Source organism: Priestia sp. YIM B13552 (genome assembly GCF_042787775.1).
Classification (GTDB): Bacteria; Bacillota; Bacilli; order Bacillales; family Bacillaceae_H; genus Priestia; species Priestia megaterium_E.
Genome location: NZ_JBHZOU010000002.1, coordinates 453112 through 568454, shown reverse-complemented (window position 1 = coordinate 568454; position 115343 = coordinate 453112). Strand labels below are relative to the sequence as shown.

113 protein-coding genes and 1 other annotated feature (2 of these 114 only partly in view) are annotated in these 115343 nt (G+C 40.0%); of the genes, 111 read left to right on the top strand and 2 right to left on the bottom strand.

Annotated features, from left to right (window positions below):
- The 19 genes from ACFX40_RS08940 to pyrE form a co-directional block, all read left to right on the top strand.
- Positions 1-486: the 3' portion of a YggS family pyridoxal phosphate-dependent enzyme gene (locus ACFX40_RS08940; RefSeq protein ID WP_377254797.1), read on the top strand. The gene continues 198 nt to the left of window position 1, outside the view; the window shows 486 of its 684 coding nt (coding positions 199-684); the start codon falls outside the window, past its left edge; it ends in the stop codon at positions 484-486.
- Between the two features lie 16 nt (positions 487-502).
- A complete protein-coding gene (locus ACFX40_RS08935; RefSeq protein WP_028410770.1) occupies positions 503-970 on the top strand; it encodes a cell division protein SepF in 468 nt (155 codons plus the stop codon).
- Positions 971-973: 3 nt separating this feature from the next.
- The gene (locus ACFX40_RS08930; protein ID WP_013058947.1) at positions 974-1243 is read left to right on the top strand and encodes a YggT family protein; all 270 of its coding nucleotides are present in this window, start codon (positions 974-976) and stop codon (positions 1241-1243) included.
- Positions 1244-1294: 51 nt separating this feature from the next.
- Positions 1295-2068 carry a YlmH family RNA-binding protein gene (locus ACFX40_RS08925; RefSeq protein WP_098249240.1) on the top strand — a complete coding sequence of 258 codons (774 nt, stop codon included), beginning with the start codon at positions 1295-1297 and terminating at the stop codon, positions 2066-2068.
- An 84-nt stretch (positions 2069-2152) separates the two neighbouring features.
- A complete protein-coding gene (locus ACFX40_RS08920) occupies positions 2153-2647 on the top strand; it encodes a DivIVA domain-containing protein (protein ID WP_013058945.1) in 495 nt (164 codons plus the stop codon).
- Positions 2648-2716: 69 nt separating this feature from the next.
- Positions 2717-2937, top strand: a binding site (T-box leader).
- Positions 2938-3008: 71 nt separating this feature from the next.
- Positions 3009-5774 carry an isoleucine--tRNA ligase gene (gene ileS / locus ACFX40_RS08915; RefSeq protein ID WP_377254794.1) on the top strand — a complete coding sequence of 922 codons (2766 nt, stop codon included), beginning with the start codon at positions 3009-3011 and terminating at the stop codon, positions 5772-5774.
- Between the two features lie 170 nt (positions 5775-5944).
- Positions 5945-6232, top strand: coding sequence for a conjugal transfer protein TraR (locus ACFX40_RS08910; protein ID WP_013084845.1), 288 nt, complete (start codon positions 5945-5947; stop codon positions 6230-6232).
- Between the two features lie 80 nt (positions 6233-6312).
- Entirely contained in the window at positions 6313-6780 is a 468-nt protein-coding gene (lspA, locus tag ACFX40_RS08905) for a signal peptidase II (RefSeq protein WP_013084844.1), read from the top strand.
- Complete coding sequence (locus ACFX40_RS08900) at positions 6777-7691, top strand: RluA family pseudouridine synthase (protein ID WP_377254791.1); 915 nt, start codon at positions 6777-6779, stop codon at positions 7689-7691. The genes lspA and ACFX40_RS08900 overlap by 4 nt, the downstream gene beginning before the upstream one ends.
- Before the next feature lie 191 nt (positions 7692-7882).
- The gene (gene pyrR / locus ACFX40_RS08895; RefSeq protein ID WP_013058940.1) at positions 7883-8425 is read left to right on the top strand and encodes a bifunctional pyr operon transcriptional regulator/uracil phosphoribosyltransferase PyrR; all 543 of its coding nucleotides are present in this window, start codon (positions 7883-7885) and stop codon (positions 8423-8425) included.
- 156 nt (positions 8426-8581) lie between these two features.
- Positions 8582-9889, top strand: coding sequence for a uracil-xanthine permease family protein (locus tag ACFX40_RS08890; RefSeq protein WP_025750364.1), 1308 nt, complete (start codon positions 8582-8584; stop codon positions 9887-9889).
- Between the two features lie 148 nt (positions 9890-10037).
- Positions 10038-10976, top strand: coding sequence for an aspartate carbamoyltransferase catalytic subunit (locus ACFX40_RS08885; RefSeq protein ID WP_013058938.1), 939 nt, complete (start codon positions 10038-10040; stop codon positions 10974-10976).
- Positions 10939-12228, top strand: coding sequence for a dihydroorotase (locus tag ACFX40_RS08880; protein ID WP_028410774.1), 1290 nt, complete (start codon positions 10939-10941; stop codon positions 12226-12228). Before ACFX40_RS08885 ends, ACFX40_RS08880 begins: the two co-directional genes overlap by 38 nt.
- The gene (locus ACFX40_RS08875; RefSeq protein ID WP_028410775.1) at positions 12213-13298 is read left to right on the top strand and encodes a carbamoyl phosphate synthase small subunit; all 1086 of its coding nucleotides are present in this window, start codon (positions 12213-12215) and stop codon (positions 13296-13298) included. The genes ACFX40_RS08880 and ACFX40_RS08875 overlap by 16 nt, the downstream gene beginning before the upstream one ends.
- Positions 13298-16510 (top strand): carbamoyl-phosphate synthase large subunit, encoded by a 3213-nt coding sequence (gene carB, locus ACFX40_RS08870; RefSeq protein WP_028410776.1) that lies wholly within the window; start codon positions 13298-13300, stop codon positions 16508-16510. Before ACFX40_RS08875 ends, carB begins: the two co-directional genes overlap by 1 nt.
- Positions 16507-17280, top strand: a complete 774-nt coding sequence (locus ACFX40_RS08865; protein ID WP_098249237.1) for a dihydroorotate dehydrogenase electron transfer subunit — start codon at positions 16507-16509, stop codon at positions 17278-17280. Before carB ends, ACFX40_RS08865 begins: the two co-directional genes overlap by 4 nt.
- Positions 17277-18218 carry a dihydroorotate dehydrogenase gene (locus ACFX40_RS08860; RefSeq protein ID WP_016765435.1) on the top strand — a complete coding sequence of 314 codons (942 nt, stop codon included), beginning with the start codon at positions 17277-17279 and terminating at the stop codon, positions 18216-18218. The genes ACFX40_RS08865 and ACFX40_RS08860 overlap by 4 nt, the downstream gene beginning before the upstream one ends.
- Positions 18190-18912, top strand: a complete 723-nt coding sequence (gene pyrF, locus ACFX40_RS08855; RefSeq protein ID WP_028410778.1) for an orotidine-5'-phosphate decarboxylase — start codon at positions 18190-18192, stop codon at positions 18910-18912. The genes ACFX40_RS08860 and pyrF overlap by 29 nt, the downstream gene beginning before the upstream one ends.
- Positions 18909-19547 (top strand): orotate phosphoribosyltransferase, encoded by a 639-nt coding sequence (gene pyrE / locus ACFX40_RS08850; RefSeq protein ID WP_028410779.1) that lies wholly within the window; start codon positions 18909-18911, stop codon positions 19545-19547. Before pyrF ends, pyrE begins: the two co-directional genes overlap by 4 nt.
- A 43-nt stretch (positions 19548-19590) precedes the next feature.
- On the opposite strand, the gene ACFX40_RS08845 is transcribed toward pyrE, so the two are convergent.
- On the bottom strand, positions 19591-21303 hold the full coding sequence (locus ACFX40_RS08845) for an Rqc2 family fibronectin-binding protein (RefSeq protein WP_377237893.1): 1713 nt from the start codon (positions 21301-21303) through the stop codon (positions 19591-19593).
- A gap of 141 nt (positions 21304-21444) precedes the next feature.
- Here ACFX40_RS08845 and ACFX40_RS08840 point away from each other — a divergent pair, with 141 nt between their 5' ends.
- The 17 genes from ACFX40_RS08840 to spoVM all read left to right on the top strand — a co-directional run bounded on the left by ACFX40_RS08840 (position 21445) and on the right by spoVM (position 39317).
- Complete coding sequence (locus ACFX40_RS08840; RefSeq protein ID WP_028410781.1) at positions 21445-24123, top strand: calcium-translocating P-type ATPase, SERCA-type; 2679 nt, start codon at positions 21445-21447, stop codon at positions 24121-24123.
- A gap of 153 nt (positions 24124-24276) precedes the next feature.
- Complete coding sequence (locus ACFX40_RS08835) at positions 24277-25152, top strand: YicC/YloC family endoribonuclease (RefSeq protein ID WP_028410782.1); 876 nt, start codon at positions 24277-24279, stop codon at positions 25150-25152.
- A gap of 46 nt (positions 25153-25198) precedes the next feature.
- The gene (locus ACFX40_RS08830) at positions 25199-25459 is read left to right on the top strand and encodes a DUF370 domain-containing protein (RefSeq protein ID WP_013084831.1); all 261 of its coding nucleotides are present in this window, start codon (positions 25199-25201) and stop codon (positions 25457-25459) included.
- Positions 25460-25472: 13 nt separating this feature from the next.
- Positions 25473-26087: a guanylate kinase gene (gmk, locus tag ACFX40_RS08825; protein ID WP_013058927.1), complete on the top strand. Its 615-nt coding sequence runs from the start codon at positions 25473-25475 to the stop codon at positions 26085-26087.
- A gap of 2 nt (positions 26088-26089) precedes the next feature.
- On the top strand, positions 26090-26311 hold the full coding sequence (gene rpoZ, locus ACFX40_RS08820) for a DNA-directed RNA polymerase subunit omega (protein WP_013058926.1): 222 nt from the start codon (positions 26090-26092) through the stop codon (positions 26309-26311).
- A 180-nt stretch (positions 26312-26491) separates the two neighbouring features.
- The gene (gene coaBC / locus ACFX40_RS08815) at positions 26492-27709 is read left to right on the top strand and encodes a bifunctional phosphopantothenoylcysteine decarboxylase/phosphopantothenate--cysteine ligase CoaBC (protein WP_028410783.1); all 1218 of its coding nucleotides are present in this window, start codon (positions 26492-26494) and stop codon (positions 27707-27709) included.
- Entirely contained in the window at positions 27706-30120 is a 2415-nt protein-coding gene (gene priA / locus ACFX40_RS08810; RefSeq protein WP_377254788.1) for a primosomal protein N', read from the top strand. Before coaBC ends, priA begins: the two co-directional genes overlap by 4 nt.
- A gap of 70 nt (positions 30121-30190) precedes the next feature.
- Positions 30191-30664 carry a peptide deformylase gene (gene def, locus ACFX40_RS08805; protein ID WP_013084828.1) on the top strand — a complete coding sequence of 158 codons (474 nt, stop codon included), beginning with the start codon at positions 30191-30193 and terminating at the stop codon, positions 30662-30664.
- 10 nt (positions 30665-30674) lie between these two features.
- Positions 30675-31613: a methionyl-tRNA formyltransferase gene (gene fmt, locus ACFX40_RS08800; protein WP_050689665.1), complete on the top strand. Its 939-nt coding sequence runs from the start codon at positions 30675-30677 to the stop codon at positions 31611-31613.
- Complete coding sequence (rsmB, locus tag ACFX40_RS08795) at positions 31606-32946, top strand: 16S rRNA (cytosine(967)-C(5))-methyltransferase RsmB (protein WP_028410786.1); 1341 nt, start codon at positions 31606-31608, stop codon at positions 32944-32946. The genes fmt and rsmB overlap by 8 nt, the downstream gene beginning before the upstream one ends.
- A 2-nt stretch (positions 32947-32948) precedes the next feature.
- The gene (gene rlmN, locus ACFX40_RS08790) at positions 32949-34040 is read left to right on the top strand and encodes a dual-specificity RNA methyltransferase RlmN (RefSeq protein WP_028410787.1); all 1092 of its coding nucleotides are present in this window, start codon (positions 32949-32951) and stop codon (positions 34038-34040) included.
- A gap of 4 nt (positions 34041-34044) precedes the next feature.
- Positions 34045-34788, top strand: coding sequence for a Stp1/IreP family PP2C-type Ser/Thr phosphatase (locus tag ACFX40_RS08785; protein WP_028410788.1), 744 nt, complete (start codon positions 34045-34047; stop codon positions 34786-34788).
- A 5-nt stretch (positions 34789-34793) separates the two neighbouring features.
- Positions 34794-36839, top strand: coding sequence for a Stk1 family PASTA domain-containing Ser/Thr kinase (gene pknB, locus ACFX40_RS08780; RefSeq protein WP_028410789.1), 2046 nt, complete (start codon positions 34794-34796; stop codon positions 36837-36839).
- A gap of 13 nt (positions 36840-36852) precedes the next feature.
- Positions 36853-37734, top strand: coding sequence for a ribosome small subunit-dependent GTPase A (rsgA, locus tag ACFX40_RS08775; protein ID WP_028410790.1), 882 nt, complete (start codon positions 36853-36855; stop codon positions 37732-37734).
- A gap of 2 nt (positions 37735-37736) precedes the next feature.
- Positions 37737-38393 carry a ribulose-phosphate 3-epimerase gene (gene rpe, locus ACFX40_RS08770; protein WP_013084822.1) on the top strand — a complete coding sequence of 219 codons (657 nt, stop codon included), beginning with the start codon at positions 37737-37739 and terminating at the stop codon, positions 38391-38393.
- 116 nt (positions 38394-38509) lie between these two features.
- Positions 38510-39157, top strand: coding sequence for a thiamine diphosphokinase (locus ACFX40_RS08765; RefSeq protein WP_028410791.1), 648 nt, complete (start codon positions 38510-38512; stop codon positions 39155-39157).
- 79 nt (positions 39158-39236) lie between these two features.
- Positions 39237-39317, top strand: a complete 81-nt coding sequence (gene spoVM, locus ACFX40_RS08760) for a stage V sporulation protein SpoVM (protein ID WP_016765421.1) — start codon at positions 39237-39239, stop codon at positions 39315-39317.
- 57 nt (positions 39318-39374) lie between these two features.
- Here spoVM and rpmB read toward each other — a convergent pair whose 3' ends face one another.
- A complete protein-coding gene (gene rpmB, locus ACFX40_RS08755) occupies positions 39375-39563 on the bottom strand; it encodes a 50S ribosomal protein L28 (protein WP_013058914.1) in 189 nt (62 codons plus the stop codon).
- A gap of 314 nt (positions 39564-39877) precedes the next feature.
- On the opposite strand from rpmB, the gene ACFX40_RS08750 reads away from it, so the two are divergent.
- From ACFX40_RS08750 to ACFX40_RS08380, 75 genes are all read left to right on the top strand, one after another.
- Positions 39878-40240, top strand: coding sequence for an Asp23/Gls24 family envelope stress response protein (locus ACFX40_RS08750; RefSeq protein WP_013058913.1), 363 nt, complete (start codon positions 39878-39880; stop codon positions 40238-40240).
- Between the two features lie 16 nt (positions 40241-40256).
- Entirely contained in the window at positions 40257-41924 is a 1668-nt protein-coding gene (locus tag ACFX40_RS08745; RefSeq protein WP_060745964.1) for a DAK2 domain-containing protein, read from the top strand.
- A gap of 196 nt (positions 41925-42120) precedes the next feature.
- The gene (locus ACFX40_RS08740; protein WP_028410793.1) at positions 42121-43149 is read left to right on the top strand and encodes a PTS sugar transporter subunit IIC; all 1029 of its coding nucleotides are present in this window, start codon (positions 42121-42123) and stop codon (positions 43147-43149) included.
- Positions 43150-43361: 212 nt separating this feature from the next.
- A complete protein-coding gene (gene sdaAB / locus ACFX40_RS08735; protein WP_013058911.1) occupies positions 43362-44024 on the top strand; it encodes an L-serine ammonia-lyase, iron-sulfur-dependent subunit beta in 663 nt (220 codons plus the stop codon).
- A 98-nt stretch (positions 44025-44122) separates the two neighbouring features.
- The gene (gene sdaAA / locus ACFX40_RS08730) at positions 44123-45010 is read left to right on the top strand and encodes an L-serine ammonia-lyase, iron-sulfur-dependent, subunit alpha (protein ID WP_013084817.1); all 888 of its coding nucleotides are present in this window, start codon (positions 44123-44125) and stop codon (positions 45008-45010) included.
- Complete coding sequence (recG, locus tag ACFX40_RS08725) at positions 45003-47051, top strand: ATP-dependent DNA helicase RecG (RefSeq protein ID WP_060745965.1); 2049 nt, start codon at positions 45003-45005, stop codon at positions 47049-47051. Before sdaAA ends, recG begins: the two co-directional genes overlap by 8 nt.
- A gap of 424 nt (positions 47052-47475) precedes the next feature.
- The gene (fapR, locus tag ACFX40_RS08720) at positions 47476-48039 is read left to right on the top strand and encodes a transcription factor FapR (RefSeq protein ID WP_013058909.1); all 564 of its coding nucleotides are present in this window, start codon (positions 47476-47478) and stop codon (positions 48037-48039) included.
- Positions 48040-48059: 20 nt separating this feature from the next.
- Complete coding sequence (gene plsX, locus ACFX40_RS08715; protein ID WP_028410795.1) at positions 48060-49064, top strand: phosphate acyltransferase PlsX; 1005 nt, start codon at positions 48060-48062, stop codon at positions 49062-49064.
- Between the two features lie 3 nt (positions 49065-49067).
- Entirely contained in the window at positions 49068-50012 is a 945-nt protein-coding gene (gene fabD, locus ACFX40_RS08710) for an ACP S-malonyltransferase (protein WP_263033772.1), read from the top strand.
- Position 50013: 1 nt separating this feature from the next.
- Complete coding sequence (gene fabG, locus ACFX40_RS08705; protein ID WP_013058906.1) at positions 50014-50754, top strand: 3-oxoacyl-[acyl-carrier-protein] reductase; 741 nt, start codon at positions 50014-50016, stop codon at positions 50752-50754.
- A gap of 138 nt (positions 50755-50892) precedes the next feature.
- A complete protein-coding gene (gene acpP, locus ACFX40_RS08700) occupies positions 50893-51126 on the top strand; it encodes an acyl carrier protein (RefSeq protein ID WP_013058905.1) in 234 nt (77 codons plus the stop codon).
- Between the two features lie 181 nt (positions 51127-51307).
- A complete protein-coding gene (rnc, locus tag ACFX40_RS08695; RefSeq protein WP_028410797.1) occupies positions 51308-52054 on the top strand; it encodes a ribonuclease III in 747 nt (248 codons plus the stop codon).
- A 77-nt stretch (positions 52055-52131) separates the two neighbouring features.
- Positions 52132-55692, top strand: coding sequence for a chromosome segregation protein SMC (smc, locus tag ACFX40_RS08690; protein ID WP_263033773.1), 3561 nt, complete (start codon positions 52132-52134; stop codon positions 55690-55692).
- A 25-nt stretch (positions 55693-55717) separates the two neighbouring features.
- The gene (gene ftsY, locus ACFX40_RS08685; protein ID WP_013058902.1) at positions 55718-56716 is read left to right on the top strand and encodes a signal recognition particle-docking protein FtsY; all 999 of its coding nucleotides are present in this window, start codon (positions 55718-55720) and stop codon (positions 56714-56716) included.
- Between the two features lie 272 nt (positions 56717-56988).
- Positions 56989-57321, top strand: coding sequence for a putative DNA-binding protein (locus ACFX40_RS08680; RefSeq protein ID WP_025750337.1), 333 nt, complete (start codon positions 56989-56991; stop codon positions 57319-57321).
- Positions 57322-57333: 12 nt separating this feature from the next.
- Positions 57334-58677 carry a signal recognition particle protein gene (gene ffh / locus ACFX40_RS08675; RefSeq protein ID WP_013058900.1) on the top strand — a complete coding sequence of 448 codons (1344 nt, stop codon included), beginning with the start codon at positions 57334-57336 and terminating at the stop codon, positions 58675-58677.
- 136 nt (positions 58678-58813) lie between these two features.
- On the top strand, positions 58814-59086 hold the full coding sequence (rpsP, locus tag ACFX40_RS08670) for a 30S ribosomal protein S16 (RefSeq protein WP_013058899.1): 273 nt from the start codon (positions 58814-58816) through the stop codon (positions 59084-59086).
- 11 nt (positions 59087-59097) lie between these two features.
- A complete protein-coding gene (locus ACFX40_RS08665; RefSeq protein WP_013058898.1) occupies positions 59098-59328 on the top strand; it encodes a KH domain-containing protein in 231 nt (76 codons plus the stop codon).
- Positions 59329-59479: 151 nt separating this feature from the next.
- Positions 59480-59863, top strand: a complete 384-nt coding sequence (locus ACFX40_RS08660; RefSeq protein WP_013058897.1) for a YlqD family protein — start codon at positions 59480-59482, stop codon at positions 59861-59863.
- Between the two features lie 12 nt (positions 59864-59875).
- The gene (gene rimM, locus ACFX40_RS08655; protein WP_253351836.1) at positions 59876-60388 is read left to right on the top strand and encodes a ribosome maturation factor RimM; all 513 of its coding nucleotides are present in this window, start codon (positions 59876-59878) and stop codon (positions 60386-60388) included.
- Positions 60388-61128, top strand: a complete 741-nt coding sequence (gene trmD / locus ACFX40_RS08650; protein WP_028410800.1) for a tRNA (guanosine(37)-N1)-methyltransferase TrmD — start codon at positions 60388-60390, stop codon at positions 61126-61128. Before rimM ends, trmD begins: the two co-directional genes overlap by 1 nt.
- A 161-nt stretch (positions 61129-61289) precedes the next feature.
- On the top strand, positions 61290-61634 hold the full coding sequence (gene rplS / locus ACFX40_RS08645; protein ID WP_013084808.1) for a 50S ribosomal protein L19: 345 nt from the start codon (positions 61290-61292) through the stop codon (positions 61632-61634).
- 180 nt (positions 61635-61814) lie between these two features.
- Positions 61815-62366 carry a signal peptidase I gene (gene lepB, locus ACFX40_RS08640; protein WP_013058893.1) on the top strand — a complete coding sequence of 184 codons (552 nt, stop codon included), beginning with the start codon at positions 61815-61817 and terminating at the stop codon, positions 62364-62366.
- A gap of 21 nt (positions 62367-62387) precedes the next feature.
- Entirely contained in the window at positions 62388-63254 is an 867-nt protein-coding gene (ylqF, locus tag ACFX40_RS08635; RefSeq protein WP_028410801.1) for a ribosome biogenesis GTPase YlqF, read from the top strand.
- Positions 63255-63361: 107 nt separating this feature from the next.
- Positions 63362-64129, top strand: a complete 768-nt coding sequence (locus ACFX40_RS08630; RefSeq protein ID WP_098249227.1) for a ribonuclease HII — start codon at positions 63362-63364, stop codon at positions 64127-64129.
- 369 nt (positions 64130-64498) lie between these two features.
- Positions 64499-65659, top strand: coding sequence for an ADP-forming succinate--CoA ligase subunit beta (gene sucC / locus ACFX40_RS08625; protein WP_013058890.1), 1161 nt, complete (start codon positions 64499-64501; stop codon positions 65657-65659).
- An 18-nt stretch (positions 65660-65677) separates the two neighbouring features.
- Positions 65678-66580, top strand: a complete 903-nt coding sequence (sucD, locus tag ACFX40_RS08620; protein WP_013058889.1) for a succinate--CoA ligase subunit alpha — start codon at positions 65678-65680, stop codon at positions 66578-66580.
- Positions 66581-66643: 63 nt separating this feature from the next.
- Complete coding sequence (gene dprA, locus ACFX40_RS08615; RefSeq protein ID WP_043976470.1) at positions 66644-67525, top strand: DNA-processing protein DprA; 882 nt, start codon at positions 66644-66646, stop codon at positions 67523-67525.
- 154 nt (positions 67526-67679) lie between these two features.
- Positions 67680-69755 carry a type I DNA topoisomerase gene (topA, locus tag ACFX40_RS08610; protein ID WP_028410804.1) on the top strand — a complete coding sequence of 692 codons (2076 nt, stop codon included), beginning with the start codon at positions 67680-67682 and terminating at the stop codon, positions 69753-69755.
- Positions 69756-69961: 206 nt separating this feature from the next.
- Positions 69962-71266: an FADH(2)-oxidizing methylenetetrahydrofolate--tRNA-(uracil(54)-C(5))-methyltransferase TrmFO gene (gene trmFO, locus ACFX40_RS08605; protein WP_028410805.1), complete on the top strand. Its 1305-nt coding sequence runs from the start codon at positions 69962-69964 to the stop codon at positions 71264-71266.
- A gap of 65 nt (positions 71267-71331) precedes the next feature.
- On the top strand, positions 71332-72234 hold the full coding sequence (xerC, locus tag ACFX40_RS08600) for a tyrosine recombinase XerC (protein ID WP_028410806.1): 903 nt from the start codon (positions 71332-71334) through the stop codon (positions 72232-72234).
- A gap of 14 nt (positions 72235-72248) precedes the next feature.
- Positions 72249-72791 (top strand): ATP-dependent protease subunit HslV, encoded by a 543-nt coding sequence (hslV, locus tag ACFX40_RS08595; RefSeq protein WP_013058884.1) that lies wholly within the window; start codon positions 72249-72251, stop codon positions 72789-72791.
- Positions 72792-72807: 16 nt separating this feature from the next.
- The gene (gene hslU / locus ACFX40_RS08590; protein ID WP_013084801.1) at positions 72808-74208 is read left to right on the top strand and encodes an ATP-dependent protease ATPase subunit HslU; all 1401 of its coding nucleotides are present in this window, start codon (positions 72808-72810) and stop codon (positions 74206-74208) included.
- Positions 74209-74236: 28 nt separating this feature from the next.
- The gene (codY, locus tag ACFX40_RS08585) at positions 74237-75016 is read left to right on the top strand and encodes a GTP-sensing pleiotropic transcriptional regulator CodY (protein ID WP_013058882.1); all 780 of its coding nucleotides are present in this window, start codon (positions 74237-74239) and stop codon (positions 75014-75016) included.
- A gap of 443 nt (positions 75017-75459) precedes the next feature.
- The gene (gene flgB, locus ACFX40_RS08580; RefSeq protein WP_028410807.1) at positions 75460-75849 is read left to right on the top strand and encodes a flagellar basal body rod protein FlgB; all 390 of its coding nucleotides are present in this window, start codon (positions 75460-75462) and stop codon (positions 75847-75849) included.
- A gap of 2 nt (positions 75850-75851) precedes the next feature.
- A complete protein-coding gene (flgC, locus tag ACFX40_RS08575) occupies positions 75852-76301 on the top strand; it encodes a flagellar basal body rod protein FlgC (protein ID WP_028410808.1) in 450 nt (149 codons plus the stop codon).
- 12 nt (positions 76302-76313) lie between these two features.
- Positions 76314-76604, top strand: coding sequence for a flagellar hook-basal body complex protein FliE (gene fliE, locus ACFX40_RS08570; protein WP_050689647.1), 291 nt, complete (start codon positions 76314-76316; stop codon positions 76602-76604).
- A 49-nt stretch (positions 76605-76653) separates the two neighbouring features.
- Complete coding sequence (fliF, locus tag ACFX40_RS08565; RefSeq protein ID WP_028410810.1) at positions 76654-78246, top strand: flagellar basal-body MS-ring/collar protein FliF; 1593 nt, start codon at positions 76654-76656, stop codon at positions 78244-78246.
- Positions 78247-78257: 11 nt separating this feature from the next.
- On the top strand, positions 78258-79277 hold the full coding sequence (fliG, locus tag ACFX40_RS08560) for a flagellar motor switch protein FliG (protein WP_028410811.1): 1020 nt from the start codon (positions 78258-78260) through the stop codon (positions 79275-79277).
- Entirely contained in the window at positions 79270-80058 is a 789-nt protein-coding gene (gene fliH / locus ACFX40_RS08555; protein WP_098331904.1) for a flagellar assembly protein FliH, read from the top strand. Before fliG ends, fliH begins: the two co-directional genes overlap by 8 nt.
- Positions 80033-81346, top strand: coding sequence for a flagellar protein export ATPase FliI (gene fliI, locus ACFX40_RS08550; RefSeq protein ID WP_028410813.1), 1314 nt, complete (start codon positions 80033-80035; stop codon positions 81344-81346). The genes fliH and fliI overlap by 26 nt, the downstream gene beginning before the upstream one ends.
- A gap of 2 nt (positions 81347-81348) precedes the next feature.
- Positions 81349-81792, top strand: coding sequence for a flagellar export protein FliJ (fliJ, locus tag ACFX40_RS08545; protein WP_013058874.1), 444 nt, complete (start codon positions 81349-81351; stop codon positions 81790-81792).
- A gap of 9 nt (positions 81793-81801) precedes the next feature.
- Positions 81802-82419, top strand: a complete 618-nt coding sequence (locus ACFX40_RS08540) for a MotE family protein (RefSeq protein ID WP_028410814.1) — start codon at positions 81802-81804, stop codon at positions 82417-82419.
- Between the two features lie 17 nt (positions 82420-82436).
- The gene (locus ACFX40_RS08535) at positions 82437-85076 is read left to right on the top strand and encodes a flagellar hook-length control protein FliK (RefSeq protein ID WP_377254782.1); all 2640 of its coding nucleotides are present in this window, start codon (positions 82437-82439) and stop codon (positions 85074-85076) included.
- A 9-nt stretch (positions 85077-85085) separates the two neighbouring features.
- Positions 85086-85514: a flagellar hook assembly protein FlgD gene (gene flgD, locus ACFX40_RS08530; RefSeq protein WP_098333992.1), complete on the top strand. Its 429-nt coding sequence runs from the start codon at positions 85086-85088 to the stop codon at positions 85512-85514.
- A 25-nt stretch (positions 85515-85539) separates the two neighbouring features.
- Positions 85540-86343: a flagellar basal body rod protein FlgG gene (gene flgG / locus ACFX40_RS08525; protein ID WP_028410817.1), complete on the top strand. Its 804-nt coding sequence runs from the start codon at positions 85540-85542 to the stop codon at positions 86341-86343.
- A 35-nt stretch (positions 86344-86378) separates the two neighbouring features.
- Entirely contained in the window at positions 86379-86588 is a 210-nt protein-coding gene (locus ACFX40_RS08520; protein ID WP_025750317.1) for a flagellar FlbD family protein, read from the top strand.
- 3 nt (positions 86589-86591) lie between these two features.
- Positions 86592-87023, top strand: coding sequence for a flagellar basal body-associated protein FliL (gene fliL / locus ACFX40_RS08515; RefSeq protein WP_028410818.1), 432 nt, complete (start codon positions 86592-86594; stop codon positions 87021-87023).
- A 20-nt stretch (positions 87024-87043) separates the two neighbouring features.
- Complete coding sequence (gene fliM / locus ACFX40_RS08510) at positions 87044-88045, top strand: flagellar motor switch protein FliM (protein ID WP_028410819.1); 1002 nt, start codon at positions 87044-87046, stop codon at positions 88043-88045.
- A complete protein-coding gene (gene fliY, locus ACFX40_RS08505) occupies positions 88035-89165 on the top strand; it encodes a flagellar motor switch phosphatase FliY (protein WP_377237882.1) in 1131 nt (376 codons plus the stop codon). The genes fliM and fliY overlap by 11 nt, the downstream gene beginning before the upstream one ends.
- A gap of 21 nt (positions 89166-89186) precedes the next feature.
- Complete coding sequence (locus ACFX40_RS08500) at positions 89187-89549, top strand: response regulator (RefSeq protein ID WP_028410821.1); 363 nt, start codon at positions 89187-89189, stop codon at positions 89547-89549.
- Positions 89550-89612: 63 nt separating this feature from the next.
- On the top strand, positions 89613-90254 hold the full coding sequence (locus tag ACFX40_RS08495; protein ID WP_060745980.1) for a flagellar biosynthetic protein FliO: 642 nt from the start codon (positions 89613-89615) through the stop codon (positions 90252-90254).
- On the top strand, positions 90247-90915 hold the full coding sequence (gene fliP / locus ACFX40_RS08490) for a flagellar type III secretion system pore protein FliP (RefSeq protein ID WP_098333994.1): 669 nt from the start codon (positions 90247-90249) through the stop codon (positions 90913-90915). The genes ACFX40_RS08495 and fliP overlap by 8 nt, the downstream gene beginning before the upstream one ends.
- Positions 90916-90925: 10 nt before the next feature.
- Complete coding sequence (gene fliQ / locus ACFX40_RS08485) at positions 90926-91195, top strand: flagellar biosynthesis protein FliQ (protein WP_016765390.1); 270 nt, start codon at positions 90926-90928, stop codon at positions 91193-91195.
- A 2-nt stretch (positions 91196-91197) separates the two neighbouring features.
- A complete protein-coding gene (gene fliR / locus ACFX40_RS08480) occupies positions 91198-91974 on the top strand; it encodes a flagellar biosynthetic protein FliR (protein WP_263033777.1) in 777 nt (258 codons plus the stop codon).
- Positions 91975-91976: 2 nt separating this feature from the next.
- A complete protein-coding gene (flhB, locus tag ACFX40_RS08475) occupies positions 91977-93059 on the top strand; it encodes a flagellar biosynthesis protein FlhB (protein WP_050689634.1) in 1083 nt (360 codons plus the stop codon).
- A gap of 30 nt (positions 93060-93089) precedes the next feature.
- Positions 93090-95126: a flagellar biosynthesis protein FlhA gene (gene flhA, locus ACFX40_RS08470; protein WP_060745982.1), complete on the top strand. Its 2037-nt coding sequence runs from the start codon at positions 93090-93092 to the stop codon at positions 95124-95126.
- Positions 95126-96223: a flagellar biosynthesis GTPase FlhF gene (gene flhF, locus ACFX40_RS08465; protein ID WP_377237881.1), complete on the top strand. Its 1098-nt coding sequence runs from the start codon at positions 95126-95128 to the stop codon at positions 96221-96223. Before flhA ends, flhF begins: the two co-directional genes overlap by 1 nt.
- Positions 96216-97085 carry a MinD/ParA family protein gene (locus tag ACFX40_RS08460; protein WP_060745984.1) on the top strand — a complete coding sequence of 290 codons (870 nt, stop codon included), beginning with the start codon at positions 96216-96218 and terminating at the stop codon, positions 97083-97085. Before flhF ends, ACFX40_RS08460 begins: the two co-directional genes overlap by 8 nt.
- 9 nt (positions 97086-97094) lie before the next feature.
- Positions 97095-98138, top strand: coding sequence for a protein-glutamate methylesterase/protein-glutamine glutaminase (locus tag ACFX40_RS08455; protein WP_098526084.1), 1044 nt, complete (start codon positions 97095-97097; stop codon positions 98136-98138).
- A gap of 14 nt (positions 98139-98152) precedes the next feature.
- Positions 98153-100132, top strand: coding sequence for a chemotaxis protein CheA (locus ACFX40_RS08450; protein ID WP_028410829.1), 1980 nt, complete (start codon positions 98153-98155; stop codon positions 100130-100132).
- Positions 100133-100162: 30 nt separating this feature from the next.
- Entirely contained in the window at positions 100163-100591 is a 429-nt protein-coding gene (locus ACFX40_RS08445; RefSeq protein WP_014458457.1) for a chemotaxis protein CheW, read from the top strand.
- Positions 100592-100641: 50 nt separating this feature from the next.
- The gene (locus ACFX40_RS08440; protein WP_028410831.1) at positions 100642-101136 is read left to right on the top strand and encodes a chemotaxis protein CheD; all 495 of its coding nucleotides are present in this window, start codon (positions 100642-100644) and stop codon (positions 101134-101136) included.
- A gap of 49 nt (positions 101137-101185) precedes the next feature.
- Positions 101186-101947: a FliA/WhiG family RNA polymerase sigma factor gene (locus ACFX40_RS08435; protein ID WP_025750299.1), complete on the top strand. Its 762-nt coding sequence runs from the start codon at positions 101186-101188 to the stop codon at positions 101945-101947.
- Between the two features lie 15 nt (positions 101948-101962).
- On the top strand, positions 101963-102490 hold the full coding sequence (locus ACFX40_RS08430; RefSeq protein ID WP_028410832.1) for a hypothetical protein: 528 nt from the start codon (positions 101963-101965) through the stop codon (positions 102488-102490).
- Between the two features lie 158 nt (positions 102491-102648).
- Positions 102649-103368 carry a 30S ribosomal protein S2 gene (rpsB, locus tag ACFX40_RS08425; RefSeq protein ID WP_013058850.1) on the top strand — a complete coding sequence of 240 codons (720 nt, stop codon included), beginning with the start codon at positions 102649-102651 and terminating at the stop codon, positions 103366-103368.
- A 107-nt stretch (positions 103369-103475) separates the two neighbouring features.
- The gene (gene tsf / locus ACFX40_RS08420; protein ID WP_013058849.1) at positions 103476-104357 is read left to right on the top strand and encodes a translation elongation factor Ts; all 882 of its coding nucleotides are present in this window, start codon (positions 103476-103478) and stop codon (positions 104355-104357) included.
- Positions 104358-104433: 76 nt separating this feature from the next.
- A complete protein-coding gene (gene pyrH / locus ACFX40_RS08415; protein WP_013058848.1) occupies positions 104434-105156 on the top strand; it encodes a UMP kinase in 723 nt (240 codons plus the stop codon).
- 2 nt (positions 105157-105158) lie between these two features.
- A complete protein-coding gene (gene frr / locus ACFX40_RS08410; RefSeq protein ID WP_013058847.1) occupies positions 105159-105716 on the top strand; it encodes a ribosome recycling factor in 558 nt (185 codons plus the stop codon).
- A 134-nt stretch (positions 105717-105850) separates the two neighbouring features.
- Positions 105851-106633: an undecaprenyl pyrophosphate synthase gene (locus ACFX40_RS08405; protein WP_028410833.1), complete on the top strand. Its 783-nt coding sequence runs from the start codon at positions 105851-105853 to the stop codon at positions 106631-106633.
- 18 nt (positions 106634-106651) lie between these two features.
- Positions 106652-107443 (top strand): phosphatidate cytidylyltransferase, encoded by a 792-nt coding sequence (locus ACFX40_RS08400; protein WP_263033781.1) that lies wholly within the window; start codon positions 106652-106654, stop codon positions 107441-107443.
- Positions 107444-107478: 35 nt separating this feature from the next.
- The gene (gene dxr / locus ACFX40_RS08395) at positions 107479-108627 is read left to right on the top strand and encodes a 1-deoxy-D-xylulose-5-phosphate reductoisomerase (RefSeq protein WP_028410835.1); all 1149 of its coding nucleotides are present in this window, start codon (positions 107479-107481) and stop codon (positions 108625-108627) included.
- A gap of 78 nt (positions 108628-108705) precedes the next feature.
- A complete protein-coding gene (gene rseP / locus ACFX40_RS08390; protein ID WP_028410836.1) occupies positions 108706-109965 on the top strand; it encodes an RIP metalloprotease RseP in 1260 nt (419 codons plus the stop codon).
- A gap of 104 nt (positions 109966-110069) precedes the next feature.
- Positions 110070-111767, top strand: a complete 1698-nt coding sequence (locus ACFX40_RS08385) for a proline--tRNA ligase (protein ID WP_025750291.1) — start codon at positions 110070-110072, stop codon at positions 111765-111767.
- 118 nt (positions 111768-111885) lie between these two features.
- Positions 111886-115343: the 5' portion of a PolC-type DNA polymerase III gene (locus ACFX40_RS08380; RefSeq protein ID WP_028410838.1), read on the top strand. The gene runs 853 nt beyond the window's last position; 3458 of the gene's 4311 nt are visible here — the first part of the coding sequence; it begins with the start codon at positions 111886-111888; the stop codon falls past the right edge of the window.

Sequence of the window (115343 nt, the reverse complement as noted above, 5' to 3'; positions counted from 1 at the left end):
TATGAATCAATCGGTAAGAAAGCGACCTGGCATTTTATCGGAAGCTTACAAACAAGAAAAGTAAAAAATGTGATTGATAAAGTTGACTATATTCATTCACTAGACCGATTATCTTTAGCAAAAGAAATTGATAAACGCGCAGGACATCGTATAAAATGTTTTGTACAAGTTAATATTGCCGAAGAACAATCCAAGCATGGCCTTGCTGTAGAAGACGTAATTCCATTTATTCAATCTCTTGAAGAATTTGCAAATATCCAAGTGGTCGGATTGATGACAATGGCTCCTCACACAGATGACGAGTCTACGCTTCGCAGCTGTTTTCAAGGTCTAAAAAAATTGCAGAGTCGTATACAAGAACTAAACTTGCCATATGCACCGTGTACAGAGCTATCAATGGGAATGTCAAACGATTATGCAATTGCAATTGAAGAAGGAGCAACATTCATTCGACTAGGAACCACGTTAGTTGGGAATGAACGTTAAGGAGGTGTAATTCAAGATGAGTATGAAAAATCGCTTTAGAAGTTTTTTTGCTCTTGATGACGATACTGAATATGTAGAAGAACATTACGAACAAGAAGAGTCGGTAGAAGAGCCTGTACAGCAGTCGAGACCAGCAGCGAAAGCTAGTCAGCAGCCGAATCAGCAGCAAAACGTGATTAGCTTGCAAAGCGTTCAAAAATCATCAAAAATGATGCTTTGCGAACCGCGCGTCTATGCCGAAGCGCAAGAAATTACGGACCATTTAAAAAATCGTAAAGTCGTAGTTGTTAATTTACAGCGCATTCAACGAGATCAAGCAGTGAGAATTGTCGACTTTTTAAGTGGTACAGTTTATGCTTTAGGCGGGGACATTCAAAAAATTGGAACCGACATCTTTTTATGTACACCTGATAATGTAGACGTAAGCGGAAGCATTTCAGATATGATGGGAGAACATGATACAACAAACGTAAAGAGGTGGTAGTTTTTGGACATCGTTTTTGGGATTCTTGGAAAATTAATTGGGCTTTACTCATGGGCACTGATTATTTACATTTTGATGTCTTGGGTACCCGATGTAAGGGCGTCTAAGTTTGGTCAGCTGCTGGGCAGTATTTGTGAGCCTTACTTAGAGCCTTTTCGTAAAATCATTCCGCCTATTGGCATGATTGATATTTCACCTCTTGTCGCAATCTTTTTATTGCGATTTGCGGAAAGAGGCGTGTATTCACTTAATAATGTGGTGGGATTTATTTAAAAAAGGAATCGCTGGATTCCTTTTTTACATACCAATAGTAGGAGTAATAATATGTCTATTTATGAACATTTTAGGCAAGAAGAACATGGATTTATTGACCAGGTTCTTCAGTGGAAAGAAGATGTCCTACATCAATACAGCCCAAAATTAACGGACTTTTTAGATCCAAGAGAGCAGCAGATTGTGACGGCTATTGTCGGGACTGAAGGAGAGGTTCAAGTTTCATTTGATGGTGGACAACCGTTTGCTGAACGCAAGCGTGCGCTGCTATATCCGGATTACTATATACCTCAAAGCGAAGATTTTCAGTTGCGTATGTACGAGCTCAATTATCCTAAAAAGTTTGTGACAATTGAACATCCTCAAGTTCTTGGTTCGGCGATGTCCTTAGGACTGCGCCGTTCAAAATTTGGAGATATTTTGGTCGCGGGAGACGATATTCAGCTTGTAGCTGCAGAAGAAATTTCTTCTTATATTGAGATGAATTTAACATCAATTGGAAAAGCCAAAGTTTCACTTTCTTCTATTCAAAGAGAGCAGCTGCATGTGGTAAAAGAAGAGCTGATTGAACACGTTTATACAGTTTCTTCAATGAGGCTTGATGTTTTGCTGTCGACCATTCACAATTTATCAAGACAAAAAGTCCAGCCGTTTATTGCAAATGGAGCGGTAAAAGTAAATTTTAAAGTCATTGAACAGCCTTCTTTTGAATGTCATGAAGGTGATATTTTGTCACTTCGTGGTCACGGCAGAAGTCGTATCGTTTCACTTGAAGGCAAAACCAAAAAAGAAAAATGGCGAATTGTTGTAGGAAAGCAGAAATAAAGAAATCTACTAGCAGGAAATTTTAAAAATATGTCGAATAAACCATTACTAATGACGTAATGAGACAACACGGAGGTGGCCTAGATGCCTTTAACCCCTTTGGATATTCATAACAAAGAGTTTAATCGCGGATTTCGCGGATATGATGAAGATGAAGTAAATGAGTTTCTTGACCAAGTAATTAAAGACTATGAGCTGGTAATGCGTGATAAAAAGGAGTTAGAAGGAAGAGTATCTGAATTAACAGATCGTCTTGGACATTTTACTAACATCGAAGAAACGTTAAATAAATCAATTTTAATTGCTCAAGAAGCAGCGGAAGATGTGAAGCGAAACGCTGAAAAAGAAGCGAAGCTCATTATAAAAGAAGCAGAAAAAAATGCGGACCGTATTATTAATGAAGCACTGTCTAAGTCTCGTAAAATTGCGATGGACATTGAGGAAACGAAAAAGCAGTCTAAAGTATTTAGAACTCGTTTCAAAATGTTAATCGAAGCACAGCTTGAAATGTTAAACAGCGACGACTGGGATCAGTTGATGGATTATGAGATGCCAGCGCTAGAAGAAAAAATTGACTAGTCAAGACATCATCTTGACTTCTCATGTTTTGTTGTCATATAATTTGGTAACAGATGAAATTTCATATCAAACAGTACGGAGACAGGGACAGTAGCTTTTTTAGTTTGTCAAAGCGAATCGAGGATGGTGCGAGCTCGATAACAAACAAAAAAGTGAAAATCACCCTAGAGTACCATTGCTGAACTGATGATAGTAAGCAGTGGCGGTTTATTCACGTTACGAATGCAAAGAGGATTTGCGCACAGCAAATCTACTAGGGTGGTACCGCGGGAGACCTTCTCGTCCCTTTTTGGGATGAGAAGGTCTTTTTGTTATGGTACAAAAAGATATGAAATTTACGTTTTTTTTTGGAGGGTAAAACATGGAATATAAAGATACATTATTGATGCCAAAAACTGAATTTCCAATGCGTGGAAATTTACCGAACCGCGAGCCTAAAATGCAAGAACAGTGGGCTGAAATGAATATTTATGAAAAAGTACAAAAACGTACCGAAGGCCGTCCGCTATTTGTCCTGCATGATGGACCTCCATATGCGAATGGCGATATTCACATGGGACATGCGTTAAATAAAATTTTAAAAGATTTTATCGTTCGCTATAAGTCGATGTCAGGCTTCTGCGCACCTTATGTACCAGGCTGGGATACACACGGTTTGCCAATTGAAACAGCTTTAACAAAAAATAAAAAAGTAAACCGCAAAGAAATGACGGTAGCTGAGTTCCGTAAGCTTTGTGAACAGTATGCTTGGGAACAAGTAAACGGCCAGCGTGAGCAGTTCAAGCGTTTAGGCGTACGCGGAGATTGGGATAATCCATATGTAACGCTTCAGCCGCAGTACGAAGCGCAGCAAATCAAAGTGTTTGGTGACATGGCGAAAAAAGGCTATATCTACAAAGGGTTAAAACCTGTGTACTGGTCCCCTTCAAGTGAGTCTGCTTTAGCAGAAGCGGAAATTGAATACTATGACAAACGTTCAGCTTCTATTTACGTAGCGTTTAACGTAAAAGATGGTAAAGGTGTGCTTGAACAAGATGAAAAATTCATCATTTGGACGACAACACCATGGACAATGCCAGCTAACCAAGGGATTGCTGTCAATCCTGAGCTTCAGTACAGCGTAGTTGAAGCAGATGGAGCAAAATATGTAGTGGCAACTGAACTGATTGAAACAGTTGCTAAAGAAATTGAATGGGCTGGCTATAAGACGCTTCGTACGGTAAAAGGTTCAGAACTTGAGCGTGTAGTAGCTGAGCATCCAATCTACAAGCGTGATTCATTAGTTGTTCTTGGCGATCACGTAACAACGGATGCTGGTACCGGATGTGTTCATACAGCACCGGGACACGGGGAAGACGACTTTATCGTTGGTCAAAAATACGGGTTGGAAGTTCTTTGTCCAGTCGACAGTAAGGGTCATATGACGAATGAAGCACCAGAATTTGAAGGGTTATTCTATGATAAAGCGAATAAGCCAATTACAGACAAACTAGAAGAAGAAGGCGCGCTGTTAAAATTAAGTTTCATTACCCACTCATACCCACATGACTGGCGTACAAAGAAACCAACAATTTTCCGTGCGACGGCACAGTGGTTTGCGTCTATTAAAGATTTCCGTGAAGATTTATTAAAAGCAGTAGAAAAAACAAAATGGGTGCCTACTTGGGGTGAAACGCGACTTTATAACATGGTGCGTGACCGCGGAGACTGGTGTATTTCTCGTCAACGTGCATGGGGCGTTCCGATTCCGGTATTTTATGCTGAAAATGATGAGCCAATCATTACGGATGAAACAATTGAACACGTATCAAATCTATTTAGAGAACATGGATCAAACGTATGGTTTGAGCGTGAAGCAAAAGATTTACTTCCCGAAGGCTTTACTCATGAAGGAAGCCCAAATGGCCGCTTCACAAAAGAAACAGACATCATGGACGTATGGTTTGACTCTGGTTCTTCACATCAAGCTGTTCTTGAAGAGCGTGAAGACTTACAGCGTCCGGCTGATTTGTATTTAGAAGGTTCTGACCAATACCGCGGCTGGTTTAATTCAAGTCTTTCTACAAGTGTAGCTGTAACGGGTGAAGCACCTTATAAAGGGGTACTTAGCCACGGATTTGCTTTAGACGGTGAAGGTCGCAAAATGAGTAAGTCATTAGGAAACGTTGTAATTCCAGAAAAAGTAATGAAACAACTAGGTGCAGATATTTTACGTTTATGGGTAGCTTCTGTAGATTACCAAGCTGATGTTCGTGTATCTGATAACATTTTAAAACAAGTAGCAGAAGTATATCGTAAAATCCGCAACACGTTCCGTTTCTTACTAGGAAACTTGGCGGACTTTAATCCAACAACTGATGCTGTAGCCGTTGAAGACCTTCGTGAAGTAGACCGCTACATGCTTGTGAAGCTGAACAAATTAATTGATAAAGTGAAAAAATCTTATGATTCATACGAATTCTCAAGCATTTATCACGCGGTGCATAATTTCTGTACAATTGATATGAGTTCATTCTACTTAGACTTTGCAAAAGATGTATTGTACATTGAAGCAGAAAATAATGTAGAGCGTCGCAGCATTCAAACGGTCCTTTATGAAACGTTATTATCGTTAACGAAATTAGTGTCGCCAATTCTTTCTCATACAGCAGACGAAGTATGGGTTCACATTCCAAATGTAACGGAAGAAAGCGTGCAGCTAGTTGATATGCCAGAGGTTCAAGAAATCGAGGGAGCAGATCAATTAGTAGAGAAATGGGATGCATTTATGGAGCTTCGTGATGAAGTATTAAAAGCGCTAGAACAGGCTCGTAATGAAAAAGTAATCGGTAAGTCTTTAGAAGCAAAATTAACGCTGTATCCAACAGCAGATACGAAAGAACTGTTAGCATCTATTTCTGAAAATGTAGGTCAACTCTTCATCGTTTCAGATCTTGAGGTAGCAGAAGGTGAAGCACCTGCTGAAGCACAAAAATTCAGCTATGCATCAATTGTTGTAAGTAAAGCAGAAGGTGAGAAGTGTGAGCGCTGCTGGGTTGTATCACCAACAGTTGGCGAAGATCAAGATCACCCGACTTTATGTACACGCTGTGCGGATGTTGTAAAAAATCACTACGTTCAGCAGTAATTAACAAAAACACGTCCTTTTTGGGCGTGTTTTTTGCTGTACGAAATTCCCAAATACAATGGTATAAAGCATTTAAAGCCTTAGGAAAAACTTGTGTTGTAGATTCGATGGAAAACTCGGTAAACCTAACATCATTAATACTTCATCTTATCAGCACAGGAGGCGTTTGCATGTATGAAAATTATCTTTCCATTGGACAGGAATTAGCTCTTATTAAAGAAGAATTACAAGATCGCCTATTGAGATATGCTACAGAACAATCTGGTTATATAGATGAAAAGGAACGTTACGTAATAGAAATGATTAAAGCCGATTTAAAAGATGTAGAACACGCGTTAGCAAAGCTTGACGTTGGTGCGTTTGGAATTGATGAACTAACTGGCGAAGTGATGTCTATTCATAAATTAAAAGTAATGCCGACGGCCCGCACAAATGAAGATTTATTTGTTTTATGGTGAGAAGCGAGAAAAAAAATGAATTATGTGCTAAAATGCTTTAGTATGGATTCGTTTGATTTTATTGCGGGAGGAAAACGTTTGTGTTTTATTATCTTATCGCTTTAGCTGTTATACTTATTGATCAGGTAACAAAATGGATGATTGTAAAAGAAATGTATTATGGACAAAGCATCACCGTAATTGAAAACTTTCTTTACATTACCTCTCATCGTAACAGAGGAGCCGCGTGGGGGATTTTACAAGGACAGATGTGGTTCTTTTATCTCATTACGGTGGTTGTGGTAGTCGGTTTAATAATTTATATTCAAAAGCTCAAAAAACAAGATAAATGGTTCGGTATTGCGCTAGCATTAATGTTAGGCGGCGCCATTGGAAACTTTATTGATCGAGTGGTCCGTAAAGAAGTAGTTGATTTCGTAAATACATACATCTTTACGTATGATTTTCCGATTTTTAACGTAGCTGATTCGGCACTTGTCGTCGGAGTAATCATCATGTTTATTATGACGCTGTTTGAAGGGAAAATGAAGAAGGAGCACAAAGAATGAATGTAATTGAAACAGTTATAAATGAAGAACAAGCGGGAGAACGTATTGATAAAGTACTTTCGACTGTAAATGCAGAATGGTCACGTTCACAAGTGCAGCAATGGATTAAAGAAGGTCACGCAAAAGTGAACGATAAAACCGTTAAAGGAAACTATAAATGTAAAACAGGAGACGCTATTATTATCGAAGTGCCGGAACTAGAAGAGCTTGATGTGGTAGCGGAAGAAATGAATTTAGATATTTATTATGAAGATCAAGATGTGCTTGTTGTAAATAAACCTCGCGGTATGGTTGTACATCCAGCTCCTGGTCATCATAGCGGTACGCTTGTAAATGGCCTAATGGCTCACTGTAAAGATTTATCCGGTATTAACGGCGTTATGCGCCCTGGTATCGTTCATCGAATTGATAAAGATACATCTGGTTTACTTATGATCGCAAAAAATGATTTAGCTCATGAATCACTAGTTAGTCAGCTTGTAGCTAAAACAGTGACGCGTCGTTATAAAGCTATCGTTCACGGAGTAATTGCGCACGATCACGGTACAATTGATGCGCCAATCGGCCGAGATAAGCAAGATCGTCAAAGCATGACGGTGACTGATGAAAACAGTCGTGATGCAGTGACGCACTTTACTGTATTGCAGCGTTTTAAAGATTTTTCACTAGTCGAATGTAAGCTAGAAACAGGGCGAACACACCAAATTCGCGTTCATATGAAGTATATTGGCTTTCCGCTTGCTGGGGATCCGAAGTACGGACCGAAAAAAACGCTTCCGATTGACGGACAAGCGCTTCATGCAGGTGTATTAGGCTTTATTCACCCTCGTACAAATGAATTTATGGAATTTGAAGCACCGGCTCCAAAAGAGTTTAATGAGATGCTAGAGCTTATTGAAAAAAGAAGTTGACAACTGCCATAAGTGATGGCATACTTGTATTAACTTAATAAGAACCTTTAAGAACAGTCCAGAGAGGCTGAGAAGGAAACGGTGCAGAAAAGGCATACTTATAGCCTTTTTGAAGAAATATGTCTAAAACCAAATCCTCTTGCCTCAAGGCAAGAGGATTTTTTTATGTCAACAACTTGAGGTGAAAAACAGTGAACGTAAAAGCTACCGTACTTGACGAACAGGCTATTCGCCGCGCTTTAACTCGAATTGCACATGAGATTATTGAAAAGAATAAAGGAATCGAAAATTGTGTGCTAGTGGGGATTAAAACGCGAGGTATTTATATCGCAAAACGTTTAGCAGAACGAATTGCACAAATTGAAGGAAATACATTGCCAGTCGGAGAACTAGACATCACGCTTTACCGAGATGATTTATCGAAAGTAACAAGCAATGATGAGCCTCTCGTAAAAGGATCAGATATTCCGACAGATATTGCAAATAAGAACGTCATCTTAGTAGACGATGTGTTATATACGGGCCGTACGGTTCGAGCAGCACTTGATGCACTGATTGATATCGGTCGACCTGAGCTCATTCAGCTGGCTGTTTTAGTGGATAGAGGGCACCGCGAGCTGCCGATTCGAGCAGACTATGTTGGCAAAAATGTACCGACAGCTAAAAGTGAAAAAATTGCGGTGCATTTAATGGAAGTAGACGAAAAAGACCACGTGTCTATTTACGAAAAATAAATTATATACCCTTTTAAATGGTAGTCCCGTGAGGCTGCAAAAGGGGGGTCACTATACAAGGAAAACTATACTGGGGTATAGCGTCTTCCTTGTATGCTGAAAACCTCTTTGCCTCTGCGTAAAGAGGTTTTTTAATAGTGATAGGAGGAAAAACATATGAGTCAACAACGAGATTTTGTACTTGATATACATGATAAACCAAAAGCAGTAAATTGGTTAACATTGAGTCTACAGCATTTGTTTGCAATGTTTGGGTCGACGGTGTTAGTGCCGTTCCTAGTCGGGTTCAGCCCGGCAATTGCTTTGATTTCAAGCGGGGTAGGAACGCTTGCTTTCCTGCTCATTACAAGAGGTCAAATTCCTTCTTATCTTGGTTCATCGTTCGCGTTCATCACGCCAATCATTTTCGCAAAAGCTTCGTTTGGACCTGAAGAAACGATGGTTGGCTGTTTCTTAGCTGGACTTGTTTATGGAATCGTTGCTTTGATTATAAAAGGAACAGGAATCAATTGGATTATGAAGCTGCTTCCTCCGGTTGTAGTAGGGCCAGTTATTATGGTTATAGGCTTAGGACTAGCTAATACAGCAGTAGGTATGGCTATGAACGATGCAAAAGGAAATTACAGCTTAACTTACCTGATGGTTGCGCTTGTGACACTAGCGATAACAGTTGCTTGCTCAATCTTCTTTAAAAACATTATCAGCCTGATTCCGGTACTGATGGGAATTATCGGCGGATACATCTTTGCTTATACACAAGGATTGGTAGACTTTTCAAAGGTAGTGAAAGCAGAGTGGATTGAAGTACCTCACTTCTACGTGCCGTTCGTCACATACACGCCGTCCATTTCACTGGGGATTGTGCTTATCATGGTACCTGTAGCAGTCGTAACACTTTCAGAACATATCGGACACATTCTCGTCTTAAATAAGATTGTGGATCGAAACTATATTGAAAAGCCAGGGCTGCACAGATCGATTTTAGGAGACGGAGTAGCAACTATGCTTGCTGCACTGATCGGCGGACCGCCAAATACAACATACGGTGAGAACATCGGAGTGTTAGCCATCACAAAGGTGCTTAGCGTATTTGTGATAGCAGGAGCAGCAGTCTTCGCGATTTTGTTCGGGTTTGTCGGAAAAATCAACGCTCTTATTTCAAGTATACCAACCCCGGTCATGGGCGGGATTTCAATTCTCTTATTCGGAATCATTGCTTCATCAGGCTTGCGCATGATGGTGGATGCAAAGGTAGACCTTGGATCAAAACGAAACTTAATGATTGCTTCGATTATCTTAGTGTTAGGAATCGGAGGAGCACACTTAGATATCTCAGAACATGTAAAGATTGATAGCATGGCACTGTCTGCCATCATGGGAGTTCTGCTGAATCTAGTTCTGCCGAAAGAGAAGATAAAAGAAGCAGAAAATGTTCAACAAACGTCAGCACGAAAAATTTCATAGAACGCCTTTTAATTGAAATCCAGAGAGGTTTCTAAGGGTGTGTGAAAAGCGCGTTATAGACGAAGCTTGTTTTCTTACACCCTTTCTAAGTTAGAAAGGGTGTTTTTTATAAAGAAATGCGAGGAAAGCAAAAATGGAGGGAATCGATATGAAACATTTAGTGACAGTCTCAACACTAGAAACAAATGAAATTCTAGAGATTTTAGACAGCGCTGAAAACTATCGAACGAATAAACAAGGATGGAAACCGGAAGAGAAAATGTTTGTTGCCAACTTATTTTTCGAAGCGAGCACGCGTACTCGATGCAGCTTTGAAATGGCAGAACAGCAGCTAGGATTAACAACAATTCCGTTTGAAGTAACAACTTCAAGCGTCCAAAAAGGAGAAACGCTTTATGACACGATTGAAACATTAGCTTCAATCGGCGTTCAGTCAGTTGTTATTCGCCACCCGCAAGATCGTTATTATGAAGCACTGCAGGAAAAAGTATCGATTCCCATCATTAATGCAGGAGACGGATGCGGTCAGCATCCAACTCAGTGTCTGCTTGATCTACTGACGATTCGCCAAGAGTTCGGCTCGTTTAAAGGATTAAAAGTCGCAATAGTCGGAGATTTGCGACATAGCCGCGTAGCGAGATCGAATGCTGAAATGCTGACAAAACTAGGGGCGACCGTATATTTTGCGGGACCTGAAGAATGGAAAGATGAAGAGAACAGACACGGTACATATCTTGATATCGATGAAGCAATCGAAACGGTCGATGTTGTGATGCTGCTGCGTATTCAATTTGAAAGGCATGAAGAGAACACTTCAGAGCTTGCACAGAACTACCACAGCCGCTTCGGATTAACCGTTGAACGAGAGCGGAAAATGAAATCACATAGCATTATCCTTCATCCAGCTCCTGTAAACAGAGGAGTCGAAATTGCAGATGAGCTCGTTGAATGTGAACGCTCAAGAATTTTTAAACAAATGCAAAATGGCGTGTACATTCGCATGGCAGTATTAGCAAGAGCGCTACAACCAATTGAAAGGGGACTTAATAATGACAACAATTATCAAAAATGCTACATGGTTAAATAAAGGGAAAATTGAAAAAGTCGAACTGAAAATTGAAAATGGTGTAATTGCTGAAATAGCTTCACACATCGACGTACAGAATGAAGAAGTCATTGATGCAGGCGGGAACTTCTTATCACCGGGTTTAATCGATGTCCACGTTCACTTGCGCGAGCCAGGGGGAGAAAAGAAAGAAACGATTGAAACGGGTACTTTAGCAGCGGCAAAGGGCGGTTTTACAGCAATTGCTGCAATGCCAAACACGCGTCCAGTTCCGGATACGGTTGAACAAATGGAGTGGGTAAACAAGCGTATTGAAGAAACAGCACATGTTCGCGTATTGCCATACGCATCGATTACCACTCGCCAATTAGGAAAAGAACTAACGGACTTTGAAGGCTTAAAAGAAGCAGGCGCATTTGCTTTTACAGATGATGGAGTAGGCGTTCAGTCAACAGGAATGATGCTGGAAGCGATGAAGAAAGCCGCTTCATTAAATAAAGCAATCGTTGCACACTGTGAAGATAATGATTTAATCAACAAAGGCTGCGTCCACGACGGAAAATTTGCAAAAGAACATGGATTAAACGGTATTCCTTCTATCTGCGAAGCCGTTCAAATTGCACGAGATGTCCTGCTTGCTGAAGCAGCAAACTGTCACTACCATGTGTGTCACGTAAGTACAAAAGAATCCATTCGCGCCATTCGGGATGCGAAAAAAGCAGGCATTCGCGTAACCGCAGAAGTAACGCCTCATCATTTACTGCTAAATGAGGAAGACATCCCTGGGCTTGATTCAAACTTTAAAATGAATCCGCCGCTTCGAGGAAAAGATGATCAACAGGCATTAATTGAAGCTTTATTAGACGGAACGCTTGATTTTATCGCCACTGATCATGCACCGCATACAGCGGACGAAAAAGCAGAAGGCATGGAGCTTGCGCCGTTTGGAATTGTAGGACTTGAAACAGCTTTCCCGCTTCTTTATACAAACTTGGTATTAAAAGAAGTAATAACGCTAGAGCAGCTAGTATCATATTTAACAAACAAGCCTGCTGACACGTTCAACCTTCCTTATGGCACCATCGAAGTAGGGAAACCAGCAGATTTAACTATCATTGATCTTGAAACAGAAAAAACAATTAATCCAGAAGAATTTGTATCAAAAGGTAAAAATACGCCGTTTGCTAACTGGGTATGCAAAGGTTGGCCGGTAATGACATTAGTAGAAGGTAAACGAGTATGGGAGGATGTTAAAGCATGCAACGTCAACTAATTTTAGAAGATGGAACAGTATTTATCGGAAAAGGATTCGGCAGCGACAGAGAAATGACAGGAGAAGTTGTTTTCAACACGGGAATGACAGGATATCAAGAAATTCTATCTGATCCATCATACTGTGCACAAATTGTGACATTAACATATCCTTTAATCGGAAACTACGGTATTAACCGCGATGACTTTGAGTCGATTGAACCAGCTGTACACGGTTTGATTGTAAAAGAAGTTTGTGATGCTCCTTCAAACTTCAGAAGCGAACTATCAGTAGATGAATTTTTAAAACAAAAAGATATTCCAGGATTAGCTGGAATCGACACGAGAAAATTAACGCGAAAAATTCGTCAGCACGGTGCGCTTCGCGGACGCGTGTGCAACATGGAAGTCAATGTAGAAGAAGTGGTAGCACAGCTTCAAAATCATGAACTTCCGACTGATTCAGTTAAAAAAGTATCAACAGTGAAGCCTTACCCAAGCCCAGGCAGAGGTAAAAAAGTGGTACTCGTTGACTTTGGAATGAAACACGGAATTTTACGCGAATTAACAGCTCGTCAATGCGACGTGATTGTGGTTCCTTATAACGTAACTGCGCAAGAAATTCTTCAATTAAATCCAGATGGTATCATGTTGAGCAACGGACCTGGAGACCCAAAAGACGTACCTGAAGCAATCGAGATGATTCAAGGGGTTTTAGGAAAGGTTCCTCTTTTCGGAATTTGTTTAGGACATCAGCTGTTTGCGCTAGCATGCGGAGCAGATACAGAAAAAATGAAATTTGGTCATCGTGGATCCAACCATCCTGTAAAGGATCTAAAAACCAATAAAGTAGCTCTTACATCTCAAAACCACGGCTATACAGTATGTGAGCCATCTCTTGTCAACACGCCATTAGAAGTGACGCACGTTGCGCTTAACGATGGAACAGTTGAAGGAGTAAAGCATAAAGAATATCCGGCATTTACGGTTCAATATCACCCTGAAGCATCACCGGGACCTGAAGATGCAAACGGATTGTTCAACGAATTTATGGATCTTATGAAAAACAATCAGAAAGTAGGTAATTGCTAATGCCAAAACGTCAAGATATTAACACAATTCTCGTAATCGGATCAGGACCAATCGTCATCGGACAGGCGGCAGAGTTTGACTATGCAGGAGCGCAAGCGTGTATTGCGCTAAAAGAAGAAGGATACAAAGTTATTCTTGTGAACTCCAATCCTGCAACAATCATGACAGACTCAGAAATGGCAGATAAAGTATATATTGAACCTCTAACGGTTGAATTTGTAAGCTCAATTATTCGTAAAGAACGCCCGGATGCACTGCTTCCAACGCTTGGCGGTCAAACGGGACTGAACTTAGCGGTAGAATTACACGAAACGGGTATTTTAGAAGAATTGAATGTAGAAATTCTCGGGACAAAATTATCGGCGATTGAACAAGCTGAAGACCGTGAGCAGTTCCGTTCACTAATGAATGAACTAAATCAGCCTGTCCCAGCAAGTGAAATCATTCATTCGCTAGACGAAGCGTATGCGTTTGTTGAACAAGTAAACTATCCCGTAATCGTGCGTCCTGCTTATACGCTTGGCGGTACGGGAGGCGGAATTTGTAACAACGAGCAAGAGTTGATTGAAATTGTAACAAGTGGATTAAAACACAGTCCTGTAACACAGTGCTTACTTGAGAAAAGCATTGCAGGCTTTAAAGAAATTGAATATGAAGTAATGCGCGATGCAAACGATAATGCGATTGTAGTATGTAATATGGAAAACTTTGATCCGGTCGGTATTCATACGGGAGATTCAATTGTTGTAGCACCAAGCCAAACGCTAAGCGACCGTGAGTATCAGCTGCTTAGAAATGCGTCACTAACAATTATCCGAGCGCTTAAAATCGAAGGCGGATGTAACGTTCAGCTAGCACTAGATCCAGAAAGCTTCCAGTATTACGTAATTGAAGTAAACCCTCGCGTAAGCCGCTCATCGGCTTTAGCATCAAAAGCAACAGGGTATCCAATTGCAAAATTAGCAGCAAAAATTGCGGTAGGCTTAACATTAGATGAAATGATGAACCCGGTAACTGGGAAGACATACGCATGTTTCGAACCGGCACTAGATTACATCGTATCTAAAATTCCACGCTGGCCGTTTGATAAATTTGAATCAGCTAATCGTAAACTAGGTACACAGATGAAAGCAACAGGTGAAGTAATGGCAATTGGCCGCACGTTCGAAGAGTCAATTTTAAAAGCCGTACGCTCACTTGAGTCAAACGTTCATCACTTAGAACTGAAAGATGCGCATGAATTTGATGATGCCATTATTGAAAAACGTATTCGCAAAGCTGGTGATGAGCGATTATTCTACATTGCAGAAGCCATTCGCCGCGGCGTAACAATTCAACAAATTCATGACTGGAGCAAAATCGATCTCTTCTTCTTAGTAAAACTTGAAAAAGTGATTGCTTTTGAAAATGTGTTAAAAGAAGAGATTCATAACGTAGAAGTTTTACAGGAAGCAAAAGAAATGGGATTTGCAGACTGCACGATTGCTAAGCTATGGAATCAAACAGAGCGTGAAGTATATGACTTCCGCAAACAAAATGGCGTGATGCCAGTGTACAAAACAGTAGATACATGTGCAGCAGAATTTGAATCTACAACACCATATTTTTACGGTACGTTTGAAGATGAAAACGAATCGATTGTTACAGATCGTAAAAGCGTTGTGGTGTTAGGGTCAGGACCAATCCGCATCGGGCAAGGAATTGAGTTTGACTATGCAACAGTTCACTCCGTGTGGGCGATTAAAGAAGCTGGATACGAGGCGATTATTGTCAATAACAATCCAGAAACAGTATCAACTGACTTCAGTATTTCAGATAAATTATACTTCGAGCCGCTGACGATTGAAGATGTGATGCATATCATCGATTTAGAAAAACCAGAAGGTGTGGTTGTACAGTTCGGTGGTCAAACAGCAATCAACTTAGCAGACGAGCTAGAAGCAAGAGGGGTCAAGATTTTAGGAACGTCGCTTGAAAGCTTAGATGCAGCGGAAGACCGTAAAAAATTCGAAGCGACGCTAGCGCGTTTAGAAGTACCTCAGCCGCTTGGAAAGACGGTTACATCCGTAGAAGAAGCAGTGGTTGTGGCAAAAGAAATTGGTTATCCGGTGCTTGTACGACCTTCATATGTACTAGGCGGACGCGCAATGGAAATTGTGTATAAAGAAGAAGAACTGCTTCACTATATGAAACACGCGGTAAAAGTACACGCAGATCACCCTGTGTTAATCGACCGCTACTTAACTGGAAAAGAAATTGAAGTCGATGCCATTTCAGACGGTGAAACAGTGGTTATTCCAGGGATTATGGAACATGTAGAGCGCGCCGGTGTACACTCAGGTGACTCCATTGCTGTATATCCACCGCAAACTCTGTCACAGGATGTAAAAGATACAATCATTGATTACACAACACGTATTGCAAAAGGCTTAAACATTATTGGACTGCTCAACATTCAGTTCGTCTTATCAAAAGGAGAAGTGTTTGTTCTTGAAGTAAATCCTCGTTCAAGCCGTACGGTGCCGTTCTTAAGTAAAATTACGCGTATTCCGATGGCGAATGTCGCAACAAAAGTTATTTTAGGAACAAGTTTGCAAGAGCTTGGCTATGAATCAGGCATGCACCCTGAAGAAGAAGGCGTCTACGTAAAAGTGCCGGTCTTCTCATTTGCAAAGCTGCGTCGCGTAGATATTACGCTTGGACCTGAAATGAAATCTACTGGAGAAGTAATGGGGCAAGATTCAACGTACGAAAAAGCATTATATAAAGGACTAATTGCGTCAGGTATGTCCATTAAGCCGTACGGTTCAGTACTTATGACAGTAGCGGATAAAGACAAAGAAGAGGCAACAGCGCTGGCGAAGCGTTTTGCTAACATCGGCTACCAGGTGATTGCAACGGAAGGAACAGCTTCAACGTTTACAAAAGAAGACATTCGCGTAAAAGTAGTAAATAAAATTCATCATGAAGATCACAATCTTTTAGATGTGATACGAAAAGGTGAAGCGCAGCTTGTCATCAACACGCTAACAAAAGGAAAACAGCCTGCGCGTGACGGATTTAAAATTCGCCGTGAAGCAGTTGAAAATGGTGTACCTTGCTTAACATCACTTGATACAGCAGAAGCGATTTTACGAGTGCTTGAAACGATCAGCTTCCATACAACACCAATGAAAAAAGTTCGTCCAACTAAAGAGGTGACAACCGTATGATCAAACATGAAATGATGCAAGTCGTCAGTCAGCGACCGTTAACACACAATGTATATGAATTAACCCTTCAAGGCGAGCTTGTTCGTTTCATGAATGAGCCGGGGCAGTTTGTGCATATCCGCGTTAACAACGACTATTTGCCGCTGCTTCGCAGACCAATCAGTATTGCAGAAATTGACCAAACGCACGAACAGTTTACGATGATTTACCGTGCAGAAGGGGCGGGAACATCGCTGCTTGCCGAAAAACAAGCCGGACAGTCGATTGACGTGTTAGGTCCGCTTGGCCACGGTTTTCCATTGGAAGCGATAGAGTCAGGTCAAACGGCTTTATTAGTAGGGGGAGGCATTGGAGTGCCTCCGCTCTATGAGCTTTCAAAAAGACTTCGTGAAAAAGGCGTGCAGGTTATTCACGTCTTAGGCTTTCAATCAAAGGCAGACGTATTTTACGAGCGAGAGTTTTTAGCTTTAGGAGAAACATATATTGCAACGGTAGACGGCTCTTACGGAACAAAAGGTTTTGTCACAACGGTGATTGACGAGCAGGAGTTTTCATATGACGTTATGTTTTCATGCGGTCCAACTCCTATGTTAAAAGCACTAGAAAATAATTATACAAACAAGCCGCTTTACATTTCTTTAGAAGAAAGAATGGGCTGTGGAATCGGTGCTTGTTTTGCATGTGTATGCAGAGAAAGTGAAGATTCTACGGCGTATAAAAAAATCTGCAGCGACGGTCCCGTCTTTCAAGCAGGGGAGGTGCTTCTATGAGTATGCTAAAAACGACATTGCCAGGATTAGATTTGAAAAATCCAATTATGCCCGCATCCGGCTGTTTTGGATTTGGGCGTGAGTATGCTCAATTTTATTCACTTGATGCACTTGGAGCCATTATGATTAAAGCGACTACTGCGGACACTCGTTTTGGCAATCCAACTCCTCGCGTAGCGGAAACATCTGCAGGAATGTTAAATGCGATTGGATTACAAAATCCTGGGTTAGAAAAAGTAATGAACGAAGAGCTCGTTTGGCTTCAGCAATATGACGTGCCGATTATCGCGAACGTAGCCGGTGCTTCAATTGAAGAATATGTGCACGTGGCAAAAGAAATTTCAACCGTATCAAATGTAAAAGCACTTGAATTGAATATTTCATGTCCTAACGTAAAAGAAGGCGGAATTGCGTTTGGCGTAGATCCTGTCATTGCTGCTCGTTTAACGAAAGCAGTAAAAGATGTTTCAAATGTTCCAGTTTATGTTAAACTATCACCAAACGTATCCAATATTGTAGACATGGCGATGGCTGTTGAAGAAGCCGGCGCGGATGGCTTAACGATGATCAATACGCTTCTCGGGATGCGTCTGGATTTGAAAACAGCTCAGCCGGTTTTAGCGAACGGCACAGGCGGACTGTCAGGCCCATCCATTAAACCTGTAGCGATTCGAATGGTATATGAAGTGAGTCAAAAAGTGAACATTCCAATTATCGGTATGGGCGGAGTGACAACTGCTGAAGATGCACTCGAGTTCCTATATGCAGGTGCAAGTGCAGTGGCGGTTGGTACAGCAAACTTTGTTGACCCGTATGTATGTCCAACCATCATTGACGAACTGCCAAGGCTATTAACATCATTAGGATACGAGCATGTTTCAGAATGTATCGGAAGGAGCTGGAAAAAGCGTGAAGCAACCGTTAATCATTGCTCTTGATTTTTCATCAATTAACGATGTACAGCAGTTTTTAATGCCTTTTCAACAAGAGTCATTGTTTGTGAAAGTAGGCATGGAACTGTTTTATAAAGAAGGGTTATCCATTATTTCTGCATTAAAAGAGCAAAACCACCAAATCTTTTTAGACTTAAAGCTTCATGATATTCCCAATACGGTAAAGCAAGGGATGAAGTCTTTAGCTTCTCTTGAAGTGGATTTGGTTAACGTTCACGCAGCGGGCGGAATGAACATGATGCAAGCAGCCGTTGAAGGACTTGACTTAGGAACCGCTGCGGGCAAAAAGCGCCCGGATTGTATTGCGGTTACTCAGCTAACGAGTACATCTGATGAAATGCTAAAAGAGCAGCAGCTCATTACACATTCGATGCAAGAAGTGGTTACGCATTATGCAGCGCTTGCTAAAAAAAGTGGACTTGACGGCGTTGTATGTTCTACTCATGAGGTGCCTTCGATTCGAAACGCAGCAGGAGAGGACTTTTTGACCGTAACGCCCGGTATTCGTATGGGCACAGATTCAGTAGATGACCAAGTCCGTGTGGCAACACCTCAGCTAGCGAGAGAATATGGCTCAAGTGCCATTGTCGTTGGACGTTCTATTACTAAAGCAAAAGACCCGCTTAAAGCATATTATGAGATGTTACAGCAGTGGAAAGGGGAGCGTATTACGCGATGACAAAACTACGAAAAGAAATTGCAAAACAATTAATTGATATTGAGGCAGTAAGCCTTCAACCAAACGCGCCGTTTACATGGGCCTCTGGAATTAAGTCACCTATTTATTGTGACAACCGTCTAACGCTTAGCTACCCGAAAGTGCGAAAAGAAATTGCAAAAGGTCTGCAGCATTTAATTAAAACGTATTTTTCCAATGCAGAAGTGATTGCTGGTACCGCTACAGCTGGTATCCCTCATGCAGCGTGGGTAAGTGAAGCGCTAGAGCTTCCAATGTGCTATGTGCGAAGCAAAGCAAAAGAACATGGCCAAGGAAATCAAATCGAAGGAAAAGTAACAAAAGGTCAAAAAGTAGTTGTGATTGAAGATTTGATTTCAACTGGCGGAAGTGTGTTTACAGCAGTGGATGCATTAAAAGCGCAGGGATGTGAAGTGCTGGGAGTTGTGTCTATCTTTACATATGAGCTGGAAAAAGCGCGTCAGCTGTTTAAAGAAAAAGAACTTCAAGTTTATTCGCTAACAGACTACTCTACGCTAGTAGAAGCGGCAAACGAAGCGGGATACATTGAAGAAGAAGCGATGGACAAGCTATTTAAATGGCGTGAAAACCCTTCAGACCCTTCATGGATGAACTAAACTCAATAAAAACCCCCTTTTCTATATAGAAAGGGGGTTTTTATTATGACTGACGCAGCTTCAGTACAAGTTCTTCGCTAGGCGTTACGTACACCGTTTGCTGGTTATCGTACGTCACAAAACCAGGCTTGGCACCGCTTGGTTTTTTTACGTGGCGAATTTTTGTATAGTCCACGGGTACCGAACTTGAATTTTTAGCTTTACTAAAGTAAGCAGCAAGGTGAGCCGCTTCTAAAATGGTTTCTTCTGAAGGCTCTTGGCTGCGGATAACAACGTGAGAACCCGGTATATCTTTTGTATGAAACCAAATGTCATCACGAGCAGCAAGGCGATTTGTTAAATACTCATTTTGCTTATTGTTTTTGCCAACTAAAATCGTCGTGCCGTCGCTTGAAACGTATTGTTCAAGTGTAGGCGTGGTGTTTTTTTGTTTTTTTGCTTGTTTTTGCTGACGGTTGCGCAAATATCCTTCTTCCACAAGCTCTTCACGAATCTCAGCAATGTCTTTGTGAGTAGCAGTATCCATTTGCTGAATAAGTGATTCAAAATACTGTACTTCTTCGTTTGCTTTTTCAATTTGTTCGATTACAATCGAAACGGAATTTTTCGCTTTTTGATACTTTGTGAAATAGCTTTGAGCATTTTGAGACGGTGATTTTTGCGGGTCTAATGAAATCGTAAGTGTACCGCTATTTTCATCATAATAATTAATAACGTCCACTTTCGCATCTCCTTTTTTGACAAGGTGTAAATTTGCGATAAGGAGTTCACCGGCTAGCTGGTAATCAGATGCTTTTTCTGCATTTTGCAGCGTTTGCTCAAGCTTTTTTATTTTTTTCTCATTTTTCTTTTTCTCGGTAGAGATAAACTGTACTAAATCATGCGCTTGCTGCTTTACACGATCTCGCTCTGCTTTCCCGTAGTAATAGCGGTCAAGAAGCTCACTGATGGTTGCATACGTTTTTTTCGTACCCTCTAAATGCGTTAATTCCAGTAAATAAAAGTAGTCTTTTTGATTAACGGTTGTCAGAGTCGGTGTAAACTGACCTTCTTTTATCAGCGTCATCGTTTCGACGAATGATTTTGGAAGGGTAGAACGATTCGCTAAGCCAGAGCGAAACACCACTTCATTTGCAATTAAAGGAGAAAGCCCCGAGAAGGTTTGCACTAGCTGGGTGGCTAACTTTCCGCTATTAAAATCAATTTTTTTAACCACGGTTTCCTCATCCGCTTCAAATGGGTGAAGCTTATCTTGGCTAGGAGGCAGTACGTAAGGTGCTCCGGGCAGAAGCGTACGGTGCCTGTTCAAGGCCATTGGAACGTGTTTAATGCTGTCGATAATCGTTTGTTTTTCTTTATCTACAAGCACAACATTACTATGTCTTCCCATGATTTCAATAATAAGCTGCTTGTACGTCACGTCGCCAATTTCATTTCGTCCTTTTGTTTCAATGACTAAAATGCGGTCTAATCCAAGCTGATACACTTGTTCAATAATGCTTCCTTCTAAATGTTTGCGAAGAAGCATACAAAACATAGGAGGCTCAGATGGATTTTCATAGGGCTCATTTGTAAAATGAACGCGTGAATAGTTAGGGTGAGCTGAGATTAAAAGTTTGCGGTTTTCACCTTTAGCGCGTACTTGTAAAATCAACTCGTTTGGAAACGGCTGATATATTTTTGAAATTCGTCCTGAAACCAAGGTCTCAGATAATTCTTGTAAAATGCCATATGTAAAAATACCATCAAATGACATAGTGCTCACATCCTTAAGTAATTGAAAATTGTCCTATAGAAAAGTATAGCATTTTTTAGGACGAGTCTGAATAAGCATACGATATAAGATTGTAACAATCTAATAGGTGCATTTACAAATAAAAGGGTGTGAAAAGATGCAATGAGATGGTATGAATTAGGTGAAAAAGCAATAGTAGAAGTAACAAAAACAGACAGACAGCATGGTCTTACACACAAAGAAGTAAAAGCACGTCAGCAGCAGCAAGGATTTAATGAATTGACTGAAGGAGAGAAAAAACCGGCCATTCTTGTGTTTCTAGAGCAGTTTAAAGATTTTATGGTGCTGGTTTTACTAGCTGCTACGCTTATTTCAGGTCTTTTAGGCGAATACATCGATGCGATTGCTATTATTGCCATTGTAGTAATTAATGGATTTCTAGGTTTTTTTCAAGAAAGAAAAGCAGAGAAATCTCTTCATGCATTAAAAGAGCTTTCTGCTCCTCAAGTAGCAGCTATGCGTGAAGGGAAATGGGTTAAGTTGCCATCTAAAGAGCTGGTAGTAGGAGACATTGTAAAGTTTTCGAGCGGAGACCGCATCGGGGCTGACCTTCGGATTATGGAAGCCAAAAGTCTAGAAATTGAAGAATCAGCGCTTACGGGAGAGTCTTTGCCAGTTGCCAAGCAAATAAAAGCTTTGCCCGGAGATGAAGTGCCGCTTGGAGATCAGGACAATATGGCGTTTATGGGTACGCTTGTGACGCGAGGAAGCGGAACAGGTATCGTTGTAGGGATTGGAATGAAAACAGCGATGGGACAAATTGCTGATTTGCTTCAAAATGCTGAAGCCATGATTACTCCTCTTCAACGGAAGTTAGAGCAATTAGGTAAAATTTTAATCGTTGTAGCCCTTGCACTTACTGTATTAGTTGTCGGGATTGGCGTGCTGCAAGGCCATGATTTATACAGTATGTTCTTAGCGGGAGTTTCGTTAGCTGTTGCTGCCATACCCGAAGGTCTTCCTGCCATCGTAACCGTGGCGCTATCTCTTGGTGTACAGCGCATGATTAAGCAAAGATCCATTGTTCGCAAACTTCCTGCTGTTGAGACACTAGGATGCGCATCAGTCATTTGCTCAGACAAAACGGGCACATTAACGCAAAATAAAATGACGGTTACTCACCTCTGGTCAGGAGGAATGACGTGGAGGGTATCAGGGACAGGGTATGAACCTACGGGTGTATTTTCGCGAGAGGAAAGAGAAGTTGATACACGGAATGAAAAACCGCTTCAGCAGCTTTTAGTGTTTGGTCTGCTTTGCAATCAAACGTCCATTTCGAGAAAAGATAAAGAATATGTCATCGACGGAGATCCTACTGAAGCGGCTTTGCTTGTTGCCGCAATGAAAGCGGGGCTGACAAAAGAAAACATTCAAAAGCAGTTTACGATTATTGAAGAGTTTCCATTTGATTCAACGCGTAAAATGATGAGTGTAGTCATTGAAGACGCATCTAATAAGCGCTATGTTATAACAAAAGGTGCTCCGGATGTGCTGCTTGTAAACAGCAAAAATATTTTGTGGGAAAGCAGACAACAAACGCTGTCGGTAACAGTTCATAATGAAGTAAAAGGAGCGATTGATCAGTTAGCTAGCCAAGCGCTTCGAACAATTGCGATTGCTTATCGGCCGTTAGAAGACCATGAGAGCGTCCATACAGAGAACGAAGCGGAAAAAGACCTGACTTTCCTCGGGCTTCAAGGAATGATTGATCCGCCAAGACCAGAAGTCAAGCAAGCGGTCAAAGAATGCCGAGACGCAGGGATCAAAACCGTTATGATTACAGGTGATCACGTCATTACAGCACAGGCGATTGCAAAACAGCTAGGCATTCTACCGAAAAACGGTCAAGTCTTGGAAGGAACGGATTTATCCAAAATGACGCAGGAAGAGCTAGAAGAAGTAGTGGATGATGTTTACGTATATGCCAGGGTATCACCTGAGCATAAGCTTAAAATTGTTAAGGCTCTTCAAGCAAAAGATCACATTGTAGCCATGACGGGCGACGGCGTAAATGATGCACCGGCTATTAAAGCAGCAGACATAGGCATCGCAATGGGCATCACCGGGACAGACGTAGCAAAAGAAGCGTCTTCACTCGTTTTGCTTGATGATAATTTTGCTACTATTAAATCAGCGATCAAAGAAGGACGAAACATCTATGAAAATATTCGAAAGTTTATCCGTTACTTGCTTGCATCAAATGTAGGAGAAATCTTAGTTATGCTCTTTGCGATGATTTTAGCACTTCCGCTTCCGCTAGTGCCCATTCAAATACTATGGGTAAACTTAGTAACAGACGGTTTGCCTGCGATGGCTCTTGGCTTAGACCAGCCAGAGGACAACGTGATGAAGCGCCATCCAAGGCATCCGCGTGAAGGTATCTTTGCAAGAGGATTAGGGTGGAAAGTAGTCAGCCGCGGATTTTTAATTGGAGCTGCTACACTTGCTGCATTCATGATTGTTTACGACAATGACCCAGATCGGCTGCAGTATGCACAGACGATTGCATTTGCCACACTTGTCATGGCACAGCTTATTCACGTATTTGACTGCCGGAGCGAAAAATCAATTTTTGATCGCAATCCATTTCAGAACTTATATCTTGTAGGAGCCGTTATTTCATCTATTATCCTTATGCTGGTGGCCATTTACTATCCGCCCCTGCAGCCTATTTTCCATACAATGGCTATTGCACCGCGGGAATGGCTCGTTATTCTAGGACTTGCAAGCCTTCCAACTTTTTTACTTGCCGGTTCACTTTTAACAAGAAAAGCTTCATAAATTGTGCTATACTTTAATACAGGCTGTCCTAAATGAGAAAACTCATGAAGGCAGCCTTTACAGGTTGAATAAAGAAGAGAGATTTCTTTTTTTTGCTAACACTTTCTTTTATGATACTTTTTATGTAAGATGTACATAGTGGATGTGATGATAATGATAAAAAGTATGACTGGTTTTGGCCGCGGAAAAGCGGAAGTGGAAAATCGATCAGTAACAGTGGAAATGAAGTCTGTTAATCATCGTTTTTGTGAAATTGTTATTCGTATGCCAAGACAATTAATTGAAATTGAAGATAAAATAAAAAAAATCGTTCAAACATACATAAAACGTGGTAGAGTAGAAGTATTTGTTACTATTTCAGGTGAAGAAATGGCAAAAAAGAAACTGCAGACGGATTGGCAGCTGCTTGAGGAATACATGAATGCGTTGCAGCAAGTACAAGAAAAGCATGGGCTGTCACAATCTGTTCAAATTCAAGACATTTTACACATGCCTGAAGTAATGACAACTTATGAAGAAGAAGCTGATCAGACGAGTATTCATGGTGCAATCTTTGAAGCCGTTGACGCTGCTGTGCATCAGTTAGTGGATATGCGGAAACGAGAGGGATCAGAGCTGTATCACGATTTGATGGGGTACTTACAGGATATTCAAGACATTCGCGAAAAAATTACACAGCTTGCTCCTGAAGTTGCTGAACAATATCGCGAGCGTATTAAAAGAAAGCTGAGCGATTATTTAGAAGGTGCTTTCGATGAGCAGCGAGTGCTGACTGAAGTAGCTATTTTTGCTGAAAAAGCAGATATTAGCGAAGAACTTACGCGAATTCAAAGTCATGTTTCACAATTTATTCAAGCATTAAATACACCTGATTCAGTAGGACGCAAGCTGGATTTTCTTGTTCAAGAGCTGAATCGTGAAATGAATACAATCGGTGCGAAGGCAAATAATGGTACTATTGCTCAGTATGTTATTAGTATGAAAGCACAATTAGAACGCATAAAAGAGCAGGTTCAAAATATTGAATAGCCTTCGTGTAAGATAAAGATTATATTGGTATAGCGGGAGGCTTCTTATGAGCGGTAAATTAGTGAACGTTGGATTTGGAAATTTTATTTCTTCTAATCGTATAATCTCTGTCGTTCATCCTGAATCAGCTCCAATCAAACGCATTATTCAAGATGCAAAAGATCGAGGCTCTTTAATAGATGCAACGCAAGGACGTAAAACACGATCTGTTATTGTTATGGATAGCGATCATGTTATTTTAGCTCCTGTACAGCCAGAAACTGTGTCACAGCGACTTATAAACAAAGAAGAATTATTAGAAGGGTAGGTCACTTGAACCGATGATTGAAAGAGGTTTATTAATTGTTCTTTCCGGACCATCAGGTGTTGGAAAAGGAACGGTACGAAAAGCATTGTTTGAGCAAGAAGACATTAAATTGCAGTATTCTATCTCTGCAACAACAAGAAAGCCCCGCGAAGGTGAAGTAGACGGTGTTGACTATTTCTTCAAACCACGCGAAGAGTTTGAGCGCATGATTGAAAATAAGAAATTATTAGAGTGGGCTGAATACGTAGGTAACTACTACGGTACCCCGGTTGATTATGTAGAACAAACGTTATCTGAAGGCAAAGACGTATTTCTAGAAATTGAAGTGCAAGGTGCTCTTCAAGTGAAAGAAGCGTTTCCAGAAGGTTTGTTCATCTTCTTGGCACCGCCGAGTTTGTCAGAGCTTAAAAGTCGTATCGTAAACCGCGGTACTGAAACAGAAGATTTAATCAATAACCGTATGCGCGTGGCAAAAGAAGAAATTGAACTTATGGACGCCTACGATTATGTTGTAGAAAATGACAAAGTAGAAAATGCTTGTGCTCGCATCCGTGCTATCGTAACGGCTGAACACTGCCGTCGTGATCGTATTTCTGCGCGCTATAAAAGAATGCTGGAGGTAGAATAAACATGCTTTATCCATCAATTGATTCCCTAATGGAAAAATTAGATTCTAAGTACACGCTTGTGACAGTAGCTGCAAAACGTGCACGTCAATTACAGCTTCACAATGATACGCCGATTGAAAAGCCGGTTTCTTATAAATTTGTAGGCTGTGCTTTAGAAGAAATTAATGCTGAACAATTAAGCTATAAGCAAGGTGTAGCAGAAGAAGATTCTAAACATCAGTAAGTGAAAAAATAACAACCTACTTTATAGGTTGTTATTTTTTTGATGCTTTTGTTTGTATTCAAGCAGGATAGTGAATGTCTCATTACAAAAATGGTATAATAATTAAATTGAAAAGCTTTAGATAGTTACCCGAGTAAACAAGCGGATGCTGGTTGAGCGGGATAAATAGATGGGGGCATAATGATGAAGGGAAAACGAATTTTATTATGTGTTAGCGGCGGGATCGCCGTATATAAAGCCGCAGCTTTAACAAGTAAATTAGTACAAGCGGGAGCGGAAGTTAAAGTAATGATGACTGCTTCGGCATGCGAGTTCGTAACGCCGCTTACGTTTCAAGCTCTGTCTCGAAACCCAGTTTATACAGATACGTTTGATGAAAAAGATCCATCTGTGATTGCACATATTGATTTAGCAGATTGGCCTGATTTAATTTTAGTAGCTCCTGCTACGGCAAATATGATAGGGAAAATAGCAAATGGTCTTGCAGATGATATGATTTCCACAACGCTGCTCGCTGCTACTGCACCTGTGTGGATTGCACCTGCAATGAATGTTCATATGTACGATCATCCAGCTGTTAAAAAAAATATGAGCACTCTTTCATCATTTGGTTACTCTTTTGTAGAGCCTGGAGAAGGGTATTTGGCATGCGGTTATGTAGGAAAAGGCCGTCTTGAAGAGCCGGAAACAATTGTTTCACTAATCGGATCTTATTTCTCACAAGCATCAGATACACAAAAGATCCTTGAAGGTGTGAATGTATTGGTTACAGCAGGACCTACGGTAGAACGCATTGATCCCGTCCGATTTTTCACCAATCGTTCTACCGGGAAAATGGGCTATGCTCTTGCAGAACAAGCTGCTAAGTTAGGTGCATCGGTAACACTTGTAACGGGACCGACGAATTTAGAGTATCCAAAAGGAGTGCAGGTTGTTCAAATTGAAAGTGCGCAGCAGATGCTTGAAGCTGTTATGCAGCGCTATCATGAAGCAGATGTTGTTATCAAATCAGCCGCAGTGGCAGATTACCGACCAAAGCATGTGTTTGATCAAAAGATGAAAAAGCAGCCTGGTGCAGCAGTATTAGAGCTAGAGAGAACAACAGATATTTTACGCACGCTTGGAGAGCAAAAAGAACACCAGCTTTTAGTCGGCTTTGCAGCAGAAACAGAACAAGTGGATGAATATGCACAAAAGAAACTTTTATCTAAAAACTTGGATATGATTGTAGCCAATAACGTAACGACAGAGGGAGCAGGTTTTGGGACGGACACAAATATTGTAACGCTCTATAAGCGAAGCGGAGAGTCTAGGAAACTTCCCATTCTTTCAAAACACGATGTAGCTACCGAGGTGTTAAAAGAAGTGAAGGAAATGTTAGAAGGGCTGAAAAAATGAGTGTAGCTAGTGTAATTGTGGACGTGGCTGCTAAGCAAACAGATCGAGCTTTTGACTACGCTGTTCCTGACAAATGGAAAGGAATTATTGTTCCGGGTATGCGAGTTGTCGTTCCGTTTGGTCCTAGAAAAGTTCAAGGGTTTGTGGTGGCTCTTAAAGAAGAGGCCGAAGTTAAGCGTGTTAAACCAATTGCTGACCTGCTTGATTTAACGCCGGTTCTGACTCCCGAACTGTTAGAGATTGGGCACTGGCTAACCGAAAAAACGCTTTGTTTTATGATATCGGCTTTTCAAGTCATGCTGCCTGCGGCGATGAAAGCAAAATATGATAAAGAACTGTCACTCCTTTCAAAAGAGGCATACGAACAGCTTCATGAGCAAGTAAAGTCGTTTTTTCAGTCAAGATCCTCACTGAAGTGGAGTGAAGTAGAAAAGACAGCCGCTGCTCCTGCTTTTCACCGTGATATTCAAAAAGGTCTAATCGAAGTTGTCTACGTTGTGAAAAACAAAGGAAACAAAAAAACGGCAAAAGGCGTAAAACTGAATCAAAGTCTTGAAGAAATTCAGCAGTTTATGAGCGAGTTAAATAAGCAGGCAGAAAAGCAAAAACAAGTGCTGTCTTTTATGCTCGAGCGAAATGAAGAAGTAGTCATAAAAGAAATAGCGGAAGATTTGCAGATTACCTCCGCTCCTATAAAAGCGCTGATTAACAAAGGACTCTTAGCGGAAACGGAAATTGAAATATACCGTGATCCTTATCAAGATCGATATTTTACACCATCAAAGCCATTTCAATTGACGGATGAACAAGCTGAGGCAATTGCACCGATTCTGCGGGACATCGAAGAAAATCTTCACGATGTGTTTTTAATGTACGGAGTAACCGGAAGCGGAAAAACAGAAGTGTATCTCCAATCAATTGATCAAGTGCTGAAAAAAGGAAAAGAAGCGATTATGCTTGTTCCGGAGATTTCACTTACCCCTCAGATGGTCAAGCGGTTTAAAGAGCGGTTCGGCTCAAAAGTTGCTGTGCTTCATAGCGGCTTGTCTACTGGTGAGAAATACGATGAATGGCGAAAAATTCAGCGAAAAGAAGTATCCGTTGTAGTAGGGGCCCGCTCTGCTGTATTTGCTCCATTTGAAAATTTGGGCCTTCTTATTATCGATGAAGAACATGAGACGAGTTATAAACAAGAAGAAAACCCCCGTTATCATGCCAGAGATGTAGCTATTTACCGAGGGCAGCATCATCAGTGTCCTGTCATTTTAGGAAGTGCAACACCAACGCTTGAGTCCTTTGCAAGAGCGCAAAAAGGTGTGTATAAGCTGCTGACGTTAAAGCAAAGAATGAATAAGTCATCAATGCCGTCGGTGGATATCGTTGATATGAGAGAAGAGCTTCGCAGCGGCAATCGCTCTATGTTTTCAACTCTGCTGTTTGAAAAGATGAAAGACCGTTTGGAAAAAGGGGAGCAAATCGTTTTATTTTTAAATAAAAGAGGTCATTCTTCTTTTGTCATGTGCAGGGACTGCGGTTACGTTCCGACATGTGAGCACTGTGAAATTTCACTAACGTATCACCGCTATCAAAATAAATTAAAATGCCATTACTGCGGACACGAAGAACATGTGCACACTGAGTGCCCAGAATGCCACAGCGAACATATCCGCTTTTTCGGATCTGGTACACAAAAAGTGGAAGAAGAATTAACAAAAGTGCTGCCTGAGGCTAGAGTCGTTCGAATGGATGTTGATACGACAAGCAGAAAAGGCGCGCATGAAAAGCTCCTGAACAAGTTTGCAAGTGGAGAAGCGCAAATTTTACTAGGGACGCAGATGATTGCGAAAGGGCTGGACTTTCCAAACGTCACGCTTGTAGGCGTTTTAACAGCAGATACGATGCTGAATTTACCTGACTTTCGTGCATCTGAAAAAACGTTTCAGCTTTTAACGCAAGTAAGCGGAAGAGCAGGACGCCACAAACTTCCAGGAGAAGTAGTGATTCAGACGTACACGCCTGAACACTACAGTATTCAACTTGCGAGTCAGCATGATTACGATGCGTTTTATAAGCAGGAGATGGAAATTCGTAAAATGCATAAATATCCGCCTTTCTTTTACTTGGCGCTTGTAACGGTATCTCATGAAAATATTGCAAAAGTGGTGTCTGTTACGGACAAAATTTCGCAGTATCTGCGTCAGAAACTTTCGCCGCAAACAACGATCTTGGGGCCAGTCGCATCTCCGATTGCTAAGATAAAAGATAGATATCGCTATCAATGCATGTTAAAATACAAGCTGGAACCAAGCCTGATTCCGCTGTTGAAATATATATTAGAACGTTATCAAGCGGAAATGCAGAAGGAGAATTTAACGATCACTATTGATTTGAATCCATACTCGATGATGTAACCAGTCGTCTTGATGGCGTTAAATAAGAAGGTTTTTGGATATAAATAGAAAGAATAAAGGAGGTGCCTATTTGGCTAAGCTTAAGCTTGTTTACCATCCTAATGAAGTACTTGAACAAGAGTGTGAAGTCGTTAAAAACTTTGATAATAAATTAGCGAAATTACTAAACGGCATGTATGATTTAATGCTTGAAGCAGACGGTGTGGGTTTAGCTGCTCCTCAAGTAGGAGTTCTGCAGCAAGTGGCAGTGGTAGACGTGGATGACCGACACGGTAAAATTGAGTTAATTAATCCGGTAATTATTGAGCAACGAGGCGAACAAATCGGTCCAGAAGGCTGCCTAAGTTTTCCGGGCCTTTTTGGTGACGTGGCTCGAGCTGATTATGTGAAAGTACGTGCGCAAAATCGTAAAGGAAAACCTTATTTTATAGAAGCAAAAGGTTTTTTAGCACGAGCAATTCAACATGAAATTGATCATTTACACGGTGTATTGTTCACGGAAAAAGTAACAAAGTATTACGAAGAGGATGAACTAGAAGGGTAGGTTTTACACGATGAAAGTCGTATTTATGGGAACGCCGGATTTTTCAGTGCCGGTTTTACAAACATTACTTAAAGATGGATATGAAGTGGTCGCAGTGGTTACACAGCCAGACCGACCAAAAGGGCGCAAGCGCGTATTAACACCTCCTCCAGTAAAAGTTGAGGCGTTAAAGCATGAAATACCTGTACTGCAGCCAGAAAAGATTCGTTTAGAAGAAGAATATCAGAAAGTATTAGCGTATGAGCCTGACCTAATTGTAACAGCGGCTTTTGGTCAAATTTTACCAACCCCTATTTTAGAAGCGCCTAAATACGGCTGTATTAACGTGCATGCTTCTCTGTTACCTGAACTGCGCGGAGGCGCGCCGATTCATTATTCAATTCTACAAGGTAAGCCGAAAACTGGTGTTACAATTATGTATATGGTAGAAAAATTAGATGCAGGTGATATCTTAACACAGGTAGAAGTTCCGATTGAAGAACGTGATCACGTTGGCACGCTTCATGATAAACTCAGCGCTGCTGGTGCAAAACTGCTTTCAGAAACCATTCCTTCTCTTGTAAAAGGTGAAATTACGCCGGTTAAACAAAACGATGACGAAGCGACATTTGCTTCTAACATTAAGCGGGAACAAGAGAAAATTGATTGGGCCCGTACAGGAGAAGAAATTTATAACCATATCCGCGGACTTCACCCTTGGCCCGTTGCTTATACAACAGCAGACGGTCAGGTCATGAAAATTTGGTGGGGAGAGAAAGTATCTGCATCAGGAAAACCGGGTACCGTTTTATCACTTGAAGAGGATGGATTTATAGTAGCAACTGGAAATGAAACAGCTATTAAAGTGACGGAACTTCAGCCGGCTGGAAAAAAACGTATGGATGCAGCGCAGTATTTACGAGGTACATCCGTTGAAGTCGGAACAGTATTAGGGGATGTCAATGAGTAAGTACAACGTTCGAGACATAGCTTTAGATATTTTACTAGCTATTGAAAAAAATCAGGCATTCAGCAATCTATTGTTAAATAACAGTATACAAAAACGCGGTATTCAAGGAAAAGATGCAGGGTTGTTAACGGAAATTGTGTATGGAACGATTCAAAGACGTGATACGTTAGATTACGGGTTAGCGCCTTTCTTGAAAAATCCAAAAAAACTGCAGCCTTGGGTGCGAGTTCTGCTTCGTTTGTCTCTTTACCAAATGGTATATTTAGACCGAGTGCCGGACCGGGCAATCCTTCATGAAGCAGTAGAAATTGCCAAAAAACGCGGCCACAAAGGAATTGCCTCAATGGTAAACGGCGTTTTACGAAATATTCAGCGCAGCGGCACGCCTTCTTTAGAAGAAATACAAAATCCTGTGGAGCGGTTGGCAATTGAAACGAGTCATCCATTGTGGCTTGTAAAACGCTGGGTGGAACAATATGGATTGGACAAAACACGCGGAATCTGTTTAGCTAATTTAATGGCCCCTAAACAAACAATCCGAGTAAACAGTGCACGCTTTACGCAAAATGAAGTAAAAGAAGCGCTTGAAAAAGAAGGTATTGTTGTAGAACCAGGCCATTTTGTAGAAGAAGCGCTAGAAGTTCAAAAAGGAAATGCAGCTCATACACAAGCATTTCGTGAAGGAATGTTTACCGTTCAAGATGAAAGCTCTATGTTAGTGGCTCATGCGCTCGGTGCGGAGGCAGAAGAGCTAATTTTAGATAGCTGTGCTGCACCGGGAGGAAAATCAACTCATATTGCAGAGCAGCTTAAAAATAGTGGTAAAGTTATTTCCTTGGACATTCATGACCATAAAGTAAAGCTGATTGCCCAGCAGGCAGAGCGTCTGCATCTTACCAATATTGAGCCGACGGTTCAAGACAGCCGCAAAGCGGGCGAACAGTTTGATAAAGAAATGTTTGACCGTATCTTAATAGATGCTCCGTGCTCAGGTTTTGGTGTAATGAGACGTAAACCTGATTTGAAATATACAAAAACTGAGCAAGATGTAAAGCAGCTGGCGCGTATTCAACAAGATATTTTAAATGCGGTTGCGCCTTTATTAAAAAAAGGTGGGACCCTTGTATATAGTACATGTACAATTGACCGGGATGAAAATGGGGATGTTGTAGCAGCATTTTTAGCAGATCATGCTGATTTTCAAAAAGATGAAACACTCGCTGCACGCATGCCGCAAAAGCTTAAACAAAACGTAAAACATGGTGAAATTCAATTGCTGCCAGATGCACAAAGCGATGGGTTTTATATTGCATGTTTACAGAAGAAGGTGTAAAAATGGAAGAAGTAGCTAAAAGAAAAGCAAAAGCAGAAGAAAAAGCGCAAAAACCATCTATTTATTCATTAGAAATGCACGACCTAGAAAATTGGTTAGTGGAACACGGAGATAAGAAGTTCCGTGCTAAACAAATTTTTGACTGGTTATATATTAAACGCGTAACGGACTTTGACGATATGTCAAACTTATCTAAAGGATTACGTGAACAATTAAAAGACAAATTTGCATTAACGACATTAAAAACAGTTGTTCAGCAAACGTCTGGGGACGGCACGATGAAGTTTTTATTCGAACTCCATGACGGTTATACGATTGAAACGGTGCTTATGCGTCATGAATACGGAAATTCTGTCTGTGTAACAACTCAAGTTGGCTGTCGCATCGGCTGTACATTCTGTGCGTCTACTCTTGGAGGTTTAAAGCGTAACTTAGAAGCTGGAGAAATCGTAGCGCAAGTAGTAAAAGTACAAAAAGCGCTAGATGAACAAGGAGAACGCGTGAGCTCTGTCGTAATTATGGGTATTGGGGAGCCATTTGATAACTACGATGAAATGATGCGCTTCTTAAAAACAATTAACAGTGATGATGGATTAAATATTGGTGCACGTCATATCACAGTATCGACAAGTGGAATCATTCCGAAAATCTATAAGTTTGCTGATGAAAAAATGCAAATCAATTTTGCGATTTCACTTCACGCTCCAAACAATGACATCCGCTCACGCTTAATGCCGATTAACCGTGCGTACAAACTTCCTGATTTGATGGAAGCCATTAAATATTATACGGATAAAACGGGAAGACGTATTAGCTTTGAGTATGGTCTATTCGGAGGAGTAAACGATCAAGTAGAGCATGCCGAGGAATTAGCGGATTTGATTAAAGACGTTAAATGTCACGTGAACTTGATTCCCGTAAACTATGTGCCTGAGCGTGATTATGTTCGTACACCGCGTGAACAGATTTTTGCATTTGAACGTACGCTTAAAAAGCGTGGCGTTAACGTGACTATTCGACGTGAGCAAGGTCATGACATCGATGCAGCTTGTGGCCAATTACGTGCGAAGGAGCGTAAAGAAGAGACGAGGTGATTGTATGGCAACTGTCTTCATGACAGACCGAGGGAGAGTTAGACAACACAATGAAGATAACGGAGGGGTATTTTTGAACCAATACAATCAGCTGCTTGCAATTGTGGCTGATGGTATGGGAGGTCATCGAGCTGGCGACGTCGCCAGTGAGATGGCGGTTCAAAAATTGCAAATAGCGTGGGAAGAAGCGGACAAAGTAACGTCTCCTGATGAGGCGACGCAGTGGATTCGTACGCATGTTTCGCAAATTAATCAAGATATTTATCAGTATGCTCAGGAGCATGAAGAGTGTAAAGGGATGGGTACAACAGTTGTACTTGCTTTATGCGCCGATACGTTTTGTGCGATTGGTAATATAGGAGACAGCAGATGCTATATTTCAAATGAATATGGATTTCAACAAGTAACAGAAGATCATTCTCTTGTGAATGAACTCGTAAAAAATGGTCAAATCACCAAAGAAGATGCCGAGCATCATCCACGAAAAAATATCTTATTGCGAGCACTAGGTACCGAAGAAAATGTTAGTTTAGATGTAAAAACAATTGAAGTGGAAAAAGAAGATCGATTATTATTATGTTCAGATGGACTGACAAATAAGGTAACGGAACAAAAGCTGAACGAAACGTTATCAACAAGTTCATCACTTCACGAAAAGGGTACGAGCCTGATTCAATTAGCAAATGAGCTTGGTGGAGAAGACAATATTACACTTGCAATTGTGGACTTTACATCTGAAAGTGGGTGAGAGTGTTGCTAATAGGTAGACGGCTAAACGACCGTTATAAGGTATTGCAAGTAATTGGTGGAGGCGGAATGGCAAACGTCTATTTAGGTCGCGACATGATTTTGGATCGTGATGTGGCAATTAAAGTGCTTCGTTTAGACTTTGCAAGTGACGATGCGTTTATAAAGCGTTTCCATCGAGAAGCACAATCTGCTACGAGTATTGCTCATCCTAATATTGTCAGCATTTATGATGTTGGAGAAGAAGAAGATATTTACTATATCATCATGGAATATGTACCGGGTATGACATTAAAGCAATACATTCTGCAAGAATCACCACTATCTCTTGATAAAGCCATACATATTATGACGCAGATTACATCAGCTATTGCCCATGCTCATCAGTACGGAATTATTCACCGGGATATTAAGCCTCAAAATATTTTAATTGATCATGATGATACCATTAAAGTTACTGACTTCGGCATTGCCGTAGCACTAAGTTCTACAACCATTACGCATACTAATTCTGTTTTGGGCTCTGTTCATTATTTATCTCCTGAACAGGCAAGGGGAGGGCTTGCGAATAAGCGTTCTGATATTTATTCGCTTGGCATCGTCCTATTTGAATTGCTAACGGGTCGAGTCCCTTTTTCTGGGGAATCGGCTGTGTCAATTGCATTAAAACATTTACAGACAGAAACACCTTCTCCTAAAAGATGGAATCCATCTATCCCTCAAAGCGTGGAGAATGTTGTATTAAAAGCAACAACTAAAGATCCATTTTACCGATACAGTTCCGTCGAAGAACTCGAAGCGGATTTACAGTCTGCTGTTCATCCAAATCGTTATAATGAACAAAGGTTTACGGTGCCTGATGATGAAGAAGTGACAAAAGCCATTCCAGTTATTAAGGAGGATTTTGTTGAATCCGAAGAAACGCACGTACCTGTGAGAAAACCGCCTCACTTAGAGCGCGAAGAACAAGAGGAAGAAGAGTTAAAGCCGAAGAAAAAAAAGAAGAAAAAGAAAAAAGGCAAAAGCAAGCTGATTGTAACGCTTGTTTTAATTTTTTTGCTGCTGGCAGCTGCTAGCGTAGCCGCCGTTACATTTATTCCGGCTTTATTACTGCCAAAAGACGTAAAGGTTCCTGATTTACATAATCAAGATTATGAATCAGCAGTAACCGATTTAGTTTCTTTAGGCTTTAAAGTGAAGAATCCTAAAGATATATCTGATAATGAGGTGGAAGAAGGCGACGTGGTTAAAACGATGCCAGAAGCGGGAGACGTTATCAAAGAAGGATCTAATGTCATTATTTATCGAAGTACAGGAAAGAAAAAAGAAGCATTTAACCGGTACATTGGAAGAAGCTTTACGGAAGTAAAAAGTCTGTTAGAAAAGCAGAATTATAAAGATATCCAATCCATCGAAGTTGAAAGCACAGAACCAAAAGGCAATATTACAGATCAGACGCCTAAAGAAACCGAACAAGTGGTGCCGGAAGATACAACGGTTACGCTATGGGTAAGTAAGGGTCCGCCGAAGATTACATTAAAGGATTTCTCGGGCTGGACGGAAAAAAGCGTAAAAGATTATGCGTCAGATGAAGATATTGAAGTGGACGTAAAAACAGCGTATTCCGACACTGTTGAAAAAGGTCTTGTGATGTCTCAAAAGCCTGCAGCGGAGCAGAGTATCGAGCAAGGTGATAAGCTCACCATTACGGTCTCAATGGGCAAGGAGCCAAAAGCTCCTCAAACGGTGTCAGTGGATGTGACTATCCCGTATAAAGAAGAGACTGATACCGAAGCAAGCACGGAACAAGGCGACGCAACGGAAACAGGCGATGCCACCGGAACAGAAGAGGAAAAGCCAAAGCCGCAAAAAGTACAAATTTATATCGAAGATGCAGATAACGATATGTCCGTTCCTGCTAAAGAACTAACGATTACTGAAACAACAAAAGAATCGTTCGATGTTTTAGTTGATGAAAATGAAAAAGCGTCTTATAAAATTGTCCGAGACGGGGAAGTTATTGAAGAAAAAGACGTTGAATATCCAGAGTGATAGGAGTGAGGTTATGCCAGAAGGAAGAATTATTAAATCCCTTAGCGGATTTTATTATGTTCTTCATGACGGACAAGTAACGCAATGTCGAGGACGAGGTGTTTTTCGTAAAAAGAAGGTAACACCTTTAGTCGGTGACAATGTAGTATTTCAGGCGGAAAATAAGCTTGAAGGATATATACTTGAAATTAAAGAACGTAAAAATGAATTAGTTCGTCCCCCTATTTCAAATGTTGATCAGGCGCTGCTTGTTTTTTCAGCGATTGAACCTGATTTTAGCACAATGCTTCTTGACCGATTTTTAGTGTTAGTGGAGTCTAATCATATTGAACCTATTATTTGTATTTCAAAAGTAGATCTTTTATCACAGCAGCAAAAGCAAGAAATCGAGCAATATGCCGAAGAATATCGTAAAATAGGATATGAGGTCATTTTAACGTCGACAGTCACAGAAAAAGGCATGGAACAAATTCAGCCGTTATTTGAAGATCGCGTAACGGTTATTGCCGGACAGTCAGGTGTAGGTAAATCTTCACTGTTAAATACACTTAAACCAGAGCTTGAGTTAAAGACAAATGATATTTCAATGTCTCTTGGAAGAGGAAAGCATACAACACGTCATGTAGAACTGATTTCGTTTGGTGAAGGTTTAGTAGCCGATACGCCAGGTTTTAGCTCACTGGAATTTTTAACGTTAGAAGTAGAAGAGTTAGCCGATTGTTTTCCTGAAATGTCGCGTTTGAGTGAACAGTGTAAATTTCGAGGTTGTTTGCATGTGAAAGAACCAAAATGTGCGGTGAAAGAAGCATACGAACAAAAAGAAATTCCGAGTTATCGCTACGAACATTACTTGCAATTTATTGAGGAAATTAAGCAAAGAAAGCCGAGGTATTAAAAATGACAAAAATCGCACCTTCCATTTTATCTGCCAATTTTTCAAAGCTTGCTGAAGAAATTCGTGAAGTTGAAGCAGGTGGAGCAGACTACATCCATATAGACGTTATGGATGGCCATTTTGTTCCTAATATTACAATTGGGCCGCTTATCGTTGAGGCTGTACGTCCTGTCACAACACTGCCATTAGATGTGCATTTAATGATTGAAAACCCAGATCAATACGTTCCAATGTTTGCAAAGGCAGGTGCTGATATTTTAACGGTGCATGCTGAAGCGTGTACTCATTTGCACCGCACCATTCAATTAATTAAAGAGCACGGCATGAAAGCAGGCGTTGCTTTAAATCCTGCAACGCCAATTGACGTGGTGAAGCATATCTTAGAAGATATCGATCTTATTTTATTAATGACGGTGAACCCAGGCTTTGGAGGGCAAAACTTCATTCCAAATGTACTGCCGAAAATTGAGCAAATCTCTCAGCTTATTGAAATTCGTCACCTTTCTATTGAAGTAGAGGTTGATGGAGGAATTAATGAAGAAACAGCAAGAAAATGTGTGGAAGCAGGAGCAAATGTCTTAGTGGCTGGCTCAGCTATTTATAATCAAGAAGACCGAGCTGGTGCAATTAGTCAAATTCGCACAACTGTTCAAGCGTAAGTAATAAAAGCTGCTGTGTACAACGAGTAGAACTTGTACACAGCAGCTTTTTCTTTTAGGATAAAGAAAACATAGTTATTTCGTTCATTTTTTAATAGAAAAGGAGCATATACATAATGAAAATTCATATTCTAGCAGGGGGACCGGATGAACATATGCCGCCCCTGCACCAATCAAATGATGTAAAGTGGGTAGGAGTAGACCGCGGCGTATTCCTTCTTCTTCAGCAAGACATTTTGCCCGTAAAAGCATTCGGAGATTTTGATTCCATTACAAATGCGCAGCTTAAGCTAGTGAGAGAAGCATTACAAGATGTTGAACTGTATCCTGCGGAAAAAGATGCAACGGATTTGGAGCTTGCTTTTGAGTGGGCAATAGAGCAAAAACCGGACAGTATTTGTATCTTTGGAGCAACAGGTGGAAGGCTTGACCACATGTTTGGAAGCATTCAGCTCCTGTACAAAGGGTTAAAAAAGAAAGCGAATGTACAAATGATTGACAATCAAAATATCATTCAATTGTTTGAACCAGGCACTTATCATGTAGATCGGTTAAAGGAGTTTCACTATATTTCATTCGTTCCATTTTCAGGCAGTGTAAAAGAACTTACGCTAGAAGGTTTCAAATATCCGCTCAATAAGCATGAAGTAGAACTCGGCTCAACTTTATGTATTAGCAATGAACTTATTCAACAAAGAGGTACTTTTTCATTTACAAAAGGCATATTAATGATGGTAAGAAGCAATGATAAACGTTGCTTGTGATGAAGTATGGAAAATGAGAGCAGGACATAGGGCTTTCTTTAAAAGGAGATAAAGTGTGGAGACGGTTAGGAGGGACAGTATGAAATTCTATACAATCAAACTTCCAAAGTTTTTAGGTGGGATCGTAAAGGTCATGCTTAATTCGTTCAAAAAAGATTAACAACGCCGGAATAATAAAAGAAGCACCATAAAATATGGTGCTTTTTCATTATAAAGATTAAACGCGTTGAACTTTACCAGACTTAAGGGCTCTAGCTGAAACGTACACACGTTTTGGTTTACCGTTCACTAAGATACGTACTTTTTGAACGTTAGCACCCCATTTACGCTTAGTAGCGTTCATTGCGTGAGAACGTGCGTTACCTGAACGAGCTTTTCTACCAGTTACTACACATTTGCGTGCCATGATTTTCCCTCCTAACACCAAAAAAACTACTCAATTCTGTTTTGAGAAATACTATATTAATTTATCACAGCCTTACAGAGAATGCAATAGTTCTGGAGAAAAGCTTTCAAGAAATTTTCCTTGACATATAAAATGAATCTATGTTCAATAATATAGAGAGTAGAAATAGGTATAACTTGGGCTATTACTTATTTTAAGACAAGTTGATACCTAATACTGTCATCTTTAAAAGGGACAAGCTGGACGCCTCTTTTAAAACGAGATTGATTATAGTAGAATATTTATAACCTATGAAAGTAGAAAGGGGAACGAGTATGTCCATCGAAATGAAAACGAAGTATGGTCAAATTGATATCTCTACAGATGTAATTGCAACAATTGCTGGAGGAGCAGCTGTTGATTGTTACGGGATTGTCGGAATGGCTTCAAAAAATCAGCTTAAAGATGGTCTTACAGAAATTCTTCGCAAAGAAAACTTTACACGAGGTATTGTGGTAAGACAAGAAGAGGATGACGTACATATCGATATGTACATTATCGTAAGCTATGGAACAAAAATTTCTGAAATTGCTCATAATGTGCAAACAAAAGTAAAATACACACTGGAACAAACGGTTGGTTTAACGGTTGATTCAGTAAATATTTATGTGCAGGGTGTTCGTGTAACGAACGTTTAATTAAGGAGGAAGATTCGTGTCAATGACAACGTTGGACGGAAAGCGGTTTAGAGAAATGGTGCTTCAAGGAGCCCAGCATCTATCTAACAATGCAGATTATGTAGATGCGCTGAACGTTTTTCCCGTACCAGATGGCGATACTGGAACAAATATGAACTTATCGATTACGTCTGGTGCTAAAGAAGTAAAAAATAAACTATCTGATCACATCGGCCAAGTGAGTCAAGCTTTGTCTAAAGGCTTATTGATGGGCGCGCGCGGTAATTCAGGAGTTATTTTATCTCAATTATTCCGCGGTTTTGCGAAATCGGTTGAGCAAAAGTCAGCGATTACAACAGTAGAGTTTGCTGAAGCTCTTGAACTTGGTGTAGAAACTGCTTATAAAGCTGTTATGAAACCAATCGAAGGAACCATTTTAACAGTAGCTAAGGATACTGCTAAAAAAGCAGCGGCTGTTGCTAAAAAGCAATCTGATATGATTCTGTTCATGGAAGAAGTACTTAAGGAAGCTAATGCTTCATTAAATCGCACGCCAGATCTTTTACCCGTGTTAAAAGAAGTAGGCGTAGTGGATAGCGGAGGTCAAGGGCTTGTTTTAATTTATGAAGGCTTTTTAGCTGAATTAAAAGGTGAAAAACTTCCCGGTGTACCCATGTCAGCTCCTTCAATGAATGAACTCGTAAATGCTGAGCATCATAAGCATGCGCAAAGCCATATGAATACAGAAGATATTGAATTTGGCTATTGTACAGAATTTATGGTAAGGCTGGAAGAGGATAAGCCTGCAGCTAAAACATTTTCTGAAGAAACGTTTCGTCAAGACTTAAGTAAATGGGGCGACTCATTGCTTGTAGTATCCGATGATGAAATCGTGAAAGTTCATATTCACGCCGAGCATCCTGGAGAAGTGTTAAACTACGGGCAGCAGTACGGAAGTTTAATTAAAATGAAGATTGAAAACATGAGAGAACAGCATAGCAGCATTGTTTCAGGTGAAGAAAAGCCTGCAGTAAAAAATGCTGAAAAACAGCCCTTTGGCATTGTTACTGTGTCAATGGGAAAAGGAATTGCTGAATTGTTCAAGAGCCTTGGGGCAACGGTTGTCATTGAAGGCGGACAAACAATGAATCCAAGTACGGAGGATATTGTCAAAGCGATTGAAGAAACAAATGCTGAACAGGTACTGATTTTACCTAATAACGGAAATATTGTGATGGCTGCTAACCAAGCGGCTGCTGTTGCCGGCAGTCACGTTTCGGTTGTCCCGTCCAAAACGGTTCCTCAAGGAATGACAGCGCTACTATCATTTAATCCTCAGCAAAGCTTAAAAGAAAACGAGGAAGTAATGACAGAAGCTCTGCAGCACGTGAAAACAGGACAAGTAACGTATGCAGTTCGCGATACAAATATTGATGGTCTTGAATTAGCTAAAGGCGATTTTATGGGTATTGCCGAAAAGAAAATCGTTGTAAAAGATTCAGAGAAATTAGAAGCAGCGAAAAAGCTGTTGACTTATATGATTGATGACGAAGCGGAAATCCTTACGATTCTTCAAGGACAGGATGTCTCAGACGATGAAGCTGAAGCGCTAACATCGTTTGTAGAAGAAACGTTTGAAGAAGTTGAGGTAGAGCTTCATAAAGGAGATCAACCTTTATATTCTTACATTTTTGCAATTGAATAACCAAAAAAGAAGCATCCCTCCCGAGGGGCGCTTCTTTTTTTGTGTTTTTTAAGTTAAATACGAACTATTTTATTTTTAATTGTTGTAATTGTTCGGTATATTAGGTATATTAGTTGAAAAGAACACGTTTATATGGTAGTTTTGAAAACTGATTAAGTCAAATGTGAAAGAAAACAGCATGAGAGGAGAGACAACAGTGGATATTTTAAAAGGAACAGGTTTATTATTATTAGTTTTATTTTTATTTTGGTTGTTTAGCAACAAGGCACCTTATGGCATGAAAGCAATGGGGGCTCTCGCAAGCGGAGCGGTAGCTGCGTTTCTCGTAGAGGCCTTTCAGTCATATGTAGGAGGAGATTTACTAGGTATTTCATTCCTGGGTGAAGTTGGAAAGGCTGCAGGAGGAATGGGAGGAGTTGCGGCGGCAGCACTAGTTGCTTTGGCGTTAGGAGTATCTCCTGTATATGCTCTTATGATGGGAGTGGTGTGTTCAGGGCTAGGCTTGCTCCCTGGATTTTTTGCGGGATACCTCATGGCATTTGTAGTGAAATTTATTGAGAAAAAGGCACCTGCTGGTCTAGACTTATTAGGCAACATCTTAATTGCGGCACCTTTAACAAGATTAATTGGTAATGCATTCTCACCTATTGTAGATGCGACTCTTTTAAATATTGGAGGAATTATCAAAGATACAACAAGTGCTAGCCCTATTTTGATGGGAATTATTTTAGGGGGAGTTATTACAGTAGTAGCAACGGCTCCGCTTAGCTCAATGGCTTTAACGGCTATGCTAGGGTTAACGGGATTGCCTATGGCGATTGGAGCTCTTGCTGTGTTTGGTTCTTCTTTTATGAACTATGTGCTGTTTGATCGATTAAAAATTGGGGATCGTCGTACAACCATTTCAGTTGCAGTTGAACCTTTAACGCAAGCGAATATTATTTCAGCAAATCCAATTCCTATTTACATTACAAACTTTGTTGGAGGTGCAATGGCCGGTGTGGTTGTGGCTCTGTTCGGATTGGTAAATGATGCTGCAGGCACGGCAACGCCAATCGCAGGACTTGCAGTGATGTTTGGGTTTAATGACCCTATGAAGGTCACAATTTGTGCAGTGCTTTGCGCACTAGCGGGAGCATTAGCTGGATTTATAGGTTCGGTTGTTTTTAAAAACTTTAAAATTAAAACAGTAGACGATGTAGCTTCCGAGCAAGAAGCAGCTTAAGTAATTCATCTTTTCCTGCATAATATAGTAAAAAAAGCGGTGTGCTTATCTTATTTTCATAGATAAATACACTGCTTTTTTTGTGCGTGAACCCCTAATAAAAATGAGAATTTTTAAATTTTTTAAGAGCGTGAAACAAAGCTTCCAAAAAGTCAAAAGCTCAAGTAACATATAAGTAATAACAATGTCTAAATAGCAGGGGGAAAATCCTTATGAAATATAAATCTGTCTTTGATATTATTGGTCCGGTAATGATTGGACCATCTAGCTCACATACAGCTGGTGCAGCGCGTATTGGACGCGTTGCCCGAACGCTTTTTGGCAAGCAGCCCACAAAAGTTGTGGTTTCACTGTACGGTTCTTTTGCTCAAACGTATAAAGGGCACGGAACAGACGTAGCGCTGATTGGCGGTATTTTAGATTTTGATACGTTCGACCAGCGTATTCCGCAATCTTTGGACTTAGCTAAAAAGGAGGGGATGGACGTCACGTTTGTTGAGGAAGCAGCAATCACAGATCATCCGAATACTGCTCGCATTAAAATGAGCGACGGATTAAAGGAAATTGAAGTTGTTGGAATTTCAATTGGCGGAGGGAAAATTCAAATTACGGAGCTGAACGGATTTGAATTAAATTTATCAGGTATGAATCCAGCTATTCTCGTTGTGCATAATGACCGATTTGGTGCCATTGCGACCGTTACGAATATTTTGATGAAACACTCAATTAATATCGGACATATGGAAGTATCTCGCAAAGAGCGCGGAGAAGTAGCGCTCATGGCAATTGAAATGGATACGAATATTGAAGATGATGTAATTGAAGAGTTAAAAACATTGCCTCACATTATTCAAGTAACAAGAATGGTGGAGTAGGATAGAGCCAATAGGAACGGTTTGAGAGAATAACTGGAGCCGAGTGGTTATAGATGATTCTGAAGTGAAAATAAGACAGAATAATAGCGGAGGTTACTATGTTTCGAAACGTAGCAGAACTAGTAGAATTAGCAGAAAGTCAAAATGTAAAAATTGCAGAGATTATGATTCAACAGGAAATAGATATCACGGGAGTTACTCGTGAAGAAATCATGGAAAAAATGGACCGGAACTTAACGGTTATGGAAGAAGCGGTTGAACGCGGTTTAAAAGGGGTACAGTCTGTTACAGGTTTAACAGGCGGAGATGCAGTGCTGCTTCAAAACTATATTCAAAGTGGAAAATCTTTATCTGGAAATTTAATTTTAGATGCAGTCAGCAAAGCTGTAGCGACAAACGAAGTAAATGCGGCAATGGGGACAATCTGTGCAACCCCTACTGCTGGATCTGCGGGGGTAGTGCCAGGAACGCTGTTTGCAGTGCAACATAAGCTAAACCCAACTCGTAAAGAAATGATTGAATTTTTATTTACATCAGGTGCTTTTGGGTTTGTTGTAGCCAATAATGCGTCTATTTCAGGAGCAGCAGGCGGATGTCAAGCAGAAGTTGGTTCAGCTTCAGGTATGGCAGCTGCAGCGATTGTTGAAATGGCAGGAGGTACACCTAGTCAGGCAGCTGAAGCAATGGCAATTACTCTCAAAAATATGCTAGGATTAGTATGTGACCCAGTAGCGGGGCTAGTAGAAGTTCCATGTGTGAAACGAAACGCAATGGGAGCGGCGAATGCAATGATTGCAGCAGATATGGCCTTAGCAGGCATTACAAGTCGTATTCCATGTGATGAAGTCATTGATGCTATGTATAAAATTGGTCAAACAATGCCGGTTGCATTACGAGAAACTGCACAAGGAGGCTTAGCGGCAACACCAACAGGTCGCGAGCTTGAAGCGAAGATCTTTGGTATTGCATTAAATAAAAGTGAATGAACTAACAACTATTTCAATTAAAACCATTAAAGGTATTGGAGAGGAAACAGCACAAGCATTAGAGGATATGCATATTCACAGTGTGCATGACTTGTTAGAACATTTCCCATACCGCTATGAAGATTATGAGTTAAAAGATTTGGCTGAAGCAAAGCACGACGAAAAGGTCACCGTAGAAGGAAAGGTTCACAGCGTCCCCTCGCTTACGTATTACGGAAAAAAACGTTCGCGCCTGACGTTTCGGCTGCTAGTAAACCGCTATTTGATTACGGTTACTTGTTTTAATCGCCCTTACTATAAATCAAAGTTAGAAATCGATCAAACTGTTACGGTTACGGGGAAATGGGATCAGCATCGGCAAACGATTAACTTGCAGGAGCTTCAATTTTCTCCGTTTGTTAAAAATCAAACGATTGAGCCTGTTTACTCGGTTAAAGGCAGCTTAACGGTCAAAGGAATGCGGAAATTCGTCTCTCTTGCGTTGAAGAATTATGGCAGCAGCATTCAGGATATGCTCCCGGCTTCTATTCGTTCTAGATACAAACTAGTAACGCGTGAAGAAGCGGTTAGAAGTATTCACTTACCTCGTGATCATGAAGATTTAAAACAAGCAAGACGTCGATTTGTCTATGAAGAATTTCTACTTTTTCAATTAAAAATGCAGGCGCTTAGAAAGCGCGAAAGAGAAGAAACGCCTGGAATGAAGCAAGCGTTTGATTCAACTGAGCTGGTAAACTTCACGAACTTGCTGCCGTTTCCGTTAACAAACGCTCAAAAACGTGTAGTAAACGAAATTACGCACGATATGAAATCGCCTTATCGCATGAATCGCTTGCTGCAAGGTGATGTAGGGTCAGGTAAAACAGTCGTAGCAGCGGTTGCTTTATACGCCACTGTTTTAGCAGGGCATCAAGGTGCTTTAATGGTACCGACTGAAATTTTAGCTGAACAGCATGCTGAGTCATTGACTACGATGCTTGAAAAGGTAGGAATCAGCGTAGGCTTGCTAACAGGGTCTGTTAAAGGAAAAGCAAGAAGAGAGCTGCTTCAGCGAGTGAAAGACGGAGATGTTCATGTATTAGTAGGTACACATGCCTTAATTCAAGACGAAGTTATATATAATAGCTTAGGGCTCGTCATTACGGATGAACAGCACCGCTTTGGAGTTGGGCAGCGCCGGGTTTTACGTGAAAAAGGAGAGAGTCCGGATGTACTGTTTATGACGGCGACTCCTATTCCAAGAACTCTTGCTATTACGGTGTTTGGAGAAATGGATGTGTCCATTATTGATGAAATGCCAGCAGGACGTAAGGCAATTGAAACATACTGGGTAAAACATGATATGCTTGAACGTATTTTACATTTCGTTGAAAAAGAAATACATGACGGCAGACAAGCTTACGTTATTTGTCCGTTGATTGAAGAATCGGACAAGCTGGATGTTCAAAATGCAATTGATGTACATGCAACACTCACTCACTATTTTAATGGAAAAGCAAGCGTTGGTCTCATGCACGGAAGATTGTCACCTGATGAAAAAGAAGAAGTGATGAAACAGTTTAGCGTAAATGACGTGCAGATTTTAGTATCAACAACGGTTGTAGAAGTAGGAGTGAACGTTCCGAATGCAACCGTGATGGTCATTTATGATGCAGAGCGCTTTGGGTTATCTCAGCTTCATCAGCTAAGAGGACGCGTAGGACGAGGAGATGCACAGTCGTATTGCATTCTGCTCGCGGATCCGAAATCAGAAGTTGGAAAAGAACGAATGACCATTATGACGGAAACAAACGATGGATTTGTATTATCAGAAAGAGACTTAGAGCTTCGTGGACCTGGTGATTTCTTTGGCAGAAAACAAAGCGGGATGCCTGAGTTTAAAGTAGCCGATATGGTGCACGATTACCGTGCGCTTGAAGTAGCTCGAGAAGATGCTGCTAAGCTTGTAAATTCCGACAGCTTTTGGACAGAAGATCAGTTTGCACTGCTGAGAATACAACTAGAAGCAACGGGCGTATTGACTGGAGAAAAATTTGATTAGTAAAAGAGACTGAAACAAAGTAGTTTAGTTGAAGGAAAATCCGAACGATCAATCGTTCGGATTTTTTTCATTGTGGTGATGAACGTAGATTTCATGTATGTGATGGGTATGTAGGTGCTTCTAACTGTTAAGTAAAGGGCATGGCGCTCCTGCGGGGAAAGCGAAGTCTTGCACGGAAATCAGCAGCGGTGTAACAAGCAATCTATACGAGCTCCTTTATCCCATTTGTTCATCTTTAGATTGAAGTGACAATCTCTTTTCGTCTATAAAGATAAAAAGCGGCTTAGAGTGAAAGAGTTAGCGGCTGGTGGCCATTACTACGACGTCAATGCACAGAATACAGCATGTGAAAAATGTTGCAATTAGAAGGCAATGATTATATACTGCTATTAGTACCTAGTATTAAAAGTTCGGATGGTGGACAATGAAGCGCAGTAAAAAAGAAAGACAGCAGCTATTAAAAACGACAATTGAAGAAAACCCATTTATTACGGATGAAGAACTAGCAGACCGTTTTTCAGTGAGCGTTCAAACAATTCGATTAGACCGCCTAGAGTTGTCGATTCCTGAACTGCGAGAACGTATTAAGCATGTAGCTTCAAAACAACTAGACGAGGAAGTGCGTTCGCTTCCGATTGAAGAAGTAATTGGAGAAGTTATCGACATTGAACTAGATCAATCAGCGATATCTATTTTTGATGTGAAAACAGAGCATGTGTTTCAGCGTAATCAAATTGCTCGTGGTCACCACCTTTTTGCGCAAGCTAATTCGTTAGCTGTCGCTGTTATTAACAATGAACTAGCGCTCACAGCAGATGCGTCGATCCGTTATCATCGCCCTGTTAAGCTTCATGAACGAGTGATAGCAAAAGCGAAAGTTCTGTCAACTAGTGAAGTGCGAACCACCGTTGAGGTAAACAGCTATGTAGGGCAAGAGCAAGTATTCTCTGGCACTTTTAAAATGTATCGTTCTACAAAGGATAAATAATAAAAAGGATGAGACGCAACATGAAACTAGCTATTGATGCAATGGGCGGAGATCATGCACCGAAAGCCATTATTGAAGGTGTAGAAAAAGCTACTGCTCAATTTAAAGAATTACATATTACGTTAATTGGAAACGAATCAGAAATAAAAAAGTATTTAACAAATTCAGATCGTATTTCAATTATTCATACAGAAGAAACCATTGATGCAACTGATGAGCCAGTGCGAGCTGTGCGCCGTAAAAAACAAGCATCTATGGTATTAATGGCAAATGAAGTGGCCGAAGGTCGTGCGGATGCCTGTATTTCAGCAGGAAACACAGGTGCGCTAATGACAGCGGGACTTTTTATTGTAGGTCGTATCAAAGGCATTGAACGTCCAGCACTTGCTCCGACGCTTCCGACACTAGATGGAAAAGGCTTTTTAATGCTAGACGTTGGTGCAAACGTTGATGCCAAGCCTGAACATTTGCTCCAGTACGCTGTGATGGGGTCTGTGTATGCCGAAAAAGTACGCGGCATTCAAGCTCCTAGAGTGGGGCTGCTGAACATTGGAACTGAGGATAAAAAAGGAAATGATTTAACAAAGCAAGCCTTTCAGCTGCTAAAAAATGCTGATCTCAATTTTGTAGGCAACGTGGAATCCCGTGATTTGCTAAACGGCGTAGCGGATGTGGTTGTAACAGATGGTTTTACAGGGAATATGACTCTTAAGAGCATTGAAGGAACGGCGCTTTCCTTGTTTTCTATGATTAAACAAGAATTAATGAGCACGTTAAAAAGCAAGTTAGCCGCAGCGGTGCTAAAGCCTCAGCTGCAGGGGTTAAAAGCGAAAATGGATTACAGTGAATATGGAGGCGCAGGGCTGTTTGGATTGCATGCGCCTGTTATCAAAGCGCACGGTTCGTCGGATGCGAATGCAGTATTTAGCGCGATTAAGCAAGCTGTGAATATGGTGGAAAACAATGTGTCTTCCACTATTCAAAAAGCAATCGAACAAACTGCTAATGAAGAAAAGGAGAGATAAGAAATGGGGAAAATTGCTTTTATCTTTCCAGGCCAAGGGTCACAAACTGTTGGTATGGGAAAAGATTTATATGATGGAACCGAGGAAGCGAAAAAGCTGATTCATACAGCTGACGAAGCTTTAGGGTTCAGTCTTTCAAACATTATTTTTGAAGGGCCTCAAGAAGAATTGACGTTAACTTATCACGCTCAACCTGCTCTTTTAACAACGAGTACAATGCTGCTTGAAGCATTTAAAACGAGCGGAATTACACCCGATTTTGTTGCGGGTCACAGTCTAGGAGAATACAGTGCGCTTGTGGCTGCTGAGGTTTTATCGTTTGAAGATGCCGTTGGTGCTGTTCACAAAAGAGGTCGCTATATGGACGAAGCTGTACCAGCAGGTCAAGGTACAATGGCAGCAGTGCTTGGCATGTCAGCAGAAGATCTAGAAGCTGTTACCGCTCAAATTACAAGCGAAGGCGACGCTGTTCAGCTTGCAAATATTAACTGTCCGGGTCAAATTGTTATTTCAGGTACGGTAAATGGCGTAGAAAAAGCTGGAGCTCTTGCCAAAGAAAAAGGCGCAAAACGCGTGATTCCTCTAGTGGTAAGCGGTCCGTTCCACTCTAGTTTAATGAAGCCAGCTGCTGAAAAACTACGTGATACGCTAGAAACAGTGGGCTTTAGCGATGCGAAAGTTCCAGTCGTAGCAAACGTAACAGCAAAGCCGGTTACTGACAGTCAAGATATTCAAAACAAGCTAGTGGAACAGCTGTATTCTCCGGTGAGATGGGAAGAAACAGTTGAGACACTTCTTGCAGAAGGTGTAGATACATTTGTTGAAATTGGACCAGGAAAAGTATTATCAGGTCTTGTGAAAAAAGTAAATCGCCGTGCGGCTGTTTATGCTGTTAATGATCTTACATCATTAAAATCAACGATTGAAGCACTAAAAGGGGGAGAATAACATGTTACAAGGGAAAGTTGCGGTTGTAACAGGCGCTTCTCGCGGAATTGGTCGTGCCGTTGCAATTGAGCTCGGAAAGCTTGGTGCTAAAGTAGTTGTAAACTATTCTGGCAGTGAAGCGAAAGCTCTTGAAGTAGTGGATGAAATTAAAGGATTAGGAACGGATGCAATTGCTGTACAAGCGAATGTGGCGGAAAGTGATTCTGTACAAGCAATGATAAAAGAAGCGATTTCTACATTTGGTTCAGTAGATATTTTAGTGAACAACGCGGGCATCACACGTGATAATCTTCTTATGCGTATGAAAGAAGACGAATGGGATGATGTTATTAATACAAACTTAAAAGGCGTATTTTTGTGTACAAAAGCGGTTACTCGTCAAATGATGAAGCAACGCGCAGGACGCATCATTAATATTTCATCAATTGTCGGCGTCAGCGGTAACGCTGGACAAGCAAATTATGTAGCAGCAAAATCAGGAGTGATTGGTTTAACAAAAACAACTGCCAAAGAATTAGCAAGCCGCAATATTACAGTGAATGCAGTTGCTCCTGGTTTCATTGCAACAGACATGACGGATAAATTGAATGAAGAAGTGCAGGCGGAAATGTTAAAGCAAATTCCTCTTGCAAGCTTCGGCCAGCCTGAGGATGTTGCGAACGCAGTTGCGTTTTTAGCATCAGATGCAAGCCGCTATATTACGGGTCAAACGATTCACGTTGACGGCGGAATGGTGATGTAAAAAAGGCACTTTACGAAAAGTGTAATTTGGTGATAAAGTACAAAGGGACGTTTACTAGGGAACCGATAAACTTTATTATTCAACCATAGTATTTTAGATGGAAATCATCTATAATGACTTGAGGGGAGGTGAAGAACAATGGCAGAGGTACTAGAACGCGTAACAACAATCATTGTTGATCGTCTTGGTGTAGACAAAAGTGAAGTGAAACTAGAATCTAGTTTCAAAGAAGACTTAGGTGCTGACTCTCTAGACGTAGTTGAATTTGTAATGGAGCTTGAAGAGGAATTCGATATCGAAATTTCTGACGAAGAAGCTGAAAAAATTTCAACTGTAGGAGATGCAGTTAATTACATACAGAGCCAAATTTAATCTGTAGTATATGTATGAAAAGCCCCGTTAAACAGCGGGGCTTTCTCTTCTTTTTAAGAATTTCAAAAAAAGACCTCTTTTTTTTGAAAAGGTAGTGTATCTTTTAGGATACCTCGTTTTATAATGAGAGATGTTAGGAAAAAACTACGAAACAATTGAAGCAGGTAAGCGGAGGTATTTTATGCCTAAACAATATTCAAATCGAGATCGAAAGATAAACGTGAAATTCAAGCAAAATTTTGCAGAGTTTCAAAAGGAAATTGGTATTCAGTTTACAAATGAAGCGCTTCTTTTTCAAGCATTTACACATTCATCCTATGTGAATGAGCATCGCAGAAGACCGTATGAAGACAACGAGCGTCTTGAGTTTTTAGGAGATGCCGTATTAGAGCTAACCGTATCGCAATTTCTATTTAAAAAATATCCAACGATGAGTGAAGGTGAGTTAACGAAGCTTCGTGCAGCAGTTGTGTGCGAACCGTCGCTTGTTACTTTTGCAAATGAAATGGATTTTGGTAAACTAGTGTTACTTGGAAAAGGTGAAGAGATGACAGGCGGCCGATCTAGACCGGCTTTACTGGCCGATGTGTTTGAAGCATTTATCGGAGCTCTTTATTTAGACCAAGGGCTTGATACGGTAGTAACGATTCTAAAAAAAGTTGTCTTTCCAAAAATTAATGAAGGTGCTTTTTCTCATGTGATGGATTTCAAAAGCCAGCTTCAAGAAGTGATTCAACGTGATGGAGTTGGACACTTAGAATACAAAGTTTTGCAAGAAAAAGGTCCAGCGCATAATCGCGAATTCTTATCTCGCGTATCGTTAAATGGTGAAGAGCTCGGCGTTGGTGTAGGGCGTTCGAAAAAAGAAGCAGAGCAAAAAGCAGCTCAAGTAGCTATTACGAAAATTAGAGCAAGTCAAACGAAATAAAATGATCCCCCTCTTAACGTATTCGTTATAAAGGGGGATTTGCTATGAAAAAATTACATGTGTGAGGGGGGATTTCTATGTTCCTCAAACGATTAGATATTGCAGGGTTCAAATCGTTTGCAGAAAAAGTATCGATAGATTTTGTGCCAGGTGTAACGGCGGTAGTAGGACCGAATGGAAGCGGAAAAAGCAACATTACGGATGCCATACGCTGGGTGCTTGGAGAACAGTCAGCCAAATCGCTTCGTGGAGGGAAAATGGAGGACATTATTTTTGCAGGAAGCGAATCGCGCCGTGCAGTAAATGTTGCTGACGTAACGCTTACGTTAGAAAATGATGACCAGTTTCTCCCGCTTGACTACCATGAAGTTAGTATTACAAGGCGCGTGTACCGCTCAGGAGACAGTGAATTTTTTATTAACAACCAGCCGTGCCGCTTGAAAGATATTGTCGATTTATTTATGGATTCAGGACTTGGAAGAGAAGCTTTTTCGATTATTAGTCAAGGAAAAGTAGAAGAAGTACTAAGCAGTAAATCTGACGAGCGCCGTAAAATTTTTGAAGAAGCAGCAGGTGTATTAAAATACAAAACGCGTAAACGAAAAGCGGAGCTTCGACTTCTAGAAACGCAAGAAAATTTAAATCGAGTGGTAGATATTCTTCATGAAATTGAAGGTCAGTTAGAGCCTTTACAGATTCAATCGTCTATTGCAAAAGATTATTTGCAGAAAAAAGAAGAATTAGAGCACATTGATGTGGCTGTTACGGTATTTGAAGTTGAAGATCTTCATCAGAAATGGGAAAAATTAAAAGCTGAAATGGCTCAGCACGAGCAGCTCGAAGAATCTCTCGCGACGAATATTCGCACGCGTGAAGGAGAAATCCAGACCCTTCGTTTGCACATTCAGCAAATAGATGAACAACTAGACTCTTTACATAAAAAACTACTATATGTAAGTGAAGAAGTAGAAAAGCTAGAAGGCAAAAAAGAAGTATTAAAAGAGCGTAAGAAAAACGCCTTTCAAAATAAAGAGCAGCTGGAACGTTTAGTAAAAGAGTATACTCATAAGCATCAAGAGCTAAGTAAAGCAAAAGACAGCGAAGGAAACGATCTTGAGCAATCTCAAAAAGAAGTACAAGAGATACGTCTAAAGCTTACTGAGCAGGAACAGCTGTTCAGGCAGTACAGCGAGAATCTAGAAGAAAAACTTGAACAGATGAAAAGCGAGTATTTTGAATTAGCGAACGCTCAAACATCCGCTCGAAATGAAATTTCATTTTTAGAGCAGCAAAAAATGCAAACGTTTGAAAAAGAGCAGCGTTTAACAAAATCCAACGAGCAATACGTAGAACAGCGCCGTGAATTAACGCAGCGAAAAGAAGCGGCGATCAAAAGGCTTGCTCAGTTTCGTCAAGAGCTTCAGCAGGCTGTACACGTGTATAAGCAGCAAGGAGAGAAGCTTGAGTCATTAAGGCAAGCCTATCGTAAACAAGAGTCTACGCTTTATCAAGCTTATCAGTACGTGCAGCAGACAAAATCACGAAAAGAAATGCTTGAAGAGATGCAAGAAGACTATGAAGGTTATTTTCACGGTGTAAAAGAAGTGTTAAAAGCGCGTGATGAGAAGCTTGCAGGTATCAAAGGCGCCATTGCTGAGTTAATCAATGTTCCAAAAGAGTATGAAACAGCGCTTGAAATTGCGCTTGGAGGAGCAGCTCAGCATATTGTCGTTCAAGACGAACAAAGTGCACGTCAGGCAATTGGCTTTTTGAAACAAAATGGTTACGGGAGAGCTACATTTTTACCACTGACGTCTGTAAAAGACCGTTATGTTCCGGCTCAAACTATTTCTATGCTAGAGAGTCACGAAGCGTATGTAGGGATCGCTTCATCTCTTGTTAAATACGAAGCTACCTATGACCGAGTTATTAAAAATTTGCTTGGAACCGTTATTGTTGTCAATGATTTAAAAGGTGCAAATGAACTTGCCCGTCTTGTGCAGCATCGCTATCGTTTTGTGACCGTTAAAGGAGATGTCGTCAACCCCGGTGGTTCGATGACAGGGGGTTCCATGAAGCAAAAGTCCAACTCTTTATTAGGCCGTCAGCGTGAAGTGGAAGCCATTACGGCAAAAATAGAAGAGATGGAACAAAAGACGCTTGTGCTCGAGCAAGATGTAAAAGATAAAAAGTCACAGATTGAAGAGCTTCAACAGGAAATTAATAAACAGCAGGCATTTGTGGAACGCTTGAAAGACAAAGAGCAGGAATCTGACCGAGAAGTAAAGCAAATTGACATCGAAGAAAAAGCAGTGAATGACCGTTTAACCATGTACGATCATGATATTGCTAGCTTTAGACAAGATCAAACAAGCTTGTCCGCTCGAATTGATGAGCTGCATACGAGTTTGCAAGGAAATCAGCAGCAGGCAAATGTGTTAGAGAAAAACATTGAAGAGTTAGCTGCACGCAAGCATACACAGCAAACGTCTAAAGAAACGGTTCAACATGAGCTTACAGAAGTAAAAGTGCTTCTTGCGAAAAAAGAACAGTTCCTCACAAATCAGCAAGAAAAATATGAAAGAGTGTGCTTTGAGCTTGATCAAACCATTCAGCGTTTGTCTGAAGCTACAGATGATCTTTCTCTTTTAACGAGTGAAATCACGAGCAATGACTCGGGTGAACTTAAACTCGAAGAAGCGGCGCATGAGCGAATAAAAGAAAAGACAGAAACGTTACAATTAATGGATGACTGCAGATCAGAGCGGTTGAAAGCCCAGAATAAACTTGAAGACGAAGAGAGGGTTGTAAAAGAGCTGCAGCGTCAGTACAAACAAATTACGGATGCTTTAAAAGATGAAGAAGTCAAAATCAATCGAATTGACGTAGAGCTAGACAGCCGTCTGCAGCAGCTGACAGAAGAGTACGAAATTAGCTTTGAAGCAGCAAAAGAAAAATATCCTTTAACATTAGATATTCAAGAAGCGAGGAAAAAAATCAAGCTCATTAAGCTGGCAATTGATGAATTAGGAACCGTAAACTTAGGTTCTATTGAACAATACGAACGCGTTTCAGAGCGCTATGAATTTTTAAATACGCAGCGAGCGGACCTTGACGAAGCGAAAAATACGCTGTATCAAGTGATTGAAGAAATGGACGAGGAAATGAAGAAACGTTTTTCTGATACGTTCACTCGTATCCGCAATGAATTTGGTACAGTGTTCTCTTCCCTATTCGGAGGAGGAAAGGCGGATTTGAAATTAACAGATCCGAAAGATTTATTAAATACAGGTGTAGAAATTGTTGCCCAGCCTCCTGGGAAAAAACTGCAGAATCTAGGGTTGCTGTCAGGCGGCGAGCGTTCGTTAACAGCCATTGCCCTCCTGTTTTCTATTTTGAAAGTACGTCCGGTGCCGTTTTGTGTGCTAGATGAGGTGGAAGCGGCGCTTGATGAAGCAAACGTTCATCGCTTCGCTACGTATTTACGCAAATTTAGTAATCAAACACAGTTCATTGTTATTACTCACCGAAAAGGTACAATGGAAGAAGCTGATGTACTGTACGGTGTGACAATGCAAGAATCTGGCGTATCGAAATTAGTCTCTGTTCGTTTAGAAGAATCAAAGCAATATGTTTAACTCATAGAATGAAAGGGTGGTACGAATGAGCTTTTTTAAGAAACTAAAAGAAAAAATTACAATGCAAACCGATTCTGTTACACAAAAATTTAAAGATGGACTATCAAAAACGCGCAATTCTTTTTCAGAACGCGTGAATGATCTAGTGTCTCGCTATCGTCAAGTAGACGAAGAGTTTTTTGAGGAATTAGAAGAAATTTTAATTAGTGCTGATGTCGGTGTGGCTACCGTGTTGGATTTAATTGATGACTTAAAATCGGAAGTGAAACGCCGTAATATTAAGGATCCTCAAGATGTGCAGGCTGTTATCTCTGAGAAATTAATTGACATTTATGAGTCTGGTGAAGAGCAGATTGGTGAACTGAATATGCAGCAAAATGATTTAACAGTGATCTTGTTTGTAGGGGTAAACGGCGTTGGGAAAACAACAACAATTGGGAAAATTGCGCATAAATTCAAACAAGAAGGCAAAAAAGTTGTAATGGCAGCAGGTGATACGTTCCGTGCTGGTGCGATTGAGCAGTTAGAAGTATGGGGAGAACGCGTTGGTGTTGATGTTATTAAGCAATCTGCAGGTTCTGACCCTGCCGCTGTCATGTATGACGCTGTTCAGTCAGCCAAGGCTCGAAAAGCAGATGTTTTACTATGTGATACAGCAGGCCGCCTTCAAAATAAAGTGAATTTAATGAAAGAATTAGAGAAAGTAAAGCGTGTTATTGAGCGAGAAATTCCTGGTGCTCCTCATGAAGTACTGCTTGTACTTGATGCGACGACGGGTCAAAACGCTTTAAGTCAGGCTAAAACATTCTCAGAAGCAACGAACGTGACGGGAATTGTGTTGACAAAACTAGATGGTACGGCTAAAGGTGGAATTGTTCTTGCCATTCGAAACGAACTGAAGCTTCCTGTTAAATTCGTTGGACTTGGAGAAAAAGTGGACGATCTTCAGCCGTTTGACACGGAGCAATATATTTATGGATTATTTGCCAATGCTGTAGAAGAAGAAACAGAAAAAGAGGCGTAATCTAAAAAGAGGCTAGGATATAAGTATCTTAGTTGAAGGAAGATCCGAACGGTTAATCGTTCGGATTTTTTATTAGTAGGATGGACGCAGGTTTCATATTTATTCGTCTTTAAATTGAAGTAATTTAGTTATGTCTCCATCTCTTTTAAGTGGGAAAATGTGAGGTGTTAAGGAAAAAACTTGACATTCAAACCTCGCCTAGTTAAACTAATAACATGTAAAGGCTTTTCACTTAACAAGGGGGCGGTCAGATGGTTGAAAAGAGCGTGCATATGCTCGAAAAAACAACAAGAATGAATTACTTATTTGACTTCTATCAGGCGCTGTTGACGCCCAAACAAAGAAGTTATATGTCACTTTATTACTTGGATGATTATTCCCTCGGTGAAATAGCGGAAGAATTTGATGTGAGTCGTCAAGCAGTTTATGATAATATAAAACGTACAGAGCAAATGCTTGAACAATATGAGGAAAAGCTATTGTTATTTCAACGGTTTCAAGAGCGTCAATCAATTGTTCAACAACTGAAAGACGAACTTGCAGCCGACTTACACAAGAATAGTAAGCTTTCTTCTCTTCTTGATTCGCTCGAGAAATTAGATTAGGGGGCGGCGTATATGGCATTTGAAGGATTAGCCGACCGTTTGCAAAGCACACTGCAAAAGTTAAAAGGAAAAGGAAAAGTTAACGAAGCTGACGTTAAAGAAATGATGCGTGAAGTTAGACTTGCCCTTTTAGAAGCCGATGTAAACTTTAAAGTAGTAAAAGACTTTGTTAAGCGCGTAAGCGAACGTGCTGTAGGTCAAGACGTTCTTAAGAGCTTAACGCCTGGACAACAAGTTATTAAGGTTGTACAAGAAGAATTAACTGCACTTATGGGCGGAGAGCAAAGCAAGATTGCAGTAGCTCCGAAAGCTCCAACTGTAATTATGATGGTTGGACTTCAAGGTGCAGGTAAAACAACAACAACCGGTAAACTTGCCAATTTATTACGTAAAAAATATAACCGTAATCCATTGCTTGTAGCAGCAGATATTTATCGTCCGGCAGCTATTAAACAGCTTGAAACACTAGGAAAACAGCTTAGCATGTCTGTTTTTTCATTAGGTGATCAAGTAAGTCCTGTGGAGATTGCGAAACAAGCTATTGCTCATGCGAAAGAAGAGCATCACGATTATGTATTAATTGATACAGCGGGACGTTTGCATGTTGATGAAAATCTAATGGAGGAGTTAGAACAGATCAAAGAGCTTTCTAACCCAGACGAAATTTTCCTTGTTGTCGATGCGATGACGGGTCAAGATGCAGTAAACGTTGCGGATAGCTTTAATAAGCAATTAGGATTAACTGGAGTTGTATTAACGAAACTAGACGGCGATACGCGCGGTGGTGCAGCGCTTTCTATTCGTGCAGTAACCGATACACCAATTAAATTTGTCGGTCTTGGAGAAAAAATGGATGCTATTGAAGCATTCCATCCAGAGCGTATGGCTTCCCGTATCTTAGGTATGGGTGATGTGCTGACGCTTATCGAAAAGGCTCAGGCCAATGTAGATGCTGAAAAAGCAAAAGAGCTTGAAGCTAAGCTGCGCACGCAGTCATTTACATTTGATGACTTTTTAGATCAACTTGCTCAGGTGCGTCAAATGGGACCGCTTGATGAGCTGATTGGTATGCTTCCGGGCGCCAATAAAGTAAAGGGGCTCAAAAACCTGCAGGTTGATGAAAAGCAAATTAATCATGTAGAAGCAATTATTCGTTCTATGACGAAAGCGGAAAAAACAAACCCTGAAATCATTAATGCAAGTCGAAGAAAGCGTATTGCAAAAGGAAGCGGACGTTCTGTACAAGAAGTTAACCGTTTGCTTAAACAATTTGAAGACATGAAAAAAATGATGAAACAAATGACAAATATGTCAAAAGGCAAGAAAAAGGGTATGAAACTTCCATTCTTTTCATGATAAAACGCTTGATTTGGACTGAAAAACCAAAGAAAATAAAATATTTTTCTAGTGTTAAGAAAAAAACCTTTACAAACATTTTACCTATTTGATATTATATTATCTTGTTGAAACATATTCGGAGGTGCTTTATAAAATGGCAGTAAAAATTCGTTTAAAACGTATGGGAGCTAAAAAATCTCCTTTCTATCGTATCGTAGCAGCAGACTCTCGTTCACCACGTGATGGACGTTACATCGAAGTAGTTGGAACTTACAATCCTGTGGTTCAACCAGCTGAAGTTAAAATCGATGAAGAGCTAGCTCTTAAATGGTTACAAAATGGTGCTAAACCATCTGATACAGTTCGTAACCTTTTCTCTAACGAAGGCATCATGGAAAAATTCCATAATGCTAAATTAGGAAAATAATTTCACTCGAGATGACATCACTAATCGAAACAATTGTAAAGCCGCTTGTTGATTACCCAGCTGATGTTAAAGTGGAGGAACAAGAAGATGAACGTCAAGTGACGTACATCCTTACTGTTCACCAAGAAGATGTCGGCAAAGTAATTGGCAAACAAGGCCGCGTTGCAAAAGCGATTCGAACTGTTGTGAATGCAGCAGCATCACAGCAAGGTAAAAAAGTGTATGTGAAAATTCAAGAGTAATCAAAAAGGGAGAGGGATAACCTCGCCCTTTTTTTATGTTATGATAAGATGAACGTTTTGATCACAGTAAGTCTTTTGCGAGCAAGAAGCAGCTATTTCAATATGCATGTAAAAAGCACAAGGTCACTATCTTGAGAGCGGAGGGAACGTTTTGAACATTATTCAAAAAGTGGTTGTGAAACAAGTGTTAACTGAAGCAAGCAAACAAGATCTTGAAAATCGTTTTATAAACCGCAAGCAGGCGCTTGAAAAAGAGATGGAACAGTTGAAATTTCAGTTAAAGCACATGGAAAAAGCCAATAAAGGTTCTTCTTTATTACATAGTCAGTTTGAAAAAGAAAAATCCGCTCGCCTTGAAAAAATTGAAGTGTTGAACTTTCAGCTGACGCAATTAGAAAAGCTTCCTTTAGGGAGCGAACTCGTTGAAACGGAACTGGATGCCTTGGTGGAGGTAAAAATCGGCGATGATTGGGAAAAGATAAAAGAAAGTAAAACAATTATTATAAAAGATAGCAAAGTTGTTGAGATTAGATAGAGGTGAAGAAGCATGGAATGGTTTAAGGTTGGAAAAATTGTGAATACCCACGGTGTAAAAGGAGAAGTTCGTATTGTATCAACTACGGATTTTGCTGATGAGCGCTATGAAAAAGGAAATAAACTTTATATCTTCAAAGAAAAGCAAAGCGAGCAGGTAGAAGTAACGGTAGCAAGCCACCGCAGGCATAAAAATTTTGATCTGCTTACATTCGAAGGCTACCACAACGTAAATGATGTTGAGCAGTATAAAAACTGTGAAGTGAAAATCCCTGAGGAGCAGCTAACGGATTTAGAAGACGGTGAATTCTATTTCCACGAAATTATTGGGTGTACAGTAAAAACAGAAGACGGGGTAGAGGTAGGAACGGTCAAAGAAATTTTAACGCCGGGAGCTAATGATGTGTGGGTTGTTAAAAAAGGCGGAAAAGAAGTTCTTATTCCTTACATCGACGACGTTGTACAATCTATTGATATAGATGAAAAAGAGATTGTTATTACGGTAATGGAAGGGTTATTGGACTAATGAAAATTGATGTACTGTCGCTATTTCCTTCTATGTTTGACGGTGTTTTTGGTGAATCAATTTTGAAAAAAGCACAGGAAAAAAATGCGGTTGAACTGAATGTAGTTAATTTCCGAGAATACTCTACGAACAAACATCAAAATGTGGACGATTATCCTTACGGTGGAGGTGCTGGAATGGTATTGACACCTCAGCCTATTTTTGACGCTGTAGAAAAGCTGACTGAAACAGCTAAGAAGCCCCGGGTAGTTTTGCTTTGTCCCCAGGGCGAACGCTATACGCAGGCAAAAGCAGAAGAGCTAGCAGCGGAAGAGCATTTAATTTTTATTTGCGGTCATTACGAAGGGTATGATGAACGGATTCGTGAGCAGCTGGTAACTGATGAAATTTCAATTGGTGACTATGTATTAACTGGAGGAGAGCTTGGTGCAATGGTTGTGATCGATAGCGTTGTTCGCCTGCTTCCTGATGTGCTTGGCAATAATCATTCAGCTGTACAAGACTCACACAGTACAGGTTTACTAGAGCACCCGCACTATACGCGTCCTGCTGATTTTAGAGGCTTAACAGTTCCTGAAGTACTTATGTCAGGAAATCATAAAAAAATTGAACAGTGGCGCCAAAAAGAGTCTTTAAAGCGCACGTTGCTTCGAAGACCGGATATGCTTGAAAAAATGGAGCTAACGGAAGAGCAAAAGAAAGTAGTAGCTCAATTAAAAGAGGAAAACAACCTTTCATAAATCCATAAAATTTATGCATAAACTCTGTTGCATACGGTATAAGAGTGTGCTAAGATAGATTTTGTGGCTTGGGCAGATGTCTGGTCACCTATAACGATGTTCCGCTGCAATGATTGAAAAGCATTGGTATGAGCGTCTGTTGGAAGGAGTTGAAACACGCGATGCAAAAATTAATCGAAGAGATTACAAAAGAACAATTAAAAACAGATCTTCCTACGTTCCGTCCTGGTGATACTGTACGTGTACACGTAAATATCGTTGAGGGTACTCGTGAACGTGTTCAGGTATTTGAAGGTGTTGTTATTAAGCGTCGTGGCGGTGGTATCAGCGAAACATTTACAGTACGTAAGATTTCTTACGGTGTAGGTGTAGAGCGTACATTCCCACTTCATACGCCAAAAATTGCAAAAATCGAAGTAATGCGCCGCGGTAAAGTACGCCGTGCGAAACTTTATTACCTACGTGAATTACGTGGTAAAGCTGCGCGTATTAAAGAAATTCGATAATAGTAAAGGGGAGCTTGTTTATACAAGCTCCTTTTTTCAAATGTTTTTTTAGAACGATTCGTTCTCTGACAGTAAAAAATAGACGTACAAGTCATCATTTTTTTATTCTATTTATTTATTAGGCGTTTCAAACATTATCGTTTAAAATAAAGGTATGACATAAGAGTTGGAGGACTGAAGATGGCTCGAAAGAAAAATGAACTGTGGGAATGGATAAAAGCAATCGCCATTGCCGTACTGTTAGCTGTTGTAATTCGCTATTTTTTGTTTGCACCGATTGTAGTAGATGGCCTTTCTATGATGCCTACGCTGCATGACCAAAATCGAATGATTGTAAATAAGTTCTCCTATAAGATTGGTGATCCTGATCGCTTTGATATTATTGTTTTTCATGCTACAGCGGAAAAAGATTACATAAAACGTATTATCGGACTGCCGGGTGATCATATTGAGTATCGAAATGATACGCTATATGTAAATGGAAAAGCTTATAAAGAGCCCTATTTAGATCAGTATAAAAAAGAAGTGATTGACGGTAATTTAACCGAAGATTTTAAACTAGAAGACGTAACGGGTAAAAAGACCGTGCCAGAAGGCTATTTGTTCGTGATGGGAGACAATCGACGCTACAGTAAAGACAGCCGTCAGATTGGCTTTGTGAGCATGGACAAGGTGCTTGGTAAAACGAGTGCCGTATACTGGCCGATTAAAGAAGCGCGTTTTGCAAAGTAAAATATAAAAGGTGAGTAAAATATGACAATTCAATGGTTTCCTGGCCACATGGCCAAGGCCAGAAGACAAGTAACTGAAAAGCTAAAATTGATTGATATTGTATACGAACTGGTTGATGCACGCATTCCGCAATCATCGCGAAATCCAATGATTGATGAGATTATTGTGAACAAGCCGAGAATCGTATTGCTGAATAAAGTGGACAAAGCTGATCCGCGCGTTACTCAGCAGTGGCTAGATTATTACAAAGCACAAGGTATTTATGCCTTAGCTATTGACGCACAAGCAGGTAAAGGAATGAAACAAATTGTTTCGTCTTCCAAAGAACTTCTTCAAGAGAAGTTTGACCGTATGCGCGCAAAAGGAGTCAAAAAACCCCGCGCTATTCGAGCGATGATTGTAGGGATTCCTAACGTTGGTAAATCAACGCTGATTAATCGCCTTGCCAGTAAAAAAATCGCCAAGACCGGAGATCGTCCAGGTGTGACGCAAGCACAGCAGTGGATTAAGGTAGGAAATGAGCTGGAGCTACTTGATACGCCAGGTATTTTGTGGCCTAAGTTTGAAGATGAAACAGTTGGATATAAGCTTGCGACAACGGGTGCTATTAAAGATACCATTTTAAATATGCAAGATGTTGCTGTTTATGCGCTGCGCTTCTTAACTAGCCATTACCCAGAACAATTAAAGCAGCGTTATGATTTAAATGAAATCCCTGAAGACATTGTAGAGCTTTTTGATGCAATTGGGTCGCGCCGCGGTTGTTTAATGGGTGGCGGCATGGTGGATTACGATAAAACGGCTGAGCTTGTTCTTCGAGAAATTCGAACGGATAAAATTGGCACCTTTACATTTGATGATCCAAGTGAAGCTGAACAGCAGCTGTAAGCAATACATTGCGAACTGAAACAAAAAACGCCTCTGCCTTTTTAGCATGAGGCGTTTTTTATGTAAAAGTGCCGCATGAAAATGTTGATATAAAGAAGGTGGAGCTAATGAAAAAGAGTATTAAGGAAATAAAAGAAGAACTAAAGCAAGTGAGAAGCCCGGAAGATGCTTTATTTAAGGCATATGCGCAAGATGAGCGTAAAGGTGTGCAGCAGATTATTATTCAAAAACAGAGGCAATTTGAAGCCGCTGAGGGCTTGAAGAAACAGTTTGATGAAATGATGGCATATGAAAACGAATTATACAATCAAGGAGCAACCTATATTGCCGGAGTAGATGAAGTAGGAAGAGGACCGTTAGCAGGACCGGTAGTAGCTGCTGCTGTTATTTTGCCGCCGGATTTTTTTCTCCCTGGTTTGACGGATTCAAAGAAGTTATCAGAAGCAAAGCGAGAAGCGTTTTATGAAGAAATTTGTAAAAGCGCTGTCGCTATCGGTATAGGTATTATAGACGCAGAGGTCATTGATTCTATTAATATTTATGAAGCAACAAAAAAGGCAATGACTGAAGCAATTGAACTTCTAGCTGTCCAGCCTGATGAACTGCTTATTGATGCGATGAAGCTGCCGGTGCCTATTTCGCAGCAGTCAATCATCAAAGGCGATGCTACAAGCATTTCCATTGCTGCAAGTTCTGTTATTGCAAAAGTGACGCGAGATCGAATGATGAAAGAACTTGGTGAACGCTATCCTGCATACGGATTCGAAAAACATATGGGATATGGAACAAAACAACATTTAGAAGCAATCGAACAATATGGAATTTTGCCAGAACACCGCCGATCTTTTGCACCAATAAAAAACCAAGTAAACTAGAACATGATACCCAAGCATATCTCTGCTTCTTAGCGCATGTTTCACATGCGGGATTTTAGGCTCAAAAAGGATATAGCTTATTTAAGTGGAGATATTGCAGAGGGTGAAGTTCGTAAATTATTTTCTTCTCAGTTCGCTTCAGTTGTGAAGGTTGATTTACATGATCAACCGTACGTTTAACGTCCGCAGAGTCTCATTGACCTCATAAGGTATGGTTAAGTACTATCTCCATAAAAATATCAATTTTCTTATTATTTCAATATTTTTCACTAGAATAGTAGACAATTAGACAATTATTTTTATACAATGAAAGCGCAGTCTATTTTGTGCAGTATAGTTTTGTGGTTGATTATGTTAGGAGGATGGGAAATGAATATCCATGAGTATCAAGGAAAAGAACTACTCAGAAAATATGGGGTTGCAGTACCAAACGGTCGAGTAGCTTTTACTGTTGAAGAAGCAGTTGAAGCAGCAAAGGAATTAGGTTCACAAGTATCAGTGGTGAAAGCACAAATCCATGCTGGTGGACGCGGTAAAGCGGGCGGTGTCAAAGTAGCAAAAAACTTAGATGAAGTTCGTACATATGCACAAGATATTTTAGGAAAGACCCTCGTAACACACCAAACAGGCCCTGAAGGAAAAGAAGTTAAGCGCTTGTTAGTTGAAGAGGGATGCGATATTAAGAAAGAATACTACATCGGTTTAGTTCTTGATCGTGCAACATCTCAAGTTGTATTGATGGGTTCTGAAGAAGGTGGAACTGAAATTGAAGAAGTGGCGGAAAAAACGCCTGAAAAAATCTTTAAAGAATATGTGGATCCTGCGATTGGTTTACAAGCATTCCAAGCTCGCAGACTTGCATTTAATATTAATATTCCAAAAGAACTAGTTGGAAAAGCAGTTAAGTTCATGACAGGTTTATATACAGTATTTGTTGAAAAAGACTGCTCAATTGCAGAGATTAATCCTCTAGTTGTAACAGGTGACGGAGACGTTATGGCATTGGATGCGAAGTTAAACTTTGATTCAAATGCGCTGTATCGTCAAAAAGATATTCTTGAATATCGTGACCTTGAAGAGGAAGATGCTAAAGAAATTGAAGCATCTAAATACGACTTAAGCTACATTTCACTAGATGGTAATATCGGTTGTATGGTAAACGGTGCAGGTTTAGCAATGGCAACGATGGATATTATTAAACATTACGGAGGCGACCCTGCTAACTTCCTGGATGTTGGGGGCGGCGCAACTGCTGAAAAAGTAACAGAAGCATTCAAAATTATTTTATCTGACCAAAATGTAAAAGGTATTTTCGTTAATATTTTCGGCGGGATTATGAAATGTGATGTTATTGCAACAGGTGTTGTTGAAGCAACGAAACAAGTTGGATTAAGCCTTCCATTAGTTGTTCGCTTAGAAGGAACAAACGTTGAACTTGGAAAAGAAATTTTACAAAAATCAGGCTTAAATATCACAGCTGCTGAATCTATGGCAGACGGCGCACAAAAAATCGTTTCACTAGTGAAATAGAAAGGCTGGGGGATAGGAATGAGCGTATTTATTAATCAAGATACAAAAGTAATTGTACAAGGAATTACAGGCGGAGTTGGCCTTTTTCATACACAGCAAATGTTAGAATATGGAACGAAAATTGTTGGTGGCGTAACACCAGGTAAAGGCGGCTTAGAAGTAGAAGGTGTTCCGGTATTTAATACGGTTGCCGAGGCAAAAGAAAAAACAGGCGCAACGGCTTCTGTTGTATATGTTCCGCCAGCATTCGCAGCTGACTCCATTATTGAAGCAGTTGACGCAGATTTAGATTTAGTTATTTGTATTACGGAAGGTATTCCAGTATTAGATATGGTAAAAGTAAAGCGTTATATGGAAGGAAAACGTACGCGCCTTGTGGGACCTAACTGCCCAGGTGTTATTACACCGGAAGAATGTAAAATTGGAATTATGCCAGGGTACATTCACAAAAAAGGTCATGTAGGTGTAGTTTCACGTTCTGGTACATTAACATATGAAGCTGTTCATCAACTTTCTGAAGCTGGCATTGGCCAATCAACAGCTGTTGGTATCGGTGGTGACCCAGTGAACGGCACGAACTTTATCGATGTATTAAAAGCGTTTAATGAAGATGAAGATACGTATGCAGTAATTATGATTGGTGAAATCGGCGGTACGGCAGAAGAAGAAGCGGCAGAATGGGTAAAAGCAAACATGACAAAACCTGTGGTTGGCTTCATTGGCGGTCAAACAGCACCTCCAGGAAAACGTATGGGCCATGCTGGTGCTATTATTTCAGGTGGTAAAGGGACAGCATCTGAAAAAATTAAAACAATGAATGAGTGCGGTATCCAAGTAGCTGAAACACCATCTGTTATGGGAGAAACACTTATTAAAGTGTTAAAAGAACAAGGCATTTACGAGCAGTGTAAGACTCATTAATAGAAGACATATAGCCTCCTTTGACTGGGGGCTATTTTGTCCATTTAAAAAGGAGATTGTAGAATGTCTGATTTACGGGAAAAATTAATTCATTTAGCACATTGTCCATCTGTTAATTGGAAACAAATTTTTACGCTACTTCAACAGAATTCTTCATTACAAAATCTCTACGAGTACTCTCCATCACAGCTTCAAAAACTATTGACTCTCTCGATTGAACGTGCTAATCAAATAAAAAAAGATTTGCAAACTATTCCAATACGAGATATTCTAGATAAATATGACGCTGAGAATATTCAATGTGTCACCATCCTAGATGATGAATATCCTGAACTTTTGCGCCATATTTATGATCCGCCTTGGGTATTATTTGCAAGAGGAAAGATTTCTCTCCTACATGCTACGGCAAGCTTAAGCGTTGTAGGAACAAGGAATCCCACTTCATATGGAACTGCAGCTCTGACTCATATTGTTAAGCCGATGCTGCATGAAGAATTTGTCGTTGTAAGTGGACTGGCCTTAGGGATTGACCAGGCTGCTCATGAACTGGCTATCGCTGAAAAAGCTAAAACGATTGCAGTTTTAGGCGGAGGGTTTTATAATATTTACCCAAGAGGAAACCAAAATTTAGCAAGAGAAATTGCGCAGCATCATTTGCTGCTTTCTGAATATGCCCCGTTTATGAAGCCGACAAAATGGTTTTTCCCTCGCAGAAACAGAATCATTAGCGGATTAACAGGAGGCACGTTGGTGGTGCAAGCAAAAGAAAGAAGTGGATCTTTTATTACCGCCGACCAGGCGCTTCAGCAAGGAAGAGAAGTATTTGCCATACCGGGTTCTATTTTTGAAGAAACATCATGTGGAACGAATAAGTTAATCCAATTAGGGGCAAAACTTGTGCAAAGCGCTGCTGATATTACAGATGAAATGATGTATATAAGATGAATGTTTCAAAGTAGTCATATTCTTGCATGGTATGAAATACTAGTGAGATACGTAGTAAAATCGTATGACTTATCTTTTGGACATTTGACAAACAAGAACCAAATATTTAATAATAATGAAGATTTTATTCTACCTCTTGAGGAGGAACAAATAGATGTCTGACTACCTAGTAATTGTAGAATCGCCTGCAAAGGCTAAAACAATTGAACGTTATTTAGGAAAGAAATATAAAGTAAAAGCATCGATGGGACATGTTCGCGATTTACCTAAAAGTCAAATGGGAATTGATATTGAACAGGATTACAATCCGAAATATATTACAATTCGCGGGAAAGGCCCGGTTTTAAAAGAACTAAAAACAGCGGCTAAAAAAGCAAAGAAGATTTACCTAGCAGCCGATCCAGACCGTGAAGGAGAAGCGATTGCATGGCACTTGGCGCACAGTTTGGATGTAGACATTGCATCGGACTGCCGCGTAGTATTTAATGAGATTACAAAAGAAGCGATTAAAGAATCTTTTAAACATCCACGAGCAATTAATATGGATTTAGTAGATGCTCAACAAGCACGCCGTATTCTTGACAGGCTGGTTGGCTACAACATCAGTCCATTGCTGTGGAAAAAAGTGAAAAAAGGATTAAGTGCCGGAAGGGTTCAATCAATTGCAGTGCGGTTAATTATTGATCGTGAAAAAGAAATTGCAAAGTTTATCCCAGAAGAATACTGGACGGTAAAAGCAACTTTTCAAAAAGGGAACGACCAATTTGAAGGCCAGTTGATCGAATATCAAGGAAAAAAAGTAGAGCTATCGAATGAAAATGATGTAACCAACATTGTTAAACAATTAGATGGAAATGAATTTTCAATTTCTAAAGTAACAAAACGTGAGCGAAAGCGTAATGCGGCTCCTTCTTTTACCACGTCTTCATTACAGCAAGAGGCAGCGCGGAAACTGAACTTCCGAGCGAAAAAAACAATGATGATTGCGCAGCAATTATATGAAGGAATTGATTTAGGAAAAGAAGGCACAGTAGGTCTTATCACGTATATGCGTACCGATTCTACTCGTATTTCAGAAACAGCTCAAACGGAAGCTAGAGATTACATTACGAATGCATACGGAAATCAGTTTGTGGCAACGGAAAAGCGTAAAGAAAAGAAAAATTCGAACGCGCAAGATGCCCACGAAGCGATTCGTCCAACTTCAGCTCTTCGTAAACCAGGAGAGGTAAAAGAGTTCTTATCGCGTGATCAGTATCGACTGTATAAGCTAGTATGGGAGCGCTTCGTTGCTAGTCAAATGGCACCTGCAATTATGGATACAATGGCTGTAGATTTGAAAAATGGAGACGTAACATTTAGAGCAAACGGCTCCAAAGTTAAATTTCCAGGCTTTATGAAAGTGTATGTTGAAGGCAATGATGATCAAGTGGAGGAAAAAGAAAATCTTCTTCCAGACTTAGAAGAAGGAGAAGTAGCTTATTCTAAAGACATCGATGAAAAGCAGCACTTCACACAGCCGCCGCCAAGATATACTGAAGCTCGTTTAGTCAAGACATTAGAAGAGCTAGGCATTGGCCGACCGTCTACATATGCTCCAACACTTGATACGATTCAAAAGCGCGGGTACGTAGCGCTCGATAACAAGCGTTTTGTTCCAACAGAACTTGGAGAAATTGTACTAGAGCTTGTATTGGAGTTTTTCCCGGAAATTTTAGATGTAGAGTTTACAGCTAAAATGGAAAACGATTTGGATGAAGTGGAAGATGGTAATGTTCAATGGGTGCGTGTTATTGACGAATTTTACAGTGATTTTGAAAAACGCTTAGAACATGCTGAAAAAGAAATGCGCGAAGTGGAGATTAAAGATGAACCTGCCGGAGAAGATTGCGGAGAATGCGGTTCACCTATGGTATACAAAATGGGACGCTACGGAAAATTTATGGCATGCTCTAATTTCCCTGACTGCCGCAACACAAAGCCAATTGTAAAAGAGATTGGCGTAAAGTGTCCGAAATGTGAAGAAGGAAATATCGTTGAGCGAAAATCGAAGAAAAAGCGTACATTTTATGGCTGTGATCGATTCCCGGGCTGTGACTTCGTATCTTGGGATAAGCCGATTGCAAGAAAATGTCCGAAATGTGAAAACCTGCTTGTGGAGAAGAAACAGAAAAAAGGAACTCAAGTCGTCTGTACAAGTTGTGATTATAAAGAGGAAGCTCAGCAGTAAAAGAGAATGGGATGAATTCCCACACTTTAAATTTAAAAATAGCAGTTATATAAGATGCGGCGACATTGCTTCATGTGCTAAAATGGAAACGTTATTAGCGACATTGAGTAATGTCGCATTTTCTTTGTCCCGTTAAAAAAGGAACAGACAAGTGAATGAATAAGGAAAATGATAGAAAAGATAGAAATGAAGTTGGAGGATTTACAATGAATGAACAAGTAATTAATGTTATCGGAGCAGGTCTTGCTGGAAGTGAAGCAGCTTGGCAAATCGCAAAGCGCGGTTTGAAAGTCCGCCTTTATGAGATGAGACCAGTGAAGCAAACACCTGCTCATCATACGGACAAATTTGCTGAATTAGTATGTAGTAATTCACTGCGTGCGAATACATTAACAAATGCAGTGGGTGTTTTAAAAGAAGAAATGCGATTATTAGACTCTGTAATTATTCGTTCAGCAGACGAATGTGCGGTTCCAGCAGGTGGAGCACTGGCTGTTGATCGTCACGAATTTGCCGCTCGTGTGACGGAAAGCGTTAAAAACCATCCGAACGTAACGGTTGTTAACGAAGAGATTACGGAAATTCCACAAGGACCAACTGTTATTGCAACAGGTCCGTTAACGTCAAAAGATTTATCGGAACAGCTGCGCGCGTTAACAAGTGAAGATTATTTATATTTTTACGATGCGGCTGCACCTATTATTGAAAAAGACAGCATTGATATGGATAAAGTATATCTGAAATCTCGCTATGACAAAGGGGAAGCTGCCTATTTAAACTGTCCGATGACAAAAGAAGAATTCCAGCGTTTTCATGAAGCATTAATCAATGCAGAGACGGTTCCTTTAAAAGAATTTGAGAAAGAAATTTATTTTGAAGGATGTATGCCAATTGAAGTAATGGCTTCACGCGGAGAAAAAACAATGCTCTTTGGACCAATGAAACCAGTTGGGTTAGAAGATCCGAAAACAGGAAAGCGACCTTATGCAGTTGTTCAGCTTCGTCAAGATGATGCAGCAGGTACACTATATAATATCGTAGGTTTCCAAACACATTTAAAATGGGGAGCACAAAAAGAAGTATTGAGCTTAATCCCAGGTTTAGAAAATGCAGAAGTAGTACGCTATGGAGTTATGCATAGAAATACGTTTATTAATTCTCCTAAATTGTTAAAGCCTACGTATCAATATCGTGAGCGTGATGACTTATTCTTTGCTGGACAAATGACGGGAGTAGAAGGATATGTAGAATCAGCGGCGAGCGGACTAATGGCAGGAATGAACGCGGCTCGACTTGTACTTGGTGAAGAATTAGTTGTATTGCCGCAGGAAACAGCGATTGGCAGTATGGCTCACTATATCACACATACAAACGCAAAAAATTTCCAGCCGATGAATGCCAACTTTGGCTTATTCAAAGAATTGGAAGTGCGAATCAAAAACAAACAAGAACGAAATGAAACGCTTGCTAAACGAGCATTGGAAACTATTCAGAATTTTACAACAAAATAATCAAAATTGTTTGCAAGGGCTACTTAATTGTGATAATATTTAGTAGCCCTTGTGAGGTGATAACATTGGAATTTGTTAAAGATGTATTAAATTCCTTTCTAGAATATTTACAAATTGAGAAAAATTATTCAAAATATACAGTTGACTGCTATGAAAAAGACATAGTTATCTTTATGTCTTTTATGCAGGAAGAGCAAATACAAAACCTACAAAGTGTTACATATGCTGATGCAAGGCTGTTTTTAACACGCCTATATGAAAAGCAGTATTCAAAAAGATCGATGTCACGCAAAATTTCTTGTTTGAGAACGTTTTATCGTTACTTAAATAGAGAAGAATTAGTAGAAGATAATCCATTTGCGCTCGTTACCCTTCCTAAAAAGGAGGAGCGAAATCCTCGCTTCCTGTATGAAGAGGAGATTGTGAAATTATTTCAAATGAATGACTTAACAACTCCGTTAGGGCAGCGTAATCAGTCTCTATTAGAATTGCTGTATGCCACCGGAATACGAGTGAGTGAATGTGCATCTATTAAGCTTAGCGATATAGATTTTTCACTTCAAACTTTGCTCGTATATGGCAAAGGGAAAAAACAACGGTACGTGCCATTTGGCTGTTATGCCAAGGACGCTCTTAGAGTATATATAGATAATGGAAGAAAGCTTCTTTTAAAAAAGGCTCCTTCTGATACTCATTCGCTCTTTTTAAATTACAAGGGGACACCGTTGACAGACCGAGGCATACGCTTAGTCATTGATCAGTTAGTAAAGAAGACCGCTGAGAATATACATATTAGTCCACACGTTTTGCGGCATACTTTTGCGACTCATATGTTAAATGAAGGGGCAGATTTACGTACAGTTCAAGAAATGCTAGGTCATGAACATTTATCAACCACTCAAATATACACACATGTGACGAAGGATCGTTTAAAGGCAGTTTATATGAATCACCATCCTCGCGCATAAAAGGAGGAGTTAATTTGTCTACTTTCCATGCTACTACGATTTTTGCGGTTCAGCATAACGGTCAATGTGCCATGTCTGGGGACGGACAAGTAACGTTCGGTAATGCTGTTGTGATGAAACATACTGCTCGAAAAGTAAGACGTCTATTTCAAGGGCAAGTTCTTGCCGGCTTTGCAGGTTCAGTAGCTGATGCATTCACTCTTTTTGAATTATTTGAAACGAAGCTTGAAGAGTATAACGGAAATCTTCAGCGTGCAGCCGTTGAGCTTGCTAAACAATGGAGAAGTGACAAAGTATTGCGAAAGTTAGAAGCAATGCTTATTGTTATGAACAAAGATAACTTGCTGTTAGTATCAGGAACAGGTGAAGTTATTGAACCGGACGACGGCATTTTAGCAATTGGATCAGGCGGAAATTATGCTTTATCAGCGGGACGTGCATTAAAACAACATGCAGGCGAACATTTAACAGCTAAAGAAATTGCAAAAGCAGCTTTAGATGTAGCAAGTGAGATATGTGTTTATACAAATGATCATATTATTGTAGAAGAACTGTAGGAAAGGGGATTTTTTTATGAATTCTCATTTAACACCTCGACAAATTGTAGAAAAGCTCGATCAGTATATTATTGGTCAAACGAAGGCAAAGAAAGCGGTCGCTGTTGCGCTGCGAAATCGCTATCGACGCGGTCTGCTAGACGAATCTTTACGTGATGAAGTTGTGCCGAAAAACATTTTAATGATTGGTCCTACAGGTGTGGGTAAAACCGAGATTGCACGCCGCTTAGCTAAGCTTGTCGGTGCACCTTTTATTAAGGTTGAGGCAACAAAATTTACGGAAGTTGGATATGTAGGACGCGATGTAGAATCAATGGTTCGTGATTTAGTGGAAACGTCAGTTCGACTTGTGAAAGAAGAAAAAATGAACGGCGTGCGTGATCGCGCAGAAGAAAATGCAAACAAGCGGATAGTAGAGCTTCTTGTTCCAAGCAAAAAGAAGCAGCAATCGTTTAAAAATCCGTTTGAAATGATTTTTTCAAACGGTACACAGTCAAGCGATGCGGATCCTGATCAAGACGAGGAAACGAATATTGCAACGAAGCGCAAGCAGATTGCTCATCAACTTGCTTTAGGAGAGCTTGAAAATCATTATGTCACAATTGAAGTAGAAGAGCAACAGCCTTCTATGTTTGATATGTTACAAGGTTCGGGTATGGAACAAATGGGCATGAACATGCAGGATGCCTTAAGCAATTTTATGCCTAAAAAACAAAAAAAGCGCAAGCTTACTGTTAAAGATGCACGAAAAGTATTAACAAATGAAGAAGCGCAAAAATTGATTGATATGGATGAAGTTACGCAAGAAGCTGTGAATCGTGCAGAACAATACGGAATTATTTTTATTGACGAAATTGATAAAATTGCTCAGAAAAGTGGTAATTCATCTTCCGCTGATGTTTCACGTGAAGGCGTGCAGCGAGATATTTTACCAATTGTAGAAGGGTCAACGATTGTTACAAAATATGGCGCAGTCAAAACTGATCATGTTTTATTTGTAGCAGCCGGTGCTTTCCATGTATCAAAACCGTCGGATTTAATTCCAGAATTGCAGGGGCGATTCCCAATTCGCGTTGAATTAACGAAGCTAACCGTTGAAGATTTTATAAACATTTTAGTAGAGCCAGATAATGCGTTATTAAAGCAATATGCGGCATTATTGGAAACTGAAGGTATACAAATTGAATTTTCTGACGATGCTATACGTAAGATTGCAGAAATTGCATATCAGGTAAATCAAGATACAGATAATATTGGTGCAAGAAGGCTTCATACGATTTTAGAACGTTTGCTAGAGGATTTATCGTTTGAAGCACCGGAAGTAACATTAGAGAAAATTGTGATTACTCCGCAGTACGTGGAAGAAAAATTAGAAAAAATCGCTAAAAACAAAGATTTGAGTCAATTTATTTTATAGAACTGAAATCGCAGGAGGAAGAGTACTAATGGATTTATTAGGGAAAACTAGAAAGATTAATGCAATGCTACAAAAAGCAGCTGGTAAACCAGTAAACTTTAAAGAAATGGCTGAAACACTTTGCGAAGTGATCGAATCAAACGTATTCGTAGTAAGCCGTCGCGGTAAATTATTAGGAATCGCTGTTAAGCAGCAAATTGAGAATGCGCGTATGAAAGATATGTTAGAAGCACGCCAGTTTCCAGAAGAATATACTCAAAGCCTATTTAACATTCAAGAAACATCTTCTAACTTAAACATTGAAAGTCAATATACAGCTTTTCCAGTTGAAAATAAAGACTTATTTGATGCAGGACTAACAACAATCGTTCCAATTATCGGAGGCGGAGAGCGTCTAGGTACGCTTGTACTATCTCGTTTAGACCGTCAGTTCGAAGACGATGATTTAATCCTTGCTGAATACGGTGCAACGGTAGTAGGTATGGAAATTCTTCGTGAAAAAGCAGAAGAGATTGAAGAAGAAGCGCGTAGCAAAGCTGTTGTACAAATGGCAATTAGCTCATTATCATACAGTGAGTTAGAAGCTATTGAGCATATCTTTGAAGAGTTAAATGGAAATGAAGGACTATTAGTCGCAAGTAAAATTGCTGACCGCGTTGGAATTACACGTTCAGTAATCGTAAATGCGCTACGTAAATTAGAAAGTGCTGGCGTTATCGAATCACGTTCTTTAGGAATGAAAGGAACTTACATTAAAGTTCTTAACAACAAATTCTTAGTAGAGCTTGAAAAATTAAAATCTAACTAAGTTTATGAACCAAAAAGCACACGGGCTTTGCCCGTGTGCTTTTTTTATATGCTCTCAGTACGAAAAGATTCGCTCTGGGTTAAGACGATTCGTTCACTATTTTTATAAATCTTTAACAAACTTCATATAAAAATCTAAAAATTATATTATAGAATCTTTAAATAGTAAAAAGATACTAGTTGATTACAAATCGTTACTTTTATTACATATTGTTCAGGACTTATGGTATATATTTTGATTTTAAATTGAAAAAATAGAGCTAAAGTACAACATTGATGTTAAAATATGCTTGGAAATCGAATGAAAATTTTGGTTTATAGTCCAAAAGTTCTTAAAAAAGCATAGACATTGCATGAAGTTTTTCTTACAATAAGTTCTATGGTACTAAAGTCGAAATTTGTCTCATTTTTGAGAAAAATAGAATAGATAAGCAGGTGTAAGAATTGAGTTTGTTTTCAACTACTTTTCAAACAATTGAAAATGGAATTAGCTACGCGTCCCAAAAGCAGCAGACGATTGCACAAAATATCGCCAACGTTGATACTCCAAATTATAAATCGAAAACAGTATCGCGTACGAGTGAATTTCGAGATTTATTACATAACGAGTTAGAAGCATATCAGACTGATTCAAAACATATCCCATTTTCCGGTTCATCCCAGCGAGTGATTACCCAGCAACGAAACACTTCCTATCAAGCAAACGGAAACAATGTGGATATGGATAAAGAGATGGCGGATATGGCTGAAAACCAAATTTACTATGAGGCGCTAGTAGATCGTTTAAATGGAAAATTTAATTCTCTTCAAACAGTCATTAGAGGAGGTAAATAAGTTTGACTATTTTTCAAAATATGAATATTACATCTTCAGCTTTAACTGCTAATCGTTTAAGGATGGACGTTGTTTCATCTAACATGGCGAATGCTGAAACGACAAGAGGGACGTACGTTAATGGTGAGTGGCAGCCTTACAAAAGAAAAATGGTTGTCATGCAGTCTGATCGTTCGCCTTCTTTTTCGTCCCTCTTACACTCCGAAATCAATAAAAGTCAAAACAATGGTGTAAAAGTCACAGATATCGCAGAAGATAATACTCCTTTTAATTTAGTGTATAACCCGACGCATCCAGATGCGAATGACCAAGGGTACGTGCAGATGCCGAACGTAGATCCTTTAAAGGAAATGACGGATTTAATTAGTGCTACTCGATCTTATGAAGCAAACGTGACGGTCTTTAATACAAACAAAAGTATATTAACAAAGACGTTAGAAATTGGGAAATAAAGGAGCGATAAAATGATTAATGGTATCAGCAATCAAATAGCAATGGCAAAAACAGCAGCTTCTACTAGCACTGGACAAACAACTCAACAGTTTTCAACGTTTTTAAAAGACTCAATCAATGAGTTAAACAATACTCAACGCGCTTCGGATATAGCGACTGAAAAGCTTGCTAAAGGAGAAAACGTCGAACTCCAAGATGTAATGATTACTGCTCAAAAAGCAAGTATTACGATGCAAACGGCTCTTGAAATACGCAATAAAGCTGTTGAAGCCTATCAGGAAATGATGAGAATGCAAATGTAATTGAGCGGTTATTAAACAAAATGAAAATAGTAATAACCGGAGGAATACCATGAATGAAAGAATAGCTCTTTATCGAGATAAGATGAAAGTCTTTTGGAATAACCGCAAAAAAGGACAGAAAATAGCCCTTATCGCTGCTCCTCTTGCGGCTATTCTAGTCATTAGTTTAGCATCTGTTTTTTTAAACAAGGATAAATTTGTCCCTCTTTATAGCAATCTATCGGCTCAGGAAACAGGACAAATCAAAGCAGAGCTTGATGCTAGAAGCGTTCCTTCAGAAATCTCTGATAACGGAACAACCATTTCGGTGCCTGAACAAAGCGTTGACTCGCTAAAAGTTGATTTAGCTGCACAAGGAATTCCTGATAGCGGAAGTATCGACTATTCATTTTTTGGGAAAAATGCGAGCTTTGGTATGACAGATAATGAATTTGATGTGTTAAAACTCGATGCGATGCAAACTGAATTGGCTAATTTAATGAAAAACATTCAAGGAGTCAACGATGCAAAAGTGATGATTACCCTTCCCAATGAAAGCGTATGGGCGAATGAAAAGCAGGGAGAAGCATCAGCATCGATTGTGCTTAATACAAAGGCTGGTTATAAATTTGATGATCAGCAAATTAAATCTCTTTATCATTTAGTATCCAAAAGTGTGCCAAACCTTCCTACAGATAATATCGTCATCATGAACCAATATTTTGAGTACTTTGATTTAAAAGGTAACGAAACGAATTCAGCTTCTAGCTCATTTGCTTCGCAGAACGAAGCGAAAAAAGAAGTTGAGAGAGATATTCAGCGTCAAGTACAGCAAATGCTAGGAAGACTGGTCGGTCAAGACAAAGTAATGGTCTCTGTTACAGCAGATCTTGATTTTACACAGGAAAATCGCGAAGAAAAGCTAGTAGAGCCTGTTGATAAAGATAATATGCAAGGAATTGCCGTTAGCGCTGAAAAAATTAATGAAACATTTTCTGGTAAAAATGCTCAAGATGGAGGCGTTGCTGGAACAGGAGAAGAAGATACAACAAATTACTCATCTAGTACAACAAGTGGAGACGGAGACTACGAAAAAAACGAAGAACGAATTAATTATGAAGTGAACCGAATTCATAAAGAAATCGTCGAAAGTCCATACAAAATTCAAGACCTTGGCATTCAAGTAATGATAGATCCGTCCAATGCAAAAGGGAAATCACAGGTTTCCGATACGCTTGAGTCAGATGTTCAAAAAATGTTAGGTACAATTGTCCGTACTTCTATTTCAAAAGATGCAAATACGAAAGCTCTCTCGGATAACGCGGTCAGCGATAAGATTACCGTTTCCGTTCAGCCGTTTAATGGACAAGAAACAGCTGACAACACAGCAAGTTCAATTCCATTGTGGATGTATATAATCGGAGGTGCACTGCTGCTTATTATTGTTGTTCTTATTGTGCTGTTGGTTAGGAAAAGACGTCAAGACTTAGATGAAGAGGAATATGATGAAGAGTATGATGAAACTTTTGAAGCATATGAAGCGGCACAAAAAGCCCCTGTTTTAAATGCTGAACAGCAAACAAAAAGCAATCTTGAAACGTTAGCGAAGCAAGACCCGGAAGAGTTTGCAAAACTGCTGCGAACATGGATTAGTGAGGATTAGGAGGAAAGCTAATGGTAAAGGCTATGCAAAAAAATGAGTTAACTGGAAAGCAAAAAGCAGCAATTTTGTTAATTTCTCTCGGTCCTGATGTATCAGCTTCTATCTATAAACATCTCAGTGAAGATGAAATTGAGCAACTAACGCTTGAAATTTCTTCAGTGAGAAAAATAGAGCCGTCTCTAAAAGAAGCTGTTCTTCATGAGTTTGAACAAATAACGCTTGCTCAAAACTACCTTGAAAAAGGAGGAGTAAGCTATGCGAAACAGGTGTTAGAAAAAGCACTTGGACCAGAGCAGGCTATGATGATTATCAATCGATTAACTTCTTCTTTGCAAGTTCGTCCGTTTGACTTTGCCAGAAAAGCTGATCCTATGCAGCTGTTAAATTTCATTCAGCATGAGCATCCTCAGACGATTGCCCTTATTTTATCTTACTTAGAGCCGCCGCAGGCAGGACAAATCTTATCATCACTGCCTCAGGAAAGGCAAGCGGATATTGCAAGACGGATTGCAACGATGGGAAGTACGTCTCCGGAAGTCATTAATGAAGTAGAGCAAATTTTAGAGAGAAAGCTTTCTGCTACTGTTACCCAAGACTATACCCAAACAGGTGGTTTAGAAGCAGTAGTTGAAGTATTAAATGGAGTAGACCGAGCAACTGAAAAAATTATTATTGATACGCTTGAAATTCAAGATCCGGCATTAGCAGAAGAAATCAAACAGCGAATGTTTGTATTTGAGGATATCGTAACGCTCGATAACCGTTCTATTCAGCGTGTGATACGAGATGTAGAAAATGATGATTTATTGTTGAGCTTAAAAGTAGCAAGTGAAGAAGTGAAATCTATTATTTTTAAAAATATGTCTAGCCGTATGGTGGAAACGTTTAAAGAAGAAATGGAATTTATGGGTCCTGTGCGTTTGAAAGATGTAGAGGAAGCTCAGTCACGTATCGTTGCTGGAATTAGACGTTTAGAAGATGCTGGTGAAATTGTACTAGCTCGAGGTGGAGGAGACGATATTATTGTCTAATATCATTAAATCAACTTATACAAATAAACTTTCAGACGAAAATGCAAAGCATATTCAAGTTATTCCATTTGGTTTTCCGATACAAGATGAGCCCACAGAAGAACATCTTCAGCAAGAAAACGCACAGCACGTTATTGAACAAGCGCACAGTGAAGCTGAAATAATAAAGGCCGAGGCAGACGCTTACCGAAAACAAGCTCAAAACGAAATTGAACGTTTGAAAAAGCAGTGGGAAGAAGAGAAGGTGCTGCTGTTTCAACAAGAACAAAAGCGGGGCTATGAAGAAGGATACGAAGAAGGGCTGCTTCAAGGAAAACAAGAGTATGAGCATGTATTAGCCATGTCGCGAAACATTGTTGACGAAACAAAGAATCAGTACTACGAATATATAAATCAATCTGAAGAAGTCATCTTTGAATTAGGTTTCACCCTAGCTGAAACGATTTTAAATGAGCAGCTTCAAAGAGATGAATCATTTTTACCACTTGTTGCAAGGTCTTTAAAAGAAGTTAGAGAACATAAAGAAATCCAGCTTTTTGTTTCCCCGAAAAAATATGCATATGTATGTGAACATAAACGAGAACTGTTCGATTTATTAAACGGAGAAACCGGGCTATTTATTTATGCGGATGAAAATCTTCAGGAAATGGATTGTGTCATCGATTCCTCTTATGGGCGTCTTGTTGCGTCTTTTGATAGCCAGTTAACGGAAATGAAGAAAAAATTAAAAGAACGTTTGTTAGAGGAGAGTAAAAATGAAAGTCGCACAACTCATTCATGAAATCCCGCGCACATCTTCTTTTAAACGGTACGGGAAAGTCAGCCGAGTAGTAGGAATGATGATTGAATCTAAAGGACCTAGAACGTCAATAGGAGATGTTTGCTTTATTCATCTTAGTGAACGAGGAGATAAAATTCGTGCAGAAGTTGTTGGTTTTAACGGTGAGCACGTCGTTTTAATGCCTTATACGTCTGTTCGATATATCGGACCTGGCTGCCTAGTGGAAACGACAGAAAAACCTCTGCAGGTAAGCGTGGGGAAAGAGTTAATAGGTCAAGTGCTTGATTCGTTAGGGAACCCTTTAGACGGGTCTGAACTTTCTCAATATTTGCCGTTTGTTTTAACCGATCAAGACCCCCCTAATCCCTTAGAGCGTCCGCCTATTGAACAGCCGATTGAAGTAGGGGTACGAACAATTGATAGTTTGCTAACAGTAGGTCAAGGGCAGCGCATAGGTATTTTTGCAGGAAGCGGTGTTGGTAAAAGTACGCTGCTCGGGATGATTGCACGCAATACAAAAGCAGATATCAATGTCATTGCCCTTGTAGGCGAGCGAGGAAGAGAAGTTAGAGAGTTTATTGAACGAGATCTTGGAGAGGAAGGGTTAAAGCGCTCCGTTGTAGTAGTTGCTACCTCGGATCAGCCTGCTCTGCTTCGAATGAAAGCAGCATATACAGCTACTTCTATTGCTGAATACTTTCGAGATGAGGGGATGAGCGTCATGATGATGATGGATTCTGTTACCCGTGTAGCAATGGCTCAAAGAGAAATTGGATTAGCCGTAGGTGAACCTCCGACTACCAAAGGTTATACACCATCTGTTTTTGCTAGCTTGCCAAGGCTGCTTGAACGTACAGGAACTAATCAGCATGGATCTATTACTGCTTTTTACACTGTATTAGTAGACGGTGATGATATGAACGAACCTATTTCGGATACGGTGCGAGGCATTATAGACGGACATATTGTACTAGACCGGGAGCTGGCCAATAAAGGTCAATATCCCGCCATCAATGTCTTAAAAAGCGTTAGTCGCGTGATGAACCATATCGTAAGTGAACGGCATAAAGAAGCAGCTGAAAAACTGCGTTCATTAATGGCTACCTATGCTAATTCTGAAGACTTAATCAACATAGGTGCCTACAAAAGAGGATCTTCTGCTTACATTGATGAGGCCATCCACTATCATCCCGTCATTGATGCATTTTTAAAGCAAAAAACGAACGAACATCCATCATTTGAAACAAGTGTAACAAAGCTCTGTGAACTGTTTGTGAAAGGTGAGTAAATATGGCATATGAATTTAGGTTATCTAAAATAATGGCAATCAAGTCAAATGAAAAGGATGAACTGCTATCTCAATATAATCAATCTCTGCAGCAGTTTGAAACAGCGGGTGAAAAGCTTTATAAAAAGCTAAAAGAAAAAGAAACGCTGATTGAACAGCATACGGGCAAAATGAAGCAAGGGCTTTCTATTTTAGAAATTACATCGTTTCAGCAGTTTTTAACAAGTGCCGAACGAGTGATTGAGAGGCTGCAACAAGAGGTCATGTTTGCAAGACAGCAAATGAACTTAAAGAAACTGAAGCTAGAAGAAAAGAACATAGAAGTAAAGAAGTATGAAAAGTTAAAAAAGAGAGACTACGATTCTTATATAACCGCGGAAAAACAGTTAGAAGCGAAGCAAATGGATGAGCTGTCGCTACAGCAGTATATGCTGCATAGGAATTAGGTGGAAAACATGGCTAATCAAAAAGAGTTAAGAGAAGAGTACGAAGAAGAAAAGTCTTACAGTAAAAGCCAAGTGTTTTTATTTTTAATCTTTATTCCAGCAGTGTTCTTCATCTTGGCAGCTTACATTGTCCTGACACTTTTAGGCGTCAATGTAAATGATAAAGTTTCGGCTATTACACACGCCATTCCATTTGTATCAAGTGAACAGTCGCAAAAAAATGAAAATATTCAAGAAAGCAATGAAGAGATACAAAAGCAGGTTGAAAGCCTTCAAAAGAAGCTGAGCACAAAAGAAAAGCAAATCGCAGTTTACGAGAAAACGATCACTACAAAAGACCGTCAAATGGATGAACTAAAAATTGAAATGCGCGATATGGAAGAAAAAGCCGACGATGAAGCGAAAAAACAAAAGAACAGTCAGCTGGCAAAAAAAGATGTCATTGCTACCTATGAAAACATGTCTCCTAAAAATGCAGCGCTCATCTTTGCCGAATTAAAAGAAGACAAAGCGGTCGCGATGCTTAAGCAGTTCAAAGCGAGTACAAGAACGGCAATCTTAGAAAAAATGGATCCGAAAGTAGCTGCACGCTATACGACATTGTTAACAGATCAGATTGATGAATAAAAGCAGAGGTGAAAACAGTGGAAATTTCACTACGTCCAGCAGCTGCATCAAAGGTAAACTGCGATGAAAAAGCAGCTGCTAGTCAGACTCAGGTTTTTTTTGAAGAAATTGTTCAGCAGCTTAAGCAGCTAGATGTGCAGCCTTTAGCGCGCGGGGAGAAATCATCGGATGAACAAGCGATAGATCGAGACGTCTTCAAGGCGGTCGGGTTAATGGCGATTCAGTTAAGCGAAGCAGAAGATGAAGAAGATGAATCGTCTGTCTTGTACAAACATCTAGCAGAGATGATCGGTAGTATTCCAAGTAATCTAGATTTGGAACAGCCGCTTCTAAAGCTGCAGCACGCGTTAACAGACATGCAGCGGGCACCTGTTTCATTTGAAACAGACAGTCAAGAACAATATTTGTCTTCTATTTCTACCTTGTTAACCATTTGTAAAAATACATCATCTGCGTTTCAAACAGAATTCGCTCAGCTGATGGAAGAACTACAAAAACCGCAGCTGCAGTCAGTGAAGCTTTCGGATTCGCAGCTTCAAGGCTTGCAGAAAGCTGCTGCTGAAAAAATAGAGAAAATTCATAAACAACCACGTGTATTAACCGATACCTTACATGAAAAGCGCTCTGCTGGTTTCTTCGCCGTTGTCCATGCGGCTCCAACAAGTTCTGTAAGAGATATGGACGCTGTTCATAAAGAGGAAAAAGTGCCACTTTTGAATCAGCTTTCTTGGAAAAGAGATGTGGTTTTACGTAACGAAAGTATGAATAGGAATAGTTCAAAAAAGGATAGTGAAATTTCTTTCACTGCTAACACGGCCGGGGCGACGTTAGAAAATAATCCATCATCTTTTAAATCTAAAGAAGTATCTAAGGTCCAAGAATTTTCTATTGATCTAGGGCAAGTAAAATCTGATCATCAACAGTCTGACAATCTGTTAAATGAGCTGCAAAAAATATGGAGTAAAGCTTCGCTCAGTGCTGAAGAGGGAACATCCAAGCTTTCCATTAAATTGTTTCCAAAGCAGCTAGGGACGATTTCAATTGAAGTCCTTCAACAAGACAATGAAACAATTGCGCAGGTTGTGGTATCGTCAGCGAAAATAAAAGAGCTATTAGACACCAACCTTTTGACTTTACGGCGAGTTTTAAATTCTCAGCATGTATCCGTTGATGAAGTCGATGTGGCCGCTGTTGGAGCAGCTCCAGAAAGTTCTATAACAGATATGAACGCTTTTGGTAAAGAAGAAAAAGGGTCGCAGTTTTCTATTGATTTAAGGCAAGCAAAATCAGACTATCAGCAGTCTAGGGATTTGGTGAATAATCTGGAAAAAATATGGAGTGAAGCTTCCATCAGTATTGAAGAAGGAGCATCCAAGCTTTCCATTAAGTTGTTTCCAAAGCAGCTAGGGACGATTTCAATTGAAGTGTTTCAACAAGACAATGAAACGGTTGCACAAGTAGCTGTATCATCAGCGAAAACAAAAGAGCTGTTAAATGCCAACCTTTTTAGATTAAGACAAGCTCTCACGTCTCAGCATGTATCGGTTGAACAAGTGGGTTCGGTGGGCGTTCAAGCAGCTCCAAAAAGTTCAGTAACAGATATGACTGCTTTTGGTAAAGAAGAAAAAGAGCTGCAGTTTTCTATGGATTTAGGGAAAGCGAAATCAGATTATGAACAGTCTAACGATCTGGTAAACGAGCTGGAAAAAATATGGAGTAAAGCTTCGATTGGTTCTAAAGAAGGAGTATCCAAGCTTTCCATTCAGCTATTTCCAAAGCAGCTAGAGAAAATATCAATTGAAGTGCTTCAACAAGACGATGAAACGATTGCGCAGATTGTAGTATCGTCAGCAAAAACAAAAGAGCTGTTAGATGCCAATCTTTTCAGATTACGGCAGGCTCTTGGGTTTCAGCATGTATCGGTTGTACAAGTGGATATGGACGCTGTTCATACAGCTTCAGAAAGTTCTGTGAAAAATATGAATGCTTTTCCTAAAGAAGAAAAAGTACCGTTTTTGAATCAGCTTTCATGGAAAAAAGATGTGGTTGTACCCAGCGGAAGTGTAGATACCAATAGCTTTTTAAAAAATAGCGAAAGTCCGGCAGGTACATACACAACCGGGGCGACAGTAGAGAATCAGCCATCATCCTTTGGAAGTGGAGAAATGCCTAAGCTTCAGCAGTTCTCTATTTATCTAGGGCAAGCAAAATCTGACTATCAGCAGTCTAGCAATTTGGTAAACGAGCTGCAAAAAATATGGAGTAAAGCTTCGTTTAGTACCGAAGAGGGAACATCTAAGCTTCTCATTAAGTTATTTCCAAAACAGCTAGGTGCGATTTCAATTGAAATGCTTCAGAAAGACAGCGAAACGGTTGCGCGAATTGTCGTATCGTCAGTAAAAACAAAAGAGTTATTGGACTCCAATCTTTCAACTTTGCGGCACGGTCTCGCGTCTCAGCATGTATCAATTGATAAAATCGATGTGCTACTGTCGGAACAAGCGGTGTCGTATAACAATGAAAATGATCAGCAAAAAGAAAGACAGGAAAAAGAAGCGTTTAAAAAAGAAGAAGAAGATCAAGATTCACAACAATTGGAAGAATCGGCTTCCTTTCTATCTTCTTTTGAATCAGCGCTCATTAACTACAACGTATAGGTGATAACAATGACAAATGAAATTACGTCTGACTTGTATTTAAGCAATAGGAACACACAAGTGAAGCAAACGGGAAACAGCTCGCTTGGCAAAGATGACTTTTTGAAGCTTTTGATTGCTCAGCTTCAAAATCAAGATCCAATGAATCCAATGGAAGACAAAGACTTTATTGCTCAAATGGCTCAGTTTTCATCTCTTGAACAAATGACAAATATGAGCACATCGCTCAATACGTTTGTAACGCAGTCTCAGGCTTCTCCTATTTTAAAAGGAAGCGAATTAATTGGTAAAACGGCTGCATGGTTAGATGAAGAAGGAAATAAAAAGCAAGGAGTCATTTCAACAGCATCCGTCAAAAACAATGAGGTATCGTTTACGATCAACGATGAAAATCATACGGTACTTTCGCTAAACGATATCTTAGAAATAAGCAGTTAACCAACCAAATTTAAGGAGTGATTTTATGTTACGTTCGATGTATTCAGGAATCAGCGGCATGAAAAATTTTCAAACCAAATTAGATGTCCTAGGAAATAACATTGCCAATGTTAATACATACGGCTATAAAAAAGGACGTACAACGTTTCAAGATTTAGTAAGTCAGCAGGTAGCAGGAGCGACGGCACCGGCGGGGAACCGTGGAGGTGTTAATGCTAAACAAGTCGGGTTAGGTTCACAGATTGGCACAATTGATACAGTTCAAACGGCGGGAAGCATTCAGTCAACGGGACGTCCGCTTGATTTAGCTATTTCTGGTGACGGCTATTTTGTTGTAAATGATGGAACATCAGACTATTACACAAGAGCGGGGAACTTCTATTTAGATAAAGATGGTTATCTAGTGACAGGTGATGGACTATTTGTACAGGCCACTAATGGGAAAATTAGGATTGATCCAACTACGGCTAAAAGCTATAGCATTGGGTCAAACGGAACCGTTAATATTGTTGGGCTAAATGGAAACATGCTTCCGAATCCTCAAACTATCAAACTTGCAAAGTTTGCTAACAATGAAGGACTTCAAAAAGCAGGAGGAAATTTGTTCACTAATACTCCAAATGCAGGATTGGTTACAACTCCTGCAAACATTACTCCTGGAAACAGCGGTACAGGAACATTAATTTCAAGCGCCCTTGAAATGTCCAACGTTGATTTATCGGAAGAATTCACGGATATGATTGTTGCACAGCGCGGATTTCAAGCGAACACAAGAATTATTACAACATCCGATGAAATACTGCAAGAGCTAGTGAATCTAAAACGATAGGCGGGAGGAAGGAGTAGGTATTACTCCGGTTAATTATGATTACTTTAACAAGGCTAAACGGCAAAACATTTACGTTAAATGCGCTCTACATCGAGCAGGTTGAGGCATTTCCTGATACGACCATTACGCTAACGAATAACAAAAAGCTGGTGGTAAAGGATTCAGTTGAAGAAGTGAATGAGAAAGTGACGAGTTATTATCAGCGAATTAACGTATTAGGGCTGCAGCAAACGACGGAGGAATAAAGTGTGTTTAAAAATAAGCTAGTTAGTAAGATGATTATTATTCTGCTTTCTTTTACGTTAATAGGAAGCGTTGCTGTTATCGTGACGTTAAAGTATACAGAGCAGGCAAGTACTGAAAAAGGTCCATCTATTGACGATGTGATCAAAGCTTCTGTGGATGTAACGGATATTAAAACAAATTTAAAAAGCAATAACTACATCAGCATCTCTTTTAAAATTCAAATGGATAGTAAAAAAGCAGCGGCAGAGCTTCAAAAAAGAGATTTTCAAGTAAGGGACATTATTATCAAAAGGCTCTCAGATATGAGTGCTCAAGATTTTGAAGGAACGCAAGGACTCAGCACGTTAGAAACAGATATTGCAAAGCAAATTGATCAATTAATGGAAAACGGACATGTTGTTAAAATTTATACAACGTCTAAAGTGTTGCAGTAAAGAAAAAGGGAGGGAAGCTAGTGGCAGGGGATGTATTATCACAAAATGAAATTGACGCCCTATTATCCGCGTTATCAACCGGAGAGATGGATGCGGATGAGCTAAAAAAGGAAAATAAAAAACAGCGTATTCGTACATATGATTTTAAACGCGCCCTGCGTTTTTCAAAAGATCAGATTCGCAGTTTGACGCGAATTCATGAAAATTATGCGCGCATGTTAATCAACGTCTTTTCGGCGCAGCTTCGTAACGTTGTACAAGTGTCCGTTGTATCAGTGGATCAAATTCCGTATGAGGAGTTCATTCGCTCTGTTCCGAAAGTAACGATCTTAAACGTGATAGCCGTCCCTCCTTTAGAAGGGCATATCATTATGGAAGTCAATCCGAACATTGCCTATGCGATGCTTGACCGCTTGCTTGGGGGACAAGGCGAGAGCGGTGGGAAAATTAGTAACTTAACGGAGATTGAAACGAGCTTGGTTCGAAACTTGTTAGAGAAAACGTTAGACAGTATGAGAGAAGCTTGGAGTTCTATTGCGGAAATTGAACCTGAAACATCAGAGTTTGAAGTGAATCCTCAGTTTTTGCAGGTAATTTCACCAAATGAAATTGTCATCGTCATTTCATTAAACGTACAAATTGGAGATGAAACGGGCATGATCAATCTATGTATTCCGCACGTGACGCTTGAGCCGATTGTGTCCAAACTGTCCGTTCATTACTGGATGCAATCTTCGAAAAAAGAACCTAACGTACAAGAGGTTGAGCAGCTAAAGGAACAAATCAATGATGCGGAATTGCAGGTTGTAGCCGAGCTAGGAAAAGCGGATATTTCAATTGAAGATTTCCTAGCATTAGATGCGGGAGATGTCATTCGACTGCAAACAAGCGTTCATAATCCGTTAACTATTTACGTCGGAGAACAACCTAAATTTATTGCACAGCCTGGAAAAGTCAGTCGGAAAGTCGCTGTGCAAATTCTAGATGATGTTAAGAGGAGGAACGAAAGGAATGAACGATGACATGCTTTCGCAAGATGAAATTGATGCGTTGTTAAAAGGAACTTCTTCACTTGACGAGTTTTCAGAGCCGAATAAGTCAAGTCAAGTAGATGATTACTTTACGGAAATGGAAAAAGACGCGCTTGGCGAAATTGGAAATATTTCGTTTGGCAGTTCAGCAACAGCGCTATCGGCTTTATTGAATCAAAAAGTCGATATTACCACACCGTTTGTATCGCTCGTATATAAAGAAGAGCTGACGGATGAATTTCCAAATCCTCATGTCGCTGTGCAAGTTCAGTATACAGAAGGCTTTTCTGGTACGAATTTGTTAGTTATTAAACATGAAGATGCAGCTGTTATTTCAGATTTGATGCTTGGTGGAACGGGTGAGAATCCGACAGAAATCATGGATGAAATTAAGCTGAGTGCAGTGCAGGAAGCGATGAATCAAATGATGGGTTCTGCAGCGACGTCTATGTCTACGGTATTTCAAAAGAAAATTGATATCTCTCCGCCGAGCTTAGATATTTTAAATATTCAAAAAGGGGAAGGCACAGAGTTGATTCCCCAAGATGACGTCTTTGTAAAGGTCTCTTTTAATTTGAAGGTAGGCACATTAATCGATTCGAATATTATGCAGCTTTTATCGATATCTTTTGCCAAAAGCTTGGTGGAAGAGCTCTTAGTTCCAAGCGCAGAAGATACGGCAGCTTCTATTGAAAAAGAATCAGACCTTAACGAAAAGCAAACAGAACCGCCGGCAGCTGAATACATACAGCATGAAGAAACACAGCAGGCAAAATCTGTTCATGTACCAGTTGATATTCAGCCCGCATCGTTTTCAGAGTTCGAGCACGTGTCTTCTCCTCAAGGAGATTCACGAAATTTAGACATGCTGCTTGATATCCCGCTTCAAGTTACCGTGGAGCTTGGAAGAACTAAGCGAACGGTTCAAGAGATTTTAGCATTATCTTCTGGTGCAATCATTGAACTTGATAAACTAGCAGGCGAACCAGTAGATATCTTGATTAATAGCAAATTAATTGCAAAAGGTGAAGTGGTCGTCATTGACGAGAATTTTGGCGTTCGCGTAACCGATATTATTAGTCAAAGAGACCGTATTAACAAACTAAAGTAATGATTTTTAGGAGGAGTAGAGATGGGAAACCGAATTTTAATTGTAGATGATGCTGCATTCATGCGCATGATGATCAAAGATATTTTAACGAAAAATGGATATGAAGTAGTAGCGGAAGCGGCAGACGGCCAGCAGGCTGTGGAGTTATTTAAAGAGCATGCACCAGATCTTGTCACAATGGATATTACGATGCCTGAAATGGATGGAATTACGGCCTTAAAAGAAATTAAAAGCATAAAAAGTGATGCTAAGGTGATTATGTGTTCAGCCATGGGCCAGCAGGCAATGGTGATTGATGCGATTCAAGCAGGGGCAAAAGATTTTATCGTTAAGCCTTTTCAAGCAGATCGAGTATTAGAGGCAATTTCAAAAGCAATTGGATAAACAACAGATTGGCGGGGCTTTCCCGCTAATCTTACACTATGTTGAAGTAAGAGGTGGCAGGCATTGCTGCGAAAGTTCGTAATTGCTGCGCTGTTAATAAGCGTATTAGCAGGATCAAATCAAATCGTCTATGCAGAAAGTGGATCTGCATCGGTAAAAGAATGTTTGGAAAAAACGGAGAAGTGTTTAGAAAGTGAGAGTGCTGATTCAAAAGAAAAAACTGCACTCCAGGTGACGCCTACGCTCTCAGCTGGAGATATTATGAAGATGATATTCGCGTTTTTACTTGTAATTGGGCTGCTTTTTGCACTCTTAAAATTTGTCAATAAAAAAGGAAGGCTGCTGCAAAAAAATAAAATAGTACAAAACTTGGGGGGGACAAATGTTGGAAGCAGCAAATCTGTACAAGTAGTCAAAGTTGGAGATCAGCTTTTAATCATTGGAGTCGGTGAAAATGTGCAGCTTCTTTCAGAAATTACAGGGCAAGAGAAACAGCAGCTGCTCACGCAGTATGAGGAACAACAGAAAAACGAGAGCGAATATAAAGTCGTACTACCGTCTTTTTTAGAAAAATTGACTTCTAAAAAAGAAGAGAAATCCAGCCATTCTTTTCAACAGCTTTTTCAGCGAGAAATGAATGAAATGAAAATAAAAAGGCAAAACGTACTAAAAGAGTTAGAAAGGAACAAAAAGAACGATGAATGAAGTGATGAACCTCTTTAACTCGAGCAGTCCTACAAATATTTCCACGTCTGTCCAGCTTTTGTTGCTGCTGACGGTGTTTTCGATAGCTCCTGGAATTTTAATTATGATGACCTGCTTTACACGCATTGTCATTGTGCTGTCATTTGTACGTACATCGCTCGGGACACAGCAAATGCCTCCTAATCAAATATTAGTTGGTTTATCGCTGTTTTTAACGTTTTTTATTATGGCGCCAACTTTTTCTCAGGTAAATGAACAGGCGCTTCAGCCGCTTTTAAAAGAAAAAATCACGCTGAATCAAGCCTATGAAAAAGCAGCTGAACCAATGAAAGAATTTATGAGTGCTCATACAAGACAAAAAGATTTAGCTCTTTTTTTAGAATATGCGGATATAGATAAGCCATCCTCTGTTCAAGATATTCCCTTAACTGCGCTTGTTCCAGCTTATGCAATCAGTGAGCTAAAGACAGCATTTCAAATTGGATTTATGATTTTTATTCCTTTTCTCATTATCGATATGATTATAGCAAGCGTGCTGATGTCTATGGGAATGATGATGCTTCCTCCCGTTATGATTTCGCTCCCGTTTAAAATTTTACTATTTGTACTGGTTGACGGCTGGAATTTAGTTGTTAAATCATTATTAATAAGTTTTCAATAGGTGATAGACAATGAATGGAGAATTTGTCATTTCGTTAGCAGAAAAAGGCGTGTATACAATCCTAATTGTATCTGGCCCTTTATTACTGCTGGCCCTTGTAGTTGGGCTCATTATTAGTATTTTTCAAGCAACTACCCAGATTCAAGAGCAAACTCTTGCTTTTGTTCCTAAGATTGTAGCGGTCTTAGTAGGGATTGTATTTTTTGGTCCGTGGATGTTATCGAAAATGATTTCATTTACATATGAAATTTTTTCAAATCTGTATCGGTACGTAGGATAGCTATGAGTCAGTTGATCTTATCCTATCCCGCGTTTTTACTAGTGCTAGTGCGGGTAACGTCTTTTTTTATTACGGTTCCGCTATTTTCATACAAAACGATTCCCGCAGTTCATAAGGTAGGTTTGTCTGCCTCGCTATCCGTTATTATTGCGACAACAATTGATTTACCCGTCGTTTCGTTAGATGCACAGTTTGTACTTTTAGTAGTAAAAGAATGTGCTGTTGGGTTGTTTATTGGTTTGATTGCGTATGTATTTATTATGGCTATTCAAATTGCCGGAGGTCTCATCGATTTTCAAGTTGGGTTTGCGATTGCCAACGTAATAGATCCGCAGACAGGGGCCCAAAGTCCGATACTAGGTCAATATTTATATGTATTTGCTCTCCTATTTTTATTATCGACCAATGGACATCATTTATTAATAGACGGCATCTATAATAGTTATTTAATTATTCCGTTAGACAAAGTAGCTTTCCCTGTGGGAAGCCAAGCATTTGGTACACACATCATAACTGTTTTTTCATCGATGTTTTTAGTAGCTGTTCAAATGTCTTTGCCTTTGGTAGGTTCATTATTTTTAGTCGATATCGCGCTTGGAATTGTCGCGAGAACCGTTCCGCAGTTAAATATTTTCGTAGTGGGGTTTCCGGTAAAAATTATTGTTGCCTTTATTTTGCTGATTGTCGTGATGGGGAGCATGTTTTATATGATGCAAATCATATTTGAACAAATGATAGAAGCGATGCGCGCGATGATTCGCATATTAGGAGGGGTGTAGCTTTGTTTTTAGTAAAAGTTGATTTGCAATTTTTCGCGGGAGAAAAAACGGAAAAAGCTACACCTAAAAAAAAGCAAGACTCTAGAAAAAAAGGACAGGTAGCTAAAAGTCAAGACGTTACAACTGCGCTCATCCTTTTAATGGTTTTTCTTTATTTTTTGTTTGGAGCCAAACAGTTTTTACAGCAAATGATGAAGTTGTTAAGAGAAGCTTTTCAAACGTATATGCTTGAGGAAGTGACGGCAGAGCGCGTATTTGCGATGTTTAAGCACCTTCTTCCTTCAATAGCTCTTGCAGCAGGTCCTGTTATGCTCGCAGCTTTTATTGCTGCGCTCGGAGCGAATTATATGCAGGTTGGTATTCTTTTTTCCACGGAGGCTCTTCAGCCTAAATTAGAAAAGATTAACCCTATTAGCGGAGCCAAACGGATTTTTGCCATGAGAGCGCTGGTAGAACTAATCAAGTCAACGCTGAAAATTATGTGTATCGGAGCCGTCACGTTTTTTATCTTATGGATTCACATAGAAGATGTATTAAATTTATCTCAAAAAAGTATAGGGGACTCGCTGATTGTTCTGTCTAAGCTTGTTTTTCAAATGGGACTTGCAGCCTCGCTTATGCTTTTATTTTTATCGCTGCTTGATTATTTGTACCAAAAGTTTGATTTCGAGAAAAATATTCGAATGTCAAAGCAAGATATCAAAGATGAGCATAAAAACATTGAAGGGGATCCTCTAATCAAATCAAAAATAAAGCAAAAGCAGCGGGAAATGGCAATGTCTCGCATGATGCAAGAAGTTCCAAAAGCGGATGTCATCATTACAAACCCCACTCATTATGCCATTGCTTTAAAATATGATGAAGAAAAAATGGATGCTCCCTATGTTGTAGCCAGCGGCGTAGATTTTATTGCTCAAAAGATTAAAGGAATTGCCAAAAGCCATGAAATCATTATGGTAGAGAACCGTCCGCTGGCAAGAGCACTTTTTGACCAAACCAAAGTAGGAGATGCAGTACCCGAAGAGTTTTTTAAAGCGGTGGCTGAAATATTAGCTTACGTATACCGCATTCAAAATAAAATGTAACGTTACGCTATTGTAAGGAGAGAAAAATTAATGTCTGCAAGAGAACTGCCAGTTGTTATAGGTGTTGTACTCATTATCGTTATGCTTGTTATTCCGTTGCCTTCATGGTTATTAAGTATTTTAATCATGATTAACATTTCTCTTGCGCTGCTTGTACTGCTCGTTTCCATGAATATGAAAGAACCTTTAGAGCTGTCGGTATTTCCGTCTTTGCTGCTGGTTCTTACGCTGTTTCGATTAGGTTTGAACGTATCGACGACACGTTCAATCTTAGGAACAGGAGAAGCAGGCGGAGTGGTGGAAACATTTGGCCACTTCGTTATTGGAGGCAATCCTTTAGTGGGGTTTGTTGTCTTCATTATTTTAATTATCATTCAGTTTCTCGTTATTACAAAAGGAGCGGAGCGTGTTTCTGAAGTAGCCGCCCGCTTTACCTTGGATGCGATGCCGGGTAAACAAATGAGTATTGATGCAGATTTAAATGCAGGTATGATTTCAGAAAAGCAAGCAATTGACCGCCGTGAAAAAATTCAGCGCGAAGCAGATTTTTACGGAGCAATGGATGGAGCCAGTAAATTCGTCAAAGGTGACGCCATTGCAGGGATTGTCATCACCCTTATTAATATCTTATTTGGGATTATTATCGGCATGCTGCAAATGGGAATGTCCATCACGGAAGCATCCCAAACCTTTACTTTGTTAACAGTAGGCGATGGGTTAGTGAGTCAAATTCCAGCCCTTATGATTTCAACAGCGACAGGTATTATCGTCACTAGAGCTGCTTCAACAGGTAATTTGAGCGAAGATATTACACAGCAGCTGTTTGCTTTTCCAGTTATGCTTTATGTCACTGGGGGAACGATTGCGGCTCTTGGTTTAATTACGCCAATTAATGATGTTATTACAATGCCTATTGCTATTTTGTTAGGAGTGGGAGGTTATTATTTGTCTCGGGCTAAGCATCAGGCGGTTCGCGAAGAAATGGCGCCTACTGAAGAAGAGATGGAAGACAATGAAATGAAAAGTCCGGAGAGTGTTGTCAATCTATTAAGCGTTGATCCAATTGAATTTGAATTTGGGTATGCATTAATTCCGCTTGCTGATACGAATCAAGGAGGCGATCTGCTCGATCGAATTGTGATGATTAGGCGACAGCTGGCACTTGAGCTAGGATTAGTCATTCCGGTTGTTCGCATCAGAGATAACATTCAGCTTCAGCCCAACGAATACTGTCTTAAAATAAAGGGCAATGAAGTGGCAAAAGGGGAGCTGCTGCTCGATCACTATTTAGCAATCAGTCCGGGAATGGATGATGATTTGATTGAAGGAATTGATACGTTAGAGCCAGCTTTTAAGATGCCTGCAAAATGGATTAGTGAGTCGGTGAAGGAGCAGGCTGAGATGTTCGGGTATACCGTTGTTGACCCGCCCTCGGTTGTGTCTACGCACATAACAGAAGTTATAAAATCGTATGCGCATGAGCTGATTGGAAGGCAGGAGACAAAGCAACTAATCGATCACACAAAAGAAACGTATCCTATTTTAATTGAGGAAGTAACGCCTAATCCTCTTTCCGTTGGAGACATTCAAAGGGTACTGGCAAAGCTTTTAAAAGAAAGCGTCTCAATTCGAAATTTACCCATTATTTTTGAGGTGCTGGCCGACTACGGAAAAATGACGTCAGACACCGATTTGTTAACTGAATATGTCCGGCAAGGGCTCGCAAGACAAATTACCAGTCAATATACGGTCCAAGAAGGTCTGCTTCGAGTTCTTACCCTTTCAGGAAAAGTTGAAAAAACGATGGCGGAAGCTGTTCAACAAACGGAGCATGGGAATTATTTATCACTAGACCCTAACGTTTCACAAGCTATCGTAGAAAGTATAGCCAAGCAAACAGAAACACTTTCTTTTCAAGAACAGTCTCCAATTGTGTTATGTTCTCCTGCGGTGAGGATGTACGTGCGCCAAATCACTGAGCGGTATTTTCCCCATATGGCAGTTTTATCATATAACGAGCTAGAAGCAAATGTTGAAGTTCAAAGTGTTGGAGTGGTGGATATCTGATGAAAGTAAAAAAATACGTAGTAGCATCTATGCCGCAAGCTATGAAAGCCATTCGTTCAGATTTAGGTGAGGAAGCGGTTATTTTACATTCAAAACAAATTCGAACAGGAGGGTTTCTTGGCTTATTTACTAAGGCAAAAATAGAAGTATTGGCAGCTGTCGATTCCGTAGAAAAGCTGAGCGTAAAGAAGAATTCGTCGCCGCCAGAACCCAGTACGGAAGATAATCAATCTTTTATGAAGCAGCAGCTCAGTGAGTTAAATACTCTTGTCTCACAAATGAATCAAATGCCAAAGGTTTCTTCAGGTTCATATCCAAAAGCAGTGGAGGATGTGCTTGCCTATTTGCGTTTGCAAGAAATAGACGAAGCTATTTTAAAAAGCATAGAGGCTCCTATGCTAGAGTACTACTACTTACATCGCCCTAACTCAAATCAACTTATGGAGTGGACGAAGAGCTGGTTTGTCAACCAGTTTAAAGCAAGTGAATGGAGCGGTCCTTTCAAAAAATATGTAAGTGTAGTAGGACCAACAGGTGTCGGTAAAACAACAACTCTTGCTAAATTGGCCGCAAAATGCGTCCTGGAACACAATCAAAAAATAGCATTTATTACAACTGACACGTATAGAATTTCAGCGATTGAGCAGCTAAAGACGTACGCTTCGATCTTGAATGCGCCTTTAACGATTTGTTATAACGGAGCAGATTTTAAAAAAGCTTTGCTAGAAACGGAAGCATACGATGTGATTTTTATTGACACAGCAGGCCGTAACTTTTTAGAACAGCAATATGTAAATGATTTAAAGAAAATTATTACGCTTCAAGAAGATTTGCAAACGTTTCTTGTTTTAGCCCTAACGTCAAAAGTATCAGATATGAAAGCTGTATATGAACGTTTTGCTAGTCTCCCTGTTGATCACTTGATTTTTACGAAGCAAGATGAAACCATCCGCAAAGGCTCACTTTTAAATATGTTATATCATTGCGGCAAGCGGGCTGCTTTTACAACAAACGGGCAGGATGTACCAGAAGATGTTTCGGCATTTAAAATAAAAGAGTTTATTGACGATGTGTTTGGAGATTGGAAAGATGAATGATCAAGCAGCAGTTTTAAGAGAAAAAGTGTTAAAGAAGCATCAAAACTCTTTAAGGAATTGTAAAACACTAGCCGTGTTAAGCGGAAAAGGGGGAGTTGGAAAGTCGAATCTATCATTAAACTTATCTCTTGCGCTAACGAAGCAAAAGCAAAGAGTTCTTCTTTTTGACATGGATATAGGGATGGGAAATATTGATATTTTGATTGGGCAAACTGCTTCATATACGATGGTCGATTTGCTAGAAAAAAAGCTTTCCATCCAGCAAATTATTAAAAAAGGTCCTCAGAATTTAGCTTATGTGGCTGGTGGAACAGGAATTTCCTCTGTATTTGAATGGTCTCCATTAGACCTTGCTCATTTAATACAAGAATTGAATTCGTTAACAAATCAATATGATTATATGATTTTTGATATGGGAGCGGGCATGTCAGAGAGTGTGCTTAAGTTTTTAAAAGCTGTAGATGAAATGATCGTGGTCACAACACCAGAACCTACATCTATAACAGATGCCTACGCTGCTATTAAGCTAGCAGCTTCCTATTCTGTATCAGCACCGGTTCGTCTTATTATTAACAAAACGCTTTCTGACAAAGAAGGAAATGAGACGTATGAACGATTTAACCGAGCTGTTCAGCAGTTTTTGAACATATCTATTTCTCTATTAGGTATTGTCCCAAACGATCAAGCTGTTCAGAAAGCGGTCAATCGCCAAATACCTTTTTTGCTTCAAAATCCAGCATCTAAAGCGAGTATATCACTAATAGAAATGGTGAATATTCTTATTCCTCAAGACAATAGGGTAACGGCTAAAAACGAGGGAATGTTTATTCGGCGCCTCAAACGATTTTTTCTTGAAAGGTAGGAAATTAGAGTGAATGAAATAAAGGTGCTTATTGTAGATGATTCTGCATTTATGCGAAAGCTAATCGGCGATTTTTTAGCATGTGACAGTCGTTTTCACGTTGTGGGTACCGCGCGTAACGGTGAAGAAGGGTTGAAAAAAGCGTTCGAGCTGTCGCCGGATATTGTGACACTGGATATCGAAATGCCCAAAATGAATGGCTTAGATATGTTAAAACAGCTCATGCATGTGAAGCCCCTTCCTGTTGTCATGTTATCGAGTACAACAATAAAAGGTGCTGAAAATACGTTGGCCGCTATGCAGTACGGCGCAGTTGATTTTGTTGCTAAACCTTCGGGAGCTATTTCGCTGGACTTACATAAAGTGAAAGATGAGCTTATCTCTAAACTTTTGCTTGCTAGCAAAGCCAACATATCTTCAAGCAGTCATCAGCACGTGCAAAACAGCAGTGTATATAACCTCCCAATGGGGACGAAAGTGAACAAAATGATTTGTATTGGTACTTCTACTGGAGGACCGCGTGCGCTGCAAGAAGTATTATCAACTGTTTCAAAAGACATAAACGCACCTATTTTTATTGTGCAGCATATGCCTCCAAATTTCACAAAATCATTAGCGGTTAGACTAAATCAGCTAGCTGATATTGAAGTGAAAGAAGCAAAAGACAATGAAATCGTTCGCTCAGGATGTGCTTATATTGCGCCTGGAGGTTTTCACATGACGGTTGTGGAGAAAAAAGGACAGCTCAGCATTTGTTTAGACACTTCTTCACCTGTAAAGGGACATCGCCCCTCAGTGGATCGTTTGTTTCAGTCGATTAGTAAAATTTCAGGTTATCAAAAACTTGCTATTGTGTTGACAGGAATGGGAGCGGATGGAACGGAAGGTGTTATTGATTTAAAGAAAAATAAAGACGCGCTTATATTAGCTGAATCTGAAGAAACAGCTGTCATTTATGGGATGCCCAAATCAGCCGTTTCTACAAAACTTGTTGATTATATTGAACCGCTGCGAAACGTTGGAAGCTTTATTTCTCGCTACGCACAGAAATAGGAGGGAAAGTTACGATGGATATGAATCAATATCTAGAAGTGTTTATTGAAGAAAGCAGGGAACATCTTCAAAACGTTAATGACCAGCTAATGCGTTTTGAAAAAAATACCGATGATCTTGGCTATGTAAATGAAATTTTTCGGTCTGCTCATACGTTAAAAGGTATGTCTGCAACAATGGGATTTGATGATTTAGCACAATTAACTCACAAAATGGAAAACGTGTTAGATGCTGTTCGAAATCACCAACTCGACGTTCATACGGAAGTTCTTGATGCTTTGTTTGAATCAGTCGATGCGCTAGAAATAATGGTTCAATCTATTTCTGAAGGCGGCGATGGTCAGCTTGATGTCAAATTGCTTGTTCAAAAGCTGCAGCGTATTGTGGCAGAGGAACCCGTAGCACATCATGCAGCTTCTTCGATAGAGTACGATGAATTAGTACAAACGCTGCTCAGCCAAACGGCAGACCAAGGATTTAACGCGTTTGAAATAACCGTACAGCTTGAACGCACCTGCTTATTAAAAGCTGCACGCGCTTATATGGTGTTTGATGTGTTAGAGCAAGCAGGAGACGTTATTAAGTCAGCGCCAACTGTTCAAGATATCGAACAAGAAAAATTCGAATCATCTTTTATCGTTATATTAGTAACAAACGAATCGCAAGAAAAGCTGCAGGCGAGCATTATGGAAGTCTCTGAAGTAGAAAGTGTGAAAATTGCGGCGGTCCCCGTAAAAAAGGAGACAGAAATGGAGGAGCTTGTCTCACCAGAAGTAGCAGCAGCCATACAGGAAGTTACTGTGTCAGCACCTTCTACATCGCCTGTTGAAGAGAAAAGACAGCCCTCAAATAACAAGACGATTCGAGTTAATATTGACCGTTTGGACAGTCTCATGAACTTGTTTGAAGAACTAGTTATTGATAGAGGCAGGTTAGAACAAATATCAAAAGAATTGAATAATAGCGAATTAGACGAAACGGTAGAGCGGATGTCTCGTATTTCTGGAGATTTGCAAACGATTATTTTAAATATGCGTATGGTGCCTGTAGAAACCGTTTTTAATCGTTTTCCCCGTATGGTGAGACAGCTTTCAAAAGATTTAGGGAAACAAATTGAACTTCAAATTGTCGGAGCTGATACAGAGCTGGACCGAACCGTCATTGATGAAATTGGAGATCCGCTTGTTCACTTATTAAGAAATGCCGTTGACCACGGAATTGAAATGCCTCAAGCACGCTTAGAGAACGGAAAGAATGAAAAGGGAACGATTCGCCTTAAAGCTTATCATAGCGGAAATCATGTCTTTATTGATTTAGAAGATGACGGGGCGGGCATCAATCGTGAAAAGGTACTGCAAAAAGCGTTAGATCGAGGAATTATTGATGGAAAAACAGCTGAAACGCTGACGGATAAACAAGTGTATGAGCTCATTTTCGCTTCGGGCTTTTCCACGGCTGAACAAATTTCAGATGTTTCCGGACGAGGAGTAGGTTTAGATGTTGTGAAAAACACGATTGAATCGCTAGGGGGTTCTGTAACGATCGATTCTAACGAAGGATACGGTTCGCGTTTTTCTATTCAACTGCCGCTCACTCTTTCTATCATTTCTGCTTTACTCGTGCAAATGAGTGAAGAGCGCTATGCCTTGCCGCTTTCTTCGATTATTGAAACAGCTATTGTTCAGCCCAAAGAGGTCATGCATGTACACGGTCAAAAGGTTATTGACTTTCGAGGAGCCATTATTCCTCTTATTGATTTAAAAGAACTATTCACTGTGCCTAACTCAGTACAAGGCGATCATTATTCAGTAGTCATCGTGAAAAAAGGAGAAAAGACTGCCGGGCTAATTGTTGATTCATTTATCGGTCAGCAGGAAATTGTTTTAAAATCTTTAGGGCATTATCTGCCGGGTGTGTTTGCTATTTCAGGAGCCACGATTTTAGGCGATGGACAAGTAGCACTTATCATTGATTGCAACGCTTTGATCAAATAACAAATGCTGTAAAAAGAAAGGGAGAAAGGCATGAAAATTATTGTGTTTCAATTGGGAGACGAGGAGTACGGAATCTCAGTAGAAGAAGTGCAGTCGATTGAAAAGATTCAGCACATAACACGCGTTCCTGGAGTGAAAGAATATGTAAAAGGTGTTATTAATCTTCGCGGTGTCATTACACCGATTATTGATTTGCGCACTCGTTTTAACTTGCAAGAACAGCTTAACCATGAGCTGACACGTATTATTATGGTTCGTCTTAATGATGTAGAAGCAGGTTTGATTGTCGATGCGGCAAATGATGTAGTGGATATTGATGAGAAAACGATTGCTTCAGTGCCTGAAACAGTTGAAGGAACAGCTGTAGAATATTTAAACGGAGTCGTTAAAGTAGATAGCCGTTTAATTGTTCTTCTAAATTTACCTAAAGTGCTCTCTTTAGAAGACCACCTCCAGTGAGCCAAACGAATAATGGATATCACGCTGAAGGTTCTAGGAGTTGAAGAATCGTGAGAAATGATAAACAAGTGATTAAGGTAGGAATTGCCGAGATGAATGTTACACATGCACCTGCAGTGCTTCGAACAGCGGGATTAGGGTCATGTGTAGGAGTTGTCGTTTATGACTCTGTTCACTCAGTAGCTGGGCTCGCTCATGTGATGCTTCCGGATTCAAGCGGGGCTAAATGTCCTTTTAATAGAGCTAAATATGCAGATACAGCCATTTTTGATTTGATAAATATGTTGATTAAACAAGGCGCACATAGAAAATTGTTAAAAGCAAAAATAGCAGGAGGCGCGCAGATGTTTCAATTTGAACCAAGAAATGATGTCATGCGAATTGGTCTTCGAAATGTTCAAGCAGTAGAGAGAGAGCTGCATAGAAACAGTGTAGACATTGCAGCAAAAGCTACAGGAGGACACAACGGACGCACAATTGAATTTGATCCTCAAACGGCTATTTTAAAGGTTCGTACGATTAACGAAGGGATAAAAACGATATAAAGCGCGCTCTGACCGTTTAATAGCGCTATAAAAAGGAGTTGAAAGACCCTTGAAAAGTATACAAGAAGTTGAAGAACATAAAATTTGGCAGGAATGGATAGAGACGAGAGACTCACATGCAGGAAACATGCTTGTTAAAAAGTACATGCCGCTCGTTAACTATCACGTTCAGCGGATTAGCGTGGGGCTGCCGAAGAATATTCATAAAGAAGAGCTTCGTAGTTTAGGGTTAATCGGCCTTTACGATGCTTTGGAAAAGTTTGATTACGGTAGAGACTTAAAGTTTGATACATATGCGTCTTTTCGAATTCGAGGGGCGATAATAGACGGGCTTCGCAAAGAAGATTGGTTATCAAGAAGCGCAAGGGAAAAGACGAAAAGGATTGAGCAAGCAACAGAAGCACTTGAACAAAGATACTTGCGCAGAGTTGCACCAAGTGAGGTTGCAAAAGAAGTAGGCATGACAGAAGCAGACGTTGTTCATACAATGAACGAAGGCTTTTTAGCCAACGTGTTATCAATGGAAGAACAGCCGAAAGAGTATGAAGATGGAGAGCAAAAATATACGATTAAAGATGAAAAAACGCTCTCTCCTGAAGAGGAGCTAATTAACGACGAACGATATCAAGAGCTTGCTGAAGTTATCGAGCAGCTAAATGAAAAAGAGCAGCTCGTGGTTTCATTATTCTATAAAGAAGAGCTGACTTTCACAGAAATCGCACAGCTGTTAGGGCTATCTACTTCACGTATTTCTCAAATTCATTCGAAAGCGCTGTTTAAAATGCGTACGAGTTTAAGCAAAATAATTTAGCAAAGAGGTAGAAGGATGGGGTTTTTACTCACAGTTAGTTTTTTAATTCATGGTCTATCACTGTTTTGCATTATTCTTTTATATATGCAAGTGACCAAAGTGAAAAGGATTGAACGCTTGCACCAGCAAAATATAAATAAAATGGAAGCTGCAATGAGTTCGTATCTTGCTGAATTTCAGGAACAAAACGAGCAGTTTTTAAGGCAGCTTCGAGAGCGTTCCACTTCGCTTTCTTCGGAAGTGGAAAAAAGTAGCGTAAAATCACCTTTGGTAGATGAAGAAGACGTGCCTGTTCAAAGGGTGGATCTAAAAAGTGAGCCTTCCCAGTCGCTGCATGAACTTCTTTCTATAGAAGAAAATCAGAAGCGTATACGCACACCTTTTGATGAATTAACTACAGACCAAATTCAAGATTTGTCAGGTGAAGAGATAAAAGAATTTTCCGTTTATTTAAAGGGAAAAGGTTTAACAATCGAAGAAATTGCAAAACATTTACACAGAGGGAAAACTGAAATTGAATTATTATTGAAATTTCATCAATAAACTTAATGAAACGCTTGCTTGTGAAAAAGGAGTGTGCTATATTTGTTTTTGGTGTTATTACACACGCTTGTTGATTCGGTTGATGGTGCTACTTTTTGTAGTTTCGGCTGAAGATGAAATGAGCGGAGGAGACTTAAAACCATTAGGAGGAAAAACACATGTCAGTAATTTCAATGAAACAATTACTAGAAGCTGGTGTACATTTCGGTCACCAAACTCGCCGTTGGAACCCAAAGATGAAGAAATACATCTTCACTGAGCGTAACGGCATCTACATTATCGATCTTCAAAAAACAGTTAAGAAAGTAGAAGAAGCGTACAAATTCGTTAAAGAATTAGCTGCAGACGGCGGTACTGTTTTATTCGTAGGTACGAAAAAACAAGCTCAAGATTCTGTTAAAGAAGAAGCAGCTCGCGCTGGTATGTACTTTGTTAACCAACGTTGGTTAGGTGGTACATTAACTAACTTCTCAACTATCCAAAAACGTATCAAACGTTTAAAAGATATCGAAAAAATGCAAGAAGACGGTACTTTCGAAGTACTACCTAAGAAAGAAGTAGTTCAACTTAAAAAAGAGTTAGAGCGTCTTGAAAAATTCTTAGGCGGCATTAAAGATATGAAACAACTTCCAGATGCATTATTCATCATTGACCCTCGTAAAGAGCGTATTGCAGTAGCGGAAGCTAAAAAATTACACATTCCAATCGTTGGTATCGTAGACACTAACTGTGATCCAGACGAAATTGATTATGTAATCCCTGCAAACGATGATGCAATTCGTGCTGTTAAACTTTTAACTTCTAAAGTTGCTGATGCTATTCTAGAAGCTAAACAAGGTGAAGAAACAGCAGTTGAAACTGAAACAACTACTGCTTAATTCCGTGAAAGGTGATAAGAGGGAATAGCCTTTTATCACCTTTTTTTGAAAAGATTTAACCCATTTATATACATTAATTACATACCCAAACAAGGAGGCTACACATTATGGCAATTACTGCTCAAATGGTAAAAGAACTACGTGAAAAAACTGGCGCTGGTATGATGGATTGTAAAAAAGCGTTAACTGAAACTAACGGTGATATGGAGCAAGCAATCGATTTCTTACGTGAAAAAGGTATTGCAAAAGCTGCTAAAAAATCAGACCGTATTGCTGCTGAAGGTCTAACTTACATCGAAACTCAAGGTAACGAAGCTGTTATCTTAGAAGTTAACTCTGAAACTGATTTCGTTGCGAAAAACGAAGGTTTCCAAAAATTAACAAAAGAATTAGCTGCTCACATCTTAGCTAACAAACCAGCTGACGCTGCTGAAGCTGCTACTCAAAAAATGGAAAACGGTGCAACTGTTGAAGAACACATCAACTCTGCAATCGCTACAATCGGAGAAAAATTATCTCTACGTCGTTTCGCTGTAGCAACAAAAACTGATGCTGATGCATTCGGTGCTTACCTACATGCTGGCGGACGTATCGGTGTGTTAACAGTATTATCTGGTACAACTGAAGAAGCTGTTGCAAAAGACGTTGCTATGCACATCGCTGCAATCAACCCTAAATACATCTCTCGTGACCAAGTTTCTGCTGAAGAAACTGAGCGTGAGCGCGAAGTATTAACTCAACAAGCATTAAACGAAGGCAAACCAGAAAAAATCGTTGCAAAAATGGTTGAAGGTCGCCTTGGCAAATTCTTTGAAGATATTTGCTTACTAGATCAAACATTTGTTAAAAATCCTGATCAAAAAGTACGTCAGTTCGTTGAGAGCAAAGGCGCTACTGTTGAAAGCTTCGTTCGTTTTGAAGTAGGAGAAGGTATTGAGAAACGTCAAGACAACTTCGCTGAAGAAGTAATGAACCAAGTTAAAAAGTAAGGGTTTGACCGTATAGGGAACACTGTGTGTTCCCTTTTTTACAAAAGAGATCTCACCGTTAACGATGGAGGTAAGCATGAGTCAAGCAAAATATAATCGTATCGTATTAAAGTTAAGTGGAGAAGCATTAGCTGGTGAAGAGGGTTTTGGTATTAACCCATCCATCATCAAATCTGTTGCTGAACAAGTAAAAGCCGTTTATGAATTAGGTGTGGAAATTGCTGTAGTCGTTGGTGGTGGAAACATTTGGCGTGGTAAAATTGGCAGTGAAATGGGTATGGATCGTGCCGCTGCTGATTATATGGGAATGCTAGCAACAGTAATGAACTCTTTGGCCCTTCAAGATAGCTTAGAGAACATCGGTGTGCAAACACGAGTTCAGACTTCTATCGAGATGAGACAAGTAGCAGAGCCTTATATTAGAAGAAAAGCTGTTCGTCATCTTGAGAAAAAACGCGTTGTTATTTTCGCCGCGGGTACAGGAAACCCTTATTTCTCTACAGATACAACAGCAGCTTTGCGTGCAGCTGAAATCGAAGCTGACGTGATCTTAATGGCTAAAAACAACGTAGATGGCGTTTATAATGCAGATCCTAAGCTTGTACCTGATGCTGTAAAATACGAAACATTAACGTATATTGATGTTTTAAAAGATGGACTAGCTGTTATGGATTCTACAGCTTCTTCATTATGTATGGACAATGATATTCCGCTAATTGTTTTTTCAATTACGGAAGAAGGCAATATTAAACGTGCCGTTACAGGCGAAAACATTGGAACAATTGTAAAGGGGAAATAAACATGCCAAAACAAGTGTTGCAAAACGCAAAAGAAAGAATGGAAAAAGCAATTCAATCATTTAGCCGCGAACTAGCATCAATTCGTGCTGGACGTGCAAGCGCGTCACTTCTTGACCGCGTAACGGTAGAATACTACGGTGCACCAACACCAATTAACCAATTGGCGCAAGTAAGCGTGCCTGAAGCTCGTATGCTTGTTATTCAGCCTTATGACAAATCACAAATTGGTGAAGTTGAAAAAGCTATTTTAAAATCTGACTTAGGGTTAACACCTACAAGCGATGGAACTATTATCCGTTTATCGATTCCTGCTTTAACGGAAGAGCGTCGTCGTGAGTTAGTGAAAATGGTGAAAAAATATGCTGAAGAAGCAAAAGTCGCGGTTCGTAACGTACGCCGTGATGCAAACGATGATTTCAAAAAGTTAGAGAAAAAAGGTGAAATTACTGAAGACGATTTACGCGGCTACAGTGATGACATTCAAAAACTAACAGATGATCATATCGTAAAAGTGGATAAAGTGGCGAAAGATAAAGAAGAAGAAATTATGGCAGTTTAAGTCATTTCAAGGTAAAATATATTGTAAAAGACCCTCTATTGTTTACAGGGGGTTTTTTTGTTAATAATGTGTAGTAAGAAAAAACTCACATAAGCCACACGTTTATGTGAGAGCGTACAACGGGGGACCTTTGCATGTTAAGAAAATTTCAAGCATGGAAGAAAAGTCAAGATTTAAATACACTGTCTTTGTCAGAACGAAAAGATCAAGTGAAACAGCACCCTGTTCCTGAACATATTGCAATTATTATGGATGGGAACGGTCGTTGGGCGCAAAAACGAGCTCTTCCTCGCATGATGGGCCATCATGAAGGAATGAAGGTAGTGCGTCATGTGACCAGATTGGCCAATGAATTAGGTGTTAAAGTATTAACTTTATATGCATTTTCCACTGAAAATTGGAAGCGCCCCAAAACTGAAGTCGAGTTTTTAATGAAACTGCCAGAGGAATTTTTAACAACCTTTCTGCCTGAGCTAATTGAAAAAAATGTGCAAGTTCGTATTATGGGGGATAAAAGTGAGCTCCCTGCCCATACGATTCGAGCCGTGGATAACGCAATTGAAAAAACAAAGCATAACACAGGGCTGATTTTAAACTTCGCGCTCAATTACGGTAGCCGTCACGAAATCATGGGCGCTATTCAGTCATTGGTAGAAGATGTAGAACAGGGAAAAGTAGCTTCCTCTTCTATTTCAGAAAATTTATTTTCTTCCTATTTAATGAGCAAAAGCCTTCCAGATCCGGATTTGCTTATTCGTACAAGCGGTGAGCTTCGCTTAAGTAATTTTATGCTTTGGCAGCTAGCTTACACAGAGTTTTGGTTTACAGAAGTATTATGGCCAGATTTTAAAGAAAATCATTTAATCGAAGCAGTCGAGGCGTTTCAAAAGCGCGGTCGCCGCTTTGGTGGTGTATAAGAAGGTGTGGAAAACAAGATGAAACAGCGCATTATCACCGCGATTGTAGCACTTGCGGTATTTGTGCCGATTGTTTTAATTGGAGGGTTACCTTTTACCCTTATTATGTATGTAATCGGAACAGTTGGTGTAATTGAGCTTTTAAAAATGAAACATTTGAAAGCAACGTCTTTTCCAAGTATCATTAGTTTATTGCTAACCTGGGTGTTTTTACTACCAAATGGAAGAGATGTTGCATTTCAATTCTTAAGTGAACATAAGATAGAAGTAGCGCTTGCTGCTGTCCTTCTTTTATTAATGTACACGGTTGTAGTTAAAAATAAATTTACCTTCGATGACGTTGGGTTTATTTTATTAACGACAGTATATGTTGGCTTTGGCTTTCATTATTTTATCGAGGTTCGTCAAGAGTTCGGGTTAGCTTATTTGTTCTTTGCTTTTCTTATTATTTGGGCGACGGATTCCGGAGCTTATTTTATTGGACGAGCAATGGGGAAACGAAAGCTATGGCCGGAAATCAGTCCCAATAAAACCATTGAAGGTTTTGTTGGTGGCGTCGTATGCGCTATTGTAGTAGCCATTGTATTTAAGCTGTTAGCAAATATTGATCAAACTATGATTGAACTACTCGTAATTGGTATTATCGTATCGTTATTTGGACAGATGGGTGATCTTGTACAATCAGCGTTCAAACGTCACTATGGCGTAAAAGATTCAGGAAAGATTTTACCGGGTCATGGTGGGATTTTAGACCGTTTTGACAGTTTGATGTTCATCATGCCAATTTTAGCTTTTTTATTATCTCTATAAAAAAGATGTCTTTGTTTTAATAGGAGTGAATATACTTGAAGAAAATTTCCTTGTTAGGAGCTACAGGTTCAATCGGTACTCAAACCGTGGATATTGTTCGAGCGCATCCGGAGCATTTTGAGCTCTCAGCAATCTCTGTAGGTCGAAATATTAATGAAGCAAGAAAGATTATTCAGCAGTGTAAGCCAGCCCTTGTTTCTGTGATGAAGCAAGAAGATTGTCTGTCACTGCAAGCAGAATTCCCTTCTATTCGATTTGTTTATGGAGAAGAAGGGCTTGTGGAAGTGGCAACTCATCCATCCACAGAAGTTTTAGTAAATGCGGTTCTTGGAAGTGTAGGGTTGACTCCTACGCTAGAAGCAATCAAAATGAGAAAAACGATTGCTATTGCAAATAAGGAGACACTTGTTACCGCTGGTCACCTTGTCATGGAAGCAGCCAAGGAATATGGCGCTGATATTTTACCGGTAGACAGTGAGCACTCAGCTATTTTTCAAAGTTTGCAAGGGCAAGATCAAAAAGCAATAGACCGTTTAATTTTAACGGCTTCTGGAGGGAGCTTTCGAGATAAAACGAGAGCAGAACTACAGGGAGTAACGGTTGAAGATGCGTTAAATCATCCAAACTGGTCGATGGGAGCTAAAATTACAATTGATTCGGCAACGATGATGAATAAGGGACTAGAAGTGATTGAAGCACATTGGCTTTTTGATCTTCCCTATGAGAAAATTGATGTATTGTTACATAAAGAAAGCATCATTCATTCTATGGTAGAGTATTCTGATACAAGCGTTATTGCTCAGCTTGGAACGCCTGATATGCGCGTGCCAATTCAATACGCGTTAACGTATCCAAAACGCATGTCTTTACCTAACACCAAGCGTTTAAGTTTGGCGGATATTGGTCAGCTTCACTTTGCTAAAATGGATGAAGAGCGTTTTCGCTGTTTAGCTTTTGCATTTGAGGCTGGCAAAGCGGGTGGAACACTTCCGACTGTTTTAAATGCAGCTAATGAAGAAGCTGTTCAAGCCTTTTTAGATGGTCACATTACATTTTTACAAATTGAAGATGTGATTGAAAAAGCAATGAATGAACATACTGTAATACAGAAACCTTGTTTATCTACTATTAAAGAAGTAGATTTAGAAGCAAGAGAGTTTGTTAGATCCGCCATCTCTCGATAATGTGCGTGCGAGAGAAGCCACTCACTTATTTCTGGTGGGTGGAGGTTTGACTCTATTACATGAAGGGGGTAATACCCATTGAACACAGTCATTGCGTTTGTCGTCATTTTTGGAGCTCTTGTATTCTTTCATGAGCTTGGTCATTTAGTTTTTGCAAAGCGTGCAGGCATCTTATGCCGTGAGTTTGCCATTGGGTTTGGTCCCAAAATCTTTTCATTTAAACGAGATGAAACAGTTTATACCATTCGTTTGCTGCCTCTAGGTGGATTTGTTCGAATGGCTGGAGAAGACCCAGAAATGATCGAAGTTAAGCCTGGTCAAATGGTGGGCCTCATGTTTGATAAGGAAGACAAAGTAAATAAAGTCATTATTAACAACAAGGAACAGCATCCAAATGCAAAAGTTATTGAGGTAGAGCAAGCAGACTTAGAGCATAATCTATTTATTTCAGGTTATGAAGAAGGTGAAGATGAACGTCTGCAAAAATTTGAGGTAGCAGAAGAATCTTACTTCGTTATGGACGGAGAAGAAATTCAAATTGCACCTTACAGCCGTCAGTTTGCTTCCAAAACTCTTGGTCAGCGTGCGCTAGCCATTTTCGCTGGTCCGCTAATGAACTTTATATTAGCCTTTGTTATTTTTATCGTTCTTGGGATTTCTCAAGGATATGTTGTTGACAAACCTGTGATGGGCAAATTAACATCAGATGGAGTAGCCGTTGATGCGGGACTTAAACAAGGAGATAAAGTTCAAGCAATTGATGGACAAAGTGTTTCAACGTGGGATGATGTCGTAAAAGTAATTCAAAAACATCCTGAACAGCAAATTACATTCACGGTTCAGCGCGGCAGCAAAACGCTAGATATTCCGATTACACCTGAAAGTCGCAAAGTTGGGGAACAGACAATTGGACTAATTGGCGTATATGCACCGGTTGAAAAGTCATTCATTGGTTCGATCACGCACGGAGCTACTGAAACATATACGTGGATGAAAGAAATCTTAACGGGTCTAGGGAAGCTTGTGACAGGACAATTCAAACTGGATATGCTTTCTGGTCCTGTAGGTATTTACGCAGCAACCGATCAAGTAGCACAGTCAGGCATTTATTATCTAATGAAATGGGCAGCCGTTTTAAGTATTAACTTAGGGATTGTCAATTTGCTTCCACTTCCTGCTTTAGATGGAGGACGACTATTGTTCTTCGCTGTAGAAGGAATTCGCGGTAAGCCAATTGATCGTCAAAAAGAAGGCATTGTTCATTTTATCGGTTTTGCTTTATTAATGCTGCTGATGCTCGTTGTAACGTGGAACGATATTCAAAAGTTCTTTTTATAAGACATACGCTCAGCGAGGGATATTCCCTCGCTGATTATATGAAAATTGCGGCATGGTCCGCCTTAAAAAATAAGATAGAGAAGTAAGCAAAGAGGTGCGAGGTTATGAGACAAAGTTCTACATTGATTCCTACATTAAGAGAAGTGCCAGCTGATGCGGATATAAAAAGCCATCAGCTTCTATTGCGCGCAGGTTACATGCGCCAAAATGCAAGCGGTGTGTACAGCTTTTTACCGCTTGGTAAGCGCGTATTGCAAAAAGTTGAACAAATTGTTCGTGAAGAGATGGACCGTGCAGGTTCTGTCGAATTATTAATGCCTGCTTTACAACAAGCTGAATTGTGGCAAGAGTCTGGCCGCTGGTATTCATACGGACCTGAGTTAATGCGTATGAAAGATCGTCACGGCCGTGAATTTGCTTTGGGAGCAACACACGAAGAAGTTATCACAAGCTTGCTTCGTGACGAAGTGAAGTCATACAAACGTTTACCGCTAAATTTATATCAAATTCAAACGAAGTTCCGCGATGAAAAACGTCCACGCTTTGGCTTATTACGCGGTCGTGAATTTATTATGAAAGATGCATATTCGTTCCATGCTTCTCAAGAAAGTTTAGATGAAGTATATGACAAAATGTTTGCTGCCTACAGCCGCATCTTTGAGCGCTGCGGATTAAATTTCCGTGCGGTTATCGCTGATTCAGGTGCAATGGGCGGAAAAGATACGCATGAATTTATGGTTCTTTCTGAAATCGGGGAAGATACAATTGCTTATTCAGATACATCTTCTTATGCAGCAAATGTTGAAATGGCACCGGTTGTAAATACCTATGAAAAATCAACTGAAGCTGAAAAAGAATTAACAAAGGTAGAAACACCAAATCAGCATAGCATTGAAGACGTAGCTGCTTTCTTAAATGTTGAAGCGACTTCTTGTATCAAGTCACTTTTATTTAAAGTAGATGATCGTTTTGTGCTTGTACTTGTTCGCGGGGACCACGAAGTAAACGATATTAAAGTGAAAAATTATTTTGAAGCTTCCGTTGTTGAACTGGCAACTCCAGAAGAAACAAAAGAAGTATTAAAATGCGCAGTTGGTTCAGTAGGACCGATTGGAGTAAGTGATTCAGTAGAAGTGGTAGCTGACCATGCTGTAAAAGCAATTGCTAACGGTGTATGCGGAGCAAATGAAGAAGGTTATCACTACACAAATGTGAATGAACGTAACTTTAATGCAACTTACGAAGATTTCCGCTTCATCCAAGAAGGGGATCAGTCACCGGATGGACAAGGCGTTATCAAGTTCGCTAAAGGTATTGAAGTGGGCCACGTCTTTAAGCTAGGAACTCGTTACAGTGAAGCGATGGGAGCAACGTATCTAGATGAGAACGGACGCAGCCAGCCAATGATTATGGGCTGCTATGGTATCGGTGTTTCTCGTACAGTAGCTGCGATTGCAGAACAATTTAATGATGAAAACGGTCTTCTATGGCCAGAAGCTGTTACGCCTTATCAAGTGCACGTTATTCCAGTTAACGTGAAAAATGATGAACAGCGTGAACTAGGTGAGAAATTATATAATGAGTTATTAGATAATCGCTTTGAAGTGCTGTTAGATGACCGCCAAGAGCGTGCAGGAGTAAAATTTGCAGATTCAGATCTAATTGGTCTTCCTGTTCGAGTAACAGTTGGTAAACGTGCATCTGAAGGAATTGTAGAAGTAAAAGTACGCAAAACTGGGGAGTCATTAGAAGTGTCAGTTGACAATCTTGTTTCAACAGTGAAAGAACTGCTAGCGAAGTAATGAAGCAGCGGGGATTTGTATCCCTGCTGTTTTTATGTTTATAAACAGAACATATGACAGAATAGAAGTCATTTATGTTAAAATAGATTGCACTCATTTATAAAAGGAGGCAGAAAACTTGGAAGCACAAACGCTAGGAAAAAAAGAGCGTTTTAAGTTGCTGCTGCAGCAGTTAGAGCTGACGAGTGATCAAATTGTTCCTTACTTTGAAAACGCAGCGATTGAAAAGCTCGTCATTCAGAAAGAACAAAAAAAATGGCATTTCCATTTTTCTTTAGAAGGGTTATTACCTTTTGAGATTTATGAGTTATTCCATGCTCGCATGTCTTCAGCTTTTTCTCATATTGCGAGTGTTTCTTTTTCTATTCAAACCGTTAATAAACAATGTACGGAAGAGCATGTACAGTCATATTGGAAGCATTGTATTGGAGAAATGCAGGGCATATCTCCGCTTTTACAGTCGCTTTTACAAGATCAAATGCCGAGGTTGAACGGCGCCAAATTGATTGTGAACGCACGACATGATGCAGAAGGAACGGCTTTACGTAAAAAGTATAGTCAGTTAATTGCTGATCAGTATGCGTCCTATGGGTTTCCGAACCTTCAGCTAATGACGGAAGTTGTACATTCAGAAGAAGCATTTCAGCAGTTTGTAGAGCAACGAAAACAAGAAGATACAGAAAAAGTATTACAAGCCATCACAGAAATGCAAAATAAAGAAAATGAAAAAAGTGATGGACCAGACCTACCAAAAGGTCCGCTTACAATTGGATATACGATTAAAGACGAGACGGTTCGCCTGGATTCCATTGTGGATGAAGAAAAGCGAATTGCCGTTGAAGGCTACGTATTTGATGCAGAAACGAGAGAATTACGAAGCGGACGTACGCTTCTTATTTTTAAAGTGACAGATTATACAAACTCTATTATGGTTAAAATGTTTTCGCGTGATAAAGAAGATATTCCTTTACTTCAAGCGATTAAAAAAGGAATGTGGGTAAAGGTTCGGGGAAGTGTACAAAACGATACATTTGTTCGTGATCTAGTTATGATTGGAAATGATGTTAACGAGATTACCGGCCCTGCTAGACAGGATACAGCGCCTGAAGATGAAAAGCGTGTGGAACTTCACTTGCATACGCCAATGAGTCAAATGGATGCCGTTTCATCTGTTGGAGCTTTAGTCGGACAAGCCAAAAAATGGGGACATCCGGCTGTAGCGATAACTGATCACGCGGTTGCACAGTCGTTTCCTGAAGCGTATGGAGCCGGGAAAAAGAACGGCATTAAAATACTGTACGGAGTGGAAGTCAATTTAGTAGACGACGGCGTGCCGATTGCCTATAATCCACAGCATGTGGATTTGACAGAAGCAACTTACGTCGTATTTGACGTCGAAACAACCGGTTTGTCAGCCGTATACGATACCATTATTGAACTTGCTGCCGTGAAGATGAAAGAAGGCGAAATCATCGATCGATTTGAACGGTTTGCAAATCCTCATCATCCTCTGTCTGCAACAACAATTGAGCTGACGGGTATTACAGATGATATGGTCCAAAATGCGCCTGAAATCTCAGAAGTACTTCGGGATTTTCACGAGTGGATGGGAGACAGTATTTTAGTCGCTCATAATGCAAGCTTTGATATGGGATTTTTAAATATGGGACTGCAAAAAATCGGATTAGAAAAAGCAGCTAACGGCGTTATTGATACGCTTGAACTCGGAAGATTTTTGTATCCGCATATGAAAAACCATCGTTTAAATACTCTTGCTAAAAAGTTTGATATTGAACTTGTGCAGCATCACCGCGCGATTTACGATGCGGAAACAACCGGCTATTTGTTAAATAAAATGCTGAAAGATGCATTTGAACGCGAAATTACGATGCACGATCGCTTAAATGATTATATGGGAGAAGGGAATGCATATCAGCGGGCCCGTCCTTATCATGCGACGCTTTTAGCACAAAACGACGTAGGTTTAAAAAATCTATTTAAACTCGTTTCTATTTCTCATTTAAATTACTTTTATCGAGTTCCGCGAATTCCGAGATCTCAGCTCGACAAATATCGAGAAGGTATCTTGATTGGAACCGCATGTGACCGAGGCGAAGTATTCGAAGGCATGATGCAAAAAGGAATTGATGAAGTAGAAGGAGCAGCTGAATTTTATGATTACATCGAAGTGCAGCCCCCTGACAACTACAAGCACTTAATTGAACTGGATTTAGTGCGGGATGAGAAAGCCTTAAAAGATATTATCAGCAATATTGTGAAGCTCGGTGAAAAGATTGGAAAGCCGGTTGTAGCAACAGGAAATGTGCACTATCTCAATCCGGAAGACAAAATTTACCGAAAAATTTTAATTGGTTCACAAGGCGGGGCTAACCCGTTAAACCGTCATCAGCTGCCGGATGTTCATTTTAGATCAACGGATGAGATGCTGAATTGTTTTTCATTTTTAGACGGGGACAAAGCGAAAGAAATTGTTGTTCATAATACGCAAAAAATAGCGGATATGATTGACGATATTAAACCAATTAAAGATGATTTATATACGCCTAAAATTGAAGGTGCAGACGAAGAAATGCGTGAAATGAGCTATGCGATGGCACGCAGCATCTACGGTGAAGAGCTGCCTGAAGTAGTAGAAGCTCGCCTAGAGAAAGAGTTGAAAAGTATTATCGGGCACGGGTTTGCCGTTATTTACTTGATCTCGCATAAACTCGTTAAAAAATCCTTGAATGATGGTTACTTAGTTGGTTCACGTGGTTCCGTAGGGTCTTCATTCGTTGCGACGATGACAGAAATTACAGAAGTAAACCCACTGCCGCCGCATTATGTTTGTCCAAAATGTAAGAAATCTGAGTTTTTTAATGACGGTTCCGTTGGTTCTGGATTCGACTTGCCGGATAAAAGCTGCGACGATTGTGGCGTACCATTTATTAAAGACGGACACGATATTCCGTTTGAAACGTTCTTAGGATTCAAAGGAGATAAAGTTCCCGATATCGATTTGAACTTCTCCGGAGAGTATCAGCCGCGAGCTCATAACTATACAAAAGTACTGTTTGGACAAGATAATGTATACCGCGCGGGAACAATCGGTACAGTAGCCGAAAAAACAGCTTATGGCTATGTAAAAGGCTATGCCGGTGACCGTGATTTACATTTGCGAAACGCAGAAGTGGATCGTTTAGTAGCAGGATGTACGGGCGTAAAACGTACAACGGGTCAGCATCCAGGGGGGATTATCGTTGTACCGGACTATATGGATATTTTCGATTTTTCACCGATCCAGTTTCCAGCTGATGACCGTAATTCCGAATGGAGAACAACTCATTTTGACTTCCATTCGATTCATGATAATTTATTAAAACTTGATATACTTGGACACGATGATCCGACCGTGATTCGCATGCTTCAAGATTTAAGTGGAATTGATCCAAAAACAATTCCGACAGATGATCCTGAAGTGATGAAAATTTTTAGCGGAACGGAATCACTTGGCGTAACAGAAGAGCAAATTATGTGTAAAACAGGAACGCTTGGCATACCTGAGTTTGGAACGCG

Excerpts from the sequence above, each read along its gene's own strand:
- ACFX40_RS08840 (WP_028410781.1), top strand. The coding sequence starts at position 21,445 with ATGAGATGGTATGAATTAGGTGAAAAAGCAATAGTAGAAGTAACAAAA.
- ACFX40_RS08750 (WP_013058913.1), top strand. The coding sequence starts at position 39,878 with ATGTCCATCGAAATGAAAACGAAGTATGGTCAAATTGATATCTCTACA.
- rpsB (WP_013058850.1), top strand. The coding sequence starts at position 102,649 with ATGTCAGTAATTTCAATGAAACAATTACTAGAAGCTGGTGTACATTTC.
- tsf (WP_013058849.1), top strand. The coding sequence starts at position 103,476 with ATGGCAATTACTGCTCAAATGGTAAAAGAACTACGTGAAAAAACTGGC.
- ACFX40_RS08765 (WP_028410791.1), top strand. The coding sequence starts at position 38,510 with ATGAAAATTCATATTCTAGCAGGGGGACCGGATGAACATATGCCGCCC.
- sucC (WP_013058890.1), top strand. The coding sequence starts at position 64,499 with ATGAATATCCATGAGTATCAAGGAAAAGAACTACTCAGAAAATATGGG.
- rlmN (WP_028410787.1), top strand. The coding sequence starts at position 32,949 with ATGGAAGAAGTAGCTAAAAGAAAAGCAAAAGCAGAAGAAAAAGCGCAA.
- ffh (WP_013058900.1), top strand. The coding sequence starts at position 57,334 with ATGGCATTTGAAGGATTAGCCGACCGTTTGCAAAGCACACTGCAAAAG.
- ACFX40_RS08450 (WP_028410829.1), top strand. The coding sequence starts at position 98,153 with ATGGATATGAATCAATATCTAGAAGTGTTTATTGAAGAAAGCAGGGAA.
- ACFX40_RS08925 (WP_098249240.1), top strand. The coding sequence starts at position 1,295 with ATGTCTATTTATGAACATTTTAGGCAAGAAGAACATGGATTTATTGAC.
- ACFX40_RS08460 (WP_060745984.1), top strand. The coding sequence starts at position 96,216 with ATGAATGATCAAGCAGCAGTTTTAAGAGAAAAAGTGTTAAAGAAGCAT.
- ACFX40_RS08540 (WP_028410814.1), top strand. The coding sequence starts at position 81,802 with ATGGCTAATCAAAAAGAGTTAAGAGAAGAGTACGAAGAAGAAAAGTCT.
- fapR (WP_013058909.1), top strand. The coding sequence starts at position 47,476 with ATGAAGCGCAGTAAAAAAGAAAGACAGCAGCTATTAAAAACGACAATT.
- ACFX40_RS08900 (WP_377254791.1), top strand. The coding sequence starts at position 6,777 with ATGAATGTAATTGAAACAGTTATAAATGAAGAACAAGCGGGAGAACGT.
- lepB (WP_013058893.1), top strand. The coding sequence starts at position 61,815 with ATGGCTCGAAAGAAAAATGAACTGTGGGAATGGATAAAAGCAATCGCC.
- sdaAB (WP_013058911.1), top strand. The coding sequence starts at position 43,362 with ATGAAATATAAATCTGTCTTTGATATTATTGGTCCGGTAATGATTGGA.
- rpe (WP_013084822.1), top strand. The coding sequence starts at position 37,737 with ATGACAAAAATCGCACCTTCCATTTTATCTGCCAATTTTTCAAAGCTT.
- ACFX40_RS08835 (WP_028410782.1), top strand. The coding sequence starts at position 24,277 with ATGATAAAAAGTATGACTGGTTTTGGCCGCGGAAAAGCGGAAGTGGAA.
- ACFX40_RS08630 (WP_098249227.1), top strand. The coding sequence starts at position 63,362 with ATGAAAAAGAGTATTAAGGAAATAAAAGAAGAACTAAAGCAAGTGAGA.
- ACFX40_RS08785 (WP_028410788.1), top strand. The coding sequence starts at position 34,045 with ATGGCAACTGTCTTCATGACAGACCGAGGGAGAGTTAGACAACACAAT.
- ACFX40_RS08875 (WP_028410775.1), top strand. The coding sequence starts at position 12,213 with ATGCAACGTCAACTAATTTTAGAAGATGGAACAGTATTTATCGGAAAA.
- flhF (WP_377237881.1), top strand. The coding sequence starts at position 95,126 with ATGAAAGTAAAAAAATACGTAGTAGCATCTATGCCGCAAGCTATGAAA.
- ACFX40_RS08935 (WP_028410770.1), top strand. The coding sequence starts at position 503 with ATGAGTATGAAAAATCGCTTTAGAAGTTTTTTTGCTCTTGATGACGAT.
- flgD (WP_098333992.1), top strand. The coding sequence starts at position 85,086 with ATGACAAATGAAATTACGTCTGACTTGTATTTAAGCAATAGGAACACA.
- ACFX40_RS08845 (WP_377237893.1), bottom strand. The coding sequence starts at position 21,303 with ATGTCATTTGATGGTATTTTTACATATGGCATTTTACAAGAATTATCT.
- flhA (WP_060745982.1), top strand. The coding sequence starts at position 93,090 with ATGTCTGCAAGAGAACTGCCAGTTGTTATAGGTGTTGTACTCATTATC.
- fliY (WP_377237882.1), top strand. The coding sequence starts at position 88,035 with ATGAACGATGACATGCTTTCGCAAGATGAAATTGATGCGTTGTTAAAA.
- ACFX40_RS08830 (WP_013084831.1), top strand. The coding sequence starts at position 25,199 with ATGAGCGGTAAATTAGTGAACGTTGGATTTGGAAATTTTATTTCTTCT.
- carB (WP_028410776.1), top strand. The coding sequence starts at position 13,298 with ATGCCAAAACGTCAAGATATTAACACAATTCTCGTAATCGGATCAGGA.
- spoVM (WP_016765421.1), top strand. The coding sequence starts at position 39,237 with ATGAAATTCTATACAATCAAACTTCCAAAGTTTTTAGGTGGGATCGTA.
- ACFX40_RS08665 (WP_013058898.1), top strand. The coding sequence starts at position 59,098 with ATGACATCACTAATCGAAACAATTGTAAAGCCGCTTGTTGATTACCCA.
- ACFX40_RS08880 (WP_028410774.1), top strand. The coding sequence starts at position 10,939 with ATGACAACAATTATCAAAAATGCTACATGGTTAAATAAAGGGAAAATT.
- fabG (WP_013058906.1), top strand. The coding sequence starts at position 50,014 with ATGTTACAAGGGAAAGTTGCGGTTGTAACAGGCGCTTCTCGCGGAATT.
- rsgA (WP_028410790.1), top strand. The coding sequence starts at position 36,853 with ATGCCAGAAGGAAGAATTATTAAATCCCTTAGCGGATTTTATTATGTT.
- fliF (WP_028410810.1), top strand. The coding sequence starts at position 76,654 with ATGAATGAAAGAATAGCTCTTTATCGAGATAAGATGAAAGTCTTTTGG.
- pyrH (WP_013058848.1), top strand. The coding sequence starts at position 104,434 with ATGAGTCAAGCAAAATATAATCGTATCGTATTAAAGTTAAGTGGAGAA.
- rpoZ (WP_013058926.1), top strand. The coding sequence starts at position 26,090 with ATGCTTTATCCATCAATTGATTCCCTAATGGAAAAATTAGATTCTAAG.
- flgG (WP_028410817.1), top strand. The coding sequence starts at position 85,540 with ATGTTACGTTCGATGTATTCAGGAATCAGCGGCATGAAAAATTTTCAA.
- ACFX40_RS08500 (WP_028410821.1), top strand. The coding sequence starts at position 89,187 with ATGGGAAACCGAATTTTAATTGTAGATGATGCTGCATTCATGCGCATG.
- acpP (WP_013058905.1), top strand. The coding sequence starts at position 50,893 with ATGGCAGAGGTACTAGAACGCGTAACAACAATCATTGTTGATCGTCTT.
- trmFO (WP_028410805.1), top strand. The coding sequence starts at position 69,962 with ATGAATGAACAAGTAATTAATGTTATCGGAGCAGGTCTTGCTGGAAGT.
- priA (WP_377254788.1), top strand. The coding sequence starts at position 27,706 with ATGAGTGTAGCTAGTGTAATTGTGGACGTGGCTGCTAAGCAAACAGAT.
- fliR (WP_263033777.1), top strand. The coding sequence starts at position 91,198 with ATGAGTCAGTTGATCTTATCCTATCCCGCGTTTTTACTAGTGCTAGTG.
- codY (WP_013058882.1), top strand. The coding sequence starts at position 74,237 with ATGGATTTATTAGGGAAAACTAGAAAGATTAATGCAATGCTACAAAAA.
- fliJ (WP_013058874.1), top strand. The coding sequence starts at position 81,349 with ATGGCATATGAATTTAGGTTATCTAAAATAATGGCAATCAAGTCAAAT.
- ACFX40_RS08400 (WP_263033781.1), top strand. The coding sequence starts at position 106,652 with ATGAAACAGCGCATTATCACCGCGATTGTAGCACTTGCGGTATTTGTG.
- plsX (WP_028410795.1), top strand. The coding sequence starts at position 48,060 with ATGAAACTAGCTATTGATGCAATGGGCGGAGATCATGCACCGAAAGCC.
- coaBC (WP_028410783.1), top strand. The coding sequence starts at position 26,492 with ATGATGAAGGGAAAACGAATTTTATTATGTGTTAGCGGCGGGATCGCC.
- fabD (WP_263033772.1), top strand. The coding sequence starts at position 49,068 with ATGGGGAAAATTGCTTTTATCTTTCCAGGCCAAGGGTCACAAACTGTT.
- fliP (WP_098333994.1), top strand. The coding sequence starts at position 90,247 with ATGAATGAAGTGATGAACCTCTTTAACTCGAGCAGTCCTACAAATATT.
- rnc (WP_028410797.1), top strand. The coding sequence starts at position 51,308 with ATGCCTAAACAATATTCAAATCGAGATCGAAAGATAAACGTGAAATTC.
- dprA (WP_043976470.1), top strand. The coding sequence starts at position 66,644 with ATGTCTGATTTACGGGAAAAATTAATTCATTTAGCACATTGTCCATCT.
- ACFX40_RS08890 (WP_025750364.1), top strand. The coding sequence starts at position 8,582 with ATGAGTCAACAACGAGATTTTGTACTTGATATACATGATAAACCAAAA.
- ACFX40_RS08385 (WP_025750291.1), top strand. The coding sequence starts at position 110,070 with ATGAGACAAAGTTCTACATTGATTCCTACATTAAGAGAAGTGCCAGCT.
- ACFX40_RS08430 (WP_028410832.1), top strand. The coding sequence starts at position 101,963 with ATGGGGTTTTTACTCACAGTTAGTTTTTTAATTCATGGTCTATCACTG.
- ftsY (WP_013058902.1), top strand. The coding sequence starts at position 55,718 with ATGAGCTTTTTTAAGAAACTAAAAGAAAAAATTACAATGCAAACCGAT.
- ileS (WP_377254794.1), top strand. The coding sequence starts at position 3,009 with ATGGAATATAAAGATACATTATTGATGCCAAAAACTGAATTTCCAATG.
- hslU (WP_013084801.1), top strand. The coding sequence starts at position 72,808 with ATGAATTCTCATTTAACACCTCGACAAATTGTAGAAAAGCTCGATCAG.
- fmt (WP_050689665.1), top strand. The coding sequence starts at position 30,675 with ATGAAAGTCGTATTTATGGGAACGCCGGATTTTTCAGTGCCGGTTTTA.
- fliE (WP_050689647.1), top strand. The coding sequence starts at position 76,314 with ATGATTAATGGTATCAGCAATCAAATAGCAATGGCAAAAACAGCAGCT.
- rimM (WP_253351836.1), top strand. The coding sequence starts at position 59,876 with ATGGAATGGTTTAAGGTTGGAAAAATTGTGAATACCCACGGTGTAAAA.
- gmk (WP_013058927.1), top strand. The coding sequence starts at position 25,473 with ATGATTGAAAGAGGTTTATTAATTGTTCTTTCCGGACCATCAGGTGTT.
- ACFX40_RS08680 (WP_025750337.1), top strand. The coding sequence starts at position 56,989 with ATGCTCGAAAAAACAACAAGAATGAATTACTTATTTGACTTCTATCAG.
- fliI (WP_028410813.1), top strand. The coding sequence starts at position 80,033 with ATGAAAGTCGCACAACTCATTCATGAAATCCCGCGCACATCTTCTTTT.
- frr (WP_013058847.1), top strand. The coding sequence starts at position 105,159 with ATGCCAAAACAAGTGTTGCAAAACGCAAAAGAAAGAATGGAAAAAGCA.
- ACFX40_RS08865 (WP_098249237.1), top strand. The coding sequence starts at position 16,507 with ATGATCAAACATGAAATGATGCAAGTCGTCAGTCAGCGACCGTTAACA.
- ACFX40_RS08920 (WP_013058945.1), top strand. The coding sequence starts at position 2,153 with ATGCCTTTAACCCCTTTGGATATTCATAACAAAGAGTTTAATCGCGGA.
- sdaAA (WP_013084817.1), top strand. The coding sequence starts at position 44,123 with ATGTTTCGAAACGTAGCAGAACTAGTAGAATTAGCAGAAAGTCAAAAT.
- fliG (WP_028410811.1), top strand. The coding sequence starts at position 78,258 with ATGGTAAAGGCTATGCAAAAAAATGAGTTAACTGGAAAGCAAAAAGCA.
- ACFX40_RS08860 (WP_016765435.1), top strand. The coding sequence starts at position 17,277 with ATGAGTATGCTAAAAACGACATTGCCAGGATTAGATTTGAAAAATCCA.
- rpsP (WP_013058899.1), top strand. The coding sequence starts at position 58,814 with ATGGCAGTAAAAATTCGTTTAAAACGTATGGGAGCTAAAAAATCTCCT.
- rpmB (WP_013058914.1), bottom strand. The coding sequence starts at position 39,563 with ATGGCACGCAAATGTGTAGTAACTGGTAGAAAAGCTCGTTCAGGTAAC.
- ACFX40_RS08520 (WP_025750317.1), top strand. The coding sequence starts at position 86,379 with ATGATTACTTTAACAAGGCTAAACGGCAAAACATTTACGTTAAATGCG.
- ACFX40_RS08885 (WP_013058938.1), top strand. The coding sequence starts at position 10,038 with ATGAAACATTTAGTGACAGTCTCAACACTAGAAACAAATGAAATTCTA.
- rplS (WP_013084808.1), top strand. The coding sequence starts at position 61,290 with ATGCAAAAATTAATCGAAGAGATTACAAAAGAACAATTAAAAACAGAT.
- sucD (WP_013058889.1), top strand. The coding sequence starts at position 65,678 with ATGAGCGTATTTATTAATCAAGATACAAAAGTAATTGTACAAGGAATT.
- fliQ (WP_016765390.1), top strand. The coding sequence starts at position 90,926 with ATGAATGGAGAATTTGTCATTTCGTTAGCAGAAAAAGGCGTGTATACA.
- rsmB (WP_028410786.1), top strand. The coding sequence starts at position 31,606 with ATGAGTAAGTACAACGTTCGAGACATAGCTTTAGATATTTTACTAGCT.
- trmD (WP_028410800.1), top strand. The coding sequence starts at position 60,388 with ATGAAAATTGATGTACTGTCGCTATTTCCTTCTATGTTTGACGGTGTT.
- topA (WP_028410804.1), top strand. The coding sequence starts at position 67,680 with ATGTCTGACTACCTAGTAATTGTAGAATCGCCTGCAAAGGCTAAAACA.
- smc (WP_263033773.1), top strand. The coding sequence starts at position 52,132 with ATGTTCCTCAAACGATTAGATATTGCAGGGTTCAAATCGTTTGCAGAA.
- ACFX40_RS08405 (WP_028410833.1), top strand. The coding sequence starts at position 105,851 with ATGTTAAGAAAATTTCAAGCATGGAAGAAAAGTCAAGATTTAAATACA.
- ACFX40_RS08445 (WP_014458457.1), top strand. The coding sequence starts at position 100,163 with ATGAAAATTATTGTGTTTCAATTGGGAGACGAGGAGTACGGAATCTCA.
- pyrE (WP_028410779.1), top strand. The coding sequence starts at position 18,909 with ATGACAAAACTACGAAAAGAAATTGCAAAACAATTAATTGATATTGAG.
- ylqF (WP_028410801.1), top strand. The coding sequence starts at position 62,388 with ATGACAATTCAATGGTTTCCTGGCCACATGGCCAAGGCCAGAAGACAA.
- ACFX40_RS08910 (WP_013084845.1), top strand. The coding sequence starts at position 5,945 with ATGTATGAAAATTATCTTTCCATTGGACAGGAATTAGCTCTTATTAAA.